Origin of the sequence: Xenorhabdus sp. PB61.4 (genome assembly GCF_963894935.1) — a bacterium.
GTDB classification, from domain to species: Bacteria; Pseudomonadota; Gammaproteobacteria; order Enterobacterales; family Enterobacteriaceae; genus Xenorhabdus; species Xenorhabdus stockiae.
This window is the reverse complement of record NZ_CAWQJR010000151.1, coordinates 1-86,809: the sequence shown is the minus strand read 5'-3', so window position 1 is coordinate 86,809 and position 86,809 is coordinate 1. Positions and strand designations below refer to the sequence as shown.

Genomic DNA, 86,809 nt, shown 5'->3' with positions numbered 1-86,809 from the left:
GAACCGAAATGGGCTGAAGTCAAAGCGATAAGAAGACGAGAAAGGTGTTCAATTGATGAACTGTTTATGACGCATGTAAAATATGTCTAATTATTTTGATTTAGCTATAGTCCCATCAACCGAAAATGGCTTGTTGGAGAAAGCAACCATGCCAAAAACCATTAAATTAACGGTCTGTACCGAGGGAATGACGCTGAACGAGTTTGCTGTCTCCCGCGAACAGATCCAGCAGATGGCAGAAAGTTATAACCCGCGTTTGTATGCCGCTCGTCTGAATCTGGAACACATCAAAAGCCCGTACCCGGACAGCACGTTTCGCCAGTTTGCGCTGGTGCAGTCCGCCCGTGCCTACGAAATTAAAGACGGCCCGTTACAGGGCAAGCTGGCACTGGAAGCGACGGTTGAACTGGATGAAGAAAAAGACGCGCCGCTTATCAAGCTGAACCAGAGCGGGCAGAAGATTTTTTCCAGCATTGAGTTTTATTCACGTTTTCCCCAGACCCAGAGCGCTTATCTGACCGGCATTGCGCTGACGGATACGCCCGCCGCTGTCGGGACGGAATTAATCAGGCTGAGTGTGCAGGAACGCGGCCTGCCGAGCAGTGATGATCGCTATTTATCGGCATCACTGGAAACGATGGTTGAATTGCTGGCCGCCACGGAACCGAACCCGACCGAGGATAAATCCATCGGGGAAAAGTTTGTTTTATCGGTGAAAAAGGCACTCGGCATCTATCGCGAACACAATCACGCTGACATCAGCACCCTGCGTGAGATGGTGCAGTTGACGGCGGAAAAATGCGGCGAAGCCCTCAATCAGGGGCAGAAAGTATCTGCACTGGAAACACTGTGTGCCAGCCAGACGGCGCAACTCGCGCAACTGACAACGGAACTCAACACGCTGAAAAGCCAATTGAGCCAGCAGGATAATTCTTCGGTACATCGACCGGGCGCGAGCGGTTCAACCCATGTGTTGGCTGAATATTAATTGATTGCTTACAGGAATTTTATCTATGTCACTCAGTAACGAAGGACGTCAGGAATATCTGTCCTACCTTGACCAGCAAGGCAAATTGAACGGGGTTAAGCGTGAGGGCGACCACATTCAGTTGACGGTGGCGCCGGCTGTCCAGCAGAAACTGGAAGCGGCCAAGATGGAAAGCAGCCCCTTTCTGAAGGAAATCAACTCCTATGGCGTGATTGAACAGGAAGCAGAGAAAATTGGTGTCGGTGTTCATCGCACCATTGCCAGCCGCAATACGTCGACCACCGATCGCCGCGAGCCGATCAGCGTCCACGATTTAGCCGGAAATCGCTATCGCTGTGAGCAGACTAACTTTGACACCTACATCGGCTATACCCAACTGGATGCGTGGGCCGGTCACCCGGAGTTTCAGAAGTTGATCAGCCAACAGATCGTCCAGCAAGAGGCCAATGATCGTCTGATGATTGGTTTTAACGGTACGTCAGTCGCGGTGAAATCCGATCGGGAGAAAAACCCGCTGTTACAGGATGTCAATATCGGCTGGTTGCAGCGCCTGCGCAATCATGCGCCGCAGAGAGTGATGAGCGGTATCACGCTGACCCGTCGTGATGAGGATGGAAAAATCCTCCAGAAAGGGGACTACGGTAACTATGATTCGGTGGTGTATGACGCGGTGACCTCGCTGTTAGATCCGTGGCATCAGAGTGCGCCCGGCCTGATTGCCATCACCGGTTCACGCCTGACCACACAGAAGAACTTCCGCATCCTGAATCAGCACAGCCAGCATAACCCGAATATGGAACTGTTGGCAGGCAATGAGCTGATGAAACTCAGTACACTGGGCGGTTTGCCGGTCTTCCGTGCGCCGTTCTTCCCGGACGGGGCAATCCTGATCACCACCTTTAAAAACCTGTCGCTTTACTGGCAGAAAGGCAAATACAACCGCTACATCAAAAATGAGCCGGAATATAACCGTATTGCCACCTATGCCCAGAGTAATGACGGGTATGTCATTGAAGATTACGGCCTGAGTTGCCTGATTGAAGGGATTTCGTTTGCGGGTGCCGAAGGCAGCTCGGACTAAACCACAGTTTCCGGTGTCGGGTTTTTCCGGCATCGGGTCAAGGGGGAAGGATGCTGACACCGGCACAAGAACACTGGCAGCGAACAATGGCAGCACGCCGTGGCGATGAACAGATGTCATCGGCAACGCTGACGGCCTATGAGCAATATTGCACCGTTTACGCATCGATCAGACGCGGCTGTCTGGCCTGCAAGGGACAGAACGAAAAATTGCCTATAAAGGCGAAGTGATAGCCGCCTATGACAGTTGGATTGATGGCGTATTAAAGGCTGATACCGGGCAGGCTGACGAAGTGCTGACGCATATCATGATCTGGCACATTGATGTCGGTAACTATGAGCGTGCTTTGACACTGGCAGACTATGTTATCCGGCATCACCTGCCACTGCCTGATCGCTATCACCGTACGGTTGGGCCGTTATTGGTGGATGAGATTTGCGATAAAGCCCTGACTATTTTTTCCGCCGGCAATGACGCCATTGAGCCGATATCGCTGACGATTCTGGAATGGCTCTTCGCCTTGGTTGAGCCGCTGGATATGCCGAATCAGGTCAGAGCCAAGCTGTTTAAAACGCTGGCGTATACCTTACGGAAAAGTCCACAGCAGGCGGATAGAGAACGGGCGTTATCCCTGATGCAACAGGCGTTGTTGCTGTTCGCCAATATCGGGGTCAAGAAAGATATTGAAACCCTGACGCGGGAACTGAAAAAGGCCGAGGAGAACACGGCACCGCCGAAGCCCGGCGCAACAGACAAGAAACCGCCCAAAAACAAAATAACAGTGGCGAAGAAGACCGCTTCCCGCTAACCGAATGCACCCCGCGTGCCCGGCGGCACGGTGAACCGAACAGCTTTTAAGCCTTGTCCGTTTTTCCGTCCACCGCCGACCTTTTAACAGGTGGAACTGATGAGCTTAGTGGCAACCAAACAGCCCCGACCGATGGATAACCCGCAGGAGTTCAACGATGGCGGCGCAAAAGTGGCTTCTGGCGAATTCTGGCCGGTGATCCTGCTGGCTGATTTGCGTAACTCTATGCGCTTGAGTGGGGCTGTGACGACAGCGCGCCTGCTGCACATGACGAGCGAAGCAGTGCTGTCAGTCAATCAGCAACTGGTGACATGGCAGCATGAGCAGGAAAGTCACGGAGTGATGTCACTGGCAGCGGTGCCGTCACCGGTCATCAATGACACCACGGCGCATGTGTTCCGTTATCGCCATGCGGTGTACAGCTTCACTAAAGCGCTGTTGATTGAAAACTATCGTGATATTGACACCACGCGCGACGGCGAAAAACACGCGGAAGCCTTGAGTACACAAATTGATGACCTGTGACGGGACGGACAGAACGCCATACGGGATATGCTCGGCAAACATCGCATGGTCGCGGAGTTGGTCTGATGCGGGTCAGGGCGTTGCAGGGGGATTCGGTGGATTTGCTGTGCTGGCGCCACTATGGCCGCACACAGGGTGTGGTTGAGCAGGTACTGGAAGCGAATCCGGATCTCTGTCTCATCACGCAACTGGCCGCCGGTCAATGGGTGGAGCTGCCGGATATCACCCCACCGCCCAATCAGGACATCATTCAATTATGGGACTGACACTGACAATGAAAGACCAACCGGATTTATGGGTCGAGATGATCAATGGCCTGAAGAATTCATGGCCGCAGATATCCGGCTCCCTGCTGGCTGTCCTGATCTGTTATGGCCGCCTGATTTATGACGGCGTAGAACGCCGCAACCGTTGGGTTGAACCGCTGCTGTGCGGGGCGCTGTCATGGGGCATTGCCAGCGGACTGGAGCTGTTCGGCATTCCCGGCACGGTGTCACCGGCACTGGGTGGTGCCGTGGGGTTTATCGGTGTGGAAAAGCTGCGTGAATTTGCGACCCGTGCCATTAACAAACGATTGGGAGATAAACCGCATGAGTAGAGGTATCCGCAATCATAATCCCGGCAATATCGATTATCACCCGACTAACCAATGGCAGGGACTATTACCCCATGATCCGAAGATTGAAGCGCGGTTCTGCCGGTTTGAGTCGGCGGAATATGGTATTCGGGCACTGATGAAACTGCTGTGTAATTACCACAAAAACGGCTATCAAAGTGTTGCCAGAATGATAGACCGCTGGGCACCCACCCATGAAAACAACACGTCAGCGTATATTCGGGGTGTTGCCAATGCCTTGGGGGTTAATCCGCATCAGGTGATTAGCGTGGATAAAGTGACACTGACGGCACTGGCTAAATCCATCATCCGGCATGAGAACGGTCAGCAACCGTATACTGAGGCGACGTTTGAAAAAGCGTTTGCACTGCTATGAACTGGAAATTGTCGATTTTTTCCCTTGTTGGTATTGGGTTGATCGGTCTCTTCTGCCATTACCTGATTAACAACAATATGGCACTTCGAAATGAAAATCAGTCACTTAATCAATCCCTGTCAGCGCAAGAGGCTATCAATACGAAGCAACAGGAAAGCCTCCAAATACTGCATGAACAGGATACGAAACGGTTACAGGAACTGACCCATGCCAAAGCTGAAATTGACCGGTTGCACGCTGTTTCTCTTGCTCACCCTGAGCGGATGTACATCAAAGCCGAGTGCCCTGTGCCTCAAACCACTGCCCCCGCCGGCGTGGTTAATGCAACCGGTGCCCGACCTACAGACGCCGCTGTCCGAAATTATTGGTTACTCCGAGAGCGCATTGCCACCTCAGCACAAATGATCCAGGGGTTGCAGGCCTACATTCAGACTCAGTGCAGGTAAACCATGATAAAGCCTAATTTGTTGCGTGAAATGATTGTCAGGCATGAACCGTTTTTCAACCAGAATCCGGATCGGCTGGAAGTGTTTGTCACCAAAGGCAACCTGATTGCCACGGGCACACAGTCGGCGTCTTTTCTCTATCAGTATCAGTTGGAAGTGCTGGCGCTGGATTACCCGAACCCGCTCGACAATCTCAGCATTCCCATACTGGCATGGGCGCGACTGCATCAGCCGGATTTACTGTTCAACCCGGAACGCCGCAAAGACGGTTTTCGCTTTGAGGTCGATTTACTCAATAACGACACCGCCGATATTCTGTTTACGCTACCGGTCTCTGAGCGGGTCGTGGTGCACCGGAAAAATGGCCGCCTGATACCGACTCATCTTGATGAGCCGTTACCGGATGCCCGGTCACTGGCAGCATGGGATGTCCTGCTGGATACAACGGGGGCAGTATGAGCCAGAACAATCTGTTGCTTTCACTGGAAAACGAATTACAGCGGTTGTTATCTACGACGACCCCCGGTTATCGCAGCCGGCTGGCGCGACAATTAGCTACTGCGATCCGTTCTGACCAGCAAAAGCGTATCCGTAGCCAGAAAAATATCGACGGTTCCGGTTATGAACCCCGCCGCCGCCGAATTCTGCGCTCGCAGAAAGGCATTCGCTTTATTTACCGGGGTAATGTCCGCTCCCTGAAAAACTGGCGATCCACCCGTGGTCGCCGTGGTCGCATGATTGCGGGCTTTGATGAAGATAAAGGCGCGGTACGGTCATTTTATCGCGGTGACATTGATCGCTATCTGGACATTAACCACAGTGAAACCCGCACAACAACCACCCTGCGTGACCCGATGTTCCCGCGCCTGAGAACCGCCCGGCTGTTAAAAATGCGGACGTCAGCAGATTCGGCTGTGGTCGGTTTTCAGGGGAAAGCCGCCGCCATTGCCCGTCAGCACCAGTACGGACTGACCGGCAGTATTAACGCACTGGCACAGGTGAAATATCCACGCCGTGAACTGTTGGGACTCAGTGAGCACGAAAAAGTCAAACTGATTGAACTGATTTATCACGATTTGGCGGAGGCATGATATGACACCGGCAGAACTTTACCGATTATTAATGAATATCGTGCGGGTAGGAACAGTATCCGCAGTGGATCTGAGCAGCCAGCGTTGCCGCGTCCATATCAGCGGGTTGCAGACAGACTGGCTGCGCTGGACAGCCCAGCGCGCGGGTTCATCCCGTACATGGTGGGCACCGAGTGTCGGTGAGCAGGTATTAGTACTGGCGATGGGCGGTGAACTGACCACGGCATTTGTGGCGGGCTCACTTTATTCTGCTGCGCATGTTGCACCCTCTGCGTCTGCTGATGCCGTACATATCGCGTTCCCGGATGGGGCAGTGATGGAGTATGAGCCGAAAACCAGTGCTTTAACCGTCAGCGGAATTAAAACCGCCAGTGTCACGGCCTCCGTGTCGGTACAGGTGACCGCCCCACAAATCACCTGTACTGCCAGTGAACAGATCACGTTAGCGACTCCGGTCGTGATGTGTACGAATCATTTAACCACTGGCAGTCTGGCGATCCGCCAGGGCGGTACGATGCACGGTAATATCACCCATACCAACGGCCAGTTCAGCTCCAACGGTATTGTGGTCGACTCACACCGACACAGTGGCGTCTGGTCTGGTGACAGTACCTCAGGGGGGCCGCTCTGATGCAGTTTATAGGGATGGACAGACACACCGGCCACACGCTGTCAGACAGCGACCATATTCGCCAGAGTATCGCTGACATTCTGATGACGCCAATCGGTTCACGGGTAATGCGCCGGGACTATGGTTCACTGCTGCCTGATCTGATTGACTGTCCGCAAAATCCGGCCTTGCGCCTCCAGATCATGAGTGCGTGTTATATGTCCCTGCTGCGCTGGGAACCCCGTATTCGGTTAGAAGCGATCAATTACCTGCGGGCAGATCAGGGAGAATTGTCGGTCGAGATCAGCGGGGTGAATATCCAGAATAATCTGCCTTTTTCACTTTCCATTCCGGTGAGGTAAACCATGCCAACGATTGATTTAAGCCTGTTACCGCCGCCCGATGTGGTTGAACCGCTGGATTTTGAAACCCTGTTTGCTGAGCGGCGGGAAAAACTGATTGCTTTGTATCCGCCGGCGCAACGGGACAGCATCGCCCGTACACTGGCGCTGGAATCCGAACCCTTGACCAAGCTGTTACAAGAAAATGTCTACCGGGAGTTGTTGTTGCGCCAGCGTATCAATGAAGCGGCGCGGGCCGCAATGGTGGCGTTTGCCAGAGGATCGGATTTAGACCAGCTGGGGGCGAATAACAATGTCAGCCGACTGGTCTTGCAACCGGCGGATAATGCTGCTGTGCCGCCCGTACCCGCTGTGTTAGAAGCGGACGCGGATTTTCGCGTGCGTATCCCGCAGGCGTTTGAGGGATTAAGCGTGGCCGGGCCGGTGGCATCGTATGAATACCATGCCCGCAGTGCCGACGGGCGTGTTGCTGATGCCTCGGTGATTAGCCCGTCACCGGCCTGTGTGACGGTCAGTATTTTATCCCGTGACGGGAACGGCACCGCCAGTAGTGAGCTGGTCGATATTGTCACTCACGCCCTGAATGACGAGGATGTCCGCCCGGTGGCGGATCGCCTGACGGTACAGTCAGCCAAGATAGTCAACTATGCCATTGACGCGGTGCTGTATCTGTACCCAACGCCGGAATATGAGCCGATATTGCAGGATGCGCGGGCACGGCTGGCGCGCTATACCGCGGAACAGCACCGCATTGGCCGCGATATTGTGCGCAGTGCCATCTTTGCCGCTCTGCATGTGCCCGGTGTGCAGCGGGTGGAGCTGAAAACACCGGCCAAGGATATGATTTTAGACAAGACACAGGCCAGTTACTGCACCTCAGCCCACATTACCCTCGGGGGGTCGGATGAATAACCGCCTGTTACCGGTCGGCTCGTCCCCGCTGGAAGTGGCCGCCGCTGAAGCCTTATCGTGTCTGGCTGCGGTTCCCGTGCCGATACGGGATGTATGGCAGCCGGATCGCTGTCCGGTCAGGTTACTGCCTTATCTGGCGTGGGCATGGTCGGTGGACCGCTGGGATATGGACTGGCCGGAGCAGGTCAAACGCGAGTCGATTAAGGCAGCGATGTTTGTCCATAAACACAAAGGGACGATTGGGGCCATTCGTCGCGTGGTGGAACCGTTCGGCTACCTTATTCGCGTCATTGAGTGGTGGCAGAACCATGATGCACCCGGCACCTTTCGCCTTGATATCGGGGTGATGGAGATCGGTATCACCGAAGCTACTTATTATGAGCTGGAACGCTTAATTTCTGATGCTAAACCCGCCTCACGTCACCTGATTGGGATGTCCATTCAGTTAGAAACCGGTGGTACGGCTTACTGTGCTGTCACCAGTTATGACGGCGATATTCTGACGGTTTACCCCTATATGACCGAATGTATTACCACCACCGGTGCAGATGTGGTGGGGGCTGGCATTCACCTGATTGACACACTAAGGATTAGCGCATGAGTACCAAATACTTTGCTTTGTTAACAAAACTCGGTGCTGACCGGCTGGCGAATGCCGCGGCACTGGGCACGAAAATTGAAATCACCCAGATGGCCGTGGGCGATGGCGGCGGCAGTTTACCCACGCCAGATACCAACCAGCAAAAGCTGATTAACGAAAAACGCCGGGCGGCCATTAATGTGCTGAGCGTTGACCCGAAGAATACCCATCAGATTATCGCTGAGCAGGTGATACCGGAAAGCGAAGGCGGTTGGTGGATACGGGAAATCGGCCTGTTTGATAAAGATGGTGTGCTGATTGCGGTCGGCAACTGCGCCGAAACTTATAAACCCCAGTTACAGGAAGGCTCTGGCCGTACCCAGACTATCCGCATGGTGCTGATTGTCAGCCATACGAATGCGGTGACGCTGAAAATTGACCCGTCGGTGGTGCTGGCGACTCGGGAGTATGCGGATGCGTCTATTGCTCAGGCAATCCGGGCACATGAGCAGAGTCGTCGCCATCCTGAGGCGACCCTGAAAGAGAAAGGATTAGTTATTTTAAGTAGTGCTGTTGATAGCCAGAATGAAATGCAAGCCGCCACTCCAAGGGCAGTCAAGTTGGCCTATGATTTGGCAACAAGAGCGAATCAACATGCTGCCAATGCCAATTACAACGCCGACACTCGTCTCGAAAAAGCGAAGAACGGGGCGGATGTACCGAATAAAGCGGCGTTTGTGAACAATATCGGGGCTTACCCCAAGACCGGGGGGATTTTAGCGGGGAATGTCGATGCAACCGGGTCTATTTCCGGCCACGGGGTGTATGAATACCCCAGCATTCGTGTCTATAGCGCGGTCAACAAACCTTCTGCGGGAGAAATCGGTGCCCTGCCCGCCAGTGGGACGGCGGTTGCCACATATAAATTAGCCACGGCGAGAACCATTGCGGGTGTGCCCTTTGACGGGACTGCGAATATTGCCATTCCCGCGGGGCATGTCGGTGCCTACACAAAAGCGGAATCGGATAACCACTACCAGCCAAAGGGGCAGTACGCACTGAAAAGTGAACTGATGGGCCTGATTAAGCCCGGGTTCACGATGTTTGCCATGCAGAATGAAAAAGCTATCACCCCGCCCTGGTACTCCATCAATGGTGACCGCTACGGGATTGACACCCCTGTCGGTCAGGTACTTAAGGCGTTTCCGGCGGATTTTAAAGCCCGCTGGAATATGATGGAAACCGCAGAAACCATTACCCTGCCGAACGTGTTACAACCCGAAGGCCGAATGCCTTTCCCGCGTCCGGTGAACGGGACTGAGCGTCAACCCGGTTCAGTGCGGGGCGATACTATCCGAAACTTTACCGGTGAGCTGGGTTATGAAGCGAATTACGGCCTCACAACCAATGAGCGGGATGTCAACGGGGTTTTCCGTGCAGTGGGTGCCTCGAAGAAGGCTTTGAATGGCAGTGGCTACGGACAGACGCTTAACATTATGTTTGACCCGTCCACAGTCGTGCCGACCGGGCCTGAAAATAAACCGCTCGATGTCGGCGTCACCTGGATTATGTATTTAGGAGTCTAATGCGATGAAAGCAATCAACTATTACTATAACCCGAAACATCCTTTACACCCGTACATCAGTCAGGGGTATGCGAATATTGGGTCATTATCCCCCCTTGACGCGCTGCGCATTGCGCCTGAGTTTAAACAGGGGTTCTGTCCGTGTGAAAAAGAAGGAGAATGGATTAACGTGCCGGATTATCGAGGCGTCACTGTGTATGACAAAAAAACAGCCCAGCCCGTGACGATTGACGATATCGGCACACTGCCGGACGGCGTGACCACCCTGATTCCTGACGTGGATTTTCCGCAATGGGAGGGTGAAAAGTGGGGGACAGATATTCAGGCTCGTAAAACAGCACATATCAGACAAGCGGAACAGCAAAAATCCTCACGGCGACAAGAGGCCGATATGGCTATTGTTCCCTTGCAGGACGCCGTTGACCTCGACATGGCCACCCAGGAAGAGCAAGCCGCACTGCTGGCATGGAAAAAATACCGTGTCCTGCTCAACCGAGTGGATTGTACCACCGCGCCTGATATTGACTGGCCGAAACAGCCGAAATAAGCGCAGGGGCGATATGCCCCTGATTGTTACTCTGGTCTTTGCGGCCAGTGGATGTCTGAAGTACCTGTTGCTTTTGAGGTATCAACGGTCTGCAAGGCTTTAGCATATTCAACCCACTGAACCAGTTTGGCTTTATCTTCGACTGAAATCATTTCCAGCATCAACTGAAGATGCCAAAGCTGGGTTTGTTCCAGTACCTGTTTAAGGCGTTTGGCTTTTTCTTCTTCCGCCCGGCGGATAAAACGTGTATTACCGGGAACGTAAACACAGATCCCGTCGCGCACTTCAAAATGCCCGTCAAAATCACTCATCTGGCCGCTAAACTCGACGGTGTAATAATCGTCCAAATTTTCCGGCTTATTATTAAAGCCAAAAGTGTCGAAATGATAGATATTCAGGTCATCTTTTTTTACATAAATCAGCATGATTGGTTTCCTATTAAATATGTTACTCCCGGTATATTCGGGAGTGAGATAATAGGGTGTTATCATTTTTATTTCAGTCAGATAGTTTTGTATTGGAGGCCACAGAAGTATGCAGCCTGATAACTCAGTTATGAGCTTGGTGCTTGAGGTCAATTTACGTATTATTTAAGCACCACTTTCGCCAAATCCAGTAAATCATCCGCCGTGACCCTGCTCAATCCTTCGCGAATATCTTCACTCACCCGCTTAAGTGATAACGTGAATTCAATCCGCTTGGCTTTGCCATTGGCAAAAAATTCCGTGCGGCTTTCGGTCAGGCTGTCAATCACAAACATGCCGTAAATCATACCGGTGCCTTCAATCAACGGCCACGGTTTGGCGGAGAACGCCATGGTTCGCAGCACTTCCAGTGAGATATCGCCGCCGGTGACTTCGGGGTACAACATCCCGTTTAAGGTGATACTGTCTTCGCCGGGGCCGGCATACTGCCATTTGGCGGACTTGCCGACACGATCATTTTTTACATGTCGCCAGTCCATAGTGCGGTTGAGTGACTGGTAAGGCGTGGTCTTGAGCATAAAAACAAACATGCCATAAATCATCATCATGATATTAATCCTCGTCGTACAGGCTGGAGCGGCGGCGCACGCCCTGTTGCTGCATGATTTTGTCGATTTCGGCTTTCACCAGCGTACTGATCGATCGGCTGTCTTTCATGTCCACGCCGTGAAAATGCAGGTTAAACGAATAATGCTCATTCCGTGGGGCAGGGCTACTGCCGGCGCGTGCGGGCGTCATGGGCACCGGTACACCATCCAAGACCGGTTGGCGGGGTTGCAGAGCTTCCGTCAGGCGGCTGAGCAGTGAGGGTTGCTGTAAGCGCGGTTCCTGATACAGCCCGTCAACCGGGATCACCGGTGGGCGGTTTTTAAAGACAATCTCGCCCAGTTTATTGGGATCGGTTTGTGGGGCCGCATTGCCTGCGGCGGCCAGTGCGCCGGTAGTATTCTTGTCTTTTTTGTCGCCGGAGTTGTAGACCAGTGGACCGGATTCCGGCTGGTCGATTTTCGGGGATTCCGTTTTCGGCTTGGTGTCCTCGGCTTTTTCAGCGGCTTTCGCGATGGCCTGATCCGGCGGCGTGGGGAGCCATTCCTGTTGAACCATTTTTTTCGCGTTGTCATCCCAGACCCACTTCACCGATTTTTGCACTTCGGGCAGGTTCACTGGTCCCATCGCATTGGCGGCTTCGGCGGCGGCTTGAGTGGCATCCGGGATCATCCCCAGTTTTTCCAGCAACCAGCCCACCCCTTTGGCTACGGCCGCAATGACATTCACTACCCCGGCAATCGCCTTGCCGACCAGTCGGCCGAACGTCTGGCCAGCTTCGGTGGCGGCTTTCAAGCCTTCTGCGGAGGTGTTAACCGGTTCGAACAGGGATTTAAACCAGTCCCAGACTTTTTTGATGGCATTGCCGATGGCATCAAAAATCGGGGCGAACGGGGCAAAGGCCGCGGCGAGCGTATCACGTACCGGGCCGATGGCTTCCATTAACCCGCTGAAAAAACCGGCAAACCAGGCTTTGATGGGTTCCCAGTATTTCCAGATAAGCAAAGCGGCGGCGACAATGGCGATGACCAGTATCCCTATTGGGCTGAGTAACAGTGAAAAACCGCCCATCATCGCGGTAAAGCCAACACGTACCACATTGATGAGCATCCCAAAGCCGCCCGTGGCCAGTCCCTTTAACCCATTACCTAACATGACCAATGCCGTCATCGGTTGCGTGAAAACCAGCAATAAACCCCGTCCGGCGGCCATTCCCCCCTTTTTTAATGCATCCCAGCCACCGGAGGCCAATCCCTTCATCCGGTTGCCGAAATTGAGAATGGCTGTACCTGCACCGCGAAAAATCGGCTTCCAACCTTTCACACTCCGGCTGACACCCCCCAGTGAGGGCAGCAATCCCCGCAATCGGCCGGACAACCGCCCCAGCGACGGGAACAGGGTTGCCAGTCCGCCACCCCGGGTCAGCATAAACAGACTGAGGCGGAAGGCCGCAAATGGGACAAGCACGGCGGCGGCCGCCAGTGCCAGTGCGCCCAGTGCCGTGACCATTATCCCGATGGCCGCTGCGCCGAGTGCCAATCCTTTCGTCAGATTGGGGTGGGCTTTTGTCCATTCACTGACACGACGTAAACAGGCTGTAATCCGTTGGGTAATGTCACGCAATACGGGATCGACCTGTTCTTTGACTTCCACTCTTAACCCTTCCCACGCGGAGGTTAAGTTTTTCAGGTCACCATCCCAGCTATCGGCGTTGACATCCGCAATTTTTTTCGAGCGGCCTTGGGGATTGTCATTGGCGGTTTTTTTCTGTGTGTATTTTCCATCTACCATGCCATCCAACAGACCGGTCATGGCAATCATGGCTTCTTCGCCAAAAATATCTTTTTTCAGCTTAAGCTGGCTGGCCTTATCGTATTTACGCAGGCTGATAGCCATCTCTTTCAGGATCTCGTCGGCATCGCGCAGTTCACCATTGGCTTTTTTCACCTTTACGCCGAGAGCCGTCATCGCATCCGCTGCACCGCCCGTAGGGGCAATCATCCGGGATATCCCGCCACGAAAAGCCGTACCGGCCATACTGCCATCAATGCCATTATCGGCCATGACTCCCAGCATGGCAGCGGTACTTTCCAGACTGATCCCCAGTTGTGATGACAGCGGCCCGGCTTCTTTCATCGCCTCACTGAGGGCTTGCAGGTTCGTGGTGGCACCCGTGAATGTGGTCGTTAAGACATCAGACACGCGACCCATCTGATCGGGATTCAGTTTGAACTGTGACAGAATTTTAGCCCCGATATCCGAGGCTTCGCCCAGCTCTACTTCACCGGCCAGCGCCATATTCAGGATATCTGGCAAGACGGCCTTGATCGCCTCCGGGGTCAAACCAGCCGTAGCCAGAAACTTTTGCCCCATCGCAGCATCGGTGGCGGTGTAGGCGGTTTCTGAGCCGAGCTGCTTCGCTTGATCGCGTAACATCTGGAAACGGGGATCGTGTTTTTCCAGATTGGTAAGTGCCCGGACATTAGCCATCCGGGCGTCAAAATCCCTGCCCGGTGCAATAAAGCGATTCATGCCATACAGGGAACCCGCGCCTGTTGCCACCGCTGCCGCCCCGCCCGCCGCCAGTTTGCTACGGGTTTCTTTGGCGGCCGAATAGCGAGCTTGTGCCTGTGTGACGGCCGTCAGCCGGCGTTGTTGTTCGGCCAGTTGGCGGTTATAGGCTGCGGTGCGTTGGGTCGCCTGATCAGTGACACTGGTGCTGCGGTTGACAAAAATACCATGCCGGTACAGGCGTTCACCTAATGTGCGTAATGCTTGCTGTTCATTTCTCAGTGTACGGCCATAACGATCCCGTTCCTGCCGGGCAGCCAGTAATATCCGGCGCTGTTCTTCCGTCTGTTCCCTGAAACGCGGGAATTCGGTTGCCAGCGCCTTCACTTTGGCTTTGGCTTCTTCGTAGCTCTCACTGGTCTTTCTAACGGAGTCGGTCAGTCGTTCAAAGGTTCGCGCCTGACTTTGCAGATTACGGGCACTGTTCTGGGTATTGCGGATTTGGGAAGACAGCCCCGCGGCTGCCCGGCTGGCAGCATTCAGGGGGCCGGAGAGTCGGTTGGCGGCGTTCAGTGAGACCCGGATATTTAAATTGCGGTCGGTCATGATTCATTTCCGTTTCGGGTCGCCGCGCGTTCGTGCCATTTCAGCAGTTCACTGACCGTCATTGCGTAGCACTCTGACGGCGACCAGTGAAATACAGTAGCAATATCTGCAATGATTTCGTCAGTATCGGCAGTGGGGCAGGGAATTAGCTGTCGGCCTGTTCGTTCGTCTTGCTCTCGGGTGAGGTGGGTGCTAAAAAATCCGCCACCCCGCCACCCCGCCGGCCAGCAGGGCAAAATCCTGAACGTTCATCGTACTGACATCCACTTCACTGAGGCGCGGATGGGTCACGCGGGGCAGCAGCGTGATGAGAGAGTTCACATCGCTGGTCATGACGTCATACAGCTTTAACCCGCGCAGCGCACCGACCTGTTTCATGGTATCCGTGATGGTGATCTCAGTAATTTCCTGTCCGTTCGCCAGTTTCAGTGGCTGGCTGAGTGTGATAGTGTGTGCCATAGCGTAATAACTCCTGATAATAAATCGATTAATGACCAATATTGGCCCGGTGTTTTTCAAGCAGATCCTGACCGTTTACCCGCCAGACCAGATTGAGCATATCGACTTCATGCAGCTCGTCATTGTTCAGCGTGATCTTGCAGTAGGTATTTTTCAGTGTGTACTTATGCTGGGTATTTTCCCCGGCTTTGGCGCTGCCCCAGTCTACTTCGGTAAAGCGCCCGCGGGTCTGGATCTCACAGGCGACGGTTTCCCCGGTGGCATCGTCGTAGTACGATCCGGCAAAACGCAGTTGCAGGCTGTCAATCCGGCCGCCCCATGTTTTGAGCAGGCTGGCTTCCAGTCCGCCCATGGTGACTTCCATATCCAGTGCGCCGCTATCCATGCCCATCAGAACGGCCACGGAGCCGGGCATTCCGGCACCCTGATAATCTTCGGTCTTGAGGGTTAACTTGGGCGTCGTCACTTCCTCAACCTGTCCCAAATATGTCTGACCATCAATAAAGACATCAAACATAAAGAGTTTTTTCGGCATCCCCATGCGAATTTCCCCTTAACCTAACTGATTAAAAACAGCAAAATATTCATCGGTAAACGTCTGCACCAGTTGCAGGTTTTCCAGCGGCGGAACAGGCGTGTATTTGTAGTGGATCGTTGCTGTCCCATCGCGCAGCATTTCTTTCGGGTTGTCGGTCGGATCAAACCAACATTCAAACCCCAGCAAACGCCCCTCAGTGACCAGTTGTGCGCCTTTACGGTTGATACCGTCCACCACATCTTTTACCAGTGACGGCAACAGGGGTTTATCGACATAGGCGAAATGCGCTTCAGCGATCATGTCAGCCAGTATCTGCGCGGTGCGGGTGTACACTTCGAAGAAGTAGGTCTGGGCATCACAGGTACGGTTGCCCCAAAATCGGAAGCCGTCACGCTTAATCAGCGTGGTGATGCCTTTGCTGTTCAGGTCGTCCGCATCAGTATCCGTGCCCTGTAATGTCCAGTAGATATCGGCGGAAATCCCCAGTACACCATTAATCGGCACGTTAGACAGCGACTTATGCCAGCCCTGTTCAGCATCAATGCGGGCACGCAAACCCAGTGCAAACGCGGTCGCCGGTACGGTTTCATTCTGCCCGGACAGGCTGTTATAGGTGATGAAATCCGGGTAAATCATCATGATTTCACGTTGACTGAAATTTTTGCGGTACGTCTTCACCTCGGCCAGCGTCTTGCAGTTATGGGCGCTGATATAAGCGAAGGCCTTTAATTTTTCGGCAAAAATCGCCAGTTGCAGGGCAACAGGTTGCGTGTCCAGTTGAGGGACAGCCAGCAAACGCGGGTGTTCGCCGGTGTTGATTTCGGCAGCCAGTAGCGCATATAACCCGGTGTAGCGTCCCGTTGTACTGAGTCCGCCAATAACCAACTGATCCTGTGTTTTCTTCTCGCCGTCCCCTTTCTGGTTGGTGGCGTCAGCAACGCGGATCACAATCACTTTCGGGCTGCACTGGTCAGAAATGGCTTTCAGTGTGGTGTATAACGTGCCGGTTTTCCCCGCCTTGCCGATGACACTGTTGATACGGGTGACTAAGACCGGCATATCCAGCGGGAATGTCTCGGCGTCGGCATCATCCGCCGTACAAATAACCGCAATCACGGCGGTATTAATATCGCGTATCAGCGTGCTGAGTTCGGTGGTTTCCCTGACCGATACGCCATGATGAAATGACATAACCTTGTTGCCTCATCAGATTGTCGATAACGCTATGTTGCGGTCTTTTGACAGGCAAATCACGCGGAGCGGCTTCTCGCGGAGCGCTGACACCGGACAGGCATTGTTCGCGCGCCCGCGCGGGGCAATCATGGGATAACTTCGCAACAGATGAGAGCCCCATGAACCCGATTGATATTCTGACCAGCACGGATTACGTGAAACAACCCGCTTTTGACCTGCGTATTGGCGGAGAAAAAATCACTTCCCTGAATGATCGCCTGCTGTCCCTGTCACTGACCGATAACCGCGGCTTTGAGGCCGATACACTGGAACTGGCGATTGATGACACGGACGGTAAAGTGGCATTGCCACCGCGTGGCGCAGAAATTGCCGTCAGGCTGGGCTGGCAGGGGGAACCTCTAGTCGAAAAGGGGTTGTTCGTCGTGGATGAAATCAGTCACAGTGGGCCCCCTGACAGGTTGGAGATCACCGCCCGCAGTGCGGATTTTCGGGAAGAGTTCAACATCAAACGGGAGTATAGCTGGCATGATGTCACCATTGGTGATGTGGTGAGTGCCATTGCCGGGCGCTATGACCTGCAACCGGGCGTGAGTCGTCAATTGATGGGAGTTGAAATTGATCATGCTGACCAGACCAATGAAAGTGATATCAGCTTCCTGTCCCGCATGGCAGAGATGGTTGGCGCGGTGGCGACGATTAAGAATGGCCGTCTGTTGTTTATCGTGCCAGGGCAGGGAGTATCACAGAGTGGCAGCCTGTTGCCGGTTGTCACCCTTCATCGTGACAGTGGCGATCGGCACAGCTTCCGCGTAGCTGACCGTGCCGCTTATACCGGGGTTAAAGCCTGTTGGCTGGATCTGAATTTTGGCAAACAACCCGCCACCACCCTGAAGCGTAAGCGCAAACAAAGTAAAGAAAAAAAAGCCCGGTCTAGCCGCCGTGAAGGGGAGTATCTGGAAGGGGCAGACGGGAACGTCTACGTGATGCGCCAGACGTTCAAAACCGAGCAGGCTGCCCGACGTGCGGCGGCATCAAAGTGGTCACGCCTGCAACGCGGGGCGGCGGAGTTTGCTATCACACTGGCACGGGGCAGGGCAGAACTGTATCCCGATCTGACGGCGGCTGTGGTGGGATTTAAGGCCACCATTGACAGCCACCAATGGACGTTATCGCGGGTGGTTCATGTCATCAATGAAAATGGCTTTACCACTCAGTTAGAGCTGGAATTAAAAATTAAGGAGACGGACATGGCAGAAAGTGACCAATAATCATAAACAATGCGGTATAATCGCGGCAGGCACACCCCCAATGATGGAGGGTTTTTTCATGGCGTTTACCTGTCCCCAATGCGGCGCTGTGGCAAAGACGCGAACCAGCGAAATGATGAGTGAAGAAACACGGCGCAGTTATCACCAATGCCAGAATATTCTGTGTGGCTGCACGTTTACCACGATCACCAGCATTGAGCGGTATTTGACACTCCCGACACCTCAGCAACTTCCGACTGATTTTACCGTTCCGAAACTGGCGTTCCCGGCCAGCCATTACGGTGATGAACAAATTGGATTTGGATTCTGATTGAAGGCAGCCCCGAATAAAAATCGGGGCTTATTCTGTATTTGTTATGCAGAAAATTTATTATTCAGGGAGCATGTCCGTTATCACGAAAACCTGTCCTTCATCTGATACGGTCACTTTCGGTATGTACGCTATAACTTCGCCCGTTTTTATATCTACTTTCGCCGTACGATAATCTTCTTCTATCCTTTCGAATATACTTCTGCCTTTGAATACGGTGTGTACGACAGCGTAAGGTTGTTGTTGCTGGTTGAGGGCTAATTGGTAGGTTGTTTCAATATGCTGATAACTGGAAACATCAAACATATTGCGTTTAATGGCGTTTTCTAACGGTTTGTAGGCATTATTGGTGCGGTTAAAGTTTGCAATAAAGTTATCCAGATTGATGGAGTCATCAGGTGTACTTAAATATTTTCTGAAATCCTCATCACACGCCAGAATTTCATCAGGTTTTAGCTTACCCGGTTTCGCAGAATAGCGTTGAGTTAAGCAGGTGTAGAAAGGCCCCGTCACCATCTCACGTATTTTATTGAAAGAAAAATGGCTTTTATCGTTGGAAGCAGTCTGCTGGTCATAACGGCTAGTCAAGTCAGCATTACTGACGATATGGAAGGTCGCGGCACAAGCCATAATACCAACGGTTATGGCTATGATGGTTTGCGGCTTTAATCCGCTTGATCTTTTTTCTCCACAGTGTGGGCATGTTTGTTCATTCGGTGTTATCTCCCCCTGACATTTTTTACAATTTATGCGTTTCATAGCCATCAATCCCTATCCAATTTTGTTTGGTTATCCATTTTCATCACAATAATGGGACAAATATGACAAATGAGCATGTCTGGTCAAGGAGGGGTCTGTATAGATGTGAGATTTATCTAATAGATTGATAGCGATGAAGCAGAAAACCTTTCGAAAATAGAAGGGTATTTTTTCATTCGTACAGCGGATTTTTTAATTTTGATTCGTGAGCGAAGTCACTGTGAAAAGGCGGTTAATTGAAGGGTATCTGGCGATAAGAGAAAAACTGCGTCGCCACTCCGTCGCCATTTCGTCGCCACTTTGCTATTTTCGTGCAGTTTAAAACAAAGAAAAAAGCCACCTTGCGGTGGCCTTTTTTATTCCCGAACTCACTGTTTTATCAGTGGTTTTTAATTTGGTGCCAGGGCGGGACTAGTAAATATACATAATATGTTGAATATATGGTATTTATTTTTATTTATTGATTTTATGCCCCTGATAGTGCCCCCAGAATTTTTTGCTTCCTGAATTAGAGTATCTAACTGATTTTGCTTTTCTTTATATGAGTTATATGAACTTGTGTGTTTTGTCGTCGTTTTAGAGTAAGGAAATCGCAAGGTTTAAAAATAGTCTAATTAGGTTGTCATTTACTTTTTAGAATATCACATTAAGATTTATTATTTTTTATGAAGTAGATCTTAAATAACACCCCATACTCGGCACCATGCAGTAGTTTCAGCTTTTGAAAGGCTACGACAATATACCTGTCAACAAACTTGGGTTTCCTCACGTTTCTGGATCAACCTGCTATTCTATTTGCATCAATGCCATCATTTCTTTGTCTGTTCTTGTCTGACTATCCGAAAACTCAGTATTGCGCCCAATATTAGAAGAATAGCGATACAAAGCATTGCAGCAATAAATGCAGATGATATGGCTGATACATCATGCCGTGAACCAAGTACGGTAAAGAAAATACCGCCAATAATAGCCACGCTGAGTGCTGCGCTGATTTGTAGTGTTGAGTTTATAATTCCAGAAATCATTCCAGAATAGCCTGCATCTACACGGCTGATAATCATCTTGACCAGAGTTGGTAGAGCCAGACCTTGACCATACCCGATCAAAAATAATATCAAAGCCAGCAAAACTCCAGACGGGGGATGGTCTGGTAGAGTTCCGGAAATAAGGATTATCAATGCGATGAAACCTGCTGCTTCTAGCGTCATGCCAACAGAATTAACGAATCGACCCAGCCATCGTCCCGCAATTGGGGTGGATAATGGACCCAGTAGGAAGCCCAATCCAAAAGGCAGAAAAACCAAACCCGCTGTTAATGGTGTTTCATCGAGTGCTCCCTGAAGGTAGATGGACAACAGGAGAAAGAAGGCGGCAATGGAGTAGAATAGCAGTGCGACAACTAATCCTGTGCGTAGACCAGGCGTTTGGAACGCTGATGGGTTAATCAGTGGTTCACCACCGTTTGCAGCCAGGCGGGTTTCATAACGCCAGAAAACTACTGCCAACACTGGAGATAGAGCCAGTGATATCCAGGCCCATAGTGGCCATCCGGCTTCACGGCCCTCAATTAATGGAATGACTACACAGCCTAGTGTTAACACGGACAGCAATACGCCAGTGAAATCTAGCCGACGGCTATGCTGTATTCTTGTTTCCTGCAGTAACGGAAGGCCGAAAATAAGGACGAGAATGATGATAGGTATATTCACAAGGAAGATGAGTCTCCACCCCAGTCCAAAGATATTTAAGGAAATCAGCATTCCTCCGAATACTTGGCCGACCACAGAGGCCAAGCCAAATATTGCACCATAAATTCCCAATGCTTTGGGTTTTTCGGCATCAGGGAAAATGGCCTGAATTGATGCTAATGCCTGTGGAGCCATGATAGCTGCAGTTAGTCCCTGTAAGGCCCGTCCGATAATTAATACCCAAGGTGACGTGGCAAGGCCACACAAGGTTGAAGCGAGAGCAAACCCGGTCAGTCCGATGAAAAAGATGCGATTACGGCCATAAATATCTCCCAGGCGACCACCCGTAATCAACATAACGGCATACATGGTTGCATAAGTAGAGATAATCAGTTGTTGGCCTGCTGGACTTATACCCAGTTCATCTCTGATGTCGGGTAACGCCACATTGACAATAAAAAAATCGAGTGGAGGAAGAAACGCCCCTACTAGCAATATGGCAAACATAATCCAGCGCTGGGGAGGTGAGTCCCTTTTAGTGGCATTAGTATCTATCATGTTTTGCTACCTTTATGCATATAGGCGTAAATCAGTTCAAAATTAACTGAGTGTGTTATAGCAGAAGTTAGTCTGCATAATCATTTCTGCTTCAAAGGGCTGGGGTTATCCATTCTTATAGCCTATTGGTAAATTAGCTATTTTCGTCTGCTTGGATTGATTTAAGCGTTGAAGCCACCATCTACGTCAATCACTGCGCCCGTAATGTAACGCCCACTGTTACTAGCTAAATATAATACGGTTTTAGCAATATCTTCGGGTTGACCATAGGTATTGAGAGCTAGTTTAGCCAATGTAGATGAAGCTCGCGGTCCATTGGCTGGATTCATATCGGTGTTGACTGGTCCAGGATTAATTAAGTTGACTGTGATGCCTCGTTTACCCAGATCATGGGCGACACCTTTTGTTAAACCAACCAGAGCTGACTTACTAGTAGCATATAAGCTGATACCCGATCGTCCGGCTCGAGTGGCAAGGCAGCTTCCCAGAGAAATGATACGACCACCATCTGGTAAATATTTGACCGCTTGCATGATGGCAACAAACACAGCTCGTAGGTTAACTGATATTGTGCGCTCAAAATCGTCCGGTGTAAGTGAATCAATAGTGCCTGTCAGAAAATTGCCAGCATTGTTGACCAGAATGTCGAGTTGCCCAAGCTTAGCGACTGCCGTATCTACAGCGGAAATCATTTGCTTGACATCGTAGGCATCGGCAGCAATGATTTCAGCTCGTTGACCGAGTGTGTGGATCTCTGCCGCAACTGCTTCTGCTTTGTTCTTGGATGTGTTGTAGGTAATAGCAACATCTGCGCCATGTGCAGCCAGTATTCGAGCAATGGCGGCACCAATACCGCGGCTGCCACCAGTAATGAGAGCAACTTTACCTGTGAGTGAACTCATGGTTAAAACTCCTATTTATAATTAAAGCTAAAAGATCATTTCTGAGGCAAGGGTTAAGTGATAGGAACATTCATTAAAGCGATGCATTACTTTTTCTAAGCCATCATGACCGCATCATTGAAAATGTGGAAATGTTTTTTATTAGCCTATTTCCGGAAGTGCTCCGCTAACAATACCAATCTGAATAGCAATTACCGTAAGGCCACAAAGAAAAACTAGTATCAACGTTGGATTACGGCCTTTAACACGATATCCTCCTTGATTTTCTTTACGACAACGCCAGACCAACAGGCAAGGCAGTAGTAACGCCAGAATTGATAACGCAACAGCGGCGAACGATAATGCCATAACAAAGTTAGGGTAAAATAGGGCACATAACATAGGTGGAAGAAATGTTATCAGGCCAGTTTGCAAACGTCCGATGGTATGGTTGTGGCGTTTCAGTAGGTCGGCAAGATAATCAAACAGGCCGAGTGAAACACCCAGAAATGAAGTTACCAATGCAAGGTCAGCAAACAGACGGGCGGAAAGTTCCATTCTTGGTGAAATAACAATTTCCCTTATGGCTTGCAATAAACCATTTAATCCAGATTGTTGAGCAAGGATTCCAACAAAGGTTTTGGAAGAAATTGCCCCAAGAGTGACTAATTGCCACAGAATATAAGCACACAAGGGAATAGCACTACCGATAATAATTATTTTTCGTAGTTTATTTGTATCCCCTCCCATATAGGAAACGATACTCGGTACACTTCCGTGAAAGCCGAATGAAGTAAAAATCACCGGGATGGCAGATAACACAAGCCCTTGTTCTAACGGCATTGATATGAGATTGATTTTATCAACATGAGGCATCATCACGCTGAGTACTATCACCAGAAACACGATTTTGGCAGTAAACACTAAACGATTAATAAAATCAACGGATTGGGTGCTGATACATACGACACCACCGAAAATTATCGTAAACGCAATGATCCCAATGGAAACAGATATTTTTTTACCCAGCCAAGAAGACAGGCTGGCAGCTAACAATTCACCAGCCCCGCTGATATATGCCGTTGTCAGAGCATACATCAGGAATAGCATACTGAAGCTCGCTAATACCTGCCCACCGGTACCTAAGTAGTGTTTTGCAATCGTTCCCAGACCGGTACTGGCCTTATTATGTTGATAAACTTCTACCAGCAGGAGTCCGGTATAGCACATCAATGCCCACAGTACGATTAACATAATCAGTGTCGTTCCAAAACCGACACCTGCTGCAGCCAGTGGCATAGCTAGCATTCCTGCTCCAATAGTCGTGCCGGCTATGATAAAAGTACTACCAATAGTGCGATTCTTCACGCTAGCCTCATTTTTGCATGGGTTGATAAAATTGTGTCAATAAAAATTATTCCTCAATGGAATGCAGCGAAAAGCGCCACTTTATTGATTTTCATAGTTCTCCATTTTTGTAAAAGAATTACGAAGCATAGATACTGTGGTTAGAAATTAAAATTTTAAAGCGTAACTTCCTGTACTAATACCCCGCGTAGTCTTATTAATACAATTTGGCGTTGAGTAGATACACTTATATTAATAGTATAATAACAATGAATGGTTCTGTCGCATTAAGCCCTGTCTGGATAGTATTGCATTTTTTATTGATTGAACTGATGATGTTAATAGGTGTGACATTGTTCATTATGATGGCCTCTCTTTATTGAAATAAATCATATATTTTCAATACACTGCTGATAGGGGGAGAGATGACTGTCTCCTTATGAACGACAAAGTGATAAAGGTGTTAATTGAATATAGGTGTTTTATTTATATAGGTAATAAATTTATTTTACACTAGACATTTAACCACATTTCATGTGGTTGATAATTATAATTAATTATGTTTTCAGAGTATTCTCTGAGGAAAATTTTTATTTTTGTTGAATTGAGACTATATTAATAATTGAGTGTGATTTGTTGTTTTATGTGTTAATAGAAACGACCCATTTAAGAAGCAAAAAAGCAAAGGAAATTAACATCATGAGTAGTTATCCAAACAACAATATTAAAGAACAAACACCAGCTATTCTATCAGTAGAAGAGGGGGAGCAATTAACCAGGCGTTGGGGATATCCTTTAACAATTAAGGTAGATCCTGTTACTACTGGAGCAAAAAGATTTTCTGTTGGTACTGAGGATATTCCTCCAGGAAAGGTTATTCCTCGTCATCGTCATACACATTCAGAAGAGCTAATAATCGTACAATCAGGCTCTGTAATTGCTCACATAGGCAATGAAAGGCGTGCTTTAAGTGCAGGTGGAATGGCCTATGCTCCAGAAAATACGTGGATGGGGTTCGAAAATAGAGGTAATACAACTGCAACGATAATATGGATTTTTACTACCCCCGGATTTGAAGAATATGTTAGGGCAACATCAGTTCCCTCTGGAGATCCGGTAATTCCACTTTCAGCCAGTGAATTAGTTGAGATTCGTAAAAAATATAAATCCTACATCGAATTAGAAGGTGGGAATTTCGATAGCTATCCTACTGATGTGAAAAATAAAAAATAAACCTTATCTAAAGTTTTTCAAAATATTAAAATAAACTAAATATGTGGTTTTTATAATTACTTATTTCTATTTGTTGGGTTTGAATTTCATTTAAATATCAGCTGTAACTCTATTGTTGAATATTATTTTGTCTCCTATATTTATAGGTGGGATTATACTCTGTAAATTTTCTTATTAATTATTAGGAGGAATCATGACTGATATTTTCGAAAATCCAATGGGATTAAATGGATTTGAATTTATCGAGTTTTCATCACCAGAACCAGATTTACTTGAACGTACTTTCGAACTATTAGGGTTCATTGAAATAGCCCGACATCGTTCTAAAAATGTTTCTTTGTACCGTCAAGGTGAAATTAACTTCATTGTCAATAGAGAGCCTCAAAGTGCCGCTGCTTATTTTGCTTCTGAACATGGTTCAGGTGCCTGTGGCTTAGCTTTTCGTGTCAAAGATGCTCATCAGGCCTATAACCGGGCTATAGAATTAGGAGCACAACCTATCGAAATTCCTACTGGTCCGATGGAACTACGTCTGCCTGCTATTCGTGGTATTGGTGGTACGACACTATATTTGATTGATGACTCTAAAGAAATAATTTCAATATATGACATTGATTTTCAATATCTAGATGGTATAGATAAGTATCCAAGAGGCTATGGATTTACAAAAGTTGACCATCTTACTCATAATGTCTACCGAGGTCGTATGATCTTTTGGGCAAATTTTTATGAGAGTGTTTTTAATTTTCGTGAAATTAGATACTTTGATATTAAAGGTGAATACACAGGTTTAGTTTCTAAGGCAATGACTGCACCTGATGGTAAGATCCGAATACCTCTTAATGAAGAATCAGATAAAGGTTCTGGTCAAATAGAAGAATTTTTAATGAAATTCAATGGAGAAGGTATTCAACATATAGCATTACTTACTGATGATATTTTTCATAGTGTGGATAAACTAATTGAAGCAGGGGTTCCACTTATGAAAGCTCCTCCAGAAAGTTATTATAAAATGCTTGCTGAGCGCATACCTAATAATGGTGAGGATCCTAAGCTACTTCAAAGAAGAGGTATTCTCTTGGATGGTTCTATCGAAAATGGAACGCCCCGCTTACTATTACAAATATTCTCAGCTAATCTATTAGGTCCAGTGTTTTTTGAATTTATCCAACGTAAAGGAGACCAGGGATTCGGAGAGGGTAATTTCAAAGCGTTATTTGAATCCATTGAGCGAGATCAGGTTGAACGTGGAGTTATAACAATTTAATACTTGAAAACAAAGAAATACCACTATGTGCTTTATATCTGGGTCGGTATCTTTCTTGTATTATATTTATTAACTTGAGGTTATGCTGTAACACTTTGTAATATAGCTACAACTGTCTTCCGATTGATATGAAAAATTAAAGTTCGTGACATATCACAATAAATCTTTTATAAGATGTGTCACGATAAAAATAAATAAAAGAATTATATTCGATCTTCAGAAGACATGAGAGGGATGAGAACTCTACTGGGCTCTGGAGATTTGTGAAAGAGTTTCACAATAAAAATTTGCAATGTTGCGCGAGAAAATTTGGTTTGTAACTATTGTTCATCTTTACATTAAAGAAAAAAAGCCGTGAGGGTTAAAAATGGTCAAATTGGGCTGCTATTTCACGCTCAGGGCTTCATGTTAAAATTTATCATTTTTACGAAATCGATCACAAATTAAAGTCAGTTATTCCTGTGGCTTAGAACGGACTTTCCTTTCTAATAATTCTCCAGTATAAGAATCGAAATACCGACTAGGCCAGATCTCTGAGGGATGGATACCCAGGTAATTTGCGATAATCCATTCACCTTTCGGCCACGGCCTACTGAATGCATTTGCCAGTGTAGATGAACTGAGTCCCGCTTCACGAGAAACAGCCGCTAAGGTTGTTCCACGTTTACGTAATGCTGCGATGATATCGGCCTGATGCCAGTCAGTTCTAATGTTGTTATTCATTCCTGCTACCCCTTCCATTAATTAATATTGATGGTGGCGATTCAGACAGGGTTCGCAGTACCGGGGATTACCATCCGGCGAGGCCGAAGCCTCCCCCGCCTGAACCACCATTGAAAGGGTGATAGCAGACGCACTGGTAGAGGAACTTACTACCAGTGGGTAATCCTTACAAGGCTGCGAAACCTTACCACTAGATTTTGCTAATGGCGGGAATACTTTAACTGATTGCTTTATCTAACTCAATAACCGAACGGCTAAGTTGAACGACTATAAATCCGTTCAATGTAACGCCCGCGACCATCACCGTGCCCTAAATCCATTGATACCAGTGCCCGTGCTTCCTGACGGCTAAAACCATTTTGTTGGTAAAAATTAAGCGCATCCTGCGCCCACGCATAACGCAAACTGTGGGGAGAATGACAACCGATTAAACCAATCTTTGTGGTATGTGTCCGCCAGTAGTTCATGGCTTGTTTGAGATCCGGTTTATCAATCAATCTACCGCCGCGTTGTTCTGCAACAGCCATAGCTTGCTCGACAGCCGCTTTTACAGCAGTAACATCCAATACACGGGTTTGTCTTGGTCGGCCACCTTTTGTACCGAAAACAACATGTAGTTTCGGCTCTGGCTGTTCTAATTGTTTGCGCCAGCTTTTCAATGACGCACTGCATTGCACCGCTTCCTGAGAACGTAATCCCAGTAAGCGGGCAAGTTTCAAGGTGACGGCAAATCCAACATCACGTTCAAGTGCTTTTTGATAAACGGCCTGAAACGTAGTATCAGGGATCGCCTGTTTCGTTCCGGCTCGGCTGGTGCCGCTTAATCCCAATGCCTGATTGCTCAAACGCGGCGAGGTTTCCAGTTTTTCTCTGCCTGCCACACGGAAGATATTACGCAATGCGGACATTTCATTCTGCACTGTTCGTTTGGCAATCCCCTGAGATAAACGGGTATCAACATACTGCTCTACATGTTTGGTTTTCAAATTCTTGAGACTTTTCACCTGAATATTCAGGCTCAATAACAACGCGCCCAAACGTCCTGCAATCCGAATACGGTCATGGCAGGTCTTATGACTGCCGCCACCTTGTCGGGCAAAAAACTTTAATTCTTTCATCAATCGACTCATCTCATTTTCCCTGTTGATACCTAACGATATGCGATCTCTGGCGCGCGTCAGTGCGGCAAAACAGAAAGCACCGGTTTTGCCCTTGACGAATATCTGTGCGCCAGAGTGAACGCAGGTTGAGGTATTGCGGGGTATCGGTTGAGTACGCGGTACTGCCGCCTGCGTGTGCAGGTCATCCCCTCCGGCAAAAAAGCCAGCCTCGATATCGTCAAGTTCTCCTTTTTCAATCTAAAAATGCAGTGTCAGATTCACTGCGTGGTGAAGCAGGCGTGAGCCTGTCAGGGTTGTGTTGTTTTTTGGCTGCGGCGTCACTTTCAGCGGTAAACCGGCAAAAAGTGACGCCTTAAATCCGCAAACGGTCAGCAAAAGTCGTGCAAGCGTTGAAATGCCAACAGGCATAGCAAAACGCCGCAAGGTTCGGTGTCAAACGGAAGCAATGAGTTAATTGTTTAGGGGTAAAAAGTTGTCTGCTGAATATTTCAAATATGAGCAGTTAATACGTTGAATCAAAAGTGAAAATCATTCTGAACGTGGGGTGTGATATGAGTTCAGGACGTCACTGGATCTCACTATGCAAAAGTTAAGTGAAAATGAGGTCTGATGCTGATATGAAAGAAGTGCATGGCTCAACGTTCAACGCACTTGGGAGACTATATAAAAACACCTTTTTGAGGTCTTTTTCAGTTTAAGAGACTTTCACCGCCGGACGATGGGTTAGGTGTCTGACGATATCTGCTTCCAAAAGTGTGCAGATGTACCGCAATGCTTGCTCTCCCTTTCAGGCTACAGGAGTTTTATTTCGCCACCCGAAGGCGATCCTGACAGGCGATGGATCGTTTGTGTAGAAGAGATATTAACGTTTAGCCAGAGGCGAGTCAAATCGGGGCAGTTCGTATTAACCTTATTTTTTCTATAGTTCCGTGCCTATTCCACTAATTTCGCCATATTCTGCCAAAATCAGGTGAAAATTCCATCTAATTGGTTAATTAATTTTATTGATGAGTATGTACAATAAATTAACCTGCCGGATAAAAAAATCTAACATAAAAAAGTAAGCATAATGAACAACAACAAGGAATCACTGTACCTGCGAGAACGTGCCTATTTGCGGGAACTGGCACAGCGCGTGGCGAAAGACTCACCGCATCTGGCCGATTTTCTGATTTCCTCTCATGACCCCGATATTACGCGTCTTTTTGAAGCCTTTGCCCTGTTGATTGCCAGTGTCCGGGCTAAACTGGAGGACGAACTCCCCGAAATCACCCACGGGATTCTGTCCCGTATCTGGTCGTTAGCGTTATGTCCCATCCCACCCACCACGATACTCCAGTTTTATCCCGCCGATGGTGAACATCAGGGTTGCACAGATATTCCGGTGGATACCGCCGTTTCGGCTCACCACAACGGGCAGTTAATGACGTTTAAAACCCGCCGTCCGCTGCATATTGAACCTCTGGTCGTACAACAACGCACGGTGAAAAAAACCGGCACTCACAGTGAAATTATGCTGACCCTGTGCCAGACCGGCACGACATCTCCGGTCTGGCAAAGTGGTGCATTAACTTTTTTCCTCGGCACGGACACCGAAAAGGCCGCCCAGCTCAGTCTGTGGCTGGATCAATATATTTGTGAGGTCAGCCTGAATACGCAGGGCAAGCAGCGAAAGCTGCGCGGTTTTCCTTATGGCTGGCATGATCTGCTGGATAGTCCGGTGCTGCCGGTGCCCAAAAATACGTATTCTGGTTTGCAACCGTTGGTGGAATATTATGCCCTGTCCCCACTGTATAACTTTGTCACACTGGATATCAGCAAAAGTTGTACAAAAGTACCCCTGAATGCGGATGGTACATTTGAACTGATTTTTCGTTTCGAGGGTGAATTGCCGCTGACGGATATCGACGAGACATTCTTATTGGGCTGTGTACCGGCTATTCATCTGGAAAATCGGGTAAGCCTGCCCATTGAGCTGGAAGCTGACAACCACCGTTATTCTCTGCCGTTGGGAGAGTCGGTGCGGTTGTTCCGGCTGGGTGATATTGAGGTTGTGGAACAGCCCGATGACAGTGAACAACGCGGGACACCGTATCACTGGCTGCCGATTGAACAGTTTACCCCGGCTGGGCATTTTCTAGACGGGAGTGATCAACCCGACACGTTTTACTACCAGCTTCAGACTGAGCCTGATTTTCTGGGCCGAATCCAGCACCGGCTGCATTTTTTTGATTTGACGGGCAAACCGGCCAACAACTTACCCGCCATTGCGATTTTGTGTTATTTCACCGGCTACCATGAACAGGCACCGGCATTGAAGCAAGGCACGATTAGTGTGACGCAGGAAGGTGCACCGTCTCATCTCAGCGTCCACAATATCACACCGGTCACGACCGATTACCCACCTCTGTTGCAGGAAAAGAGCGGCTGGCCGCTGCTGTCCTGCCTTTCCAGCCCGCCAATGATGCTGTTTGCCACCGACAGCCTGAAACAGTTTCTCCGGCTATTTGACCCGTATGCCGACACGCATCGCCCCCTGAGCCGCCAGTTCCGTCAGCATATTGACGGTATTGTGCAGGTGGAAGAGCGCCTGACCGACCGGATGCGGCTGGGGCGTTCTGTGCGCGGGCATTTACTCGCGCTGACGCTAAATCCCGACTGCTACCGTAATCCGGGGGAGATGTATCGGTTTTGTCGGTTAATCAATCAGGCGTTGGCGTGTTTTATCACCCAGTCTGCGTTTGTCATGCTGGAGATTTTTACGCCGGACAGTCACAAGGCACTGTGGCAGTTCTGGCATGTCGATGGACTACGCCCGGAAATGTAATGGATTAAGGAACACATGACAGAAACCATAAGGAAAGAATCAATATGAAAAGTGGATTACGTTTTGTCTGCACTATTGCCGGTGTGCCGGCAGACACATTTGCTGTGGGGGAATTCTCCCTGCAAGAGGGATTATCAGAACTCTTTACCCTGAACCTGACGCTGGTCAGAGCCGGTAACGCGAATCCGTTCAGACCACAGACTGACATTGATTTGGCCTCACTGTTGATGCAGGAAGCGGTATTGCAGGTGTTTAACGGGGACAGGCTGCAACGTAAAATCACCGGCATCATCTCCCATGCGGACTGGGTTGGCACCGATGGCAATAAGACACTCTATACTCTGACGGTGCGGCCTGCCTGCTGGCGGTTGACGCTCAATCAGGACAGCCGGATTTATCATCAGCAAAATGTCCCGGCGATTTTAAACAGCCTGCTGAAAAAACACCGGGTACAGGCCGATTCTAAGCTCTACGATGTACATCAGGACCGGGAATACGTGACCCAGAAACGGGAGTCTGATTATAGTTTTTTCAGCCGTCTGGCGGCGGAAGAGGGCATCAGTTTCTGGTTTGAGGATGAAACGGCGTTTTTCAGCGACAGCCATCTGGGGATGACTGCCGGGCTGCCGCTGCAATACCAGCCCCAGCCGGAAACAGCCTACGGAACCGATACGATTTATCAGGTACGGTTGGGTGTCGGTATGAGTCCGCAGCGCAGCCTGCATAAGGATTTCAACCCGGCAGAGCCGCGTTATCACCTCTCCCATATGCACAGCAGCGAAGGTTTCCGTGATTTTGGCAGTCAGACCCCCTATACCGTGTTTGAAAGTTACGGGCGTTTTCAGAAAGATGCGGCGGCTATTCCGTTTTTAAAATACCGGCAGGAAGCACTGGACAACCAGAAACAGACCGGTAGCGGCAGCAGTAACTGCATCAAACTGATGCCGGGCAAAATCTTTGAGATAAAAAATCACCCGCATAAGCCGTTGAATGTGCGTTGGCAGGTGGTCGGCATCAGTCATCATGGGCGTTGCCCACAGGCACTGGGCGACAGTGGCGGTGAAGGCTCCACGCTCTCCAATCATTTCAGTTTTATCGACGGCCTTGCCGACTGGCGTCCGTCTTTCCACTATAAACCGCTGGCCGATGGGGATGAAACCGCCATTGTGGTCGGCCCGAAAGGGGAAGAAATTTTTATCAATAAAGACGGTGCGATTAAAGTGCATTTTCACTGGAACCGCTACGACCAACCGGATGATGGGGCATCGTGCTGGGTGCGGGTGGCCCAGGGCTGGAATGGTAACGGTTTTGGTTTTATGGCGATACCCCGTATCGGTCAGGAAGTGATTATCTCCTATCTCAATGGTGATATTGACCGACCGATTGTCACCGGCTGTGTTTATAACGGCTTGAACCGCCCGCCACTGGATTTACCGGCCCAAAAAACCCGCACCACGTTTAAGACCAAGACCCACAAAGGCAAAGGCTTTAACGAACTGCGTTTCGAGGATGCCAAAGACAGTGAGGAAATCTATCTCCACGGCCAGAAAGATTTCACTGCGCATATCGAAAACGATGCTCACTGGCATATCAAACATGACCAGAAACAACGTATCGATAATAACCGTTACCATGATATCCGTGCCGATGACCATCATCAGGTGGCGGGTTCGCGCAAAATCACCACTGAAGGCGATGTGTCGCACCGGATTGCCGGCAGCCAGCATACCCAGACCGGCGATGCGACCGTGATTGACAGCGGGCAGGAAATCCACCTGAAAAGTGGCGGCAAGGTAGTGTTGGAAGCGGCGGCAGAAATCACGCTGAAAGTGGGCGGCAGTTTTCTGAAAGTCACTCCTGCTGGCATTTTGTCTTCAATGATTAATGTAGGGCAGGGTTCAGGTGGCAGCGGGCGAGGGGTTTCACTGCAATTACCGGAAGGCGTGGCACCACTGGCACAAGTAGAACAGCTCCCGATGGCGGAAGTGCTTCCGGTCACTGAATTTCCGGTGCAACCGGCTTGTGCAGAACTGGCACAACAGGATGCCAGTCTAGTCATTAAACCTGTTAAAGAGTAAACACAATGGAAAGAGTTACCACAATGGAGAACACAGAATCTGCAATAAGCTGGCAAGACTGGTTGAATGAATCCAATAAAGCGCCTGTCTTCTTCATTCTCAATTCACTGGCTAAACCGAATCCGATAGAGCCATTTTACCGCCATGACTGGGTTGAACAGGCATTTCCGCTGTATAGCGGTACCCCGATGCGCAATATGTTGAAACAGAGTCCGTGGTTGGTGCAACCGAAGGCTAACCAGTTATTTCAGATAGGGGCCGTGCTGGATAACCATGCACTCAGTGACAATAGCTGGGGCTGGGCTTACCGCAGCCCGACACCGTGGCAGGAACAGCTTAACCACTGGCAGCAGCGGCAATGGGTCATGATGAATGGCGAACCGGTGCTGTTCCGCATGATGGATGCGCGGATATTGGGCGCACTGATGCCTGCCTTTACGCCCAGCGACTGGTCACTGATGCTGTCACCCGTCACCGAACTGGTGATAGACAGGCCGCAACCGATGTGGTTTTGCCGTCCCGACGCGTGTAGCGAAGGTAACAGTGAAATCCCGTTTACATTGGGTGAACATTTACTGGCCGTCTGGTTACGTTCACCTTACGGACTGAAAGTCTTCACCAGCTCCCTTTATAACGATTTATGGGAAAACCACGGTGCAATGGCGAAACAATGGGATCAACCAGAAGGCAGTTTAGAACCCCGGATTGAACAGTGGTTGCGACAAAAACTCGAAGCCGGACAACGTATTGAAAAAGTATCCAGTCAGGATTACCTACTGGCGATGGAACAAGAAAAAGAACAGGAGAGAGAGCGATGAGTGATGAAAATTCGGTTTATTGTCATGATTGCCAGAAAATACTTAAAGACGATTTATACATTAAACTGGTTAGAGACTACACACATGAGCCGATACCTAATACGCCTTATACACTGACAAATAAAGGACAGGAACATTCAGGCACGAGTGATGGTAACGGGATGAATCTTGAAAAAGGTTTAACCAGTACACCGTTTACCGTCAAAATAAATCCTTCTCAGTCAGTTTAGTTGGAGCGCCTCATTAAAAATAGGAATGAGTCGAATGACGGATATAAATAATTTAGTAACGGAATGATATTAACCCTATCTTAATCAGGAAGATGTAAATGACTGAAGTCTTTAAAAAACATAAATACGATGATATGGCGTTGTACAAAAGCACCCAATCAGTGGCCGCGTGTGACTGTCATTTCGAAGAAAAAGACGGAAAACAAATTAAAGTTATTGATGTACCCGTACTCACCTGTGAGTGTGTTTGGCGCAGGTATCAGAAAGAGGCCGAAGACATTGTTGCGCCCGGCGGCAAATTGATTGCAGATCCTAAGGAGCGCAACAAACGTATTAATGCGGCTTACGCTAAAATATGGCTGGAAGATAACCGTTTTCAATGGGCAGGCCTTGCTGCTTTTGCTTCCAAACAAGTGGGATGTGGTTTGCTGCATGCATCTAAGATGAACGAAAAGATACAAGCTCAAAGTGACACTAAAAAGCGTGTAGTTAAGAGCGTAATGGAGGTTGATACATCATGGCAACTGGATTGGCCAATTTATCCAAAGCCTATGACCGAGAATGAGAGTGCAAATATTGCTCATGCTATGGAAGAACATAAGCAAGCTCGAGAAGATAATCCTATGTCATTTATGCCCGACGCCCGTTTGCCTGGTGATAAATTAAGCATTACACAGAAACAGTTCGACCATGTGTATGAAATGATGGCGTTGGGAAATACAACGTTATTTTTAGATGTATACCCGCTGCATGCTTTCTATAAGCAACGCGGGTTGGAAGAACTCAAAACTTGTCTAGGTGCGCGTCAAAATATCTACGGTAATAGCCAATTTCCAATATTGTGGCCGATAGGACAAAAGAATTTTAAGTTTGGCCTTTCCTATGAAGATATTCTACTCGCCTTTGAGGCTATAGATGCAGGTAGAATTGCTCAAGGTGTTGTGCATCTCGCTAATCACGAACAACTCAATATATTACAACCCACAATGTACAGTGATACTCACTTAGTCTTATTATTACGGAGTAATCAAATCTCTTTTGTCACTGGCTTTCCTTCTGGTGTAGCGGAATCGGTTGAATTAACGTTGGCGAGCCAGTGCCGACGTGTTGATGATGGCCGTACTATCGAATTTAGTGATGAGTCACTGGCCGATCTTTCTGATATAGAACAACGTATGCCTTTCGTGTATAAAGCAGCAACCCGTTTTGATGAGATGCTGCATGATAGCAATCGAAGTTTGCTCGAAGAATCTCTAAAAAATATTGCGGCAGGGCGAGGTGTAGAATGAGTCTCTTACAACGCATAGGTTGGTGGCGTAATGGTTTAATCCTTACGATTTTCATTGCATTAGGGCTGACCGCAGTTTACCTCTACCATTCCTTTTATTCCAAGGAACCTGTGATAGCTCTGATAATCGGTGAACCTTACGAGGATATGCGACAGCGTTCCAGTGCCACTATTGCTCCACACCTTCCGGGTAAGATTTGGCATAATATTCCAAAAACGGATGCGCGATTACGGTTTATCGACCCAAAATATGGATTCATTACCCCACCTGCCAGATTTTTAGCTGTTTCCTTTAATGAAGATGGAATAATCTATAGTGTACGTATGTCTCCACAAATCGAGCCGTTACTCTACGATGATGTGATCCAGATCGTACTGGATTTACAAGAACAGTGGCGTAAAGCAGGTTGGGTGCCGAGGTCTCCTCCTTTGGCTAATACATCAGAATTACGAACTCAACTTCGCAGTATGAAGTGTTCTGAAACAACCAATTGGCGAGCCGATGATCAGTATCGGATCATGATGAATTTGGGATGTTTTAAAGATAACAGGCATCCTAATGAAGAACGATATATGATCACTATGGAGATTGCTAAGGCACGGTAGCCAGGCCGTGGGCAAATCAATGAAGCAAACTCAACTTAGTGTGAGAAGATAATATTTTCACACCCGAAATTCAGATTGACACTGACGCGCTACGCTTGTCATCTCCGAGCTACCGGGCTAATACATTAACCCGGTAGCTCGGAGAGCTGAAAAAACATAACCGTTACTATCGATTATCTTTATATAACTGCGCCAATTTTCACGGGATAACGGGGTAAATGACATATTTATTATATATTTCATTGTGTTACTCTATCCCATATTATCCCAGCTTATCCCGTAACATAACCTCACAGCTTTAAATTACTTTAAATTCAAAGAATTAATACCTGCCAGAGCAAAATTTTTTTCGGGATAACTGCCATTGCCACGATATCACTTTATTTGTAATCACCTAATGTTACGGGATAGCGCGGGATAATACGGGGTAATTAAAACAACTATAACTATCTGATATATATTAAAATAAATCTGTCTTATCCCAATATCCCGTTATCCCAACGTTTTTTCTCCTACGTGAGGTTAATCCTCGTCCCTGAAAATCAGCACCACAAACCGCCCTTGAGTGCCGTTTACTGAGATGGTTTTGCTGATAAAGCGATCTTTCTCCGCTTTAACCAACATTCCGGCCTCTTCTAAGGCTTCAAAGCCTGATTTCTTCTGTAACCCCTGCAATATTTCTGCTTCAAATACACTGGGGATAATATGGTATTCAGCCTGTCCATCATGACGGCGGTTATGCACCAGATACCCGGCAAGATCGCTAATTCTCATGGCATGTGAGGTGTCAATATCCCCGTTTGGTCTACCATAGGTATAAGGCTGAAAGCGTGACAGCCCGTATTTCTGGATAAAGTCACGCGTTCGCGTTATTACCTGATATTTTTCCCTGTTTCCGATACCAAAGTCGGCTAACCAGTCATCGAAACTTTGTTTTATCGCGGCGCGACTCGCTTCTTTACTCCAGCCAGTGATATGGGTTGCCAGCTCTCCAACGGCATCCAGTAACGCGAAACGCACGGCAACGCGCTTGACTTGCGCTGAGGCTTCTTCTGGCAGGGCATCAAGCCATTCTTTTTCTTTACGGGCGGTCATGTCGATTGCCTGCTCCTGATTCTCAGACAACCACCGAATCCATGCCCGACCCGCGGCACCACAATAGCGTTTGGATTCGCGTTTGATGGCTCTTGCATGGGAATCACCATCCTCATAGCCATTGAAACATGCCGTATCAATAAACGGCACACTGAGCAGTCTGACAAGCTGCCCGGCTTTTGGGGTGATCCCGCCTTTTATCAGAAACGTTTCTAAATCTTCCTCGCCTGTTGAAAGAGCAGCAATCTTCCAGCGGATCACGGCACGGTTCCCACCTTCCCGTTTTCCCTGAATTTTACCGACACCGTTAAACAGGCTGTAGGCACTGTTAGCGACTTCCTTCGGATTCGAGCTTTGTCCGATTTCGTCAATGGGCATAAAGCCATCATTACGGGCTGCGGCCTCATTGTTTAAACCGTGGTTAGTACCATGCCATGATAATTTCAGTTCTTCGGGATCACCGTATAAGCTGCTGGCCGCCTCAACGGTGGTGGTTTTCCCTGCGGAGGATTGGGCGAATAAATGCACACCAAAGCAGGTCCCGCCTGTCAGTGAATTAAGTGGGGCAGACAATCCCACCAGTACGCCCAGCATCATTGAGCGGTTGCCTTGCAGTAATGACGCAACGTGTGTTATCCACTGTTCGGCGCTTCCCCTGACCACATAACCGGCAATGGCAGATGTGCCGCCACTGAACGCGACAGGCATATAGGGCTGACCGATGATTTCACCGTCCGGCATGACATATGCGCCGCAGTGCCAGCCTGCTTTCTGTGTCACAACCCATTCACGGCGATCGCCGCTGCGTTGCAGATGCTCAGCTAAAACAGGCAACAGACTGTTTTTTACGGTGATGTTCATTCCCCGCGAACGCAGTCTGGCCCAGCCAACCGGCATCCCGATTTCACGGCGCGGAAGTGCCTCAACAATATATTTTCCTGTGCCTTCCTGACGTAGCTTAATAATGAGATAACCTTCGCTGCCATCATTGCCAATACCAACGATTTCCATGTAATCACTCAGCCATTTTTCGACTTCGACGATTTCGCCACCTTGTTCTTTCGGTTCAACCCAATAAATCCCATTCTTGCGGATATCGATATGGGGTTTTAGCGGGTCGTATTCTTTCTCTCGGTATTCATCTGAATCAGTGGTTACAGATTTTGACACTGCTACGTTCTCTACCGCCTGATACAATCCATTACTGAATGCCTGCTTTGCGGCCTCAATACCATGCTGCTGGCGATAATCATCCCAATCGGCTTTGTATTCCGTAGGTGGTAACGTAACCCAACCATTCACTGCAAGAGCCGCTTTCTCTGCTGAAATCTTGCCGATATTTACTTTTGGTTTGCCGTTCTTATCCAGTTCGCCAGGGTGATGCCAGTCATTATCTGCTGCCAGAATAATTTTCGTGTCCGGCCAACGCTCCTGAATGGCTTTAGCGACAGAAAGCAAATTGCCAGCATCCAGCGCCGCCAGAACAGTGCCTTTATAGAGTTGGCTAACCGTCAGTGCAGTGGCATAACCCTCGGTAATGATTAGCGTGTCGGGATTTTTTTCCAGGTCTGATACAGTAATAAATGCGCCTTTCTTCTGGCTGCCAGACAGTAATTTTTTCTCACCGTCAGGTTTGATGATCTGTGCACCAGTGACCTTTTTATCTAACGCTGTCAGTGCCAATAATAAGGAACTATCTTCCAGTAAACGCTGATTATGGTGTTGTAGTCCCTTTGCAGCCAGATAGGGAGATTGCCCCACGACAGTCTGTGCCATCAGTGCCGCGACTCTTTCGGCAATCGGCTGTACTGGATAAGTGATTTCTTTGGCTGGTTTGGATTCTGGCAAAGGTAATGCCAGTACGTTAGCAACAATCTTAGCAGCCTCAAGAACTGAGATACGGTTGGTTTTCGCTACTAAATCCAATCCATCTCCGTAGTTCGGAAGATCACACTGGCGACAGTGCCAGTTGCCGTGATGGTGGTCATCAATAAAGTGAAAACGGTCGGTGCCGCCGCAGACAGGGCAAGCGCTATGTTTATCCTTTGCTGGGATCTCAATGCCACAAGCAGGCAACAGATTTCCCCAATAGTACATAGCGGATTGCTTCACGGTTTGGATAAATTCGAGCGGTTTTTGGCTGCCTGATTTATCCAAAGATGTCAATTTAGGGCGAGTTTGATTATGCTGTGTATCAGCCATTATCGTTACTCCTAATAACGGTTATTGGTCAGACGCCTCAGATGTGTTCCAGCACACTGGGGCGTTGTTTTTTCATATTGATATAGGTAATGTGTAATGACACATAAATACATTACAGTGAGTATAATTGACATGTCAACACACAAAAATACCCGTCGGGGCAATCCTCCATTCCAATTCAGACTTGATCCTGAACTACGGGCGCTCATGGAAATAGCCCAGGCACAAGATGGCGATGAATCTTTATCTGCGTGGATTAAGCGCATTGTCCGTAGAGAATTGCAATCAAGAGGTATTGAATCTAACCTCTGAAAAAAGCAAGTTAAGGGTAGGCAAGTGCTACCCTTAGTTTTTGTATTCTTATCAAATGGTAGGTACATGTCATTAAATTCCACGAGACTCAGCAATCCGCTGATCTACCCAGCCATCAATTTCTGATTCAACAAATGCAACCGAACGAGGGCCGATTTTGACTTGTTTCGGGAATTGACCTTCTTTAATCAGCCTGTAGATCCATGCCTTGCTATAGCCTGTTCTGCGCTGAACTTCTGGCAGGCGAATAAGACTTTCTTTAGATGTTGTCATTGTTGGCATGTATACCCCCTGTTATCGAGTCCTTGAAATGCCTTGGTAGACGTTATTTGATGACAGAGGATTATTTAAAAATTCTGTTTAATTGAAAGCGTAAACTCTTTATGCAATTCGTAAAATTAAATGTGAGGTATTGGCTGTATGAAAAACAGTCCTGCGTGCCACGGGCACAGAAGATTAAAAAGCAATCATATGTATAATGAATGCTTTTTATTAATGAATTGAAAAATAAGGGAATATATTATTTATGCAGAGCGTGGAGCTTTAATTATTTATTTTTTGTATGAAAAACAGCCTTTGTTGTCTTGGGCAACAAAGTTTAAAAAAACATCTTTCGCGTAAAGTTCAATCAAAAGAAAGGTAAAATAAATTGTTGACAAGATCAGAATATAAAATTCTTCATAGTTTATGAATTGCACGTAAATATTTTTTGCTAGCATTGCCAGAAAAGGATAAAAAATCACCATATGATGATTGTTATACTATGATGGATTGATCCGTTACTCTATCTGGCAGGATTCTGTAGAAAGGTACGGCTAAATCTGAAAGTCAGCTATGAGCGAGGAGCGGAAATACGAAAGATCAAATTAAAGGAGAAGTTAATTAGAGAAAGGTGTAGGTAAAGCAAAAAGGGGGTTTCCCCCTTTTTATCAAGCAAATGTAAATTGATAATGTTTTTCATACTCACGCATAGACATTACATAAAATAAAAGCTGTTTATTTTCACTATCTGACTTGTTAATAAGTTTTCTAAAAAGCTCAAGGTTAGCTTTTTGTATTGGGTTGAGGTTGTCGCGAACGTTTTTTATGTCTTCAATGCGATTGGCATTCAAATAGGCAAAGTATTTCTGGAAAACTCCGGCAACAACATCACTCACTTGAATAAATAAATTATCGTGCGAAACATCAAACTGATAATCCAGCTTTGCCAATTCTTCATCATGCGGGAGCGAAGACTCAAAGCTCTCTTTTACAACCTCTTCAACATCAAAAATGTGCTTACTGTTAGGAAAATCCATGCCACGGTATCGATAGAAGAGAGCAAAAGCATCTACTAAGTAGTTATCACTACTATTATCCTGATCTCCATCTTCACTGGCTTTAGGTTTCTCTTCTTTAGCTTCAAATCTGAAGTCTGTGGTAAGAGTGAAATCATCCATTTCGTTTTCAATACACATTTCAAGTAGCTCTCTAAGGCTATTCATGTGTAGTTTTTCGTCTTGTGTAGCAAGAGGCTTATAAAGAAGGGTGTTATAGTGATCAAGAACTATGTCATGTAGCTCTTTAAGGAAGCTTTTTTCTTTTCCTGTAAAATATGGATAATCATAGGATTTCAGGAACCTTATGAATTTTTCTCGATTAGAAGAGACTATTTTATACAATTCATCTTTGTGGACATCTTGGTAGTGCCGACAATGTTCTTTAGAATGAAAGCTAAGAAGATTCTTTTCAAGACAGAATAGAACGCAGTCTTCAATAATATCAAGGTAAGCCCAGTATTCCATGTTGAGATTAAAATATTGAACATAGAGATCGCTTTGTAGCAGCCATTCAAACATCCCTTTAAGCTTGCGAGAGTTAAGCATAAAGATGAAGTCGCCAGTTGCTAGATGGTCTCTCTTGATCTCATTCGCTGTAGGTTGAAGCATAATGGATTTTTTAAGTGCATCGAAATCAGCCGTAGATGAGTCATTTAAGTGTGCCACACCACCTAAAACAAAGTTGAAACTTGAATACTTATCTTCATCATGTTCAATGTTATATCCGTCAATCTTATCTGATAAAGCCAATTTTCTTACGTTGTTAGATTCATCATAGTAGAAGGTATATTTTTTATTTTGAAGTCTATTGGGTAATAACATGCAGCATCCTTTTGATTGCTAATGGTAGCCTCTATAAATTTATATCATAAAAAAGGCTGATCTGCTCCCCGCTTATTGACTAAAGAGAGTGCTAGCAATGACTGCTTTTGGCACTGAGCTAACTATCAGATTAAAGATGAGATAGTAAAACTATGGTTGTATAAAAAGCAGACTTTGTTGGTAGTGCCAACAAAGTCTAAAAAATCATCTTTTATTCAGTATATTATAAATATTACTTAATGTTACTTAATGTTACTTCCGGCGTTTCTTAGCAAAATCATACGGCGTGATATGTTTTTCGCGGTTGGCATCCAGATAATCGGCCCACCATTGAACCATCAGTCTCCGTTCATCCAGATGTTTAGAGGTGTGAATATAGGCAGCTCTGACATTTTTTCTTTCTACATGGCTTAACTGGCGTTCAATGGCGTCATCGTTCCATAATCCTGATTCACCCATTGCTCCACGAGCCATTGTCCTGAACCCATGCCCGCAAACATCGGTTTTGGTATCGTAGCCCATGCCACGCAAGGCGTTATTAACCGTGCTTTCACTCATGACCTTTTGTGGATCGTGATCGTTAGGGAACATGACTTCACAGTCACCGCTCAGTTCGCGTAATGATTTGAACAAAATGACAGCCTGACGACTCAAAGGGACAATATGCTCCGTTTTCATTTTCATGCCCCGTTCGGAGAATTTAACGCCTTCAATGGCTGTTCTTGTGGCAGGGATTTTCCAGACAGCATTTTCAAGGTCGAGTTCTTCCCAACGCGCAAATCTCAATTCACTGGAACGGACGAATGTTAATAAAGTCAGTTCCACCGCGATACGGGTGATTAAGCGTCCACGATAGCGAGAAAGTCGGCTCAAAAATTCAGGTAAACGTTCGTGGGGCAGGGCGGGGTGATGTTTAGATTTAACAGTAGAAAGTGCACCAGCCATATCATTAGCCGGATTGGAATCAAGGATATCATTCTGAACGGCATAACGCATGATGGAAGTGACACGTTGCTGTAATCGCTGGGCAATATCATGTTTTCCATCAGCATCAACGGTTTTGATCGGTGCTAAAAGTTGGCTTGTCCGTAAAGTGGAAATATCAAGCCTGCCAATATGTGGGAAAATATAATGTTCAAGGCTGCGTAGAATGCGGTTGCCGTGATCTTCGCTCCAACGTTTATTGCTGGCGTGCCAGTCACGGGCGACCTTTTCAAAGGTATGTTTTCCCTTTACTCCAGCATGTGCGTCTTTTTTCTCGGCTTTGGGATCAATCCCTTGAGCAATCAGCTTTTTTGCTTCATCTCGTTTGGTGCGAGCATCAGCTAAAGAGATGGCAGGATAGACACCGAAAGCCAGTCGGTCTTCTTTCTTATCGGTGGGGCGGTAGTACTTCATACGCCAGTACTTCGAGCCGCGTGTCGTGACTTCTAAATAGAGGCCGCCACCATCAGCGAGTTTGTAGGTTTTTTCTTTGGGTTTTGCTGTTTCGATTTGTCGTGCGTTTAGTTTCATTATAAGGGGCACATTTAAAATAGAAGTGTAGGTGCCCCTGATTATGCCCCGCCGTGCATGTTGATTGCAATAGACTAGAGTAGACATAAAAAGAAAAGACCTGATTGATTTATCAGGTCTTTCTGAGAGTTGGTTTACTAGTGTAGACGTTAGTAAACTTATATTTGGTGCCCAGGGCGGGACTTGAACCCGCACAGCCTTACAGCCGAGGGATTTTAAATTCTTAGTACTTCCTTAAAAATCAATTAGTTAACTAAATTGTCGCTATAAACGTAATTTTTAGATGCCAATAAAATCAATATGTTATCAAGATCAAAAATGGGATAAAGTGAAGATATAGTGAAATAAAATAGAAGGGACTAGAAGTACCTTGGCGTGATAAGGTTCTCATTTCGAGAGCGGTTTTTTCTGCCCTCCAACCACCGGAACTGATGCTACTTTTCGGTTATATCTGGCCGTTTGACCGATATTTTTATGACCAGATATTCGTTGTTTCTCCTGTAATGTTCCTTCCAAATCCGATATCCCTTTGGCCTTCAAATCATGAAAAGTGAAGTTGAAATCCAGTTCTGGAAATTTCTCTTTCGCAGTATGTTTAGCTTTCCGCCAACGGCTATTAAAACCATCACGGGCGTACCGCGCTCCGGTGCGTTGATGGATGACATAGATACTGGTGACACCATCCTCAACAGGCAAATGCTGGCTTTTCTCAATAGCGCTATACAGCCGTTCTGTCCATAGTTTGATTTGGGCAACTTTAGTTTTACCCTGTTTAATGTATATCCCTTCTTCAGCGACTTGCGCATAAGTCAGCCCTAAAATATCGGATTGTCGAGCGCAGCATAAATAGGCAAGTTCCATTGCGATTTGAACCACCAGAGGGGATACAGAGTATATTGCGTTGTATTCATCATCGGTGATATACCGATCCCGTGGAATTTCTTTAAATTGCCTCACACCTCTGCACGGATTGCTAGTGACTAGCCCACGTTCATACCCCCAACCAAATACGCGAGACATAAAATTCTTTTCTCTGTTCGCCTGCGTTTGGCTACGCAATCCCCGTTTGTCCATATAACGGCGGATATGCTCTGGTTTAATCGTGTCTGGCTCCATTTTGCCAAAAACGGAATTTACCTTTTTAGCGTATTTGTAATAATCACGCCGACTTTCCGGAACTAGTCGTTTAAAGTCCGCTGAACGGAAAAAAGCATTAATCAGTGCGGACAAATCCCTTTTTTCTTCCTCTCCTTTCTCGTCGATAAGCGTTTTTTCATAAGCAGCCAACACTTCTTCTTGCGTTGCGGAAAGATCACATAACCGGACAGTCCGGTTGTCAGGTGTCTGGAATTCAAACGCAGATCGACCCCGCCGAACACGCGGGGGCATCCAGTTATCTGCGGGGTTTTTGCGTTTTCTACTCATTAGTCTAAAGCTCCGAAGTTAGGTTCCTGGATAGCGGGAGTGTTTTTCATCCTTTGTGATAAAGGATTATTGAAGTGTTCCCACGTTGTTCGGGGTCTACCATCACGGCGAGTCACAAAGAATATTCCGGCTTCTTTTAATGCTTCGCATTGTTTGGATGGGATCTTGAATCCCGTTAATTCTATGATATCTGCGTCACTGATAATGTCGTTTTTCGTATCCATATTTACCTCTGATATATGAAAACGTTCTGATAACTATCACTTACGTTTCATGGCCTCTAATAAGATGTCCTGCACTTCACGTTTAGAATTACGGCGTTCCATCACCAGCTCATCGACTGTACCTACGGTGATAATATGATGGATAAAAACAGGGCGGTTATGCCCGGCTTGTGCCTGACGGGTGGGGCCGATACGTTCAATGATTTGTTGGTATTGCTCCAAATCCCACCAGTGAGAAAAGAACACTAAGATATTCCCGCCATCCTGTAGGTTCAGGCCGTGGCCTGCACTGGCTGGATGGGCGAACATCACGGGGATTTTGCCAGTGTTCCAGTCGCGTAGTGTCTGAGGGTCAGCGTCCAGATGCCGGCCTTTCGGAAATGCTTTCAGTAACCTTTCTAAATCGTGCTTCCAGTGATAGACCACCAGCACGGGCATTCCGCCCGATTCAGCAATAACGCTGTCTAAAGCCTGTAATTTTGTATCGTGCAGTTCCTGCCAGTTTTTATTCTCATCGGTATAGATAGCGCCGCTGGCGATTTGCAGACATTTAACTGTCTTTGCCGCTGCGTTCAGTGCTTCAACGCCAATGGCGCCCAACTCCATGAACATTTCTTTTTCCATCGCCTTATATTGCTGGTGGACTTTGGATGGCAGATCGACACGAATTACGTTGTGGATTGGTTTTTCGATATCGAACCAATCTGCGGCATCTAAGGCGATGGTCACATCATTTAAAGCTGCTTGCATCTGCTCTTGGGCACAGGGCCACGGTTCCAGTTTTACCCACTGCTGACCTGGAAAGCGGATACTATTAAACCAGCGAGAAGTGAAAGCATTGTAGGTGCGGCCTAGTCGTTCACCCTGATCGATAAACCATGCTTGCCCCCATAAATCGACCAAGCCATTTGGGGAGGGGGTGCCGGTGAGATTGACCCAGCGTCTGACATATTTATGAGCAACTTTTGCCAAGGCCGCGGCGCGTTTACCGCCTTTCCGTAATCGGAACGATTTTAACCGTGTGCTCTCGTCCGCTATGACAGTGGCGAACGGCCATTGATTACCTAACGTTTCCACCAGCCAGACGAGGTTGTCATAATTGATGGTAAAGACACTGGCATTGGTATTTTTAAGCGCTTCCATGCGCTCTTTAGCATTGCCAACAATAGACTGTACTTCGATATTGTGGAAATGGTTCCACTTGTTCGCTTCATCCGGCCATGTGGAACGCGCAACACGTAATGGCGCTAAAACTAAGGTTGGCTGTGTTTCGCTGCCAGCCATATACAGATCTTCCATTGCCGTTAATGTTGCTAGACTTTTGCCCATACCCATACCAGCCCACACATTACAACGAGGGGTATCAATGATGAAATTGACAATATGGTTTTGGTAGGGGCGGGGGGTGAATGGTTTCATACTTTGCCCTTAAAGCAGTAAAGAGATAGGTATAAAAAACCCTGCTAATGCAGGGTAGGTAAGTTATCGTTTGTCTTCTTCCGGTGTCCACATAATGCCGCACATGCTACATGACCATTTATTATTTTCAGGGTAACTTCGGATCCCGTAGAAATTACAAAAAGGGCATGTTTTAGGTTTGTAGGCTTTTTTCTTAGGTAACTTGTTCGTATTGTTTGACATATAACCTCCTTTTAGAGATATCTTATGTCAGACATTGACGCGGTGATAGTGTGAAGTGCCGTTTATATTGATGGTTAATCAGGATACTAAGATTCTTTATCTTTACTTGGTTTCCTTATTTTATAAATAGAATTTTGGGTTTTTATATACCCGTCAGATTCATAACTCCCGGCGTTCTGAACTAATGACGTGATTATTTCAGAGCCGTCAGGGAAACGATTTTTACTGTCATTAAATACTTTGCCATATGCTACTGCTTTACCCTCACCATTTTTGTAGAAATCAGTTATTTCTAATTCGGCGGTATAGACAATATCTCGTGGTGAAATTTGATTAATGTAGGCAGCGAATGATGATTCTTCATTAAATTGATTACTCATGATTATGTCCTCTAATTTATTTTTATCCGTCATAACAACCACACGGCATATCATGGTCAACATCATCCATGTCGTAGCCTTTAGGGTTTTGTAAGAATTCACTCCAATTCCAGCGGCGGCCTAGCCCTTTAATCTGTTTCAGGTCGGCCATACGTTCCATAATTAGGGCTTTTTCTATCAGTTCAGGATGGTCTTGCTGGAGGCGTAAAAGTTCACTCTTTTTAGTGTAGGGACAACACCAGCAAGAGCTTTTTCCCGGTCTGGGAAGCCCGGCACGTTGAATAGCTTCTATACAAGTTTCTCTGTCCCATCCCCAATCATACAGCGGGTATTCATATCGAAATTTCTTCGACAGAACGGCATCGTTAGCCAAACTGCGCCGGGCATTGAGCACTCGTGTTTCTTCATCAAAATCATAGCCCACAAGCATTATGACCTTTTCACCACGTGCCCATGCTGCTTTACAAAGCGGATGGTTATTCCATAGTTTTTCTTGTGGCTCGATTTTAAATTTCTGACTGCAATTTTTAAAACCATATGCGACTGACGGTAACATATTTCGTTCACGGTAATAGGTATATAAATCTTTCTCCTGATATACCCATTCAGCTTTAGTTCTACCTTGCCGAAATACTTTTTTGCAAATGGTTATTTGTGGGCCTCCATTTGAAAGTAGCCAATTATTTATTACAGAGAGGTAATTATAAGTATGTGGTTTCTCACAACCCGTATCAGCGAATGTAATTAAATCGGGCATTAAACCTATTTCTAATAACCCAATTAATAATGCGACTGAATTAGTACCCCCCCCATATGACATGACAATCATAAGGTTATTTCCTGTTGTTAACATTGAGTTTTATGTCGGAAAGGTGCTTGGGAATTTAAAGTGACAGTTTTAAATTTTGTATGTATGGAGTTTTATTGATTTCATATTGAAAATATGATAATTATCTATGGACCATTAGCTCCATATCTAGTGAGATTAGCGAAACGATATGGAGCTAATGGCCTATATTGTTTAACTTTAAGAAAAAGCTTCATAAAAATCTTTTGTTTTTTGTTGGCTTTTTTCATCTTCTATTACTCCTCTAATCATTCATTTTCTGAGTTTATAAATTTGCTTTTTATATACTTCATTGTACCCTATTTGATAGGAAATGTTAATAAAATCAAATAGAAGAAGTGAATTATAAAATCATTCCCTCCACATTTTTACTATCCAAAACCACAACTGTTTGCCCTAAAGCCCTGAGCCTTTCGTGTTCCCGTAACTGGTCAGGGCGAGGTTTTTCGCCCGGTGCTTTACACTCAACAAAAATAACCTGCCCATTCGGTAGTACACATATCCGGTCGGGTACGCCACGGCGACCGGGGGAAACGAACTTATAGGCAATGCCACCGGCTTTTTTCACTTCATTAACTAAATGTTTTTCGATTACATCCTCACGTATTTTCATTTAATTTATCCCTGTGGTATTGCTTTAAACAAAATTCGGATCGGATTTCTGCCCATGCAATATTTAAGGTATTTCGCGAATGGCGAGCGGCTTTATTCCATACTTTTGACGCCCGTAAATAATCGCCCTCGCGTTCAATGTGCGCAGCCTCACGCGCAGCCCGAAAATATAACGGGCTGTCTCGGTATTTAAATGACATAGAACGTCCTTTATTCAGTAGGGCAGATGCAGTTTCCATCCCATAGAATATTAATGGGTGACGGGTCGTCAGGATGGGTGATTAAATCGACGTAATAAGTGGTTCTACGATAGACAACAGCATATATTTTTTCATTAATAATCTGCTTTAATTTTCCGGTTGCCATTCGGTAATTAATGGCTCGTCCATCACTGGTCGTAATAACGAAGCAACATTTTTCACCAATAGCTACGGATTTCGGCTTGCCATAATAGCCGCCGCATATTTCACAACGTTTCATGGTTTAATCCTTACGATATCTGTATGCCTCAAAACCGCCAGCACTCAGGGGTAGATCCGGTGCCCAGTCGGGATTTGTTGCAAGTAGGGTACTGAGATGTTCAGGTGAGAACTCCGGTGTATCGGGAGCCTCACTGATAATTTCATCGTGTACGGTTAGTACAATGTCATAACCGGCGGCCTCGATACGTGGCATATTGCCGGATAATATGTCTCGGGCTGCTGCCTGAGTGATATTTTCCACCAGCTTTCCGCCGTAGGTCTTGAGCCGTTGCCATTTACGGCTGTACGGGTTAGTGCCCATATAACTGATCTGCCCATCATCGAGACGGGGCGAGGGATAACACACTGCGCGTCCGGATGGTAAAACCACACGGAGCCACGCACCATCGCGGCGGACTCGCAGTTTACGGCAGGGGATAGTAACACTGGGTGAACTGATTGCCCGTCTGACGGCTTCTTCCAGTTCATACCAGAACGGCACGGTAGCAATGTGGGCATTACGCCACATGCGTTTGAGTGAGTCGCAGGTAATAAAGACTCTTTCACTTAAGCCGTAGGTCTGGTTCTGTTCGACTGACTTTTTATACCAACTCATTGCATCCCGCTGAACTTTTACCGGAATATTTGGCAGTGCGGCAGTAGCCAATTCTTCTAGGTCAAGGGCATAGGTCAGGGCGAATGTGACGAAAGCGGCAACCCCGCCACCGTATCCTAAACCGAGTTCCATTACTTTACCGATCTGCCTTTGGTCTTTGGTAACGTCTTCTGGCTTAATGTTGAATGCTCGGGCATAAGCCAGTTTATAGAGGTCTGGACCAGTGCCGTTGTCATACTCGCTGAACGCTTTTAACTTCCAGTCTTCACCTGCCAGCCACGCAAGCATTCGCCCCTCGATATTGGACAGGTCAGTAATGACCAGTTTTTTATCGTTCGGTGCGATGATAACTCCGCGTATCGCTGAGCTGGTCAGCTCCATGATGTTATCGTACAGAAGGTCAGCACAGTCGGCTTTGAGTGCCTCAATACCGGCGTCAATCGTGTCCTGATTTAAGGTGGCTCTGGGTAAATTTTGCGGCTGGAATAAACGACCCGCCCAACGCCCGGTACGTGATGCACCACAAAACTGTAAAGTGCCACGTAACCGGTTATCAGCACTAATCCCGTTCATCAAGGCCTTGTACTTACTGGTGCTGGTGGTACTGGCTTGTAACCGGATAGATAGTAGTTCTCGCAAAGCCAATGGGATATCGGGATCGGCAATCCGTCGCTCCAATGTACTTTTTTGCATATCGGGCAGTTCAATACCAAAGGCTGAGGTGATATGTCGTAACATGGCATCACGCTGAGTTGCTGCCTGTACATCGCCATCGGTCAGCTTCTGTGTGCGTTTCGCCAGCCGCTTTTGTTCCTGCTCGACGGCTTCAACGGCAGATTTAGCTAACTCAATATCCATACACACACCACGATCATTAATTTGCTGGTCACGGTGCCAGAGGGCTAACTCAGTGCCCTGATAATTCCATTTAGGCAGGCGCTTATGTACTTCGCGCATGGCCTCAATATCCAACCCCGCGTAAGCCACAAAACGCCGCCATTCTTCAGGATGCGTTTTGCTGGTGGCACGGCGAAGTGCGGAGTTTTTCGGGCGGGGCTTACAGAATAATTGGATTAATGCCTTGCCTTCTTTATCTTTCGCCTTATCCGCCGGAATGCTCAATACTTCACATAACGCACCTAATGCACCGGGTAAGCCGTGTGTTAATGCCTGTACCATCGTGTCACGCCAACGGGAAATATCCAGATACAGTTTCGGCATGTAATGACGTAAAACAGTCCGGTCAAAGTGGCTGTTATGGGCGAATAAAATAACGTTCGGGTCAATTAAGGTTTTACGTAATTCGGCTGGCATGGAAATATTGCTTGTTATATCCCATACCTGAACAGGGTTATTGTTTATCGCCCACGCAAATAACATAATTTCGGCATGTTCGGCGTAAATATGAGTACCATTTTTAATCGGTGTCTCACTATAGGTTTCGAGGTCGAGCCAGAGAATAGTATTATTCATAGTCGTTAATTTTAAATTGGTGAGGAATACATGGGGCGTTTGAAAGATTTTGTCGATTTTAAAAAATTAGTGATTACTGTTATTGTTGTGGTTTTCTTGCTTTATTGTTTCATATCAGGAAATATTTTCGCTGGGAATGTAACTGACAAGAATATCCCAACACGGGAAAAAGTATTACAATCATATCCAATGTTTGATGCATTGAATAAAATTGATCCAGAAGCATTTGAGAGTGTGTATAAAGAAATACAATTAATGCCTTATAAAGAGGATAAGGCGATTCAAAATGAATCTATATTGAAAGTTTTGGGATTTGTTAGCGCATGGTTTGATGCCAATCTAGGTCGTTTATTAAATTCTGCTTCTGATGAAGCGGTAAACAAATATGGTAGCCATATGGTTAGAGTCTTTGACATTTTATTAAAGACTGATCCTACTGGCGTTCAGTGTTTCAATATAACGTATCCTGGAGTGCTCGGGGAGATTGATGCGTTTAAATTAAAAGATGATACTAAAGGAATGGCATACGATAAATACTATTTGAATAGCATCGCAGATTCAGTAGCTCGCCGTGATAAAGTTGATAGGTTACCTGTTGAACAAATTGAAGGTGCAATCTCAATCATCAATAATAAGTTAGTCGAAAAATATGGTGATTATTATTATACTGAAGACCCGCAAGAGCTAGCTAAGCAGCCAGCTTTAGCATGTGGTAAAATACTAGATTTATTTAAAAATATTATGGAATTAGACCCCCATCTCTCCGCTGAGATTCTTCGTTATATGAATGAACCAGAATAAGACTCTATTTTTATTATAGCCCCTCCGTATTTAAGGGGCTATATTTTCAGCTAACACTCTCTGATGGTAATCCAATCATCTCGTTAAGTGCCTCACGGCGAACGGCGGGAACAGGAGGAGCTTTCGCCGTATCTTTAGGCAATATCTCGGCGGCTTCCGGCCATTCGGCTAATAAACGTTTCACAGTACGCACTTTTGATAGCGCCGCTTCGACATTATTGGTGATATCTTCCCGCTGGTTATTTAATTCTTCATGACGTTTTTCCAGTTCATAGAATTCATTAACCAACGGATTATCGGCTAATAGCGTGATATCGTCGGGTGTTATTTTATACACATAACTTCTTCCTGTGTGTCGTTTTCGATCGCCATTAAAATATGCAGTAACACGACTACCCGCTAAATTGATTTGAATGTAATATGACTCTCGAATATTATTTAAACCTGTTCGTAATGCCTCTGGTATTTTGTCAGCCAGTTTTTTCATTTCGGACATAATATCTTGTATGCCCTGTTCCATATTTTCACCGCCGATGGCATCTATTCTGACTTTTTCAGCCCAGTCTGCACGGTCTTTATAAAGTTGTTCTTTTTTTTCGAAAATACCGGCTTTTGTCAGCGCATTTTTAACAATTTCATTTTTTATATCTTTAGTTAATGTTTTCTGTGTCATGGTTTTTTTATCCTGAGAAAAGCCCCGTATAATTAACGGGGCAATTAATCTGATTAAATTAATTCTTCCGCCTCTGCGCCTTCGCTCAGGTCGTCGAACTCGTCAATGCTGGCAACACCACCACCAGTGAATGCGTCACCATCACGGAAGAACTGAACCCCGCCCAGCGAAGCCGAGATACCTTTGCCGTTATTGTCGTAGGCGAAAATATTGATAGTTGCGTTGACATAGCAGCCGGAATACGGGCGACCATCCTGAGCAGTCAGTGGTGTACGGTCACGGTCAACCACCAGTGGGCGGGCTTTATTACTGGCGGAAATATACATACAGCCTGCATAACCATCGTAATCAGACTTATCGTCACCATCACGGAAATTAAAGCGCATATTATTACCACGGATACTTTTGATAATACCCTCGGCTTTAGCACCCCATTTCTCGGTAGCCACTTTTAAAATTGCGGCTTCGATTTCAGCGATAAGTTCTTTACGTGATTTATCTATCAGGAACGCCGAACGGTACTTATAATCGCCTTGCCCGTTCACTTGGGTCGCTTCAAATAATTCAGGGAATGCCAGACGCACGTTAGATAATTTAACTTTCATGTTTTTGCCTTTTTTATTGATTAGATGAGATCAGAAACGAGCGCATCGTCAGATACGTCGTCAAAATCGTTTATCGGGTTGATGTCCAGTGCTGGACGGGGATCTGATTCCGGTACGACAGTCGGTTTACCGTCAGGTCGGGTGATGAGTGCTTCCAGTTTGGCCCACCTTTTCGGGTACGCTTTTTTGAGTACCTTTTCCGCTTGTGGTGGGGTTATCAGCTTCTTGGTGTACATCTGGTCTTGCTTGAGCTTGAACGATTTCAGCATGGCCTCCGCCTCAGACTCCATGCCCCAAGAACGGTTACCTAACTTACCCTCGACCAGTTTAAAGCCGGGGATAGTGTGGCCTGCATTCAGCTCCGTACTGACTTGTGCTCTCACGGCCTTACACCAGTTTTCGATATAATCGACCTGCATATATTTATCGGCCAGTGTCTGGTGGTCGTAGGTGGTCACTTTTTCAGCCGCAGCCTGTAACTGAGGTGCTAATGGTTGAGTCAGGTCGTCAAAGTCATCTAAGACTATGTTTCTTACATGGTTGGCGGATGCGTTGCATGTGGCTTTGGCCTTACAGAACCGGCACTGTTTTTCGCCCGGAGTGAATGAGTCGGCGGGTAAGGTTTCCACGCCTTCACACTGGGCGATATTAAAGGTGACAATGACTAATGCTGCGGCTTCTTTGGCCCGTTCGCCAAATTGCCGTAAGTCATCAACACTGACCGACCATTCTGAAACATGGTTCAGCCGTGGCTGGTGGATGAACAGACGCACGGTCTCAAAATCGTACAGCATGTCGAACTGATCGAGTGCGCCCAGCGCATACAGCATCAACTGCTCGTTCTCTTCGGCGTAAACCCGCACACCTTTACCGTACTTCAGGTCGTGAATTTGTAGTTCAGGGCCATTAATGATGATAGCATCGGCAGTACCGAACGACTTTTCGACGCCAATCACATCTGAAAAATCGACACGCTGTTCAATCATCAACTCATGGCCTTCCTGAGCCAGATTCCAGACGGTGCTAACGTATTGCCCGACGGCTTCGGCCATCTCTTCATCGACTTTCGGCGTATCGGGCTTGAGCAAGACATGCTGACCGATATACTCGGTCGTGTCTTGTCCCATCGTGAAAGGCTTACCCGCCAGTGTTTTCGGGTTCTGGCGATTATTCAGCACCAGTTCAGCGAGGGTGTGTGCCGCTGTACCCTCAAGTGCAAACGGGGAGCGGCTATCCGGCATACCGGCTTCCATCGCCAGACTACCGTGGCAGTGTAGCCATCGGTGCGCGGACGAGGGTGATAGCTTCGCATGTACCTCCGGCATGTTTAGCCCTCCCATGCTGCTTGAGCCAGTCGAATTACTTCGGCAAGGTTTTCTTTAGGCACTTGGCCCAGCTTTATAGCCCCGCCGAATTTCTTAAAGATCGCGACTGCTTCGTTACGGTATCCACCTTTAGCTAGCCTCAAAATATGTTCTTCTGCCTGAGTGAACTGTGCTTCATAATCTGGCTCTGGCTCTGGCTCTGGCTCTGGCTCTGGCTCTGGCTCTGCCTCTGCCTCTGCCTCTGCCTCTGCCTCTGCTGGCTCAGGCTCAGAGTCTGCAATATCGGTAATGGGCTTACCTTCATCCAACAATGCCAAGGCGAATTCACGACGTTCAGTGATACCGGGGATGTCGTCCCAGTTTTCCACCATTTCCAGACACAGGTCTAAAATACGGGTTTTGGTGAGGGCTTTTAGCTCCTGCAAGCCCTGTAGCGCACAGTCTAAGGCGTCTACCTGTCCATTGCGTTCTGCTTCACCCACACCCTCGATAACAGCGCGGGCCTGAGCCAGTTTATCGGTGGTGAGGTTATAAGCATCGTTTTTGAACAACACAGCAACGGCACAGAGGGTCTCTAAATCCAATGTTTCGATATCAACAGGTGTGTTATCTACAGCTTTTTTAACACTGGATTTTTTCGGTTTGGTGGGTTGTTCGACGGTTACCACGATAGACTGATCATCGTTTTCAGCCGGCATGTTTGATTTTAAGACTACCAATGCTGAGATAAACTGTGCCATCAGCTCGTTTTGCTGCTCCAACAGTGCGGTTTTCCGCTCTAACAGCTCATTATTTTTATCTAAAGACGTTTCTAAGCTCATTTTCCTAGCCTTCTTATTATGAATACAACGTAATCGGGAATTGGGTAGTAGGGTTGCGCTTAAGTTCTTCACATTTCCGTAGCCAGCGCAGGCGGCGAACGGTGTTATTTATTGGATACTTATCAACGGGAATGACTTTTGTTTTCATGCCACAAGCTCCTCTTTGTTCATATCAAAAAGCACACCCACTGAAATAAGCGGGCGGGTGTGGTAGCTAAAGGAAAAGATGTGCTTTTTGATATGGGCGTAAGGAGTACGCCCTTTAAGGTAGTGTTATTTTTTAGCGGTTAGTGAAATTAAGGCTTTTGCATGGAGTTCGGCAGCTTTTGGGGCGAAGTGAATTAAGCCATTTTCTAACTTAGCATTATCAATGATAGAGTTTTTCCAAAGATAAAAAAGAATATCCATTTGCCCATTGCAATTTATAACTACCTGATAATATTTAGTTCCATATTCCGGTGGATTTCTCGCTGGCTCCGGTATTTCTATATCCCCGATTTTTATTGTCTTTGGTTTTAACCGATATTCATGGTCAAACCAAAATTGAACAGGCCCAGTACAATCAGACCATTCTTCATCGTTATATTCGCGATATTGGAAATGTGCCCACGGGGCATTGTCTGTTTGCGATATTTGCGCGTATTGGGTAAGTAAATCAGCGTGTATATATTTAGACATTGTTATTTTTTCCTAAGCAAGATATTCGTAACCAACTTTTACTTTTTCGCACTCTTCTTTATTTGGGAAAGACAATACCTCTGACCTTTCAACCCCGTAACAACTGACACGCACTTCTATATACCAATAAGGCTTATCGTGGTTTACAGCTTGAACGGGTTCTGATAACACTTTTTTTACAGTGTGTTTTAATAGGTTCATTATCTATCCTCCAAAGACATAGCGTCTTCATCTGGATAACTCATCCAACAATCTAATTGGATAAATTTACTATCGGAATTGATAACGATATTTTCAGGTTCAACAGTTAGCCAGCCACCATTAAATTCGTCAGGAACTTCCAATTTATGTGTTTCCCATCCACTACCAATACGTGTTTTTAATAATTCAATTAGTTCTGCTATTGTCATTATCATTTTCCTATATTCAGGTAATAAAAAGCCCCGCATTTGCGAGGCTGGTGACTTAATGATTGGGATACATTATATAAATAGACAAAAATATTAATGCCCCAATATTGGTGGGATTAATAACCCTGCTGCCATTATTGAAAATAATATTTTGACGAATATTTTTTTAAATACTTTAAGTGCTAGAAAACCAAAAAGTAACCCTGTCGGAACAAAAATAAAGCTAAGTTGGTATGACATTCCTAGAAATATAGCTGTATAAAATACTATTGGATTTACATCCATCATATATCATATTCCCTCATGAATCCCATTGTCGAATCCATGAATATATCAGAGTCACTCACCACAGCCCACTCGGAAATGGGCTGGAGTTAGTTAAATGCAACCATAGTTGTTACGTAGATATAAAGGAATATCATTAAGCCATGAGCGATAATGCCTACGATACATCAAGCAAATTTCAATAGTACGCCTACGTAAAACAGGGTTATTTCGACAAACATTTAACTCACTGCGATAATAATCGTATTTTTCTTTATCGTCTTTTGCACATGACAACGCAAATTTCATTTGAGATTGATTCATACTTACACCCTCGCAGTAACATTTCCCGATTCCAGACGGCGGGACTTGGTTTTGGTTGAAACTAATTTTTTAGATGGAGCGCCGTTAACTGTCGTAATAAAGCTGGTTAATGCGTTAACAGTGTCGCGTTCCTGTTTGGTCTTACGTTGTTTGGGTTGACGGTTGTTCCAGAAGTTTTCGCGTTCTTTCTTCCGCTCTTGAGCAAAGAAACCATCAAGCATATTTTCCAGCCAGTAATCTTTCTCGTTCATAGAAATTTCCCCTGTAATTAGCTCACCATAGAACACTCAGTGAATGGTCTGTGGTCAGTTACCACACTCTCGCAGTGGTCGCGCTCATGCCCTTGAGTGCCTTCTTTCAGCCATAACCGACGCAAGATTGGCTTTTCTTGCTGCTTATCGGAGCTATTTGTAATCTATGAACCTTGACCCGTCGCTACACAGGCTAACCATTTGGTTACTCAGGGATGCGTCACTACCGCATCATCAAAGCATTACGCTTGCGGTCTATCCGCTTTGGTTTACATAAATCCTCCTCTTGGTTAAGTTTTGCGCTCGCACACCCCTACTGCCAGATTTACCCGTTCGCGCCCGTGCTCACTCTCGTGCGGGGCTAACCATCCCACCGACCGGATCGCGTCCGGTGGTACATCGCACTTAGTGCGTAGGGGTCTAAACAGTAGGTAGTGTGCTGTTCCGACTTTCTAAATTGTTAAAGAGCGGGTGTTAATTCTATTTTTGCTTAAAAAATTCAATAATTAATTTATAGGTTAATTCAAGTATGAATGTCAACCCAAATTTTAATTAATATTTATAAAAAGAAAGGCCGCTAAATGCGGCCTTTTGCATATCATTGATTTATATTTAATTAATGCTTTATTAGGTCGGGTTTTGCTATGCCAGCGACATAGTGAAGAGTTTCAACTGTATTTTTAGAAAGGCGAATAGGGGCGTGGTCTTCGTTGACTGGTATCAGATGGTAATTCCCATCCCTTTCAAATATAAAAGTTTTTACGGTGGCGTTGCCACCCGTAGTAATGATTAGAACTTCATCTCCGGGGGTAACCTCACGGTTCGGTTCGACAACAACAAATTCTCCTTCTTTGATGCGTGGTGTCATGGATGCCGCTTTACACTTTACTGCATAAGCATCGTGATCATAAGAAGGCCAGCGGAGATACCGGGTAGTTTCAGATGTGTCATGTGTTGTTTCGCTATTGTCATCGTTGATAACTACATCATCCCGGACTGGAATTAGAGAGAATGTGTGTGGGTAATATTCCCCATCCACCTCAACGACTGTTGTTGGTTGGGCGCTTTGCAAATCACATTCAATCAAATCAATAGTGGAAACCCCGAAAAAATCAGCTATTTGCTTCAACATTAAGTATTTAGGGTCTTTTATTTCACCTACTGATATTCGGTGCATAGTTGATTGTGGCATTTTCAAGCGCTTAGCAAGCTCAGTGAAGCTGCCAATACCGTGCTTATACATTAGATACTTAATGTTTTTGATTAACATATCGGTGAGTGACGACATTCTTTTAGCCTTTCGATTATTTTTCAATCAAGCCATTTATGGATATTTACATATTCTAACTTTTTTTAAAATTAAATTTCAGATTGAATTTAATTCAATTTTGGGTATTCTGAATAATACACCAACTTAGAGGATTTTAATCTATGAACAATATTTCACCCCATAAAATGGTTAGAGAATTAAGTGAAGCGGGCTTCACTCAGGCACAACTGGCTGATCTGACGGGGGTTAGTCAGTCTTCTTTAAGTCGTATTTTTATGGATGAGAGAAACGATCCCCGTTTATCTACCGTTAGAGCTATTGAACGTTTTTACACCGAGTTTGTGAGCAATAATAAAAAATAAGGCGTACCCATATGTCAGAACAAACACACTGGGGGGCGACGCCTGATGAATGGTTCCATCTTGATCTGATACGCGGCTTTACTGAGAAACTATTGCCTGTCGTATGTAATCCTGATGCCCAAGTTTCCCCCACTTCATCATTGAAAAGCATTGGTAAGACACCGAGTCGTTACAACCCGGCACGGCAAGTGGTCGGTATTCCCAGATGGACAGAGAAAAAAGCCTCTGATTCTGATATTACCACATGGGCGAAAGAACCAGACTACGGTGCTTGTATACGTACTGGTTTGGGTGATATTGCTTTGGATTGTGACAGTGAAGAGGAGGAAGTACAGGCTCAAATCCAAGCACTATTAACCAAAATGTTCGGTAAGCTGCCCCCGCGCCGTTACCGTAATAATTCCAATAAGTGCTTATACCTGCTGTCTGTCGAGGGCGAGTACCGTAAGCGTATCCATCGTCTGGAGGGTGATTTAGGTATTATTGAGATGCTGGCCGACGGTCAGCAATTTGTGGCAGCGGGCACACATCCCAGCGGTGCACGTATTCAATGGGATGGTGGTTTACCCAGTGATCCGCTTGAAATAACCCCTGAACAACTAGAAATGCTGTGGTCTGCATTGGCGGAATACCTGCCTGTTGCCGGTTCTACTGAAGCAGGTGCTGCCGGTAAAGTACGTGACCGCAGCATAGTTACACCTAATGCCACTGATGAGACCGCCGACTATCTGGACGAGAACGGCTGGACCTTGTCAGTGGGCAGGAATGGTGAGCGGCATATCAAATGCCCGTTTGCGGATGGTCACAGTATCGAGAGCGACGTTACCAGTACTACCTATTTCCCTGCGGGTACATCTGGTTTTCAGCTTGGTCATTATAAATGTCAGCATGCGTCGTGCGCTCATCGTGATGATGGCGATTTCAATATCGCTGTTGGCTTTGGGATGGATGATTTTGATGATTTGACTGAGCAGGAAGAGGATAAGCCTGAATTCGCCGGTATCGATACCGATATGACGAGCCATTTTCTGGAGCGGTTTATCTATGTTGTGAAAGGGGATCAGGTTTACGACCTTTCGCGGCCTCCGCACCGTAGCATTATGGATATGAAATCCTTTAAAAACCTGATGGCACCTTATCAGTTTCCTGCTGTTGGAAAAGGTCAGCCTATACCCGCGACTCGACGTTGGATAGAACACCCTAAAAAACTGGTTGCAGAAGGTACCGGATACCACCCCGGCAAAGGACGACTAATTAAAGGATTGGATAACTGGCTTGAGGTTAATGAGTTCTATCTACCCGAACATCAAAAAGTAACCAGTTTTGCCAAAGCAGAAAACATTTTCCTTAAGCATATGGAATACCTGATACCTAACAAGACTCAACGTCTGTTCTTTATCGCCCGTCTTGCGTGGATGGTGCAGCGCCCGGATCGCCGTTGCCCTATCACTGTGCTTCATATCTCTGTACTTCATGGTACGGGGCGTGGGTGGGTTATTCAGTTAATGGAGCTGTTATTAGGCTCTTGGAATTGTACCCGCGCAAAGATGGATGTGATCTGTAAGAACCAATATCACGATTATCTCTATCATTCGTTGCTGTGTACGGTCGATGAGGTGAAAGAGAACATCGAGAAACGTTTTTCAGTTAACGATCAGTTGCGTGATTTGCTGACTGAACCTCGGTTCGAGGTCAATAACAAATACGGTAAGAAGATGACTATGGATATCTTCACCAGCTTTTTGTTTTTCTCTAACCATATCGACGCAATTTATTTACCTGAAGAAGATCGCCGTATTGCCGTGTTCGGTGGCCCTGACTTTTTACAGGATGATAATTACTTCAAGCAGTTATATCTGGCGCTGAAAGATCCTGAGTTTATTGCACAGGTTTACTGGTACTTGATGAGCATCAACTTAGATGCGTTTGACTGGCAGCGCGCCCCAGAGACCGAAGAACGGCAATTGATGATTGATAGTAGCCGGACAGATGCCGATAAGGTGTTGTTCGATTTATTGGCAGATCCTCCGGTTGCCGCTATGACTTATCAACAAATAGTCAGTTATATCGTTGCTGAACTCGGTCTCGATGCGGATATCAATCCAAAACGAGTAAGTGGCATTTTGCGAAGTAAGGGACTGGGGCAGGCTGGGGCTATTAAGTTTAATGGCAAAACAGAACGCCCTTGGATAATAGTAAAAAATCGTAAGCTCAAGAGTAACGATGAAATTCGCACTGAGTTGGAAAATTGCGAAAAATTACTAACTGAACTGTAAAAAGGTTGCAGATAGGTTGCAGATAAAAAGAGAACTGCAACCCTTTAAAATTATTATTAAACAAATGGTTAGTTGCAAAAGGTTGCAGGTTGCAGATATAAATAACATATATACGCGAGAGAGTAGTACATACACACCTATATACGTATTTCACGTATATATATGTTTTAAACAACTGCAACCTACAACCTAAAACGTGAATAACCAGAAAACACACGGGTTTGATGGGGTTGCAGATACCGATTTACGTGCAACCTATCTGCAACCCGAAGGCATTAAAGGTGACACAAGAGGCCATTGGGCTTGGCTTTAACCACGTTATTAAGCACAACGGCAAGTAAGCGAGACAGTTTCCAGAGAAATAATTTTTGAGTACAACAAACTACAGGATAAAATTCTATGCGCGATATTCAACAGGTTTTGGTTCGCTGGGGTGGGTGGTCTAGTAACGCCACAGACGTTAGCTGGTCGCCTGTTGCCGCTGGGTTTAGTGGCTTGTTGCCTGCCAGCGGCGATAACAGACCGACTTGCTCAGATGCGGATGGGCTGGTCATAGACTTGTGTGTTGGACGGCTACAGGCTCACAGACGCGAGGAAGAGCTGGAATATATCCAGCAGCATTACATGTACGGGCGCTCAAAGCGTGAGATAGCCCGCGACATGTGCGTATCTGAGAGTTTGGTACGCCAGAAAATGCAAGTGGCAGAGTCGTTTATCGCGGGCTGCCTAGATATGCTTGATATTCAATTAGATATGGATTTATAGGTTAAAAAATAAGCAAACAGACTTAAATCATTAGTGCGCTGCGCAAAACATGTGCTATTGTGCTAGGAGTGGTTTTTATATCCAGAGCAAAGGCGCCTAACATTGGGCGCCTTTCTTTTTTGCCCGAAAACAGAAAACTGATGGAAACAGCACCTAGGCAACAGGATTTGCCTGAACTGCAATAGTGGTGATTTGTTAACAAAATGTTATATCGAAAAAGAGGCTGTTTCGGGCGAGAAGATAGTAACTTTTAGCCCTTTGAGGTGACATTTTGATTGAGTTGGAAATCGCAGGTTCGCCTAAGAACCATTATGTTAAATAGGCCCCTTTTTTAACAAATTATCTATGCCATTGGCTGACCGTCCATAAACGTTAAAATCTCGCTACATGGGGGTGTAATAAGACGCTAACTGGGATGGGCGGTCAGCCAATCACATACTACAAGCAATGTATCTACAGCCCTCAACTCTGAGGGCTTTTTCATATCAACACTTCTAATGGTCACTCCGTCAGTGGGGTGGAAATATGCGTATGGACAAATACTCAAGCCCCACCGCCTATGGATGGGGCGCACTTACTGCGATGCTCGGTGCGTTATCCCTGAACGACTGGGCAATCATCATTGGCATCATCTGCACAGTCGGCACTTTTGCCTTGAACTGGTACTACAAGCACAAGGAACACACCCGAAATGGCAAAGACGAAGACTAAACTCACGGCTGCGGTCATGGGTCTGGTGCTAACCGGTGCAGGTGCGACAGCAATTCTCTCTCAGTTTCTGGACGAGAAAGAAGGCAACCGTTTATCGGCGTATCGGGATGCAGGCGGCATCTGGACTATTTGCCGAGGTGTTACCCGAATTGAGGGCGCTCCCGTTCGGCAGGGCATGCGACTGTCTGAGAGCCAATGCCGTGACCTCAACGCCAAAGAAGCAGAACAGGCCATCGCTTGGGTCAGAAGCAATATCAAGGTGCCGTTGACCGAACCACAAATAGCCGGTATTGCCAGTTTCTGCCCGTACAACATCGGCCCAGGTAAATGCTTCTCGTCCACGTTCTACCGGAAGTTAAACGCGGGGGACAGGCAAGGCGCATGTACGGAAATTAAGCGCTGGATATTTGACGGTGGCAGGGATTGCAGGCAGACCAAAGGTCAAGCCAAGGGCTGTTACGGTCAGGTAGAGCGGCGTGCTCAGGAATCAGAACTAACGTGCTGGGGGCTGGATGAATGAAGCTCAATTTTACCTACGGCGTGGTTATTGCGCTGCTTGTTGCTTCCGGTGCGGCTTACCTTTATCGCTCTGGCTACAAGAAACAGCTCGGTATCAATAACGACCAGCTCACCGAAATCCAGCAATTGACCGACCGAATTAACTATCAGAACACGCACATTGACATGCTGCATGAATTAGACACCAAACACACTCAGGAACTCGCCAATGCCAAGACTGAAATTGACAGGCTGCACACTGCTTCTCTTGCTCATCCTGAGCGGGTGTACATCAAGGCCAAGTGCCCCGTGTCTAAAACCACTCCCACCTCCGGCATGGATGATGCAACCACTGCCCGACCTACAGACTCCGCTGTCAGAAATTATTGGTTACTCAGAGAACGCATTGCAACCTCTGAGCAAATGATCTTGGGATTGCAGGATTACGTTAATGCTGAATGTCATAAGGTGACAAAATGAATGATCAACAAATTGAAAAAGAAATCCAAGAAAAAGGTTTAACTGCACCGCGTATTACGCCGCAGCACATTGAAGAGATTATTACTTATGAAATGTATTTCACTGGTTACGATGGATTCTCTGCTTCAGCTAAAGAAAATCCAGATGCAGTGTATGCGCCTATTGAAGCGCTAGAAAGTGCAAAAACGCTTACTTTTTGTGTGATTACGTTGAAAAACGGTTTTACTGTTACTGGTGAATCAGCTTGTGCTAGCCCTGAAAACTTCGACGCAGAAATTGGTCGTAAGATTGCCCGCCAGAATGCAGTTAATAAGATTTGGTCACTGGAAGGCTATTTACTCAAACAAAAGCTGTATGACGCAAAATAAGTCTCACCCCAGAACAAATGATCTTGGGATTGCAGGATTACATCAAAACGGAGTGTTTACGCTAATGTCTATCCCCCCATATCACAATGTAGAGATTGGATTAACAGGGCGTTTCCGATTCCGCCCAAGCAAATTAACGGGCGCTCCGATTGTTCAGATTGAAGTAAAAATGCGCCGGTATCAGATACGGTTCAGTGATAAAGACACACTATCTGTCAAGTGGCGTGACGCTACTTTCCAAGAAGCGATAGAAATTCAAATGAAGTATCGGTGTGAACAACCGAATGAAGGAGAAACTAAATGGCCAGAAAAATGACGGAAAAACAAAAGCTTTTTTGCCAAGAATATCTGGTCGATTTAAACGTTACGCAGGCCGCAATCAGAGCCGGATACAGTAAAAATCGCGCCAGTGAGATTGGGTATCAGCAGATGCAGAAGCCCTACATCATTGAGCGCATTGATGCGCTGAAAGAAGCGCGCAACCGGCAACTGAGCATCGATGCCAACTACGTACTGATGCGCCTCGTTGAAATCGATCAGATGGATGTGGCTGACATTCTGGAAGAAGACCTGAGCATCAAGCCATTAAGCCAATGGCCGGAATCATGGCGCCGGTATCTAAGCGGGTTCAATCTGGCGGAGATGTTCGAAGGCCGGGGTGATGAGCGTGATATCGTTGGCATTCTCAAAAAAATCAAATGGCCGGATAAGGTCAAGAACCTCGAACTACTGGGCAAACATGTCTCAGTACAGGCATTCCGTGAAAACGTGAAGAATGAACTCACGGGGACGAATGACGGGCCAATCGAAGTGGCTAATCTGACTCCTGAACAGGCAGAGGCTGCCTATAAGAAAATGATGAGGTGATGATGCCTGTTCCGTTTCCGTTTGATTTTCGCAAGCCCGATTACAACGTGGTATTCGAATGGCGAATGGAGCGGTTACAGCGCATTCGCCAGACGCCCACTCTGTTACCGGCGATGCGGTCGTTTTACCGAGATAACCCGGGGCAATTTATTATTGATTGGGGCATGACGGTAGACCCGCGTAACGTGGAGCGCGGTTTGCCTGCTCGTATCCCCTTTATCCTGTTTCCGCGTCAGGAAGAGTGGATCGAGTGGTTTATGGAATGCTGGCGTACCCAAGAGCCGGGTATCACAGAGAAAACCCGTGATATGGGCATCAGCTGGCTGACCGTGGCGACGGCCTGTTCAATTTGTCTCTTCAATCGGGGCGTAGCGGCGGGATTTGGCTCACGCAAAGAAGAGTACGTGGACAAACTCGGCTCGCCTAAATCATTGTTTGATAAAGCACGGAACTTTATCAATCTGTTACCAGCTGAATTCCGCGGGACATGGGACATCCGCAAGCATGCTCCTCATATGCGTATTCTCTTTCCGGATACCGATTCGGTGATGACCGGTGAAGCGGGTGACGGTATTGGGCGTGGTGACCGAGCATCGTTCTATTTTGTGGACGAAGCCGCCTTCCTTGAGCGACCAGAGCTGGTGGATGCGTCATTGTCCGCCACCACCAACTGCCGACAGGATGTCTCGACACCGAACGGCATGGCAAACTCATTCGCTCAACGTCGGCACAGTGGCAACATTGAGGTATTTACTTTCCACTGGCGGGATGACCCGCGTAAAGATGATGAATGGTACGCCAAGCAGAAAGAGAAACTGGATCCGGTCACACTGGCGCAGGAAGTCGATATCAACTATCAGGCTTCCGTGGAAGGCATTCTTATTCCGTCTGAATGGGTACAGTCTGCGATAGATGCGCATATTAAGCTGGGAATTAATCCCACCGGTATTCGCATGGGTGCGATGGACGTTGCCGATGAAGGCAAGGATAAAAACGCCTTTGCCTGGCGGCATGGCTTCCTGATGCAGGGCAACAAAGAATGGTCAGGCAAGGGCAGTGATATTTTCGGTTCGGTTGAAAAAGTCTTCGGCTGGTGTGATCAGCTTGGTCTGGACTCTTTCCGGTTCGACAGTGATGGACTGGGTGCGGGTGTGCGGGGTGATACCCGTATTATCAACGAGCAACGTAAGTTACTCCGGTTAAATACTCTTACTGCTACGCCTTTCCGTGGCAGTGGTGCGGTGTTTGACCCTGAAGGCGAAGCGGTGCCGGGTGATGCATTCAGTGTGGCGCGGTTGAATAAGGATTTTTTCGCCAATGCCAAAGCGCAGGGCTGGTGGGCATTGCGTACCCGATTCCAGAAAACCCACCGGGCAGTGTCTGAGGGCCATTTCTATGATCCTGATGAACTGATATCACTTTCGGGCGATATGCCACTGAAAGACAAAATCATCATGGAATTATCACAGCCGACCTATTCCGTGAATGGGGTGGGAAAAATCGTGGTGGACAAAAAACCGGAAGGAACGAAGTCCCCCAACCTGGCTGATGCCACCATGATCCTTTACGCCCCGATGGATGTCTCAATGGAAATCTGGAAAATGCTAGGACGAGGTTACTAATGGCGAAAAAAATACACCCTACCGCCGACAGTTACGAGAATATGATGGCCCGTGTAGGAATGCAAACGCCGAACCTACATGCCGCCTCGACATACCGCCCGAACTGGACAAGCCGTAACCGGACGCTGATAGAGAATGCGTATCGTTCGTCATGGATTATCGGCGCGGCAGTGGATTCTGTCGCAGATGATATGACCCGCAAGGGTTTTCGTATTACGTCTGAAATAGACCCGAAAGCCCGGGGCGTGCTGGAATCGTTGTTTGACGAGCTGGAGCTGTGGGAAAACCTGAACAATATCATCAAATGGTCACGGCTCTATGGTGGGGCGTTGGGCCTGATCCTGATTGAAGGACAAGCCCCTTTCACTCCGCTACGGCCTGAAACCATTGGCAACGGTAAATTCAAAGGGATATTACCACTTGACCGCTGGCAGGTAGACCCCGATTTAAACCGCCGGATTAAAGAAATTGGTAAGGATTTAGGTAAGCCTGAGTTCTATCAGGTGACCAGCACAGGTAGGGGAATTCCTGAATGGCGGATTCACCACAGCCGCCTGATCAGGTTTGATGGCGTCACCCTGCCATACCAACAGGCACAGACCGAAAATGAGTGGGGCATGTCGATTGTTGAACGTATCTTCGACCGGCTCACTGCCTTTGACAGTGCTACTACAGGCGCAGCGCAGTTGGTGTATAAGGCGCATCTTCGCACTTATAGTATCGACAAATTGCGTGAAATCATTGCAATGGGTGGGGAGCGGCTGGATGGGCTACTGAAACATGTCGATATGATCCGTCAGTTCCAGAGTAATGAAGGTATGACGCTGATGGATAAAAACGATGTGTTTGAAACTCATCAATATTCGTTCAGTGGTCTGGATAACGTGCTTGCCCAGTTTGCCGAGCAGATATCAGGGGCGGTGGGTATTCCGCTGGTACGGTTGTTTGGTCAGTCGCCACAGGGTTTTTCTACTGGCGATGCTGACCTTGCCAACTATTACGACAATATCGGCACCCAACAGGAGCGCAGGTTACGCCAACCTATCCGGCGTTTGCTGGATATTATGCACCGTTCTGAGTTCGGGCAGCCCTTGCCGGACGATTTTACTTTCGAGTTCAACCCATTGTGGCAAATGTCCGACCTTGACCGCTCCACGATTGCCGTGAATACCGTCAATGCCCTGAACGGGGCGCTGGATGGCGGCATGATGAACCTGAAAGCGGCGATGAATGATCTGCGTGAAATGGCGGACGTAACGGGCATTGGCGGCTCAATAGCCGATGAGGATATCAACAATGCCGATGATGGCGCACCACCGCTTTCGGGTGAGTTGGATAACCCACATCTACAGTCTGCAAATGCAGAGAGTACAGGTAATACCGACCTGAATGGTGCGCAAATATCAAGCATGGTTGAAATTGTCAGCTCCGTCGCTGCGGGCACCTTACCCCGCGATACCGGTATTCAAATGTTGATGTCATCGTACCGAATGGCACAATCAGAGGCTGAACGCATCATGGGGAGTGTAGGAAATGGCTTTGTCGCGCAGACGGAAGAAAACACGTCCGAAAAACTCCCGTCAGGCAGAAACGCAGTATCGAACCAGTCTACAAAAGATAGCGCAAGTCGTCGGGGAAATAGTAAGAAAATCCTACGATGGTTCCAACGATTCGGTGACTGAAATCATGGCGGCACTGGACAGCTACAGCGAGATAATCACGCCATGGGCGCAACGTGTGGCCCAGCGCTTCGCATTGGACATCAACCGCCATAACGAAAAAGAGTGGCGGCAACGTAGCCAGCTTATCAGTCAGGAACTGCGCTATCTGGTGGACAATGCCCCCGTCGGTCAGGTAATGCGCTCAATTGTGGAAGAACAAATCAAGTACATCAAATCGCTACCTATCGAGGCGGCGGATAGGGTGTATGACATCCACAACAAAGCCATTGAAGCCGTGGTAACGGGCGGTCGGCATGAACCCTTTGCGCAGGAGATAGCCAATACGGGCGAAGTGGCATTATCACGGGCGAAACTGATTGCGCGTACTGAACTGGGCAGGGCACAGACTGCATTGACGCAGGCGCGGGCACTGTCTGTCGGCTCGACGGGTTATATCTGGCGCACCGCGGATGATGGTGATGTCAGGCACTCCCATAAAGAAATGGAAGGGGAATTTGTTGACTGGGCCAGACCGCCCACCTTAGACGGGCTGACAGGCCATGCGGGTACCATTCCTAATTGCCGTTGTTACTGTGAGGTCATTATTCCGGAAGATTAAACATGAAATATTTCTTTACGACTCGTATTGGTAACACCCGTTATCAACTGTCGGACGGTTCCCTGTTGTGTAAAGACGTGCCGATTGCCCGAACAGGTACACAGCTTTATGCCGATTTTGAGCTGACTAACCTTGAGCCTGATGATGACGGCGAGATTGTGGTTGAACGTTCTCCTGAAGAAGTGTTCAGCGAGGCCACAATTGCTTCTTTCGAAGGAATGACTGTCACGATAAAACATCCCGAAGATACCGACGGCAACATTATCTTTGTTGATCCCGATAATTGGCGGGATTTGGCGCACGGGCATGTTCAGAACGTCAGGCGGGGCGAAGGGGAACAATCCGATCTGATGCTGGCTGATCTCATTGTCAAAGATACCGATGCAATAGCGGCTATTGATGCCGGTTTTGATGAAGTGTCATGTGGCTATGATGCGGAATACCGGCAGACAGCAGCAGGCAAAGCCGAGCAATATCAAATTACAGGTAATCATGTGGCGCTGGTTCAAGATGCCCGCGCCGGTCCACGTTGTTCAATTGGAGATAGTATGTCTACAAATATACAGAAATGGTATCAGCGCCTGAAACGGGCGCATAAAACCAAAGATTCTGCGGCGATGGAAGAGGCGCTAAACAGTGCGCCTGAGTCTGTCACCGGCGATGAAGGGACGGGGGAAATACCCAAAGCGATTAACATCAATATCAGTCCGCAACAGCCACTGCCTCAAAAAGACCCGGAAATGCCAACAGGGGATGAAGATGTTCCGGCATGGGCACAGGCAATTTTGTCCCGACTGGATGCGCTGGAAGGTAAAACGGGCGATAACAATACTGACCCTGAGAAAAAGGAACCAACCGGGGACGATGACGAAAAAGAAGAGAAGGAAGAGAACATTACGGGCGATTCGGCTTATAAAGCTGAACTGATTGTACCAGGTGTGGATTTGTCGAAACCGTCTAAACTGACTGCCTTTAAACGTCGGGTACTGGTAAGTGCAGATCAGGCGATGGTACGGACTATTGTCGGTGATGCGGAAATTAAAAAGCTGCCCAAACATATCGTTGATATGGCCTTTAATGCCGTCGCTGAACTGGCAAAAACACGCAATACCAAAGCGACGGGCGATTCATCCCATAAGAAATCTTCGGGCAATACCATTGCCGACCTGAACAAAGCCAACGCCGAATTCTGGGCAAACAGGAGTAAATAACACTATGACAGCATATTTAAAGCGGATGCCGATGGGCATTGCCGGGGCTATCTCACGTCTACAGGATATGACCGTTGAACCGGTGCTACTGAAAGCAACGGATTTGTTTCCGGCTTATGGTCTGGTAGGAAAGTACGACGGTGATTACTTCGTCCCACTGAGTGCAGGCGATACGGCTGACAACATTCAGGGTATTTATGTGCGTCCCTATCCGACTACCAGTATGCCGGACAGGGCACATATTATTGGCACTGATAATAATCTGACCGGGGATAACCTGAAGCGCGGATACATGACCGTGAAACTCGACGGCGATGCGTCCAGCATCAGAAAAGGCCAGGCAATTTATGTGCGCGTGGGTAAACCGACGGAAACCAGTCCGTTAGGTAGCTTCCTGAATACGGCGATAGACGGTGAAACAGTCTTACTGCCGAATGCGCAGTTTACCGGTGCGGGTGACGCTCAGGGTAATGTTGAAATTTCTTACAAGATTTAAGGGGACTTATGCTTACATTTGACCAACGCACCATCGATGACAGTGGTGTGTTTCTAAAGGGCGAGCTGGAACGCATGGACCAGACTATCAACCTGCCCTTAGTACAATACACCTACAGCCGCGATATCCAGATGCGGGAAGACGTGACCATTGCCGATGAAATGGCAACATGGACAAACACGCAGTTTGCGGCCGCGGGTTCAGTCAATCCGAATGGCAAGAACTGGGTCAGCGGCAATGCTACCGCGCTGGCAGGTATCAGTGTCAACATCGAGCGTGACGGGCATCCATTGACGTTATGGGGAATGGAGCTGGGCTGGACCATCATTGAACTGAATGCGGCACGGGAAGTTGGTCGTCCTATCGATTCCCAGAAGCATGATGGCATGATCTTAAAATGGAACATGGACGCAGATGAACAGGTGTATGTCGGTGATGACAGTCTGAATTTGCAAGGACTGTTTAACCAGAAAAGCGTGAAACCCAGCAATGCCCGTAAACCGTGGGCACAATCGACACCGGATGAAATCCGCGAAAGCATCAACCAGTTGCTGAGTGAAGCGTGGGCCAAATCTGCCTATACGATGGTGCCGACCGATCTGTTGATTGCCCCTGAACAGTATGCGCTGCTCTCTTCCATTATTGTTTCTACCGCAGGTAACCAGTCTTTGCTGACTTACTTGCAAACGAACACCATTGCTTACCATCAGAACGGTACGCCGCTGAATATCCGTGCGGTGAAATGGGCGAAAGGCGCGGGGACAGCAGGCAAAGATCGGGCAATGGCCTACACCAACGATAAGAAGTTTATCCGCTTCCCGATGGTGCCGTTGCAGAGTATCCCGATTCAGTACCGTGGCTTGTACCAGATGGTGACCTATTACGGCAAACTGGGTGCGGTTGAACTGGTTTACCGTGAAACCGTGAACTATATGGATGGTATTTAATGTTGAAAATCAAGGTACATACACCCTTTCATTTCACCCCTGTCACGGGTGAAGTTCAGGACTTTGACGCGGGGGTTCATCATGTCAGTGAAGATGTGGCCAAACATTGGTTTGTACAGGCACATGCTGAAATCGTGGGGGCGGCAGAAGAGAGTATCCCGGCGGACTATGATGCTGAGATCACCGAACTTCGCGCAGCGATAGAAGAGCGTGACCGCCAGATTGCTGAACTGAAACAGCAGCTCGAAGAGCGCGATACCCACATCGGCGAGTTACTGATACAGGGTAATCCTAAACCGGAGGAGCCGCCGGCTAGCGGAGGTAAAAATGGGGGCAACAAGAAATAAGCACCTGCCCACTGTAGAACAATTCCGCGCCGACTTCCCTCAGTTCTCTGATACCGACAAATTCCCTGATGCCCAAATCCGTTTCCGGTTAAATCTGGCGGATAAGCAGTTGGATGAACACCGACTGGGGGAGATGTTCGGTTATCTGGTCGAACTGATGGTGGCCCATTATATGGCGCTCTGGTCGGCAGACAGTCGATCAGCGGCAAGAGGTGGTGCGGGCGGGGCCAACAGCGGCGTGTTGTCGTCCAAATCAGTAGACAAGGTGAGCGCCAGTTATGATACCGGCGCAGTCCTTAATCCGAACGCCGGATTCTGGAACAACACCCGTTACGGCGCTGAATTCTATGATCTGTTGCTGACGTTTGGTGCGGGAGGTATTCAGCTATGAAAAGCGGACTGACTATCAAAGTGGATAAGGCCAATGCCATTCTGAAGGCCCTGAAAACCATCGGCAACCGGGATGTATTAGTCGGTGTTCCTGCGGAAAACAGCCCGCGTGAGGATGTACCGTTCGGTAATGCCGGGATTGGCTATATCAACGAATTCGGCTCACCGGCTCAGAACATTCCGCCCCGTCCTCATCTTCGCCCCGGTATTCGTTCGGTGGAAGACAAAACCACAGAGCAACTGAAAATCGCGGCAGAAGCGGTGCTGGAGGGGAAGCAGGACAAGGCAGAAAAGGCGTTGAGCAAAGCAGGACAGATTGCTGTTCAGGGGGTTCAACGCTACATGACCACTAATGACTTTGAGCCATTGGCAGACTCGACGGTTTATGCTCGCGCCTATCGGAAAGAAGGGCCACGTAAAGGTGCAAAAGCTGAGCTGGAAAACAGACGAGCAGGAGGCACACCGAATAACGCGAATGCCCGACCGCTGATTGATACCGGTGATTATCGTCGTTCAATCACTTATGTGGTGAGAGATAAGGGGGACTAATGGACTTATTGGATGTGACTGACATTCTGTATGACCCTGATTTTTGTGATACCTCACTGACTGTAAAACGCCGGGTTGTGCGGGTCGATGATGATGGTTTTCCTACCACGGTTGACACTATCACACCTTTTTCTGGTGTGGTAACGGTTGACCGCGCTGTTGAAGCTCAGCTTCGTATGTCCGGGCAGACGGTGACGGGTACGATTCTGGTCATTACGACTGAGCGTCTGATAGCCGGTGAAACCGGTCGGGCGGGGGATATTGTGACCTATCAGAACCGTGAGTATCTGGTGAAATCCGTCGATCCTTACACCGCTTACGGCGCGGGTTTTGTCCAGGCACATTGTGAACTGCTTCCCTTTGACGGGGGCACGTCATGAACACCTCAGAACAGGCGGGCTGGTTAACACCGGATAATGAACCTGCCTATGATGAGGAGTTAGAGCGGTTACTCAGCCAATGGTTGCGGGCGGTATCCGGATTGCCGAATGGGATGGTACGACCACGTTGGACACCTGCCCCAGCGGCACAACCGTCTGCCGACAACAACTGGTGTGGCTTCGGTATTGTTGAACTGCCCGTCGATGATAACCCGGCCTTTACCAACCAGACGCAGGAACACGGTGAACTCTGGCGGCATGAAGAGTTTGAATGCTCAGCCTCGTTCTACGGCCCTCGCAGTCAGTGGTATATCACCCGTTTTCGCGATGGGATCAGTCTCAGCCAGAACAACGCTGAGCTGAATAAGTTAGGTCTGTCAGTTGTGAAACACAGCGGTATTACCGCTTTTCCTGAACATATCAATAACCAGTGGGTACGCCGCTATGACATAACGGTCATATTGCGGCGCAAGGTTGTGCGTCGATACGGCACCAAAGCCATCAGGGACGCACCTGTACAATTCTTTGGAGATTAACCCTTATGCAGGGCTTACCTATTAGCAGCATTGTTAATGTCAAAATTAACATGGCGCCCCGTGCCGCATCGAGTCGGAATTTCGGCTCCTTGCTGATTGTCGGGGGAAGTGACGTGATCAACACACACGAACGGCTGCGTTATTACACCGACATTGAAGGCGTGGGCGCAGACTTTGGCATGGATACCCCGGAGTATCAGGCCGCTGCGCTGTACTATTCACAGTCACCCCAGCCAATTGATTTGTATATCGGACGCTGGGCAAAAACACAGGTTTATGCGGCTTTACGGGGCGCTGTCCTCAGCCGGGCAGAACAGGCCATGAGTCGCTTTACAGTCATTACCGATGGCGCTTTTAAACTGCCTATTGACGGTAAAGACACCCTCATCACCGGTATCGACTTCAGTAAAGAAACCAACCTTAATGGTGTGGCGGAACGGGTTGCTGAGAAGCTGAAAAATGCCTCAGTCCGCTGGGACAGTATTTCTTCCCGCTTTACGGTCTCGTTGCAAACTTCCGGCAAGCTGGGGTATGTCACTCGTTCAGATAGTGGCTCTTATATCGGCGATATCCTGAAACTGGATGCAGACTCTGGCGCAACAGCCATTGACCCGACTGAACCGGAAACTATCGCCGAAGCGGTCAAAGCGTTGGGCGAAGTCTCAGGGGCATGGTACGGGCTGGTGATTGCCGATAATACCCTGTCTGACCGTGATGTTACGAGTGTAGGGCGTTACATTGAATCCGCCTCAGTATCCCGCATTTACGGGCATACCGTCACTAAAACCGATGTCTTAGACCCAGATGTGGTGACCGATATCGGCTCACAACTGAAAGGCGCATTCTTAAGCCGCACACTGTGGCAATACTCCTCACAGCCGTATGCTATTGCTTCGCTGTTTGGTCGTATGTTTACGGTCAATTTTCAGGGCAATCGAACCACTATCACCCTGAAATTCAAACAAGAGCCTGCTGTCAGTGCGGAGTTACTCACGGCTACTCAGGCTAATGCCCTGAAAGCCAAAAACGGTAACGTCTTTGTCCACTACAACAATGACACCGCGATTGTGCAGGAAGGTGTGATGGCAAATGGTACGTTCATTGACGAGCGCCACGGGCTGGACTGGTTACAAAACTATGTTCAGACCAATCTGTATAACCTGCTGTACACCAGTACGACCAAAATTCCTCAGACTGATGAAGGCGTAACCCAACTGTTGGCGAATGTCGAACAGTCACTGGCTCAGGGCGTGACCAATGGTCTGATTGCACCGGGTATCTGGGGTGGTGACTCATTCGGTGCACTGAATCGCGGCGAGATGCTGACCAAAGGCTATTACACCTACGCACAGCCGATTGTGGAGCAGGTACAGGCCGAACGCGAGAAACGTAAAGCACCGGTCATTCAGTGTGCAATTAAGCTGGCGGGTGCGGTGCACTTTGCTGATGTCATTATTAACGTAAACAGGTAATAACATGGCGAATACTTATTCATTTATCGACGTGTCCGCCACGATAACCGGTGTCGGCGGTTCGGTCGATTTGGGTAATGGTGCTGCCACCTCCGAAGAGGGGATCGTGGTAGCAATGCTGGAATCCAAAAGCACCATGACCACGGGCGCAGACGGCGAAGTGATGCACTCTTTACACGCAGGCAAGGCAGGCACGGTGACTGTCACGTTACTGAAAACCTCACCGGCTAACGCCAAACTGATGATGATGTATAACGCTCAGCAGTTCTCGTCAGCCACATGGGGCAATAATCTCATACTTATTCGTAACAAAGTCTCTGGCGATACCATCGCAGCGCGTTCGGTGGCGTTCCAGAAAATACCGGACATCTCTAACGCTAAAGTCGGTAATACCAATAGCTGGGTATTTGACTGCGGCAAAATCGACACCATTCTTGGCACATTTTAACGGGGAATAACCATGGAATTTGAAATCAGCGGTAAGAAATACCGGGCGGGCAAACTGAATGCGTTTCAGCAACAGGATTTGGCAGTAGCCCTCATTCCGGTTGTACCGGCCTTAAAAAGCGTCTGGGAAAACCTGAAGCCGAGCAGCGTCGGTGAAGATGGTAAGCCGGTCTTTGCGATGGAGGATATGACAAACCTGATCATCCCCTTAGCCGAGGCGATACGTTCACTAGGGAAAGAGTCCCGTTATGACATTAACGATATCTGTTTGTCAGTGGTCAGCCGGGAGAACAGCGGCGTCTGGTCAGAAGTCTATGCCAGCGGACAACTGATGTTTGATGATATCAACGGGCTGGATTTACTGAAAATCGTCGGTCAGGTGATTAAGGATGCACTGGGTAATTTTTTTCCCGCACTGCCAGAGAACGACGAGTCATCCCCGGACAACCCAGTCTAGACCTAGAAACCTTACCGAATGGGCGTTCTTACCTGATGCGCCTGATTACTCACGGCATGTGTACCTTCCAGTCATTAAAGAACGGCGATATCGATCTGGCCGATGTCGCCCTGATGAATGACGCACTCGATGTAGACGCCGAAAACGAGGCCCTGATAGCACGGTGGAGAGATGAGCAACACTAACGCAGATGTGATTAAAGAGTTTTTAGTCTCACTGGGCTTCAAAGTAGATAAAGCCAATGAGAAAAAATTCAGTTCGGTGATCGCCGGTGTGACCGCTAACGTTTTAAAATTCGGCGCAGTGGTGGAAGGTGCAGCGGCCTCAGTGGTGGGCTTTACGGCTGTCGTCGCTACCAATCTGGACAAACTTTACTGGCAGGCGCAGCGCACAGGCGGTTCAGCCGAACAGATTAAAGCCTTTGGGTATGCTGTCACTCAGGCAGGCGGTACGGTCGAGGGGCTGAACTCGTCTCTTGAGAATGTTGCCCGGTTCCTGCGTAACAATCCGGGTGGCGAAGGCTTCCTGCGTAATATGGGTATTCAGACCCGTAATACCAACGGACAGCTCAGGGATACCGCTTCTTTAGTCGCGCTGGTGGGTGAGCGTTTGTCAGGGATGCCAAACTATCGGGCCAATCAGTACGCAAATATGCTCGGTATTGACGAGAATACCATGCTTGCCATGCGTCGTGGCATGGGGGGTTATGCCGCTGACTACCGTCAAATCATGCGCACGATGGGCTATAACCCTACTTCCGCTGCGAAACACGCCAACGCCTTTATGACTGAGTTTTACAAGCTGAAAACGGTCATTGGTACAGGTAAGGATAAAACCGGCGGGGAACTGTCGAGAGTCTTAACACCCAGCATAGAAAAGCTCACCAAACTCATACTGGATAAGTGGCCTACCATCGAAAAAGTCATTATGTCCGTAACGAAGGCTATCCTCACAATGTCCGAAGTGCTGGGGCAAATGGTCTATCGCGGTGCGCAAGGTATACAGGATATTATCAGTTGGTGGCAAAGATTAGACGAAGGCAGTAAAGACCTGATTAAAGTCTTCGGCGCAATTGCTGTTGCTTGGTGGGCGCTCAATTCGAAGTTTTTATTCTCACCCATTGGCGCGCTGACTGTCTTACTTGCTGCCTTGTTTCTGCTTTATGACGACTATCAGACTTGGAAAGAAAAAGGCGATAGTGAATTTGATTGGGGTAAGTGGGAAGGTGCACTTAAGAAAATTAAAGCAGAAGTTACTCAACTAACGAAGGAATTCAAAGCGTTAGGTGAAGAAATCCTAAAATTATTGGGCATTAACCCCAAAGAGTGGTCATTAAAGTTTGAGTTCGAAAGCCTGTTGAAGAGTCTAGGTGGATTAAGTGAAATGCTCTCGCACTTGGTGGCTGCGTTAAATCACCTTAACAACGGTGATTTTACTTTAGCCTGGGAGGCGCTCAAGCTGGCGTGGAATGGTAGCGAGCAAAATAAACAGGAAACAAACACGATAGGCAGTAAAGCCGGAGAGCGTCATCACGATGCTGTCAAAGAGTGGTACTTTGAATTAAATAATAAACTGAATGAGTATTTACCTGAATGGCTCGGTGGCGCCCCTTCCAAAGATGACTCAAACAAGCAAGCGAAAACATTGACGCGTGGTGAACGCAACAATAACCCGCTAAACATAAACTTTGCCAAACAAAAAAATGCGGTTCTTGAGGGTGGTAAAGGTGCCAGATTCGCTAAATTTGACACTGTGTACAATGGATTGGAGCGCACCGCTTGGCAATTGCGGCGATATTTTGATGGGTTAACAGATGGTGTTAAACGTCAGTCTGTTGAGGCAATAGTGAAGAAATGGGCACCTAAAGAAGACCGCAACGATACAGAAGGTTATATCACCCATGTTGCTAAGGCTCTAGGAGTAAATCCCTCAGATAAACTCGATCTGAAAGACCACAATGTTATGTATACGTTGATGAACGCCATGAGCCAAAGAGAGATAGGAAAGCCTCTACCTTACTCTAAGCAGTTAATCATGGCGGCAATCACTGGTGCGCCTGATCCCACTAAAGCATTAGCCAAAAATAGTGGCTTCAATTTCGACCTAAGTATGTTTGAGAACGCCATGCCTAATATCCAGAATATGCTGAGTCATAGCAGTTATACGCCAGAGTACCTGCGAGCAGCATCTTCACTGGCGCAGAATCAAACAACCATTGCACCAGTCTATAACATCAATGTAAGCGGAACATCATCCCCCCTTGAAACCGCTGCGTTAACCGGAGAAACGGTACAGCGCACAAATGCCATACTGGTACGCAACCTACAAACAAAGGTGAGCTGATGGATATTTTATCAGTGTTATTTTCTCAGGGAACGAGAAAAATCGGAATGATAGTACCCAGCGTGGTGATATCGGAAAAGCACCAAGATTCCACAGAGATTACTGAGCATCCGGTACAAAGTGGAGCGGCTATCAGTGACCATGCCTATGACAAGCCCTCTGAGGTCACGATGGAATTGGGCTTTGCTGGTGGCGGTTCATTGATTGATCTCTTTGATTTTGGTGGTGGTTCATTCGGTAAAAGTCCTAAAGCCATCTATCAAGAGTTATTAGCGTTAAAAGCCTCAAAGAAACCGTTCAATGTGACCACAGGGAAGCGCCAGTATAAGAATATGCTGATCCGAGCCATTGAGGTGACTACAGACAAAACGTCTGAAAATGTTCTGATGGTTACTTTAACCTTGCGCGAGGTGATTATCGTCGAAACTCGCGTACTTGACGGCATTGAAGTCCCCGCAGAGCGAATGAAAGACCCGCTTACTACTGGCCCTGTTGCAGATAAAGGAACTAAAACGCCAGTTGAACCTAAAAATAAAAGCGTAATAAAAATAATAAGGCGCGGCATAGAGAGGTTAACCGAATGGGCACAGTAGAAATCCCTTTGCAAGCTGAAAATCAACAGTTCGATATCCAGTTAGGCGGTATTAATTATCGGATGCGCTTACAGCACAGGGATTGTGCAGGATGGATATTAGATATTATGCACCCTAATAGTGAGCCGATTGTATCTGGATTGCCGCTAGTCTTTGGTGTGGACATTTTAGAACAGCACCGTTATTTAGGCTTTAACGGCTCTTTGGTTTTTTATTGCTATAACACCCAAAACGAGACAGATAAGGAAGAGTTAGGCAAGAACAACAGGCTATACTTTGTTATATCTTAGCAGGTAGCTAATGGAGACGAATAATGCTAAAGACAATAGCTGTTGTATTGCTGTTTATGTCAGGAGTTGCAGAGGCTTCAACTGATTCAACTGGGATCTATAGAGACAAAAATTTTAATATTCTAATGAAAGATGGTAGCTATTCTTGCAAAGTGTTTCCGTATAACAAGCGCATAAAGGATGATTTTTATTCTCAACCTTCGATAGGTGAAGGCACTATTGCTATTAAAAGTGACAAGCATAGTGATTCTAAGAGGATGTTTATTAATTTTGATAATGGAACAAAAGTAGTAACTCCTTTTTTAGTAAATCATACTAAAGGATCGACAGAAACTGTTTACACCACTATGACACGAGATGATTTATATATCCTCGGCATTACTGAGCCTATGGGAATGGTTGCTATTATCAAAAAAGACACTAAAGGTAATGAGACAAGTGTAGCAATGGCCGAATGTATCTTGCAATAATAACAGCCCCATTATGGGGCTTTTTTTAATTTGGAGAGTTCAGGCAATTTACTCTCATATTTAGTAATTATTTCATCTAAATATTTTTGGATCTCTCTTTTAGTTTCTTTATCTAATTTTGATGCAGCTAATTCAGCAGATGCCAGATCCTCTTCAGTGATTGCGCCTTCGGTTAGAGTTTCTATTTGATGTCTCCGATGTTTTCTGACCGCATCCAATAAAACTGCAACAATTTCAGCATTTACAGATCTCTTATTATATGAAGCCATGTCATGCACAGCTTCTTTAAGGTCTTGCGGTAGACGAATATTTATTTGTGGGTCACGGCTCATAATCAAAATCCAGTGAAAAATGATATTGACATGGTATACGATGGCTACTAGTATCTCAATGGTAGCCATTAATGGTATCCAATGTATACTACAGAAGGGAGTTGAAATGAATACTAACTTAAATGTGCAAAAGAAAAGCGAAGTTATGCAGTTTAGGACGACTGAGCACCTGAAAGAGCAGCTTCGTAAGTTAGCGGCTAAAGATGGTCTTTCTCAGAATGCCGTTCTGAATCAGGCTTTAGCCTGGTACGCGGAGGAAAGGAGTAGTAGGAATGAAGCAGTTGAAATCTAATAAAAGCAAAACCCCAACGGCGGCAACCATCGGGGCTTCTAGAACAACGTTAACCAATCAACAAGGAAATAACGCTATGAACATTTTAGCACCTACAACACAAGCTGTCACCATGTCAAGCCGTGATATTGCGGAGCTGACTGGTAAAAATCATGCTGATATATGCCGTGATATCCGAGCAATGTTAGCTGGGCTTCATGGGGGTAAGGGAACCGATTATATCCGTAAAGCAAATCTGCTTTACATTACAAATCAAGGTGTTGAGTGCGTTCAGTACGATAAGAATAACCCTAATGCTTGGGAATACCTACTCGACCGTCGCCATACTGAAATTCTGGTTACCGGCTATGATGTTGTTCGCCGTGCCGCAGTCATTGATCGCTTAATTATATTAGAGCAAGAGCGCCGCAACACGCCTTCAAGATTACCGAACGTAAAAGAGCTTGCGCTAATGGTCATTCAGGCGGAAGAAGATAAAGAACGTTTACTACTGGAAAATAAAGGTCTTGAAGATCAGGTCGCCGAAATGACACCGGATGTTAAAGCCTTTGAGCGCATAGCGAAATCTAACGGCAGTATGTGTATTACTGACGCAGCTAAACATCTTCAAATTAAACCAAAAGCGCTTTTTGACAAGCTGCACTCAATGAAGTGGATCTACCGCAGAACAGGTAATAAGAACTGGCTTGGTTATCAGGACAAATTACAGCAGGGCGTTCTTGAGCACAAAGTAAGGTCATTCACCGACAGCGAAGGTGAAGAACAAACCCGTGAGCAGGTGCTGGTAACGGCGAAAGGGATTGCGAAATTAGCTAAGATATTAGAGGTAGAGGAAGTTGCTTGATAACGCATCTTTGTAACAGAATTAACTAATTTAACAAGGGTAATTGGTATTAACAATAAGTTTCAGGCCATTACGCGAGTATAAATAGTTTAATATTCGAGGCGGTTCGCACTTTAAACTGAACTGACTTTACAAAAGGTTACAATAACGTAATAAATAGTGCTGTTCCAAAAAAGGCGAAGCCCCCCAGCTAGTTGCAATAGTCTGGAGGGCTTCTATTAAGCAGTCCATAACCTACCCATAGGAATACAGACAATGACAATTATAACAGTTAATGAAACTGGTAATACAACAAATACTAAATTCTATGAAGATCCTCAAGCTATCGTTACCGGCGAAGCGCTGCCTGAAGGTAAGGTTTTAGTCGATGCCGAGGCTTACTGGCGGTTGCGTAAAGATTTGCTGGCTACTCAGAAGATTGTGGAAGAGTTACTGAACCGGATGCGCTTTATTCACGACGGGGAAAGCATTGCAACGTTCGATCACCCAATACATGAAGTGCTGTCTCGTTAAGGGGCTTTATTTGGTGATTATATAACCAGTCAGTGTTAAAATTACAATCAATAATAAGGAGGGAATATGTCTACTGGTAGCTTAAGTAAAACAGAGCTTGAAGCCCTCCTGAGGGCGAATAAAGCTGAGGTTGATGTTGTTGCCGCCACTATGAAGCAAGATATGGCTGAGTGGAGAGCACAACAGACCATGCAGTTTTCCAATATTACTACTTCACTCGCTAAGGTTGATGGGAAGCTAGACGCGGTAGAAGGTAAAATTGATGGTTTGAAAACGAGTATTGCCACAACGCAATGGTCAACGGCAATAGGACTAACTTTGGTCACAGTGATTATGTCGGTGGTTATGCTGGCTTCCAGTTGGATAATGTCAGGTAAAGGTGCTTCGTCACCTCCACAACCGGTAGTAATCCATAGTCAACAGGCAGAACCTGTGAAAAAACAACCCTAAGTTATTGATAATTTCGGAATCCACCAATGGTGGAAGCCGGATAACTAACCCGCTCATAAAGCGGGTTTTTCTTTTATACGGAGTCACTATGTCAAAACAATGGCTTCGCGAATGCAAGCTGATTGTGGCGGATGAGAACGGCGACGGACTTGACCTCTCTGAGCTGAAAATTAAGTTCAATATTACCCGTCCCTCTTTTGCTTACCCTGCCACGGGCATTTTCAAAATTTATAACCTGAACGACGAGACACGGAGCAAAATCCGCAAGCATGAGTTCAAATTTATTCAGTTCTCAGCCGGATACAAAGACAATTCAGGCCAGATATTCTCCGGGGAAATCCAGTACACCTACACCGGGCGCGACAGCCCTACGGATAATTACGTGGTGATACAGGCCGGAGACGGCGACCAGGCATATAACAATGCCAAGATTAATATCACTATCGCATCCGGCTACACACAGCAGGATATCGACCGGCTACTAATGCGAAACCTTGAGCAGTACAAAATAACTTACGGTTTACGTCCTGAGCTTCAGTTAAATGTAGCCCCGCGTGGCAAGGTTCTCTTCGGTATGCAACGCGATGAAATGAACCTTTTCGCTAAACAGAATAATGCCGAATGGCGTTACGAGGACGGTCAGTGCCACATTATCCCCAGAAACGTTTATCTCACCGAGGCCGTGGTGCTGAACTATAACACCGGATTAATTGGCATGCCTGAACAGACCATAGGCGCGGGTATTAACGTAAAGTGCCTGATTAACCCGAAAATCAGACCGGGTACACTCATTCGGATAGATAATAAATCCATCAATGAAGTGGGTTTATCAACTGGCGCTATTGCCCGACGAGAAAGCTACGAGGGGTCGCTAGAAATTCCCGCAGCAACTGATGCCGATGGTGATTATATCGTGATAAACGTCAGCTACTTTGGCGATACCCGCGAGAAGGCATACTACATGGATTTGATTTGTGTCGCCAAATCTGACCAAACACTTATGACTCAGGCAGCACTAGCCACGGATACCCGATAATGATCACTAATTTTGAACGCATGAACCACCCTGAAACGCCGTTCTTGCTGATGCAGGAGTCGGTCAGCTCAGGGTTGTATGTTTCCATTCCCTGCATTGTCCAGTCATTCAATCCGGATGCCGTGACTGTGACAGCACAGCCTGCGATACGCTGGAAAATGACAGACGAAACAGGCAAGACAGAATCCGTCGCTTTACCCTTACTGGTGGACGTGCCGGTAATATTTCCTCGTGGTGGTGGAGTGACGCTGACATTTCCAATTAAGCCTGGGGATGAATGCCTGGTGGTATTCGCTGACCGCTGCATTGATTACTGGTGGCAGAACGGCGGTGTTCAGGAACCCGTAGACCCGCGCCAGCATCATCTGTCTGATGGCTTTGCGTTTGTAGGGCCACAGTCTCAGGCGCGGAAAATCAGCAATATCAGCACTCAATCTGCCCAATTGCGCACGGATGATGGCGCCGCATTTATTGAGCTGAACCCCAGTAACCATAACATCACGGTCAAAACCCCCGGCAAATTGACCGCGACTGCGAACAAAGGTACGGAGATCACTTCACCGACCATTGTGTTAAATGGCAATGTGGTTATTAACGGCAACCTGTCGCAAGGTATGGGCGCGAATGGCGGTGAAGCGACAATGAACGGGCCAGTGAAAGTGAAAAACGATGTCACCGCAGGCGGTATCAGTCTGATGACACACAAGCACAATGGCGTCAGAACCGGAGACGGTACAACAGGAGGGCCGCAATAATGCGCTACCGACGACAGGATGCTAACGGCGATTACAGTTTCGGGCAGGGGGATAATACGTTTCTGATTGATTCCCCTGAAACCGTGGCTCAGGCGGTAAAAACCCGACTCGATTTATGGCGCGGGGATTGGTTTTTGGATATGGAGGAAGGGACACTCTATCGGGAAGCGGTGCTGGAGAAGAACTACACCAGTGCGCTTGCGCTTGAGGAGCGCATTCTTGATACAGAAGGCGTAACGGGGATCTTATCGCTTGATGCTACCCGCGACCCGAACACCCGAAAAATTACCATCACAGCCACTATCAACACCCGCTACGGTCAAACGACACTCACCAGCGAACGGTAACTTATGCTTAATCTAGACACATTAGGGCTTGCGGCGAAAATTACCGCGAGCGGCATCACTGCGCCTGATTACCCAACGATATTGGCCCGGCTTACAGGGTATTTCCACCAGATTTACGGTGAGGATGCGTACCTTGACCCGGACAGCCAAGACGGGCAGATGGTGGCAATTTATGCCTTGGCTATCCATGATGCCAATAATACAGTTATTGCTGCGTATAACTCATTCAGCCCGTCAACAGCGACAGGTTCAGCCTTGTCAAACAACGTTGCCATTAACGGCATGACCCGCCACAGAACCACCAAATCCACCTGTGATGTGGAAATTATCGGGCAGGTCGGCACGGTCATCAAAAATGGCACGGTGCGTGATGTGCAGGGTTACTCTTGGCGTTTGCCGGATACGGTCACTATTGGTACACATGGCTCTGTCATCGTCACGGCAACCTGTCAGACATCAGGCGGGATCACAGCGGCTATTGGCGATATTAATGGCATTGGCACACCCACTCGCGGTTGGCAGAAAGTGACCAACCATTCTATCGCCACACCGGGTAGAGCCATTGAGACCGACGGGGAACTGCGGATACGCCAGCGTAGCTCAGTCGCTTTACCTTCTCGTACTGTATTGGATGGCATACTGGGGGCTATCAGTTTGATCCCCGGTGTTTCACGCTTACGGGGCTTTGAGAACGATACCGGGCAAACGGATGAATACGGTATTCCGGGGCACTCTATTGCAATGATTGTTGATGGTGGGGATGCCAGTACGATTGCCCGTACTATTGCGTTAAAGAAAACACCCGGTGGCGGTACGTTCGGTGACACAGTGATTAAAGTCGCTGACCGTTACCAGATCACCCATCCGATACGTTTCTCTCGTCCGGTGGATGTATCCGTATTTATTGAAATTCACCTGACGCCTTTTGATGGTTATACCACGTTAGTCGGCGACCGGATAAAAGCAGGCGTGACCGATTACATTAACTCTGTGCATATCGGGGACAGTGTGTACCTGACCAAGCTGTTTACACCTGCGAACCTGCCTGACGATGATGAGGGCAAGACCTACGATATCACGGACATCAAAATCGGGCGCACGGCGGGATCAGTGGTTATGGGCAACCTGAAAACCCAGTACAACGAGGCTGTTATCTGCCAACCCGATAACATTAAACTGGTGGTGACATGAGAGATTACTTAAAACTCATTACCCCACAGCACCGGACAGCACCAAAATTCGTTACTCACATCGACCTTATTACCCGTTCACTCTCTGACATTGCTCAACAGACCTTACAGCTCAATGATGCCTTTTCACTGGATAGGGCCGTTGGTGTGCAATTGGATGCGGTCGGCGAGTGGATAGGCTTATCACGCTATGTGAAAACGCCGATTGTAGGCGTTTATTTCTCACTGGATATGAACGGCATCGGTTTTGATCAGGGGAGCTGGAGGCGGCGATATGACAGTGACAGCGGATTTACGGAACTGGACGACGAAACTTATCGCACGTTACTGCGGGTAAAAATTGAGGCTAATCACTGGGATGGCTCCGGCGAGATGTTAGAGCGGATTTACCAGCGCATCATGCCAGACAGTAAAACCACGCTGTTTTTCGTGGATAACCAGAATATGACAATGGATGTGTTTATGACGGGCGGCGTGATACCGGAGGTGATTAAAGCGGTTATTCGACAAGGCTATCTGAACATTAAGCCGGAGGCCGTGAGAGTTAACAATTATATCAATTCAGCCGATTGTGGGCTGTTTGGTTTTGACATTCAACATGACGTGGTTGCCGGATTTGATGTCGGCGGCTGGGCAGTAAAACTGTGAGGGGATTATGGCAAAAAATGAATTTCTCCCGTTCGGGATCGCGGACGGGGCAAACGTATTAACCAACGACGAGTACGGCAAGCTGATTGCTCGGACTAATGGTTTTAGTTCCGGTGTAGCGAAGTCGCAGGAGCTAAATAAAGTCTGGCGGCAGGCATCTGTGATAGCAGCTGTGGTCGCACAGTTTATCGCGGAAACAAACAATCAGGATGTGTTGGATGATGGGGATTTAGTCGCCCTGCAAAAAGGGTTGCTGAGCGCATTAAAGGCAACAGTCAGTTCCAATGTGCCCAATGCCTCACTCACTACGGCAGGTATTACCAAACTGAGTAATGCCACAGACAGCAATGCAGAGAATGTAGCGGCAACATCTAAAGCAGTGAATCAGGTCAACGATAACGCCAATAGTCGTCTTGAGAAAGCGAAGAACGGGGCGGATATTCCCAATAAGCCTGAATTTGTTAGTAATATCGGGGCTTATCCTGTGACAGGCGGTATCGTCAATGGAAATATTGATGCTACGGGGTATTTATCCAGTACCGCCGTGTATGAAGCGGGGGGAATACGGGTTTACAGTGCGAATAATAAACCCACCCCCGATGACATAGGGGCTTACCCGAAAACGGGCGGCGTCGTCAATGGGAATGTCGATGTGACAGGGTACTTATCCAGTACTGCCGTGTATGAAGCGGGGGGAATACGGGTTTACAGCGCGAATAATAAACCCACCCCCGATGACATCGGGGCTTACCCGAAAACGGGCGGCATCGTCAACGGCAATGTGGATGCGACGGGGTATGTGGGGGGGAACGGTATTTATGAAGTGGGAGGATTTCGGGTTTACAGCCCGATTAATAAGCCGACACTGAATGACATTGTTTTCGGGGCGTTTTCAGCCCTGCCGATTGGTGTACCGGTTCCGTGGCCTTTAGCCATTCCCCCGGTTGGTTGGCTGAAATGTAACGGTTCGACTTTCTACGCAGGGCAATATCCGGAGCTGGAAAAAGTCT

The 86,809-nt window shown here is 47.3% G+C and carries 105 protein-coding genes and 1 pseudogene; 66 read left to right on the top strand and 40 right to left on the bottom strand.

All coding sequences use genetic code 11. The annotated features are described in order from the left end of the window. Nucleotides 1-82 precede the first annotated feature (82 nt). The 16 genes and pseudogenes from AACX68_RS09390 to AACX68_RS09315 all read left to right on the top strand — a co-directional run bounded on the left by AACX68_RS09390 (nt 83) and on the right by AACX68_RS09315 (nt 10,528). Nucleotides 83-988, top strand: coding sequence for a GPO family capsid scaffolding protein (locus tag AACX68_RS09390; protein ID WP_228857956.1), 906 nt, complete (start codon nt 83-85; stop codon nt 986-988). A gap of 25 nt (nt 989-1,013) precedes the next feature. Continuing rightward, nucleotides 1,014-2,069: a phage major capsid protein, P2 family gene (locus AACX68_RS09385; protein ID WP_228857955.1), complete on the top strand. Its 1,056-nt coding sequence runs from the start codon at nt 1,014-1,016 to the stop codon at nt 2,067-2,069. Between the two features lie 148 nt (nt 2,070-2,217). Beyond that, a complete protein-coding gene (locus AACX68_RS09380; RefSeq protein WP_228857954.1) occupies nt 2,218-2,877 on the top strand; it encodes a phage terminase small subunit in 660 nt (219 codons plus the stop codon). Nucleotides 2,878-2,976: 99 nt separating this feature from the next. Then, nucleotides 2,977-3,468, top strand: a pseudogene (locus tag AACX68_RS09375) (head completion/stabilization protein). Then, a complete protein-coding gene (locus AACX68_RS09370) occupies nt 3,468-3,668 on the top strand; it encodes a tail protein X (protein WP_228857953.1) in 201 nt (66 codons plus the stop codon). The pseudogene AACX68_RS09375 and the gene AACX68_RS09370 overlap by 1 nt, the downstream one beginning before the upstream one ends. An 8-nt stretch (nt 3,669-3,676) precedes the next feature. Next, entirely contained in the window at nt 3,677-4,000 is a 324-nt protein-coding gene (locus tag AACX68_RS09365) for a phage holin, lambda family (protein ID WP_228857959.1), read from the top strand. Next, nucleotides 3,993-4,394 carry a structural protein gene (locus AACX68_RS09360; RefSeq protein WP_228857952.1) on the top strand — a complete coding sequence of 134 codons (402 nt, stop codon included), beginning with the start codon at nt 3,993-3,995 and terminating at the stop codon, nt 4,392-4,394. Before AACX68_RS09365 ends, AACX68_RS09360 begins: the two co-directional genes overlap by 8 nt. Continuing rightward, nucleotides 4,391-4,840, top strand: a complete 450-nt coding sequence (locus AACX68_RS09355; RefSeq protein ID WP_228857951.1) for a lysis protein — start codon at nt 4,391-4,393, stop codon at nt 4,838-4,840. Before AACX68_RS09360 ends, AACX68_RS09355 begins: the two co-directional genes overlap by 4 nt. Before the next feature lie 3 nt (nt 4,841-4,843). After that, nucleotides 4,844-5,299: a phage tail protein gene (locus tag AACX68_RS09350; RefSeq protein ID WP_228857950.1), complete on the top strand. Its 456-nt coding sequence runs from the start codon at nt 4,844-4,846 to the stop codon at nt 5,297-5,299. Further along, nucleotides 5,296-5,931, top strand: coding sequence for a phage virion morphogenesis protein (locus AACX68_RS09345; protein WP_228857949.1), 636 nt, complete (start codon nt 5,296-5,298; stop codon nt 5,929-5,931). Before AACX68_RS09350 ends, AACX68_RS09345 begins: the two co-directional genes overlap by 4 nt. A 1-nt stretch (nt 5,932) precedes the next feature. Beyond that, entirely contained in the window at nt 5,933-6,562 is a 630-nt protein-coding gene (locus AACX68_RS09340) for a phage baseplate assembly protein V (RefSeq protein WP_228857948.1), read from the top strand. Continuing rightward, nucleotides 6,562-6,903: a GPW/gp25 family protein gene (locus AACX68_RS09335; protein WP_228857947.1), complete on the top strand. Its 342-nt coding sequence runs from the start codon at nt 6,562-6,564 to the stop codon at nt 6,901-6,903. The genes AACX68_RS09340 and AACX68_RS09335 overlap by 1 nt, the downstream gene beginning before the upstream one ends. A gap of 3 nt (nt 6,904-6,906) precedes the next feature. Then, the gene (locus AACX68_RS09330; protein WP_228857946.1) at nt 6,907-7,815 is read left to right on the top strand and encodes a baseplate assembly protein; all 909 of its coding nucleotides are present in this window, start codon (nt 6,907-6,909) and stop codon (nt 7,813-7,815) included. Beyond that, nucleotides 7,808-8,416 carry a phage tail protein I gene (locus AACX68_RS09325; RefSeq protein ID WP_228857945.1) on the top strand — a complete coding sequence of 203 codons (609 nt, stop codon included), beginning with the start codon at nt 7,808-7,810 and terminating at the stop codon, nt 8,414-8,416. The genes AACX68_RS09330 and AACX68_RS09325 overlap by 8 nt, the downstream gene beginning before the upstream one ends. Further along, complete coding sequence (locus AACX68_RS09320) at nt 8,413-9,981, top strand: phage tail protein (RefSeq protein WP_228857944.1); 1,569 nt, start codon at nt 8,413-8,415, stop codon at nt 9,979-9,981. Before AACX68_RS09325 ends, AACX68_RS09320 begins: the two co-directional genes overlap by 4 nt. A gap of 4 nt (nt 9,982-9,985) precedes the next feature. After that, a complete protein-coding gene (locus AACX68_RS09315) occupies nt 9,986-10,528 on the top strand; it encodes a tail fiber assembly protein (protein ID WP_228857943.1) in 543 nt (180 codons plus the stop codon). 26 nt (nt 10,529-10,554) lie between these two features. Here the strand turns inward: AACX68_RS09315 and AACX68_RS09310 are convergent, their stop codons facing one another. The 7 genes from AACX68_RS09310 to AACX68_RS09280 form a co-directional block, all read right to left on the bottom strand. Continuing rightward, nucleotides 10,555-10,953 (bottom strand): tail fiber assembly protein, encoded by a 399-nt coding sequence (locus AACX68_RS09310; protein ID WP_228857942.1) that lies wholly within the window; start codon nt 10,951-10,953, stop codon nt 10,555-10,557. Nucleotides 10,954-11,114: 161 nt separating this feature from the next. Next, nucleotides 11,115-11,561 carry a phage tail protein gene (locus AACX68_RS09305; RefSeq protein WP_228857941.1) on the bottom strand — a complete coding sequence of 149 codons (447 nt, stop codon included), beginning with the start codon at nt 11,559-11,561 and terminating at the stop codon, nt 11,115-11,117. A gap of 4 nt (nt 11,562-11,565) precedes the next feature. Then, entirely contained in the window at nt 11,566-14,676 is a 3,111-nt protein-coding gene (locus AACX68_RS09300) for a phage tail tape measure protein (RefSeq protein WP_228857940.1), read from the bottom strand. After that, nucleotides 14,673-14,912, bottom strand: coding sequence for a GpE family phage tail protein (locus AACX68_RS20180; protein WP_370630266.1), 240 nt, complete (start codon nt 14,910-14,912; stop codon nt 14,673-14,675). Before AACX68_RS20180 ends, AACX68_RS09300 begins: the two co-directional genes overlap by 4 nt. Continuing rightward, entirely contained in the window at nt 14,869-15,195 is a 327-nt protein-coding gene (locus AACX68_RS09290) for a phage tail assembly protein (protein WP_228857939.1), read from the bottom strand. Before AACX68_RS09290 ends, AACX68_RS20180 begins: the two co-directional genes overlap by 44 nt. Further along, on the bottom strand, nt 15,164-15,676 hold the full coding sequence (locus AACX68_RS09285) for a phage major tail tube protein (RefSeq protein WP_228857938.1): 513 nt from the start codon (nt 15,674-15,676) through the stop codon (nt 15,164-15,166). The genes AACX68_RS09290 and AACX68_RS09285 overlap by 32 nt, the downstream gene beginning before the upstream one ends. Before the next feature lie 12 nt (nt 15,677-15,688). Then, on the bottom strand, nt 15,689-16,864 hold the full coding sequence (locus AACX68_RS09280) for a phage tail sheath subtilisin-like domain-containing protein (protein WP_228857937.1): 1,176 nt from the start codon (nt 16,862-16,864) through the stop codon (nt 15,689-15,691). A gap of 161 nt (nt 16,865-17,025) precedes the next feature. Between AACX68_RS09280 and AACX68_RS09275 the strand changes: the two genes are divergently transcribed. Then, a complete protein-coding gene (locus tag AACX68_RS09275) occupies nt 17,026-18,135 on the top strand; it encodes a phage late control D family protein (RefSeq protein WP_228857957.1) in 1,110 nt (369 codons plus the stop codon). Between the two features lie 58 nt (nt 18,136-18,193). After that, nucleotides 18,194-18,445, top strand: a complete 252-nt coding sequence (locus AACX68_RS09270) for an ogr/Delta-like zinc finger family protein (protein WP_228857936.1) — start codon at nt 18,194-18,196, stop codon at nt 18,443-18,445. 60 nt (nt 18,446-18,505) lie between these two features. On the opposite strand, the gene AACX68_RS09265 is transcribed toward AACX68_RS09270, so the two are convergent. The 4 genes from AACX68_RS09265 to tyrP all read right to left on the bottom strand — a co-directional run bounded on the left by AACX68_RS09265 (nt 18,506) and on the right by tyrP (nt 23,699). Further along, nucleotides 18,506-19,204 carry a hypothetical protein gene (locus AACX68_RS09265; protein WP_228857935.1) on the bottom strand — a complete coding sequence of 233 codons (699 nt, stop codon included), beginning with the start codon at nt 19,202-19,204 and terminating at the stop codon, nt 18,506-18,508. 809 nt (nt 19,205-20,013) lie between these two features. Beyond that, nucleotides 20,014-21,450, bottom strand: coding sequence for an MFS transporter (locus AACX68_RS09260; protein ID WP_228857934.1), 1,437 nt, complete (start codon nt 21,448-21,450; stop codon nt 20,014-20,016). A 161-nt stretch (nt 21,451-21,611) separates the two neighbouring features. Continuing rightward, a complete protein-coding gene (locus AACX68_RS09255) occupies nt 21,612-22,352 on the bottom strand; it encodes an SDR family NAD(P)-dependent oxidoreductase (protein ID WP_099109773.1) in 741 nt (246 codons plus the stop codon). A gap of 141 nt (nt 22,353-22,493) precedes the next feature. After that, nucleotides 22,494-23,699, bottom strand: coding sequence for a tyrosine transporter TyrP (tyrP, locus tag AACX68_RS09250; protein WP_228857933.1), 1,206 nt, complete (start codon nt 23,697-23,699; stop codon nt 22,494-22,496). A gap of 678 nt (nt 23,700-24,377) precedes the next feature. Here tyrP and AACX68_RS09245 point away from each other — a divergent pair. Together AACX68_RS09245 and hppD are read left to right on the top strand one after the other, a co-directional pair. Further along, nucleotides 24,378-24,911, top strand: coding sequence for a cupin domain-containing protein (locus tag AACX68_RS09245; RefSeq protein ID WP_228857932.1), 534 nt, complete (start codon nt 24,378-24,380; stop codon nt 24,909-24,911). Between the two features lie 193 nt (nt 24,912-25,104). Then, entirely contained in the window at nt 25,105-26,178 is a 1,074-nt protein-coding gene (gene hppD / locus AACX68_RS09240; protein ID WP_228857931.1) for a 4-hydroxyphenylpyruvate dioxygenase, read from the top strand. A gap of 453 nt (nt 26,179-26,631) precedes the next feature. On the opposite strand, the gene AACX68_RS09235 is transcribed toward hppD, so the two are convergent. The 3 genes from AACX68_RS09235 to AACX68_RS09225 all read right to left on the bottom strand — a co-directional run bounded on the left by AACX68_RS09235 (nt 26,632) and on the right by AACX68_RS09225 (nt 28,430). After that, nucleotides 26,632-26,901: a helix-turn-helix domain-containing protein gene (locus AACX68_RS09235; RefSeq protein WP_228857930.1), complete on the bottom strand. Its 270-nt coding sequence runs from the start codon at nt 26,899-26,901 to the stop codon at nt 26,632-26,634. A gap of 254 nt (nt 26,902-27,155) precedes the next feature. Then, the gene (locus AACX68_RS09230; RefSeq protein WP_228857929.1) at nt 27,156-28,031 is read right to left on the bottom strand and encodes an integrase domain-containing protein; all 876 of its coding nucleotides are present in this window, start codon (nt 28,029-28,031) and stop codon (nt 27,156-27,158) included. Nucleotides 28,032-28,259: 228 nt separating this feature from the next. Continuing rightward, on the bottom strand, nt 28,260-28,430 hold the full coding sequence (locus AACX68_RS09225) for a hypothetical protein (protein ID WP_228857928.1): 171 nt from the start codon (nt 28,428-28,430) through the stop codon (nt 28,260-28,262). Nucleotides 28,431-29,091: 661 nt separating this feature from the next. Here AACX68_RS09225 and AACX68_RS09220 point away from each other — a divergent pair. The 6 genes from AACX68_RS09220 (at nt 29,092) to AACX68_RS09195 (ending at nt 35,869) form a co-directional block, all read left to right on the top strand. Continuing rightward, entirely contained in the window at nt 29,092-30,849 is a 1,758-nt protein-coding gene (locus tag AACX68_RS09220; protein WP_228857927.1) for a type VI secretion system baseplate subunit TssF, read from the top strand. A 44-nt stretch (nt 30,850-30,893) separates the two neighbouring features. Then, a complete protein-coding gene (locus AACX68_RS09215; RefSeq protein WP_228857926.1) occupies nt 30,894-32,927 on the top strand; it encodes a type VI secretion system Vgr family protein in 2,034 nt (677 codons plus the stop codon). Nucleotides 32,928-32,932: 5 nt separating this feature from the next. Next, a complete protein-coding gene (locus AACX68_RS09210; protein ID WP_228857925.1) occupies nt 32,933-33,745 on the top strand; it encodes a DUF4123 domain-containing protein in 813 nt (270 codons plus the stop codon). Next, entirely contained in the window at nt 33,742-33,975 is a 234-nt protein-coding gene (locus AACX68_RS09205) for a hypothetical protein (RefSeq protein ID WP_228857924.1), read from the top strand. Before AACX68_RS09210 ends, AACX68_RS09205 begins: the two co-directional genes overlap by 4 nt. A gap of 98 nt (nt 33,976-34,073) precedes the next feature. Further along, a complete protein-coding gene (locus AACX68_RS09200; RefSeq protein WP_228857923.1) occupies nt 34,074-35,264 on the top strand; it encodes a DUF2515 family protein in 1,191 nt (396 codons plus the stop codon). Beyond that, nucleotides 35,261-35,869, top strand: a complete 609-nt coding sequence (locus tag AACX68_RS09195) for a hypothetical protein (RefSeq protein WP_228857922.1) — start codon at nt 35,261-35,263, stop codon at nt 35,867-35,869. Before AACX68_RS09200 ends, AACX68_RS09195 begins: the two co-directional genes overlap by 4 nt. A 522-nt stretch (nt 35,870-36,391) precedes the next feature. On the opposite strand, the gene AACX68_RS09190 is transcribed toward AACX68_RS09195, so the two are convergent. Then, a complete protein-coding gene (locus AACX68_RS09190) occupies nt 36,392-39,166 on the bottom strand; it encodes a DUF927 domain-containing protein (protein WP_228857921.1) in 2,775 nt (924 codons plus the stop codon). A gap of 132 nt (nt 39,167-39,298) precedes the next feature. On the opposite strand from AACX68_RS09190, the gene AACX68_RS09185 reads away from it, so the two are divergent. Next, complete coding sequence (locus AACX68_RS09185; RefSeq protein WP_228857920.1) at nt 39,299-39,478, top strand: hypothetical protein; 180 nt, start codon at nt 39,299-39,301, stop codon at nt 39,476-39,478. A 72-nt stretch (nt 39,479-39,550) separates the two neighbouring features. On the opposite strand, the gene AACX68_RS09180 is transcribed toward AACX68_RS09185, so the two are convergent. The 13 genes from AACX68_RS09180 to AACX68_RS09120 form a co-directional block, all read right to left on the bottom strand. Then, nucleotides 39,551-39,760, bottom strand: a complete 210-nt coding sequence (locus AACX68_RS09180) for a helix-turn-helix transcriptional regulator (protein WP_099116081.1) — start codon at nt 39,758-39,760, stop codon at nt 39,551-39,553. 647 nt (nt 39,761-40,407) lie between these two features. Then, complete coding sequence (locus AACX68_RS09175; protein WP_228857919.1) at nt 40,408-41,619, bottom strand: DUF3800 domain-containing protein; 1,212 nt, start codon at nt 41,617-41,619, stop codon at nt 40,408-40,410. A gap of 252 nt (nt 41,620-41,871) precedes the next feature. Further along, entirely contained in the window at nt 41,872-43,134 is a 1,263-nt protein-coding gene (locus AACX68_RS09170) for a tyrosine-type recombinase/integrase (RefSeq protein ID WP_228857918.1), read from the bottom strand. A gap of 387 nt (nt 43,135-43,521) precedes the next feature. Continuing rightward, nucleotides 43,522-44,559, bottom strand: coding sequence for a tyrosine-type recombinase/integrase (locus AACX68_RS09165; RefSeq protein WP_228857917.1), 1,038 nt, complete (start codon nt 44,557-44,559; stop codon nt 43,522-43,524). Continuing rightward, complete coding sequence (locus AACX68_RS09160; protein WP_228857916.1) at nt 44,559-44,783, bottom strand: DUF4224 domain-containing protein; 225 nt, start codon at nt 44,781-44,783, stop codon at nt 44,559-44,561. The genes AACX68_RS09165 and AACX68_RS09160 overlap by 1 nt, the downstream gene beginning before the upstream one ends. Nucleotides 44,784-44,819: 36 nt before the next feature. After that, nucleotides 44,820-46,202 carry a DEAD/DEAH box helicase gene (locus tag AACX68_RS09155; protein WP_228857915.1) on the bottom strand — a complete coding sequence of 461 codons (1,383 nt, stop codon included), beginning with the start codon at nt 46,200-46,202 and terminating at the stop codon, nt 44,820-44,822. A 63-nt stretch (nt 46,203-46,265) separates the two neighbouring features. Beyond that, nucleotides 46,266-46,424: a hypothetical protein gene (locus tag AACX68_RS09150; RefSeq protein ID WP_228857914.1), complete on the bottom strand. Its 159-nt coding sequence runs from the start codon at nt 46,422-46,424 to the stop codon at nt 46,266-46,268. Between the two features lie 86 nt (nt 46,425-46,510). Further along, the gene (locus AACX68_RS09145; RefSeq protein ID WP_228857913.1) at nt 46,511-46,804 is read right to left on the bottom strand and encodes a hypothetical protein; all 294 of its coding nucleotides are present in this window, start codon (nt 46,802-46,804) and stop codon (nt 46,511-46,513) included. A gap of 22 nt (nt 46,805-46,826) precedes the next feature. Continuing rightward, on the bottom strand, nt 46,827-47,633 hold the full coding sequence (locus AACX68_RS09140; protein WP_228857912.1) for a phosphoadenosine phosphosulfate reductase family protein: 807 nt from the start codon (nt 47,631-47,633) through the stop codon (nt 46,827-46,829). Nucleotides 47,634-47,994: 361 nt separating this feature from the next. After that, nucleotides 47,995-48,264, bottom strand: a complete 270-nt coding sequence (locus AACX68_RS09135) for a VRR-NUC domain-containing protein (protein WP_228857911.1) — start codon at nt 48,262-48,264, stop codon at nt 47,995-47,997. Further along, nucleotides 48,251-48,463: an ANR family transcriptional regulator gene (locus AACX68_RS09130; RefSeq protein WP_228857910.1), complete on the bottom strand. Its 213-nt coding sequence runs from the start codon at nt 48,461-48,463 to the stop codon at nt 48,251-48,253. Before AACX68_RS09130 ends, AACX68_RS09135 begins: the two co-directional genes overlap by 14 nt. 10 nt (nt 48,464-48,473) lie before the next feature. Beyond that, a complete protein-coding gene (locus AACX68_RS09125; protein WP_228857909.1) occupies nt 48,474-48,743 on the bottom strand; it encodes a hypothetical protein in 270 nt (89 codons plus the stop codon). Nucleotides 48,744-48,746: 3 nt separating this feature from the next. Next, the gene (locus tag AACX68_RS09120; protein WP_228857908.1) at nt 48,747-50,813 is read right to left on the bottom strand and encodes a DNA polymerase; all 2,067 of its coding nucleotides are present in this window, start codon (nt 50,811-50,813) and stop codon (nt 48,747-48,749) included. 30 nt (nt 50,814-50,843) lie between these two features. Between AACX68_RS09120 and AACX68_RS09115 the strand changes: the two genes are divergently transcribed. Then, nucleotides 50,844-51,614, top strand: coding sequence for a hypothetical protein (locus AACX68_RS09115; RefSeq protein WP_228857907.1), 771 nt, complete (start codon nt 50,844-50,846; stop codon nt 51,612-51,614). 46 nt (nt 51,615-51,660) lie between these two features. Here the strand turns inward: AACX68_RS09115 and AACX68_RS09110 are convergent, their stop codons facing one another. From AACX68_RS09110 to AACX68_RS09060, 11 genes are all read right to left on the bottom strand, one after another. Continuing rightward, nucleotides 51,661-52,287, bottom strand: coding sequence for an Nmad5 family putative nucleotide modification protein (locus tag AACX68_RS09110; protein ID WP_228857906.1), 627 nt, complete (start codon nt 52,285-52,287; stop codon nt 51,661-51,663). Nucleotides 52,288-52,340: 53 nt separating this feature from the next. Beyond that, nucleotides 52,341-52,892: a DUF2815 family protein gene (locus AACX68_RS09105; RefSeq protein WP_228857905.1), complete on the bottom strand. Its 552-nt coding sequence runs from the start codon at nt 52,890-52,892 to the stop codon at nt 52,341-52,343. 20 nt (nt 52,893-52,912) lie between these two features. After that, nucleotides 52,913-54,217 (bottom strand): DUF2800 domain-containing protein, encoded by a 1,305-nt coding sequence (locus tag AACX68_RS09100; protein ID WP_228857904.1) that lies wholly within the window; start codon nt 54,215-54,217, stop codon nt 52,913-52,915. Between the two features lie 2 nt (nt 54,218-54,219). Then, a complete protein-coding gene (locus tag AACX68_RS09095; protein ID WP_228857903.1) occupies nt 54,220-55,038 on the bottom strand; it encodes a hypothetical protein in 819 nt (272 codons plus the stop codon). A 16-nt stretch (nt 55,039-55,054) separates the two neighbouring features. Then, complete coding sequence (locus AACX68_RS09090) at nt 55,055-55,186, bottom strand: hypothetical protein (RefSeq protein WP_339389316.1); 132 nt, start codon at nt 55,184-55,186, stop codon at nt 55,055-55,057. Between the two features lie 125 nt (nt 55,187-55,311). Continuing rightward, on the bottom strand, nt 55,312-55,716 hold the full coding sequence (locus tag AACX68_RS09085; protein WP_228857902.1) for a hypothetical protein: 405 nt from the start codon (nt 55,714-55,716) through the stop codon (nt 55,312-55,314). A gap of 12 nt (nt 55,717-55,728) precedes the next feature. Next, entirely contained in the window at nt 55,729-55,917 is a 189-nt protein-coding gene (locus AACX68_RS09080; protein ID WP_228857901.1) for a hypothetical protein, read from the bottom strand. After that, a complete protein-coding gene (locus AACX68_RS09075; protein ID WP_228857900.1) occupies nt 55,917-56,126 on the bottom strand; it encodes a hypothetical protein in 210 nt (69 codons plus the stop codon). The genes AACX68_RS09080 and AACX68_RS09075 overlap by 1 nt, the downstream gene beginning before the upstream one ends. A 93-nt stretch (nt 56,127-56,219) precedes the next feature. Next, entirely contained in the window at nt 56,220-56,414 is a 195-nt protein-coding gene (locus AACX68_RS09070) for a hypothetical protein (RefSeq protein ID WP_228857899.1), read from the bottom strand. A 302-nt stretch (nt 56,415-56,716) separates the two neighbouring features. Beyond that, nucleotides 56,717-56,965: a hypothetical protein gene (locus AACX68_RS09065; protein ID WP_228857898.1), complete on the bottom strand. Its 249-nt coding sequence runs from the start codon at nt 56,963-56,965 to the stop codon at nt 56,717-56,719. 616 nt (nt 56,966-57,581) lie between these two features. Further along, on the bottom strand, nt 57,582-58,253 hold the full coding sequence (locus tag AACX68_RS09060; protein WP_228857897.1) for a S24 family peptidase: 672 nt from the start codon (nt 58,251-58,253) through the stop codon (nt 57,582-57,584). A gap of 143 nt (nt 58,254-58,396) precedes the next feature. On the opposite strand from AACX68_RS09060, the gene AACX68_RS09055 reads away from it, so the two are divergent. The 28 genes from AACX68_RS09055 to AACX68_RS08925 all read left to right on the top strand — a co-directional run bounded on the left by AACX68_RS09055 (nt 58,397) and on the right by AACX68_RS08925 (nt 79,392). Continuing rightward, nucleotides 58,397-58,597, top strand: coding sequence for a helix-turn-helix domain-containing protein (locus AACX68_RS09055; RefSeq protein ID WP_228857896.1), 201 nt, complete (start codon nt 58,397-58,399; stop codon nt 58,595-58,597). An 11-nt stretch (nt 58,598-58,608) separates the two neighbouring features. Further along, nucleotides 58,609-60,873, top strand: coding sequence for a DUF5906 domain-containing protein (locus AACX68_RS09050; RefSeq protein ID WP_228857895.1), 2,265 nt, complete (start codon nt 58,609-58,611; stop codon nt 60,871-60,873). 399 nt (nt 60,874-61,272) lie between these two features. Next, entirely contained in the window at nt 61,273-61,638 is a 366-nt protein-coding gene (locus AACX68_RS09045; RefSeq protein ID WP_228857894.1) for an antiterminator Q family protein, read from the top strand. A gap of 525 nt (nt 61,639-62,163) precedes the next feature. Continuing rightward, nucleotides 62,164-62,349, top strand: coding sequence for a phage holin family protein (locus tag AACX68_RS09040; RefSeq protein ID WP_228857893.1), 186 nt, complete (start codon nt 62,164-62,166; stop codon nt 62,347-62,349). Continuing rightward, a complete protein-coding gene (locus AACX68_RS09035; protein ID WP_228857892.1) occupies nt 62,330-62,869 on the top strand; it encodes a lysozyme in 540 nt (179 codons plus the stop codon). The genes AACX68_RS09040 and AACX68_RS09035 overlap by 20 nt, the downstream gene beginning before the upstream one ends. Next, on the top strand, nt 62,866-63,327 hold the full coding sequence (locus AACX68_RS09030) for a lysis protein (RefSeq protein ID WP_228857891.1): 462 nt from the start codon (nt 62,866-62,868) through the stop codon (nt 63,325-63,327). The genes AACX68_RS09035 and AACX68_RS09030 overlap by 4 nt, the downstream gene beginning before the upstream one ends. After that, entirely contained in the window at nt 63,324-63,695 is a 372-nt protein-coding gene (locus AACX68_RS09025; protein WP_228857890.1) for a Gp49 family protein, read from the top strand. The genes AACX68_RS09030 and AACX68_RS09025 overlap by 4 nt, the downstream gene beginning before the upstream one ends. A 64-nt stretch (nt 63,696-63,759) precedes the next feature. Beyond that, nucleotides 63,760-64,011: a hypothetical protein gene (locus tag AACX68_RS09020; RefSeq protein ID WP_228857889.1), complete on the top strand. Its 252-nt coding sequence runs from the start codon at nt 63,760-63,762 to the stop codon at nt 64,009-64,011. Then, the gene (locus AACX68_RS09015; RefSeq protein ID WP_228857888.1) at nt 63,996-64,562 is read left to right on the top strand and encodes a terminase small subunit; all 567 of its coding nucleotides are present in this window, start codon (nt 63,996-63,998) and stop codon (nt 64,560-64,562) included. The genes AACX68_RS09020 and AACX68_RS09015 overlap by 16 nt, the downstream gene beginning before the upstream one ends. A 2-nt stretch (nt 64,563-64,564) precedes the next feature. Beyond that, complete coding sequence (locus AACX68_RS09010) at nt 64,565-66,184, top strand: TerL protein (RefSeq protein WP_228857887.1); 1,620 nt, start codon at nt 64,565-64,567, stop codon at nt 66,182-66,184. Then, complete coding sequence (locus AACX68_RS09005; RefSeq protein ID WP_339389315.1) at nt 66,184-67,866, top strand: DUF1073 domain-containing protein; 1,683 nt, start codon at nt 66,184-66,186, stop codon at nt 67,864-67,866. The genes AACX68_RS09010 and AACX68_RS09005 overlap by 1 nt, the downstream gene beginning before the upstream one ends. Continuing rightward, on the top strand, nt 67,859-68,464 hold the full coding sequence (locus tag AACX68_RS09000; protein ID WP_339389314.1) for a phage head morphogenesis protein: 606 nt from the start codon (nt 67,859-67,861) through the stop codon (nt 68,462-68,464). The genes AACX68_RS09005 and AACX68_RS09000 overlap by 8 nt, the downstream gene beginning before the upstream one ends. 2 nt (nt 68,465-68,466) lie before the next feature. Then, the gene (locus AACX68_RS08995) at nt 68,467-69,675 is read left to right on the top strand and encodes a DUF2213 domain-containing protein (protein ID WP_228857885.1); all 1,209 of its coding nucleotides are present in this window, start codon (nt 68,467-68,469) and stop codon (nt 69,673-69,675) included. Between the two features lie 4 nt (nt 69,676-69,679). Continuing rightward, complete coding sequence (locus tag AACX68_RS08990) at nt 69,680-70,171, top strand: structural cement protein Gp24 (RefSeq protein ID WP_228857884.1); 492 nt, start codon at nt 69,680-69,682, stop codon at nt 70,169-70,171. A gap of 8 nt (nt 70,172-70,179) precedes the next feature. Beyond that, nucleotides 70,180-71,118 carry a DUF2184 domain-containing protein gene (locus AACX68_RS08985; protein ID WP_228857883.1) on the top strand — a complete coding sequence of 313 codons (939 nt, stop codon included), beginning with the start codon at nt 70,180-70,182 and terminating at the stop codon, nt 71,116-71,118. Then, on the top strand, nt 71,118-71,465 hold the full coding sequence (locus tag AACX68_RS08980) for an STY1053 family phage-associated protein (protein ID WP_228857882.1): 348 nt from the start codon (nt 71,118-71,120) through the stop codon (nt 71,463-71,465). The genes AACX68_RS08985 and AACX68_RS08980 overlap by 1 nt, the downstream gene beginning before the upstream one ends. Next, nucleotides 71,446-71,856 carry a DUF4054 domain-containing protein gene (locus AACX68_RS08975; protein ID WP_228857881.1) on the top strand — a complete coding sequence of 137 codons (411 nt, stop codon included), beginning with the start codon at nt 71,446-71,448 and terminating at the stop codon, nt 71,854-71,856. Before AACX68_RS08980 ends, AACX68_RS08975 begins: the two co-directional genes overlap by 20 nt. Then, nucleotides 71,853-72,404 carry a hypothetical protein gene (locus AACX68_RS08970; protein ID WP_228857880.1) on the top strand — a complete coding sequence of 184 codons (552 nt, stop codon included), beginning with the start codon at nt 71,853-71,855 and terminating at the stop codon, nt 72,402-72,404. Before AACX68_RS08975 ends, AACX68_RS08970 begins: the two co-directional genes overlap by 4 nt. Beyond that, on the top strand, nt 72,404-72,784 hold the full coding sequence (locus AACX68_RS08965) for a head-tail adaptor (RefSeq protein ID WP_228857879.1): 381 nt from the start codon (nt 72,404-72,406) through the stop codon (nt 72,782-72,784). Before AACX68_RS08970 ends, AACX68_RS08965 begins: the two co-directional genes overlap by 1 nt. Further along, nucleotides 72,781-73,320: a phage neck terminator protein gene (locus tag AACX68_RS08960; RefSeq protein WP_228857878.1), complete on the top strand. Its 540-nt coding sequence runs from the start codon at nt 72,781-72,783 to the stop codon at nt 73,318-73,320. Before AACX68_RS08965 ends, AACX68_RS08960 begins: the two co-directional genes overlap by 4 nt. Before the next feature lie 5 nt (nt 73,321-73,325). Further along, nucleotides 73,326-74,792 (top strand): DUF3383 domain-containing protein, encoded by a 1,467-nt coding sequence (locus AACX68_RS08955; RefSeq protein ID WP_228857877.1) that lies wholly within the window; start codon nt 73,326-73,328, stop codon nt 74,790-74,792. Between the two features lie 4 nt (nt 74,793-74,796). Further along, complete coding sequence (locus AACX68_RS08950; protein ID WP_228857876.1) at nt 74,797-75,240, top strand: phage structural protein; 444 nt, start codon at nt 74,797-74,799, stop codon at nt 75,238-75,240. 12 nt (nt 75,241-75,252) lie between these two features. Then, the gene (locus AACX68_RS08945) at nt 75,253-75,696 is read left to right on the top strand and encodes a phage tail assembly chaperone (RefSeq protein WP_228857875.1); all 444 of its coding nucleotides are present in this window, start codon (nt 75,253-75,255) and stop codon (nt 75,694-75,696) included. Nucleotides 75,697-75,731: 35 nt separating this feature from the next. Next, a complete protein-coding gene (locus AACX68_RS20175) occupies nt 75,732-75,881 on the top strand; it encodes a DUF6889 family protein (RefSeq protein WP_228857874.1) in 150 nt (49 codons plus the stop codon). Continuing rightward, a complete protein-coding gene (locus AACX68_RS08940) occupies nt 75,868-78,039 on the top strand; it encodes a lytic transglycosylase (RefSeq protein ID WP_228857873.1) in 2,172 nt (723 codons plus the stop codon). Before AACX68_RS20175 ends, AACX68_RS08940 begins: the two co-directional genes overlap by 14 nt. Beyond that, nucleotides 78,039-78,632 (top strand): phage baseplate protein, encoded by a 594-nt coding sequence (locus tag AACX68_RS08935; protein WP_228857872.1) that lies wholly within the window; start codon nt 78,039-78,041, stop codon nt 78,630-78,632. Before AACX68_RS08940 ends, AACX68_RS08935 begins: the two co-directional genes overlap by 1 nt. After that, nucleotides 78,620-78,922: a phage baseplate plug family protein gene (locus tag AACX68_RS08930; protein ID WP_228857871.1), complete on the top strand. Its 303-nt coding sequence runs from the start codon at nt 78,620-78,622 to the stop codon at nt 78,920-78,922. Before AACX68_RS08935 ends, AACX68_RS08930 begins: the two co-directional genes overlap by 13 nt. A 23-nt stretch (nt 78,923-78,945) precedes the next feature. After that, nucleotides 78,946-79,392, top strand: a complete 447-nt coding sequence (locus AACX68_RS08925; RefSeq protein ID WP_228857870.1) for a hypothetical protein — start codon at nt 78,946-78,948, stop codon at nt 79,390-79,392. 11 nt (nt 79,393-79,403) lie between these two features. On the opposite strand, the gene AACX68_RS08920 is transcribed toward AACX68_RS08925, so the two are convergent. After that, a complete protein-coding gene (locus AACX68_RS08920) occupies nt 79,404-79,793 on the bottom strand; it encodes an Arc family DNA-binding protein (protein ID WP_228857869.1) in 390 nt (129 codons plus the stop codon). A gap of 37 nt (nt 79,794-79,830) precedes the next feature. Here AACX68_RS08920 and AACX68_RS08915 point away from each other — a divergent pair, with 37 nt between their 5' ends. The 10 genes from AACX68_RS08915 to AACX68_RS08870 all read left to right on the top strand — a co-directional run. Then, on the top strand, nt 79,831-80,016 hold the full coding sequence (locus AACX68_RS08915; protein WP_228857868.1) for a hypothetical protein: 186 nt from the start codon (nt 79,831-79,833) through the stop codon (nt 80,014-80,016). Further along, a complete protein-coding gene (locus AACX68_RS08910; RefSeq protein WP_228857867.1) occupies nt 79,997-80,860 on the top strand; it encodes a phage antirepressor KilAC domain-containing protein in 864 nt (287 codons plus the stop codon). Before AACX68_RS08915 ends, AACX68_RS08910 begins: the two co-directional genes overlap by 20 nt. Nucleotides 80,861-81,115: 255 nt before the next feature. Further along, entirely contained in the window at nt 81,116-81,373 is a 258-nt protein-coding gene (locus AACX68_RS08905) for a hypothetical protein (protein ID WP_228857866.1), read from the top strand. A gap of 66 nt (nt 81,374-81,439) precedes the next feature. Then, nucleotides 81,440-81,823: a hypothetical protein gene (locus tag AACX68_RS08900; RefSeq protein ID WP_228857865.1), complete on the top strand. Its 384-nt coding sequence runs from the start codon at nt 81,440-81,442 to the stop codon at nt 81,821-81,823. Nucleotides 81,824-81,911: 88 nt separating this feature from the next. Further along, entirely contained in the window at nt 81,912-82,859 is a 948-nt protein-coding gene (locus AACX68_RS08895; protein WP_228857864.1) for a phage protein, read from the top strand. Continuing rightward, complete coding sequence (locus tag AACX68_RS08890; protein ID WP_228857863.1) at nt 82,859-83,614, top strand: Gp138 family membrane-puncturing spike protein; 756 nt, start codon at nt 82,859-82,861, stop codon at nt 83,612-83,614. The genes AACX68_RS08895 and AACX68_RS08890 overlap by 1 nt, the downstream gene beginning before the upstream one ends. Then, on the top strand, nt 83,614-83,961 hold the full coding sequence (locus AACX68_RS08885; RefSeq protein ID WP_228857862.1) for a hypothetical protein: 348 nt from the start codon (nt 83,614-83,616) through the stop codon (nt 83,959-83,961). The genes AACX68_RS08890 and AACX68_RS08885 overlap by 1 nt, the downstream gene beginning before the upstream one ends. A gap of 3 nt (nt 83,962-83,964) precedes the next feature. Continuing rightward, complete coding sequence (locus AACX68_RS08880) at nt 83,965-85,152, top strand: baseplate J/gp47 family protein (protein WP_228857861.1); 1,188 nt, start codon at nt 83,965-83,967, stop codon at nt 85,150-85,152. Next, on the top strand, nt 85,149-85,799 hold the full coding sequence (locus AACX68_RS08875; protein ID WP_228857860.1) for a DUF2612 domain-containing protein: 651 nt from the start codon (nt 85,149-85,151) through the stop codon (nt 85,797-85,799). Before AACX68_RS08880 ends, AACX68_RS08875 begins: the two co-directional genes overlap by 4 nt. Nucleotides 85,800-85,806: 7 nt before the next feature. Beyond that, nucleotides 85,807-86,809: phage tail protein (locus AACX68_RS08870; RefSeq protein ID WP_228857859.1), on the top strand; the 1,003-nt coding region annotated here is incomplete at its 3' end.

What these genes read in the sequence shown, in the direction of transcription:
- AACX68_RS09390 (WP_228857956.1), top strand. Translation starts at nt 83, where the DNA reads ATGTCTAATTATTTTGATTTAGCTATAGTCCCATCAACCGAAAATGGC.
- AACX68_RS09385 (WP_228857955.1), top strand. Translation starts at nt 1,014, where the DNA reads ATGTCACTCAGTAACGAAGGACGTCAGGAATATCTGTCCTACCTTGAC.
- AACX68_RS09370 (WP_228857953.1), top strand. Translation starts at nt 3,468, where the DNA reads ATGCGGGTCAGGGCGTTGCAGGGGGATTCGGTGGATTTGCTGTGCTGG.
- AACX68_RS09365 (WP_228857959.1), top strand. Translation starts at nt 3,677, where the DNA reads ATGAAAGACCAACCGGATTTATGGGTCGAGATGATCAATGGCCTGAAG.
- AACX68_RS09360 (WP_228857952.1), top strand. Translation starts at nt 3,993, where the DNA reads ATGAGTAGAGGTATCCGCAATCATAATCCCGGCAATATCGATTATCAC.
- AACX68_RS09355 (WP_228857951.1), top strand. Translation starts at nt 4,391, where the DNA reads ATGAACTGGAAATTGTCGATTTTTTCCCTTGTTGGTATTGGGTTGATC.
- AACX68_RS09350 (WP_228857950.1), top strand. Translation starts at nt 4,844, where the DNA reads ATGATAAAGCCTAATTTGTTGCGTGAAATGATTGTCAGGCATGAACCG.
- AACX68_RS09345 (WP_228857949.1), top strand. Translation starts at nt 5,296, where the DNA reads ATGAGCCAGAACAATCTGTTGCTTTCACTGGAAAACGAATTACAGCGG.
- AACX68_RS09340 (WP_228857948.1), top strand. Translation starts at nt 5,933, where the DNA reads ATGACACCGGCAGAACTTTACCGATTATTAATGAATATCGTGCGGGTA.
- AACX68_RS09335 (WP_228857947.1), top strand. Translation starts at nt 6,562, where the DNA reads ATGCAGTTTATAGGGATGGACAGACACACCGGCCACACGCTGTCAGAC.
- AACX68_RS09330 (WP_228857946.1), top strand. Translation starts at nt 6,907, where the DNA reads ATGCCAACGATTGATTTAAGCCTGTTACCGCCGCCCGATGTGGTTGAA.
- AACX68_RS09325 (WP_228857945.1), top strand. Translation starts at nt 7,808, where the DNA reads ATGAATAACCGCCTGTTACCGGTCGGCTCGTCCCCGCTGGAAGTGGCC.
- AACX68_RS09320 (WP_228857944.1), top strand. Translation starts at nt 8,413, where the DNA reads ATGAGTACCAAATACTTTGCTTTGTTAACAAAACTCGGTGCTGACCGG.
- AACX68_RS09315 (WP_228857943.1), top strand. Translation starts at nt 9,986, where the DNA reads ATGAAAGCAATCAACTATTACTATAACCCGAAACATCCTTTACACCCG.
- AACX68_RS09310 (WP_228857942.1), bottom strand. Translation starts at nt 10,953, where the DNA reads ATGCTGATTTATGTAAAAAAAGATGACCTGAATATCTATCATTTCGAC.
- AACX68_RS09305 (WP_228857941.1), bottom strand. Translation starts at nt 11,561, where the DNA reads ATGATGATGATTTATGGCATGTTTGTTTTTATGCTCAAGACCACGCCT.
- AACX68_RS09300 (WP_228857940.1), bottom strand. Translation starts at nt 14,676, where the DNA reads ATGACCGACCGCAATTTAAATATCCGGGTCTCACTGAACGCCGCCAAC.
- AACX68_RS09285 (WP_228857938.1), bottom strand. Translation starts at nt 15,676, where the DNA reads ATGGGGATGCCGAAAAAACTCTTTATGTTTGATGTCTTTATTGATGGT.
- AACX68_RS09280 (WP_228857937.1), bottom strand. Translation starts at nt 16,864, where the DNA reads ATGTCATTTCATCATGGCGTATCGGTCAGGGAAACCACCGAACTCAGC.
- AACX68_RS09275 (WP_228857957.1), top strand. Translation starts at nt 17,026, where the DNA reads ATGAACCCGATTGATATTCTGACCAGCACGGATTACGTGAAACAACCC.
- AACX68_RS09270 (WP_228857936.1), top strand. Translation starts at nt 18,194, where the DNA reads ATGGCGTTTACCTGTCCCCAATGCGGCGCTGTGGCAAAGACGCGAACC.
- AACX68_RS09265 (WP_228857935.1), bottom strand. Translation starts at nt 19,204, where the DNA reads ATGAAACGCATAAATTGTAAAAAATGTCAGGGGGAGATAACACCGAAT.
- AACX68_RS09260 (WP_228857934.1), bottom strand. Translation starts at nt 21,450, where the DNA reads ATGATAGATACTAATGCCACTAAAAGGGACTCACCTCCCCAGCGCTGG.
- AACX68_RS09255 (WP_099109773.1), bottom strand. Translation starts at nt 22,352, where the DNA reads ATGAGTTCACTCACAGGTAAAGTTGCTCTCATTACTGGTGGCAGCCGC.
- AACX68_RS09245 (WP_228857932.1), top strand. Translation starts at nt 24,378, where the DNA reads ATGAGTAGTTATCCAAACAACAATATTAAAGAACAAACACCAGCTATT.
- hppD (WP_228857931.1), top strand. Translation starts at nt 25,105, where the DNA reads ATGACTGATATTTTCGAAAATCCAATGGGATTAAATGGATTTGAATTT.
- AACX68_RS09235 (WP_228857930.1), bottom strand. Translation starts at nt 26,901, where the DNA reads ATGAATAACAACATTAGAACTGACTGGCATCAGGCCGATATCATCGCA.
- AACX68_RS09230 (WP_228857929.1), bottom strand. Translation starts at nt 28,031, where the DNA reads ATGAGTCGATTGATGAAAGAATTAAAGTTTTTTGCCCGACAAGGTGGC.
- AACX68_RS09225 (WP_228857928.1), bottom strand. Translation starts at nt 28,430, where the DNA reads ATGCCTGTTGGCATTTCAACGCTTGCACGACTTTTGCTGACCGTTTGC.
- AACX68_RS09220 (WP_228857927.1), top strand. Translation starts at nt 29,092, where the DNA reads ATGAACAACAACAAGGAATCACTGTACCTGCGAGAACGTGCCTATTTG.
- AACX68_RS09215 (WP_228857926.1), top strand. Translation starts at nt 30,894, where the DNA reads ATGAAAAGTGGATTACGTTTTGTCTGCACTATTGCCGGTGTGCCGGCA.
- AACX68_RS09210 (WP_228857925.1), top strand. Translation starts at nt 32,933, where the DNA reads ATGGAAAGAGTTACCACAATGGAGAACACAGAATCTGCAATAAGCTGG.
- AACX68_RS09205 (WP_228857924.1), top strand. Translation starts at nt 33,742, where the DNA reads ATGAGTGATGAAAATTCGGTTTATTGTCATGATTGCCAGAAAATACTT.
- AACX68_RS09200 (WP_228857923.1), top strand. Translation starts at nt 34,074, where the DNA reads ATGACTGAAGTCTTTAAAAAACATAAATACGATGATATGGCGTTGTAC.
- AACX68_RS09195 (WP_228857922.1), top strand. Translation starts at nt 35,261, where the DNA reads ATGAGTCTCTTACAACGCATAGGTTGGTGGCGTAATGGTTTAATCCTT.
- AACX68_RS09190 (WP_228857921.1), bottom strand. Translation starts at nt 39,166, where the DNA reads ATGGCTGATACACAGCATAATCAAACTCGCCCTAAATTGACATCTTTG.
- AACX68_RS09185 (WP_228857920.1), top strand. Translation starts at nt 39,299, where the DNA reads ATGTCAACACACAAAAATACCCGTCGGGGCAATCCTCCATTCCAATTC.
- AACX68_RS09180 (WP_099116081.1), bottom strand. Translation starts at nt 39,760, where the DNA reads ATGCCAACAATGACAACATCTAAAGAAAGTCTTATTCGCCTGCCAGAA.
- AACX68_RS09175 (WP_228857919.1), bottom strand. Translation starts at nt 41,619, where the DNA reads ATGTTATTACCCAATAGACTTCAAAATAAAAAATATACCTTCTACTAT.
- AACX68_RS09170 (WP_228857918.1), bottom strand. Translation starts at nt 43,134, where the DNA reads ATGAAACTAAACGCACGACAAATCGAAACAGCAAAACCCAAAGAAAAA.
- AACX68_RS09165 (WP_228857917.1), bottom strand. Translation starts at nt 44,559, where the DNA reads ATGAGTAGAAAACGCAAAAACCCCGCAGATAACTGGATGCCCCCGCGT.
- AACX68_RS09160 (WP_228857916.1), bottom strand. Translation starts at nt 44,783, where the DNA reads ATGGATACGAAAAACGACATTATCAGTGACGCAGATATCATAGAATTA.
- AACX68_RS09155 (WP_228857915.1), bottom strand. Translation starts at nt 46,202, where the DNA reads ATGAAACCATTCACCCCCCGCCCCTACCAAAACCATATTGTCAATTTC.
- AACX68_RS09150 (WP_228857914.1), bottom strand. Translation starts at nt 46,424, where the DNA reads ATGTCAAACAATACGAACAAGTTACCTAAGAAAAAAGCCTACAAACCT.
- AACX68_RS09145 (WP_228857913.1), bottom strand. Translation starts at nt 46,804, where the DNA reads ATGAGTAATCAATTTAATGAAGAATCATCATTCGCTGCCTACATTAAT.
- AACX68_RS09140 (WP_228857912.1), bottom strand. Translation starts at nt 47,633, where the DNA reads ATGATTGTCATGTCATATGGGGGGGGTACTAATTCAGTCGCATTATTA.
- AACX68_RS09135 (WP_228857911.1), bottom strand. Translation starts at nt 48,264, where the DNA reads ATGAAAATACGTGAGGATGTAATCGAAAAACATTTAGTTAATGAAGTG.
- AACX68_RS09130 (WP_228857910.1), bottom strand. Translation starts at nt 48,463, where the DNA reads ATGTCATTTAAATACCGAGACAGCCCGTTATATTTTCGGGCTGCGCGT.
- AACX68_RS09125 (WP_228857909.1), bottom strand. Translation starts at nt 48,743, where the DNA reads ATGAAACGTTGTGAAATATGCGGCGGCTATTATGGCAAGCCGAAATCC.
- AACX68_RS09120 (WP_228857908.1), bottom strand. Translation starts at nt 50,813, where the DNA reads ATGAATAATACTATTCTCTGGCTCGACCTCGAAACCTATAGTGAGACA.
- AACX68_RS09115 (WP_228857907.1), top strand. Translation starts at nt 50,844, where the DNA reads ATGGGGCGTTTGAAAGATTTTGTCGATTTTAAAAAATTAGTGATTACT.
- AACX68_RS09110 (WP_228857906.1), bottom strand. Translation starts at nt 52,287, where the DNA reads ATGACACAGAAAACATTAACTAAAGATATAAAAAATGAAATTGTTAAA.
- AACX68_RS09105 (WP_228857905.1), bottom strand. Translation starts at nt 52,892, where the DNA reads ATGAAAGTTAAATTATCTAACGTGCGTCTGGCATTCCCTGAATTATTT.
- AACX68_RS09100 (WP_228857904.1), bottom strand. Translation starts at nt 54,217, where the DNA reads ATGCCGGAGGTACATGCGAAGCTATCACCCTCGTCCGCGCACCGATGG.
- AACX68_RS09095 (WP_228857903.1), bottom strand. Translation starts at nt 55,038, where the DNA reads ATGAGCTTAGAAACGTCTTTAGATAAAAATAATGAGCTGTTAGAGCGG.
- AACX68_RS09090 (WP_339389316.1), bottom strand. Translation starts at nt 55,186, where the DNA reads ATGAAAACAAAAGTCATTCCCGTTGATAAGTATCCAATAAATAACACC.
- AACX68_RS09085 (WP_228857902.1), bottom strand. Translation starts at nt 55,716, where the DNA reads ATGTCTAAATATATACACGCTGATTTACTTACCCAATACGCGCAAATA.
- AACX68_RS09080 (WP_228857901.1), bottom strand. Translation starts at nt 55,917, where the DNA reads ATGAACCTATTAAAACACACTGTAAAAAAAGTGTTATCAGAACCCGTT.
- AACX68_RS09075 (WP_228857900.1), bottom strand. Translation starts at nt 56,126, where the DNA reads ATGACAATAGCAGAACTAATTGAATTATTAAAAACACGTATTGGTAGT.
- AACX68_RS09070 (WP_228857899.1), bottom strand. Translation starts at nt 56,414, where the DNA reads ATGATGGATGTAAATCCAATAGTATTTTATACAGCTATATTTCTAGGA.
- AACX68_RS09065 (WP_228857898.1), bottom strand. Translation starts at nt 56,965, where the DNA reads ATGAACGAGAAAGATTACTGGCTGGAAAATATGCTTGATGGTTTCTTT.
- AACX68_RS09060 (WP_228857897.1), bottom strand. Translation starts at nt 58,253, where the DNA reads ATGTCGTCACTCACCGATATGTTAATCAAAAACATTAAGTATCTAATG.
- AACX68_RS09055 (WP_228857896.1), top strand. Translation starts at nt 58,397, where the DNA reads ATGAACAATATTTCACCCCATAAAATGGTTAGAGAATTAAGTGAAGCG.
- AACX68_RS09050 (WP_228857895.1), top strand. Translation starts at nt 58,609, where the DNA reads ATGTCAGAACAAACACACTGGGGGGCGACGCCTGATGAATGGTTCCAT.
- AACX68_RS09045 (WP_228857894.1), top strand. Translation starts at nt 61,273, where the DNA reads ATGCGCGATATTCAACAGGTTTTGGTTCGCTGGGGTGGGTGGTCTAGT.
- AACX68_RS09040 (WP_228857893.1), top strand. Translation starts at nt 62,164, where the DNA reads ATGCGTATGGACAAATACTCAAGCCCCACCGCCTATGGATGGGGCGCA.
- AACX68_RS09035 (WP_228857892.1), top strand. Translation starts at nt 62,330, where the DNA reads ATGGCAAAGACGAAGACTAAACTCACGGCTGCGGTCATGGGTCTGGTG.
- AACX68_RS09030 (WP_228857891.1), top strand. Translation starts at nt 62,866, where the DNA reads ATGAAGCTCAATTTTACCTACGGCGTGGTTATTGCGCTGCTTGTTGCT.
- AACX68_RS09025 (WP_228857890.1), top strand. Translation starts at nt 63,324, where the DNA reads ATGAATGATCAACAAATTGAAAAAGAAATCCAAGAAAAAGGTTTAACT.
- AACX68_RS09020 (WP_228857889.1), top strand. Translation starts at nt 63,760, where the DNA reads ATGTCTATCCCCCCATATCACAATGTAGAGATTGGATTAACAGGGCGT.
- AACX68_RS09015 (WP_228857888.1), top strand. Translation starts at nt 63,996, where the DNA reads ATGGCCAGAAAAATGACGGAAAAACAAAAGCTTTTTTGCCAAGAATAT.
- AACX68_RS09010 (WP_228857887.1), top strand. Translation starts at nt 64,565, where the DNA reads ATGCCTGTTCCGTTTCCGTTTGATTTTCGCAAGCCCGATTACAACGTG.
- AACX68_RS09005 (WP_339389315.1), top strand. Translation starts at nt 66,184, where the DNA reads ATGGCGAAAAAAATACACCCTACCGCCGACAGTTACGAGAATATGATG.
- AACX68_RS08995 (WP_228857885.1), top strand. Translation starts at nt 68,467, where the DNA reads ATGAAATATTTCTTTACGACTCGTATTGGTAACACCCGTTATCAACTG.
- AACX68_RS08990 (WP_228857884.1), top strand. Translation starts at nt 69,680, where the DNA reads ATGACAGCATATTTAAAGCGGATGCCGATGGGCATTGCCGGGGCTATC.
- AACX68_RS08985 (WP_228857883.1), top strand. Translation starts at nt 70,180, where the DNA reads ATGCTTACATTTGACCAACGCACCATCGATGACAGTGGTGTGTTTCTA.
- AACX68_RS08980 (WP_228857882.1), top strand. Translation starts at nt 71,118, where the DNA reads ATGTTGAAAATCAAGGTACATACACCCTTTCATTTCACCCCTGTCACG.
- AACX68_RS08975 (WP_228857881.1), top strand. Translation starts at nt 71,446, where the DNA reads ATGGGGGCAACAAGAAATAAGCACCTGCCCACTGTAGAACAATTCCGC.
- AACX68_RS08970 (WP_228857880.1), top strand. Translation starts at nt 71,853, where the DNA reads ATGAAAAGCGGACTGACTATCAAAGTGGATAAGGCCAATGCCATTCTG.
- AACX68_RS08965 (WP_228857879.1), top strand. Translation starts at nt 72,404, where the DNA reads ATGGACTTATTGGATGTGACTGACATTCTGTATGACCCTGATTTTTGT.
- AACX68_RS08960 (WP_228857878.1), top strand. Translation starts at nt 72,781, where the DNA reads ATGAACACCTCAGAACAGGCGGGCTGGTTAACACCGGATAATGAACCT.
- AACX68_RS08955 (WP_228857877.1), top strand. Translation starts at nt 73,326, where the DNA reads ATGCAGGGCTTACCTATTAGCAGCATTGTTAATGTCAAAATTAACATG.
- AACX68_RS08950 (WP_228857876.1), top strand. Translation starts at nt 74,797, where the DNA reads ATGGCGAATACTTATTCATTTATCGACGTGTCCGCCACGATAACCGGT.
- AACX68_RS08945 (WP_228857875.1), top strand. Translation starts at nt 75,253, where the DNA reads ATGGAATTTGAAATCAGCGGTAAGAAATACCGGGCGGGCAAACTGAAT.
- AACX68_RS20175 (WP_228857874.1), top strand. Translation starts at nt 75,732, where the DNA reads ATGCGCCTGATTACTCACGGCATGTGTACCTTCCAGTCATTAAAGAAC.
- AACX68_RS08940 (WP_228857873.1), top strand. Translation starts at nt 75,868, where the DNA reads ATGAGCAACACTAACGCAGATGTGATTAAAGAGTTTTTAGTCTCACTG.
- AACX68_RS08935 (WP_228857872.1), top strand. Translation starts at nt 78,039, where the DNA reads ATGGATATTTTATCAGTGTTATTTTCTCAGGGAACGAGAAAAATCGGA.
- AACX68_RS08930 (WP_228857871.1), top strand. Translation starts at nt 78,620, where the DNA reads ATGGGCACAGTAGAAATCCCTTTGCAAGCTGAAAATCAACAGTTCGAT.
- AACX68_RS08925 (WP_228857870.1), top strand. Translation starts at nt 78,946, where the DNA reads ATGCTAAAGACAATAGCTGTTGTATTGCTGTTTATGTCAGGAGTTGCA.
- AACX68_RS08920 (WP_228857869.1), bottom strand. Translation starts at nt 79,793, where the DNA reads ATGGCTACCATTGAGATACTAGTAGCCATCGTATACCATGTCAATATC.
- AACX68_RS08915 (WP_228857868.1), top strand. Translation starts at nt 79,831, where the DNA reads ATGAATACTAACTTAAATGTGCAAAAGAAAAGCGAAGTTATGCAGTTT.
- AACX68_RS08910 (WP_228857867.1), top strand. Translation starts at nt 79,997, where the DNA reads ATGAAGCAGTTGAAATCTAATAAAAGCAAAACCCCAACGGCGGCAACC.
- AACX68_RS08905 (WP_228857866.1), top strand. Translation starts at nt 81,116, where the DNA reads ATGACAATTATAACAGTTAATGAAACTGGTAATACAACAAATACTAAA.
- AACX68_RS08900 (WP_228857865.1), top strand. Translation starts at nt 81,440, where the DNA reads ATGTCTACTGGTAGCTTAAGTAAAACAGAGCTTGAAGCCCTCCTGAGG.
- AACX68_RS08895 (WP_228857864.1), top strand. Translation starts at nt 81,912, where the DNA reads ATGTCAAAACAATGGCTTCGCGAATGCAAGCTGATTGTGGCGGATGAG.
- AACX68_RS08890 (WP_228857863.1), top strand. Translation starts at nt 82,859, where the DNA reads ATGATCACTAATTTTGAACGCATGAACCACCCTGAAACGCCGTTCTTG.
- AACX68_RS08885 (WP_228857862.1), top strand. Translation starts at nt 83,614, where the DNA reads ATGCGCTACCGACGACAGGATGCTAACGGCGATTACAGTTTCGGGCAG.
- AACX68_RS08880 (WP_228857861.1), top strand. Translation starts at nt 83,965, where the DNA reads ATGCTTAATCTAGACACATTAGGGCTTGCGGCGAAAATTACCGCGAGC.
- AACX68_RS08875 (WP_228857860.1), top strand. Translation starts at nt 85,149, where the DNA reads ATGAGAGATTACTTAAAACTCATTACCCCACAGCACCGGACAGCACCA.